The organism is Kitasatospora phosalacinea (genome assembly GCF_000717185.1).
In the GTDB taxonomy this organism is placed as follows: Bacteria; Actinomycetota; Actinomycetes; order Streptomycetales; family Streptomycetaceae; genus Kitasatospora; species Kitasatospora phosalacinea_A.
In genome coordinates, this window is record NZ_JNYE01000009.1 from 1 (window position 1) to 109,019 (window position 109,019).

General features: G+C 75.0%; 101 protein-coding genes and 2 pseudogenes. 40 read left to right on the forward strand and 63 right to left on the reverse strand.

Annotated features, from left to right (window positions below):
* Nucleotides 1–93 precede the first annotated feature (93 nt).
* Together OO57_RS05560 and OO57_RS05565 are read right to left on the reverse strand one after the other, a co-directional pair.
* On the reverse strand, nt 94–828 hold the full coding sequence (locus tag OO57_RS05560) for an ABC transporter ATP-binding protein (RefSeq protein ID WP_234337235.1): 735 nt from the start codon (nt 826–828) through the stop codon (nt 94–96).
* A gap of 29 nt (nt 829–857) precedes the next feature.
* A complete protein-coding gene (locus OO57_RS05565) occupies nt 858–1,922 on the reverse strand; it encodes an FtsX-like permease family protein (RefSeq protein ID WP_033251148.1) in 1,065 nt (354 codons plus the stop codon).
* Between the two features lie 174 nt (nt 1,923–2,096).
* On the opposite strand from OO57_RS05565, the gene OO57_RS05570 reads away from it, so the two are divergent.
* The 4 genes from OO57_RS05570 (at nt 2,097) to OO57_RS05585 (ending at nt 6,050) form a co-directional block, all read left to right on the forward strand.
* On the forward strand, nt 2,097–3,311 hold the full coding sequence (locus OO57_RS05570; protein ID WP_063737500.1) for a sensor histidine kinase: 1,215 nt from the start codon (nt 2,097–2,099) through the stop codon (nt 3,309–3,311).
* Nucleotides 3,308–3,952: a response regulator gene (locus tag OO57_RS05575; RefSeq protein WP_033251149.1), complete on the forward strand. Its 645-nt coding sequence runs from the start codon at nt 3,308–3,310 to the stop codon at nt 3,950–3,952. The genes OO57_RS05570 and OO57_RS05575 overlap by 4 nt, the downstream gene beginning before the upstream one ends.
* 108 nt (nt 3,953–4,060) lie before the next feature.
* Complete coding sequence (locus OO57_RS05580) at nt 4,061–4,966, forward strand: AraC family transcriptional regulator (protein WP_033251150.1); 906 nt, start codon at nt 4,061–4,063, stop codon at nt 4,964–4,966.
* Between the two features lie 394 nt (nt 4,967–5,360).
* On the forward strand, nt 5,361–6,050 hold the full coding sequence (locus OO57_RS05585) for a TetR/AcrR family transcriptional regulator (RefSeq protein ID WP_051776643.1): 690 nt from the start codon (nt 5,361–5,363) through the stop codon (nt 6,048–6,050).
* Nucleotides 6,051–6,114: 64 nt separating this feature from the next.
* Here the strand turns inward: OO57_RS05585 and OO57_RS05590 are convergent, their stop codons facing one another.
* Together OO57_RS05590 and OO57_RS05595 are read right to left on the reverse strand one after the other, a co-directional pair.
* Entirely contained in the window at nt 6,115–6,588 is a 474-nt protein-coding gene (locus OO57_RS05590) for a carboxymuconolactone decarboxylase family protein (RefSeq protein ID WP_033251151.1), read from the reverse strand.
* Nucleotides 6,589–6,678: 90 nt separating this feature from the next.
* A complete protein-coding gene (locus tag OO57_RS05595; RefSeq protein ID WP_081973473.1) occupies nt 6,679–7,167 on the reverse strand; it encodes a hypothetical protein in 489 nt (162 codons plus the stop codon).
* 94 nt (nt 7,168–7,261) lie between these two features.
* On the opposite strand from OO57_RS05595, the gene OO57_RS05600 reads away from it, so the two are divergent.
* Nucleotides 7,262–8,281, forward strand: a complete 1,020-nt coding sequence (locus OO57_RS05600) for a nitronate monooxygenase (protein ID WP_033251152.1) — start codon at nt 7,262–7,264, stop codon at nt 8,279–8,281.
* A gap of 157 nt (nt 8,282–8,438) precedes the next feature.
* Here the strand turns inward: OO57_RS05600 and OO57_RS05605 are convergent, their stop codons facing one another.
* The gene (locus OO57_RS05605) at nt 8,439–9,884 is read right to left on the reverse strand and encodes an aminopeptidase P family protein (protein WP_033251153.1); all 1,446 of its coding nucleotides are present in this window, start codon (nt 9,882–9,884) and stop codon (nt 8,439–8,441) included.
* Between the two features lie 232 nt (nt 9,885–10,116).
* Between OO57_RS05605 and OO57_RS05610 the strand changes: the two genes are divergently transcribed.
* The 6 genes from OO57_RS05610 (at nt 10,117) to OO57_RS05635 (ending at nt 17,722) form a co-directional block, all read left to right on the forward strand.
* A complete protein-coding gene (locus tag OO57_RS05610; protein ID WP_033251154.1) occupies nt 10,117–11,859 on the forward strand; it encodes an ABC transporter substrate-binding protein in 1,743 nt (580 codons plus the stop codon).
* 15 nt (nt 11,860–11,874) lie between these two features.
* Nucleotides 11,875–12,843: an ABC transporter permease gene (locus tag OO57_RS05615; RefSeq protein WP_033251155.1), complete on the forward strand. Its 969-nt coding sequence runs from the start codon at nt 11,875–11,877 to the stop codon at nt 12,841–12,843.
* On the forward strand, nt 12,840–13,829 hold the full coding sequence (locus OO57_RS05620; protein WP_033251156.1) for an ABC transporter permease: 990 nt from the start codon (nt 12,840–12,842) through the stop codon (nt 13,827–13,829). Before OO57_RS05615 ends, OO57_RS05620 begins: the two co-directional genes overlap by 4 nt.
* The gene (locus OO57_RS05625) at nt 13,826–14,812 is read left to right on the forward strand and encodes an ABC transporter ATP-binding protein (protein ID WP_033251157.1); all 987 of its coding nucleotides are present in this window, start codon (nt 13,826–13,828) and stop codon (nt 14,810–14,812) included. Before OO57_RS05620 ends, OO57_RS05625 begins: the two co-directional genes overlap by 4 nt.
* Nucleotides 14,809–15,825 carry an ABC transporter ATP-binding protein gene (locus OO57_RS05630; protein ID WP_033251158.1) on the forward strand — a complete coding sequence of 339 codons (1,017 nt, stop codon included), beginning with the start codon at nt 14,809–14,811 and terminating at the stop codon, nt 15,823–15,825. Before OO57_RS05625 ends, OO57_RS05630 begins: the two co-directional genes overlap by 4 nt.
* Before the next feature lie 103 nt (nt 15,826–15,928).
* Nucleotides 15,929–17,722 carry a glycoside hydrolase family 36 protein gene (locus OO57_RS05635; RefSeq protein ID WP_106973910.1) on the forward strand — a complete coding sequence of 598 codons (1,794 nt, stop codon included), beginning with the start codon at nt 15,929–15,931 and terminating at the stop codon, nt 17,720–17,722.
* Between the two features lie 20 nt (nt 17,723–17,742).
* Here OO57_RS05635 and OO57_RS05640 read toward each other — a convergent pair whose 3' ends face one another.
* The 8 genes from OO57_RS05640 to OO57_RS05675 all read right to left on the reverse strand — a co-directional run bounded on the left by OO57_RS05640 (nt 17,743) and on the right by OO57_RS05675 (nt 26,950).
* Nucleotides 17,743–18,117 (reverse strand): hypothetical protein, encoded by a 375-nt coding sequence (locus tag OO57_RS05640; protein ID WP_033251159.1) that lies wholly within the window; start codon nt 18,115–18,117, stop codon nt 17,743–17,745.
* Nucleotides 18,118–18,221: 104 nt separating this feature from the next.
* Nucleotides 18,222–18,611 (reverse strand): roadblock/LC7 domain-containing protein, encoded by a 390-nt coding sequence (locus tag OO57_RS05645; protein WP_033251160.1) that lies wholly within the window; start codon nt 18,609–18,611, stop codon nt 18,222–18,224.
* 79 nt (nt 18,612–18,690) lie between these two features.
* Complete coding sequence (locus OO57_RS05650) at nt 18,691–19,845, reverse strand: hypothetical protein (RefSeq protein ID WP_051776647.1); 1,155 nt, start codon at nt 19,843–19,845, stop codon at nt 18,691–18,693.
* Entirely contained in the window at nt 19,845–20,228 is a 384-nt protein-coding gene (locus tag OO57_RS05655; protein WP_033251161.1) for a hypothetical protein, read from the reverse strand. The genes OO57_RS05650 and OO57_RS05655 overlap by 1 nt, the downstream gene beginning before the upstream one ends.
* Nucleotides 20,229–20,445: 217 nt before the next feature.
* Nucleotides 20,446–21,735, reverse strand: a complete 1,290-nt coding sequence (locus tag OO57_RS05660; protein ID WP_033251162.1) for an MFS transporter — start codon at nt 21,733–21,735, stop codon at nt 20,446–20,448.
* Nucleotides 21,732–22,373: a winged helix-turn-helix domain-containing protein gene (locus tag OO57_RS05665; RefSeq protein ID WP_051776649.1), complete on the reverse strand. Its 642-nt coding sequence runs from the start codon at nt 22,371–22,373 to the stop codon at nt 21,732–21,734. The genes OO57_RS05660 and OO57_RS05665 overlap by 4 nt, the downstream gene beginning before the upstream one ends.
* Nucleotides 22,374–22,444: 71 nt before the next feature.
* Nucleotides 22,445–24,700: an immune inhibitor A domain-containing protein gene (locus OO57_RS05670; RefSeq protein ID WP_033251163.1), complete on the reverse strand. Its 2,256-nt coding sequence runs from the start codon at nt 24,698–24,700 to the stop codon at nt 22,445–22,447.
* 165 nt (nt 24,701–24,865) lie between these two features.
* A complete protein-coding gene (locus OO57_RS05675) occupies nt 24,866–26,950 on the reverse strand; it encodes a S9 family peptidase (RefSeq protein WP_081973474.1) in 2,085 nt (694 codons plus the stop codon).
* Nucleotides 26,951–27,030: 80 nt separating this feature from the next.
* Between OO57_RS05675 and OO57_RS05680 the strand changes: the two genes are divergently transcribed.
* From OO57_RS05680 to OO57_RS47325, 3 genes are all read left to right on the forward strand, one after another.
* Entirely contained in the window at nt 27,031–28,260 is a 1,230-nt protein-coding gene (locus OO57_RS05680; RefSeq protein ID WP_051776650.1) for an aminotransferase class V-fold PLP-dependent enzyme, read from the forward strand.
* A gap of 105 nt (nt 28,261–28,365) precedes the next feature.
* The gene (locus tag OO57_RS05685) at nt 28,366–28,776 is read left to right on the forward strand and encodes a hypothetical protein (RefSeq protein ID WP_051776652.1); all 411 of its coding nucleotides are present in this window, start codon (nt 28,366–28,368) and stop codon (nt 28,774–28,776) included.
* 231 nt (nt 28,777–29,007) lie between these two features.
* A complete protein-coding gene (locus OO57_RS47325; RefSeq protein WP_418909872.1) occupies nt 29,008–30,783 on the forward strand; it encodes a SpoIIE family protein phosphatase in 1,776 nt (591 codons plus the stop codon).
* Between the two features lie 79 nt (nt 30,784–30,862).
* On the opposite strand, the gene OO57_RS05695 is transcribed toward OO57_RS47325, so the two are convergent.
* Nucleotides 30,863–31,195: an ArsR/SmtB family transcription factor gene (locus tag OO57_RS05695; protein WP_033251164.1), complete on the reverse strand. Its 333-nt coding sequence runs from the start codon at nt 31,193–31,195 to the stop codon at nt 30,863–30,865.
* Between the two features lie 44 nt (nt 31,196–31,239).
* A complete protein-coding gene (locus OO57_RS05700; protein ID WP_033251165.1) occupies nt 31,240–31,614 on the reverse strand; it encodes a hypothetical protein in 375 nt (124 codons plus the stop codon).
* A gap of 429 nt (nt 31,615–32,043) precedes the next feature.
* On the opposite strand from OO57_RS05700, the gene OO57_RS05705 reads away from it, so the two are divergent.
* Entirely contained in the window at nt 32,044–34,893 is a 2,850-nt protein-coding gene (locus tag OO57_RS05705) for a DEAD/DEAH box helicase (RefSeq protein ID WP_033251166.1), read from the forward strand.
* Between the two features lie 62 nt (nt 34,894–34,955).
* On the opposite strand, the gene OO57_RS05710 is transcribed toward OO57_RS05705, so the two are convergent.
* The 4 genes from OO57_RS05710 to OO57_RS05725 all read right to left on the reverse strand — a co-directional run bounded on the left by OO57_RS05710 (nt 34,956) and on the right by OO57_RS05725 (nt 37,767).
* Nucleotides 34,956–35,825 (reverse strand): hypothetical protein, encoded by an 870-nt coding sequence (locus tag OO57_RS05710; protein WP_033251167.1) that lies wholly within the window; start codon nt 35,823–35,825, stop codon nt 34,956–34,958.
* On the reverse strand, nt 35,822–36,337 hold the full coding sequence (locus OO57_RS05715; RefSeq protein ID WP_158715026.1) for an RNA polymerase sigma factor: 516 nt from the start codon (nt 36,335–36,337) through the stop codon (nt 35,822–35,824). Before OO57_RS05715 ends, OO57_RS05710 begins: the two co-directional genes overlap by 4 nt.
* A 79-nt stretch (nt 36,338–36,416) precedes the next feature.
* On the reverse strand, nt 36,417–36,641 hold the full coding sequence (locus tag OO57_RS05720) for a hypothetical protein (protein WP_033251169.1): 225 nt from the start codon (nt 36,639–36,641) through the stop codon (nt 36,417–36,419).
* A 100-nt stretch (nt 36,642–36,741) separates the two neighbouring features.
* Nucleotides 36,742–37,767: a LacI family DNA-binding transcriptional regulator gene (locus OO57_RS05725; protein WP_033251170.1), complete on the reverse strand. Its 1,026-nt coding sequence runs from the start codon at nt 37,765–37,767 to the stop codon at nt 36,742–36,744.
* A 161-nt stretch (nt 37,768–37,928) separates the two neighbouring features.
* Here OO57_RS05725 and OO57_RS05730 point away from each other — a divergent pair, with 161 nt between their 5' ends.
* From OO57_RS05730 to OO57_RS05755, 6 genes are all read left to right on the forward strand, one after another.
* Complete coding sequence (locus tag OO57_RS05730; RefSeq protein WP_033251171.1) at nt 37,929–39,848, forward strand: discoidin domain-containing protein; 1,920 nt, start codon at nt 37,929–37,931, stop codon at nt 39,846–39,848.
* A 74-nt stretch (nt 39,849–39,922) separates the two neighbouring features.
* The gene (locus tag OO57_RS05735) at nt 39,923–41,821 is read left to right on the forward strand and encodes an RICIN domain-containing protein (protein WP_033251172.1); all 1,899 of its coding nucleotides are present in this window, start codon (nt 39,923–39,925) and stop codon (nt 41,819–41,821) included.
* A gap of 285 nt (nt 41,822–42,106) precedes the next feature.
* A complete protein-coding gene (locus OO57_RS05740; RefSeq protein WP_033251173.1) occupies nt 42,107–43,573 on the forward strand; it encodes a hydrolase in 1,467 nt (488 codons plus the stop codon).
* Nucleotides 43,574–43,665: 92 nt separating this feature from the next.
* Nucleotides 43,666–45,162: a radical SAM protein gene (locus tag OO57_RS05745; RefSeq protein WP_081973476.1), complete on the forward strand. Its 1,497-nt coding sequence runs from the start codon at nt 43,666–43,668 to the stop codon at nt 45,160–45,162.
* A gap of 41 nt (nt 45,163–45,203) precedes the next feature.
* Complete coding sequence (locus OO57_RS05750) at nt 45,204–46,253, forward strand: aminotransferase class I/II-fold pyridoxal phosphate-dependent enzyme (protein WP_033251174.1); 1,050 nt, start codon at nt 45,204–45,206, stop codon at nt 46,251–46,253.
* Entirely contained in the window at nt 46,250–47,014 is a 765-nt protein-coding gene (locus OO57_RS05755; protein ID WP_033251175.1) for a class I SAM-dependent methyltransferase, read from the forward strand. The genes OO57_RS05750 and OO57_RS05755 overlap by 4 nt, the downstream gene beginning before the upstream one ends.
* On the opposite strand, the gene OO57_RS05760 is transcribed toward OO57_RS05755, so the two are convergent.
* The 12 genes from OO57_RS05760 to OO57_RS05815 all read right to left on the reverse strand — a co-directional run bounded on the left by OO57_RS05760 (nt 46,942) and on the right by OO57_RS05815 (nt 59,172).
* Nucleotides 46,942–48,213, reverse strand: a complete 1,272-nt coding sequence (locus OO57_RS05760) for a type III PLP-dependent enzyme (RefSeq protein ID WP_051776653.1) — start codon at nt 48,211–48,213, stop codon at nt 46,942–46,944. The two genes, OO57_RS05755 and OO57_RS05760, sit on opposite strands and share 73 nt — an antisense overlap.
* The gene (locus OO57_RS05765) at nt 48,210–49,202 is read right to left on the reverse strand and encodes an alpha-ketoacid dehydrogenase subunit beta (protein ID WP_033251176.1); all 993 of its coding nucleotides are present in this window, start codon (nt 49,200–49,202) and stop codon (nt 48,210–48,212) included. Before OO57_RS05765 ends, OO57_RS05760 begins: the two co-directional genes overlap by 4 nt.
* On the reverse strand, nt 49,199–50,254 hold the full coding sequence (locus OO57_RS05770) for a thiamine pyrophosphate-dependent dehydrogenase E1 component subunit alpha (protein WP_234337230.1): 1,056 nt from the start codon (nt 50,252–50,254) through the stop codon (nt 49,199–49,201). Before OO57_RS05770 ends, OO57_RS05765 begins: the two co-directional genes overlap by 4 nt.
* A complete protein-coding gene (locus OO57_RS05775) occupies nt 50,251–51,165 on the reverse strand; it encodes a phytanoyl-CoA dioxygenase family protein (RefSeq protein WP_033251177.1) in 915 nt (304 codons plus the stop codon). The genes OO57_RS05770 and OO57_RS05775 overlap by 4 nt, the downstream gene beginning before the upstream one ends.
* A gap of 58 nt (nt 51,166–51,223) precedes the next feature.
* Entirely contained in the window at nt 51,224–52,258 is a 1,035-nt protein-coding gene (hppD, locus tag OO57_RS05780; protein WP_033251178.1) for a 4-hydroxyphenylpyruvate dioxygenase, read from the reverse strand.
* A gap of 68 nt (nt 52,259–52,326) precedes the next feature.
* Entirely contained in the window at nt 52,327–53,589 is a 1,263-nt protein-coding gene (locus OO57_RS05785) for a beta-ketoacyl-[acyl-carrier-protein] synthase family protein (protein WP_033251179.1), read from the reverse strand.
* Entirely contained in the window at nt 53,586–55,271 is a 1,686-nt protein-coding gene (locus OO57_RS05790) for a class I adenylate-forming enzyme family protein (protein WP_063737501.1), read from the reverse strand. Before OO57_RS05790 ends, OO57_RS05785 begins: the two co-directional genes overlap by 4 nt.
* A 92-nt stretch (nt 55,272–55,363) precedes the next feature.
* Nucleotides 55,364–55,897 carry a hypothetical protein gene (locus tag OO57_RS05795; protein WP_033251180.1) on the reverse strand — a complete coding sequence of 178 codons (534 nt, stop codon included), beginning with the start codon at nt 55,895–55,897 and terminating at the stop codon, nt 55,364–55,366.
* Nucleotides 55,894–57,003 carry a beta-ketoacyl synthase N-terminal-like domain-containing protein gene (locus OO57_RS05800; RefSeq protein WP_033251181.1) on the reverse strand — a complete coding sequence of 370 codons (1,110 nt, stop codon included), beginning with the start codon at nt 57,001–57,003 and terminating at the stop codon, nt 55,894–55,896. Before OO57_RS05800 ends, OO57_RS05795 begins: the two co-directional genes overlap by 4 nt.
* Nucleotides 57,000–57,386 carry a hypothetical protein gene (locus OO57_RS45150; RefSeq protein ID WP_234337231.1) on the reverse strand — a complete coding sequence of 129 codons (387 nt, stop codon included), beginning with the start codon at nt 57,384–57,386 and terminating at the stop codon, nt 57,000–57,002. The genes OO57_RS05800 and OO57_RS45150 overlap by 4 nt, the downstream gene beginning before the upstream one ends.
* A complete protein-coding gene (locus OO57_RS05810; RefSeq protein WP_033251182.1) occupies nt 57,383–57,649 on the reverse strand; it encodes an acyl carrier protein in 267 nt (88 codons plus the stop codon). The genes OO57_RS45150 and OO57_RS05810 overlap by 4 nt, the downstream gene beginning before the upstream one ends.
* A 101-nt stretch (nt 57,650–57,750) precedes the next feature.
* Nucleotides 57,751–59,172, reverse strand: a complete 1,422-nt coding sequence (locus tag OO57_RS05815) for a class I adenylate-forming enzyme family protein (RefSeq protein WP_081973477.1) — start codon at nt 59,170–59,172, stop codon at nt 57,751–57,753.
* A 173-nt stretch (nt 59,173–59,345) separates the two neighbouring features.
* On the opposite strand from OO57_RS05815, the gene OO57_RS05820 reads away from it, so the two are divergent.
* The 3 genes from OO57_RS05820 (at nt 59,346) to OO57_RS05830 (ending at nt 62,823) form a co-directional block, all read left to right on the forward strand.
* Nucleotides 59,346–60,428, forward strand: coding sequence for an alpha-hydroxy acid oxidase (locus OO57_RS05820; protein ID WP_033251183.1), 1,083 nt, complete (start codon nt 59,346–59,348; stop codon nt 60,426–60,428).
* Between the two features lie 122 nt (nt 60,429–60,550).
* Complete coding sequence (locus tag OO57_RS05825; RefSeq protein WP_033251184.1) at nt 60,551–61,489, forward strand: alpha/beta hydrolase; 939 nt, start codon at nt 60,551–60,553, stop codon at nt 61,487–61,489.
* The gene (locus OO57_RS05830; protein ID WP_033251185.1) at nt 61,486–62,823 is read left to right on the forward strand and encodes a PLP-dependent aminotransferase family protein; all 1,338 of its coding nucleotides are present in this window, start codon (nt 61,486–61,488) and stop codon (nt 62,821–62,823) included. The genes OO57_RS05825 and OO57_RS05830 overlap by 4 nt, the downstream gene beginning before the upstream one ends.
* Nucleotides 62,824–62,879: 56 nt before the next feature.
* Here the strand turns inward: OO57_RS05830 and OO57_RS05835 are convergent, their stop codons facing one another.
* The 4 genes from OO57_RS05835 to OO57_RS05850 all read right to left on the reverse strand — a co-directional run bounded on the left by OO57_RS05835 (nt 62,880) and on the right by OO57_RS05850 (nt 66,209).
* Entirely contained in the window at nt 62,880–63,644 is a 765-nt protein-coding gene (locus OO57_RS05835) for an ABC transporter permease (RefSeq protein ID WP_033251186.1), read from the reverse strand.
* A 35-nt stretch (nt 63,645–63,679) separates the two neighbouring features.
* Nucleotides 63,680–64,633 carry a daunorubicin resistance protein DrrA family ABC transporter ATP-binding protein gene (locus OO57_RS05840; protein WP_033251187.1) on the reverse strand — a complete coding sequence of 318 codons (954 nt, stop codon included), beginning with the start codon at nt 64,631–64,633 and terminating at the stop codon, nt 63,680–63,682.
* Nucleotides 64,634–64,722: 89 nt separating this feature from the next.
* A complete protein-coding gene (locus OO57_RS05845; RefSeq protein WP_033251188.1) occupies nt 64,723–65,883 on the reverse strand; it encodes a glycosyltransferase in 1,161 nt (386 codons plus the stop codon).
* Nucleotides 65,880–66,209 (reverse strand): hypothetical protein, encoded by a 330-nt coding sequence (locus OO57_RS05850; RefSeq protein WP_033251189.1) that lies wholly within the window; start codon nt 66,207–66,209, stop codon nt 65,880–65,882. Before OO57_RS05850 ends, OO57_RS05845 begins: the two co-directional genes overlap by 4 nt.
* A gap of 99 nt (nt 66,210–66,308) precedes the next feature.
* Here OO57_RS05850 and OO57_RS05855 point away from each other — a divergent pair, with 99 nt between their 5' ends.
* The 4 genes from OO57_RS05855 to OO57_RS05870 are packed head-to-tail and all read left to right on the forward strand — an operon-like array spanning nt 66,309 to nt 69,225.
* The gene (locus tag OO57_RS05855; protein ID WP_033251190.1) at nt 66,309–67,241 is read left to right on the forward strand and encodes a 3-oxoacyl-[acyl-carrier-protein] synthase III C-terminal domain-containing protein; all 933 of its coding nucleotides are present in this window, start codon (nt 66,309–66,311) and stop codon (nt 67,239–67,241) included.
* Nucleotides 67,242–67,282: 41 nt separating this feature from the next.
* Nucleotides 67,283–67,672: an acyl carrier protein gene (locus OO57_RS05860; RefSeq protein WP_051776658.1), complete on the forward strand. Its 390-nt coding sequence runs from the start codon at nt 67,283–67,285 to the stop codon at nt 67,670–67,672.
* A 3-nt stretch (nt 67,673–67,675) separates the two neighbouring features.
* Nucleotides 67,676–68,476, forward strand: a complete 801-nt coding sequence (locus tag OO57_RS43575; protein WP_051776660.1) for a hypothetical protein — start codon at nt 67,676–67,678, stop codon at nt 68,474–68,476.
* A complete protein-coding gene (locus OO57_RS05870) occupies nt 68,473–69,225 on the forward strand; it encodes a 4'-phosphopantetheinyl transferase family protein (RefSeq protein ID WP_051776662.1) in 753 nt (250 codons plus the stop codon). Before OO57_RS43575 ends, OO57_RS05870 begins: the two co-directional genes overlap by 4 nt.
* Before the next feature lie 104 nt (nt 69,226–69,329).
* Here the strand turns inward: OO57_RS05870 and OO57_RS05875 are convergent, their stop codons facing one another.
* The 3 genes from OO57_RS05875 to OO57_RS46675 form a co-directional block, all read right to left on the reverse strand.
* Complete coding sequence (locus OO57_RS05875) at nt 69,330–69,836, reverse strand: GNAT family N-acetyltransferase (protein ID WP_033251191.1); 507 nt, start codon at nt 69,834–69,836, stop codon at nt 69,330–69,332.
* Nucleotides 69,833–71,137 carry a DUF6271 family protein gene (locus OO57_RS05880; RefSeq protein WP_033251192.1) on the reverse strand — a complete coding sequence of 435 codons (1,305 nt, stop codon included), beginning with the start codon at nt 71,135–71,137 and terminating at the stop codon, nt 69,833–69,835. Before OO57_RS05880 ends, OO57_RS05875 begins: the two co-directional genes overlap by 4 nt.
* A gap of 638 nt (nt 71,138–71,775) precedes the next feature.
* Nucleotides 71,776–74,835, reverse strand: a complete 3,060-nt coding sequence (locus tag OO57_RS46675) for an AfsR/SARP family transcriptional regulator (RefSeq protein ID WP_158715027.1) — start codon at nt 74,833–74,835, stop codon at nt 71,776–71,778.
* Between the two features lie 403 nt (nt 74,836–75,238).
* On the opposite strand from OO57_RS46675, the gene OO57_RS05890 reads away from it, so the two are divergent.
* Nucleotides 75,239–75,925 (forward strand): helix-turn-helix transcriptional regulator, encoded by a 687-nt coding sequence (locus tag OO57_RS05890; protein ID WP_033251193.1) that lies wholly within the window; start codon nt 75,239–75,241, stop codon nt 75,923–75,925.
* 52 nt (nt 75,926–75,977) lie between these two features.
* Here the strand turns inward: OO57_RS05890 and OO57_RS05895 are convergent, their stop codons facing one another.
* The 5 genes from OO57_RS05895 to OO57_RS05915 form a co-directional block, all read right to left on the reverse strand.
* The gene (locus tag OO57_RS05895; RefSeq protein WP_033251194.1) at nt 75,978–76,547 is read right to left on the reverse strand and encodes a hypothetical protein; all 570 of its coding nucleotides are present in this window, start codon (nt 76,545–76,547) and stop codon (nt 75,978–75,980) included.
* 106 nt (nt 76,548–76,653) lie between these two features.
* Nucleotides 76,654–77,358 carry a hypothetical protein gene (locus tag OO57_RS39145; RefSeq protein ID WP_051776667.1) on the reverse strand — a complete coding sequence of 235 codons (705 nt, stop codon included), beginning with the start codon at nt 77,356–77,358 and terminating at the stop codon, nt 76,654–76,656.
* 232 nt (nt 77,359–77,590) lie between these two features.
* Nucleotides 77,591–79,174 (reverse strand): hypothetical protein, encoded by a 1,584-nt coding sequence (locus OO57_RS46680; RefSeq protein ID WP_158715028.1) that lies wholly within the window; start codon nt 79,172–79,174, stop codon nt 77,591–77,593.
* A gap of 246 nt (nt 79,175–79,420) precedes the next feature.
* Nucleotides 79,421–80,323, reverse strand: coding sequence for a 5'-3' exonuclease (locus OO57_RS05910; RefSeq protein WP_033251236.1), 903 nt, complete (start codon nt 80,321–80,323; stop codon nt 79,421–79,423).
* An 83-nt stretch (nt 80,324–80,406) separates the two neighbouring features.
* Nucleotides 80,407–81,471 carry a cation diffusion facilitator family transporter gene (locus tag OO57_RS05915; RefSeq protein ID WP_033251196.1) on the reverse strand — a complete coding sequence of 355 codons (1,065 nt, stop codon included), beginning with the start codon at nt 81,469–81,471 and terminating at the stop codon, nt 80,407–80,409.
* Nucleotides 81,472–81,642: 171 nt separating this feature from the next.
* Between OO57_RS05915 and chrA the strand changes: the two genes are divergently transcribed.
* Nucleotides 81,643–82,881 carry a chromate efflux transporter gene (chrA, locus tag OO57_RS05920; RefSeq protein ID WP_033251197.1) on the forward strand — a complete coding sequence of 413 codons (1,239 nt, stop codon included), beginning with the start codon at nt 81,643–81,645 and terminating at the stop codon, nt 82,879–82,881.
* 20 nt (nt 82,882–82,901) lie between these two features.
* On the opposite strand, the gene OO57_RS05925 is transcribed toward chrA, so the two are convergent.
* Nucleotides 82,902–83,663, reverse strand: a complete 762-nt coding sequence (locus OO57_RS05925) for a gamma-glutamyl-gamma-aminobutyrate hydrolase family protein (protein WP_033251237.1) — start codon at nt 83,661–83,663, stop codon at nt 82,902–82,904.
* A 228-nt stretch (nt 83,664–83,891) separates the two neighbouring features.
* Here OO57_RS05925 and OO57_RS38340 point away from each other — a divergent pair, with 228 nt between their 5' ends.
* Nucleotides 83,892–85,055, forward strand: a complete 1,164-nt coding sequence (locus OO57_RS38340; RefSeq protein ID WP_035789635.1) for a DUF2510 domain-containing protein — start codon at nt 83,892–83,894, stop codon at nt 85,053–85,055.
* Nucleotides 85,056–85,230: 175 nt separating this feature from the next.
* Here OO57_RS38340 and OO57_RS05935 read toward each other — a convergent pair whose 3' ends face one another.
* The 6 genes from OO57_RS05935 to OO57_RS05960 form a co-directional block, all read right to left on the reverse strand.
* On the reverse strand, nt 85,231–86,382 hold the full coding sequence (locus OO57_RS05935; RefSeq protein WP_033251198.1) for an RNA polymerase sigma factor: 1,152 nt from the start codon (nt 86,380–86,382) through the stop codon (nt 85,231–85,233).
* 65 nt (nt 86,383–86,447) lie between these two features.
* Nucleotides 86,448–86,855 carry a YciI family protein gene (locus tag OO57_RS05940; protein WP_033251199.1) on the reverse strand — a complete coding sequence of 136 codons (408 nt, stop codon included), beginning with the start codon at nt 86,853–86,855 and terminating at the stop codon, nt 86,448–86,450.
* A gap of 642 nt (nt 86,856–87,497) precedes the next feature.
* Nucleotides 87,498–88,718 (reverse strand): alanine racemase, encoded by a 1,221-nt coding sequence (locus OO57_RS05945; RefSeq protein WP_051776670.1) that lies wholly within the window; start codon nt 88,716–88,718, stop codon nt 87,498–87,500.
* An 81-nt stretch (nt 88,719–88,799) separates the two neighbouring features.
* The gene (locus OO57_RS05950; RefSeq protein ID WP_051776672.1) at nt 88,800–89,879 is read right to left on the reverse strand and encodes an ABC transporter substrate-binding protein; all 1,080 of its coding nucleotides are present in this window, start codon (nt 89,877–89,879) and stop codon (nt 88,800–88,802) included.
* Between the two features lie 4 nt (nt 89,880–89,883).
* Complete coding sequence (locus OO57_RS05955) at nt 89,884–90,675, reverse strand: serine hydrolase (protein ID WP_063737502.1); 792 nt, start codon at nt 90,673–90,675, stop codon at nt 89,884–89,886.
* A 138-nt stretch (nt 90,676–90,813) separates the two neighbouring features.
* Nucleotides 90,814–91,509 (reverse strand): SDR family oxidoreductase, encoded by a 696-nt coding sequence (locus tag OO57_RS05960; RefSeq protein WP_033251201.1) that lies wholly within the window; start codon nt 91,507–91,509, stop codon nt 90,814–90,816.
* A gap of 247 nt (nt 91,510–91,756) precedes the next feature.
* Here OO57_RS05960 and OO57_RS05965 point away from each other — a divergent pair, with 247 nt between their 5' ends.
* On the forward strand, nt 91,757–92,728 hold the full coding sequence (locus OO57_RS05965) for a helix-turn-helix transcriptional regulator (protein WP_033251202.1): 972 nt from the start codon (nt 91,757–91,759) through the stop codon (nt 92,726–92,728).
* Nucleotides 92,729–92,748: 20 nt separating this feature from the next.
* The gene (locus tag OO57_RS05970; protein WP_033251203.1) at nt 92,749–93,492 is read left to right on the forward strand and encodes an SseB family protein; all 744 of its coding nucleotides are present in this window, start codon (nt 92,749–92,751) and stop codon (nt 93,490–93,492) included.
* Here the strand turns inward: OO57_RS05970 and OO57_RS44570 are convergent.
* The 4 genes and pseudogenes from OO57_RS44570 to OO57_RS05980 all read right to left on the reverse strand — a co-directional run bounded on the left by OO57_RS44570 (nt 93,477) and on the right by OO57_RS05980 (nt 94,908).
* On the reverse strand, nt 93,477–94,031 hold the full coding sequence (locus OO57_RS44570) for a hypothetical protein (RefSeq protein WP_051776674.1): 555 nt from the start codon (nt 94,029–94,031) through the stop codon (nt 93,477–93,479). The genes OO57_RS05970 and OO57_RS44570 overlap by 16 nt on opposite strands.
* Nucleotides 94,032–94,037: 6 nt before the next feature.
* Nucleotides 94,038–94,247 (reverse strand): hypothetical protein, encoded by a 210-nt coding sequence (locus tag OO57_RS44575; RefSeq protein ID WP_199811208.1) that lies wholly within the window; start codon nt 94,245–94,247, stop codon nt 94,038–94,040.
* A 13-nt stretch (nt 94,248–94,260) separates the two neighbouring features.
* Nucleotides 94,261–94,410, reverse strand: a pseudogene (locus OO57_RS42245) (AMP-binding protein); the annotation flags it as partial.
* Between the two features lie 87 nt (nt 94,411–94,497).
* Nucleotides 94,498–94,908 (reverse strand): alkaline phosphatase family protein, encoded by a 411-nt coding sequence (locus OO57_RS05980; protein ID WP_033251204.1) that lies wholly within the window; start codon nt 94,906–94,908, stop codon nt 94,498–94,500.
* 72 nt (nt 94,909–94,980) lie between these two features.
* Between OO57_RS05980 and OO57_RS05985 the strand changes: the two genes are divergently transcribed.
* Both OO57_RS05985 and OO57_RS05990 read left to right on the forward strand, forming a co-directional pair.
* Entirely contained in the window at nt 94,981–95,628 is a 648-nt protein-coding gene (locus tag OO57_RS05985; RefSeq protein ID WP_081973483.1) for an AAA family ATPase, read from the forward strand.
* 28 nt (nt 95,629–95,656) lie between these two features.
* Nucleotides 95,657–96,370: a GNAT family N-acetyltransferase gene (locus OO57_RS05990; protein WP_033251205.1), complete on the forward strand. Its 714-nt coding sequence runs from the start codon at nt 95,657–95,659 to the stop codon at nt 96,368–96,370.
* 156 nt (nt 96,371–96,526) lie between these two features.
* On the opposite strand, the gene OO57_RS05995 is transcribed toward OO57_RS05990, so the two are convergent.
* Complete coding sequence (locus OO57_RS05995; protein ID WP_033251206.1) at nt 96,527–96,718, reverse strand: DUF5999 family protein; 192 nt, start codon at nt 96,716–96,718, stop codon at nt 96,527–96,529.
* Between the two features lie 314 nt (nt 96,719–97,032).
* Entirely contained in the window at nt 97,033–97,827 is a 795-nt protein-coding gene (locus OO57_RS39150; RefSeq protein WP_051776676.1) for a hypothetical protein, read from the reverse strand.
* A 368-nt stretch (nt 97,828–98,195) separates the two neighbouring features.
* On the opposite strand from OO57_RS39150, the gene OO57_RS06005 reads away from it, so the two are divergent.
* Nucleotides 98,196–99,695, forward strand: a complete 1,500-nt coding sequence (locus OO57_RS06005; protein ID WP_033251207.1) for a hypothetical protein — start codon at nt 98,196–98,198, stop codon at nt 99,693–99,695.
* Between the two features lie 166 nt (nt 99,696–99,861).
* Nucleotides 99,862–100,650, forward strand: a complete 789-nt coding sequence (locus OO57_RS06010) for a CPBP family intramembrane glutamic endopeptidase (protein ID WP_033251208.1) — start codon at nt 99,862–99,864, stop codon at nt 100,648–100,650.
* A 108-nt stretch (nt 100,651–100,758) separates the two neighbouring features.
* Here the strand turns inward: OO57_RS06010 and OO57_RS47330 are convergent.
* Nucleotides 100,759–101,034 (reverse strand): annotated as a pseudogene (locus tag OO57_RS47330) (TetR-like C-terminal domain-containing protein); the annotation flags it as partial.
* Here OO57_RS47330 and OO57_RS06015 point away from each other — a divergent pair.
* Together OO57_RS06015 and OO57_RS06020 are read left to right on the forward strand one after the other, a co-directional pair.
* Nucleotides 100,918–101,568: an MBL fold metallo-hydrolase gene (locus tag OO57_RS06015; RefSeq protein WP_051776678.1), complete on the forward strand. Its 651-nt coding sequence runs from the start codon at nt 100,918–100,920 to the stop codon at nt 101,566–101,568. The pseudogene OO57_RS47330 and the gene OO57_RS06015 overlap by 117 nt on opposite strands.
* An 89-nt stretch (nt 101,569–101,657) precedes the next feature.
* The gene (locus tag OO57_RS06020; protein ID WP_033251209.1) at nt 101,658–101,960 is read left to right on the forward strand and encodes a hypothetical protein; all 303 of its coding nucleotides are present in this window, start codon (nt 101,658–101,660) and stop codon (nt 101,958–101,960) included.
* Between the two features lie 6 nt (nt 101,961–101,966).
* On the opposite strand, the gene OO57_RS06025 is transcribed toward OO57_RS06020, so the two are convergent.
* From OO57_RS06025 to OO57_RS06050, 6 genes are all read right to left on the reverse strand, one after another.
* Nucleotides 101,967–102,485, reverse strand: coding sequence for an HAD domain-containing protein (locus tag OO57_RS06025; RefSeq protein ID WP_033251210.1), 519 nt, complete (start codon nt 102,483–102,485; stop codon nt 101,967–101,969).
* Nucleotides 102,486–102,565: 80 nt separating this feature from the next.
* The gene (locus OO57_RS06030; RefSeq protein WP_051776681.1) at nt 102,566–103,867 is read right to left on the reverse strand and encodes an MFS transporter; all 1,302 of its coding nucleotides are present in this window, start codon (nt 103,865–103,867) and stop codon (nt 102,566–102,568) included.
* Between the two features lie 427 nt (nt 103,868–104,294).
* A complete protein-coding gene (locus tag OO57_RS06035) occupies nt 104,295–104,990 on the reverse strand; it encodes a dienelactone hydrolase family protein (RefSeq protein ID WP_033251211.1) in 696 nt (231 codons plus the stop codon).
* A gap of 148 nt (nt 104,991–105,138) precedes the next feature.
* Complete coding sequence (locus OO57_RS06040; RefSeq protein WP_051776689.1) at nt 105,139–106,599, reverse strand: sugar porter family MFS transporter; 1,461 nt, start codon at nt 106,597–106,599, stop codon at nt 105,139–105,141.
* A 55-nt stretch (nt 106,600–106,654) separates the two neighbouring features.
* Nucleotides 106,655–107,302 (reverse strand): FMN-binding negative transcriptional regulator, encoded by a 648-nt coding sequence (locus OO57_RS06045; protein ID WP_033251212.1) that lies wholly within the window; start codon nt 107,300–107,302, stop codon nt 106,655–106,657.
* Complete coding sequence (locus tag OO57_RS06050) at nt 107,296–107,961, reverse strand: pyridoxamine 5'-phosphate oxidase family protein (RefSeq protein WP_033251213.1); 666 nt, start codon at nt 107,959–107,961, stop codon at nt 107,296–107,298. Before OO57_RS06050 ends, OO57_RS06045 begins: the two co-directional genes overlap by 7 nt.
* Nucleotides 107,962–107,995: 34 nt before the next feature.
* Here OO57_RS06050 and OO57_RS06055 point away from each other — a divergent pair.
* Nucleotides 107,996–109,019 (forward strand): aminotransferase class I/II-fold pyridoxal phosphate-dependent enzyme (locus tag OO57_RS06055; protein ID WP_033251246.1); only part of this gene is annotated, 1,024 nt, incomplete at its 3' end.

Here is a 109,019-nt window from a genome sequence, read left to right on the forward strand (position 1 = left end):
GACCTGCGCGATCTGGCACAACCGCACCACCGGCCAACCCGTCACCCGATCACTCATCGCCTACGACCACTGACCCACTTCGGAACTACTCGTCTAGCGCGGCCCGGCCAGGCGGCCGTCGTGCATCTCCAGGACGCGGTCGGCCCGGCCCAGCAGGTCGCGGTCGTGGGTGACCATGACGGTCGCGGTGCGGTGGGTGCGGGTCACCTCGGCGAGGAGTTCGACGACCTGGGCGCCGCGCTCGTGGTCCAGGGCGGAGGTGGGCTCGTCCACCAGCAGGACCGACGGGCTGCCGAACAGGGCGCGGGCGATGTTCACCCGCTGGCGCTGGCCGCCCGAGAGCTGGTGCGGGCGGCGGCGCAGCTCGGTGCCCGTCAGGCCGACCGACTCCAGCAGCTCCTCGGCCCGGCGGCGGGCCCGGGCCGGGCGGCGGCCGCGCACCGACTCCAGGACCAGCAGCTGCTCGACGGCGGTCAGCGAGGCCAGCAGGTTCGACTGCTGGAAGACGATGCCCAGGCGTTCGCGGCGCAGCGCGGTGCGGTCGCGCTCGCCCAGCGCGCCCGCGTCCACGCCGTCGACCAGCACCTCGCCGCGGTCCGGGCGCAGCAGCGTCGCGGCCACCGCCAGCAGGCTGGACTTGCCGGAGCCGGACGGGCCCGCGACGGCCGTGAACTCGCCCGGGGCGACGGTCAGTTCGACCCCGTCCAGGGCGGTCAGCCGGCTCTCGCCGTCCGGGTAGCTGAGCGTCACGGCGCGCAGCACGAGGCCGGTGCGGACAGAGGAGGCAGAGGGGGCGGAGGGGGTGGAGGGAGTGGAGGTGGCGGTCACGGCGGGGCCTTCCGGGCTCGGGTGGGTGGTCATCGGTGGGCGCCCAGGGCGGCCAGCGGGTCGACGGCGGTGATCCGGCGCACCGCGAGGGCCGCGCCCAGCAGGCCCAGCAGCACCATCGCGGCCACCGGGACGGCCACCGTCAGGAGCCCCACGTCGAACGGCACCGAGGCCGAGGCCAGCGCCCCGCCGCCCGCGCCCAGCGCCCCGCCCAGCAGCGCACCCGCCAGCAGGACGGCCGCCGCCTGCGCCAGCGCGTCCCGCACCAGGTAGCCGCTGGACGCGCCGACGGCCTTGAGCACCGCCACGTCCGGGCGGCGCTGCACCGTCCACACCGTGAAGAACGCGCCGACGACCAGGGCGCTCACCGCGAACAGGAAGCCCTGGATCAGCTGCAGGCTGCCCTGCTCCGCCGCGTACCCGTTGATGCCCGCCAGCGCGTCGTCCAGCGACACCGCCGCCAGGTCGGCGGGCAGGCCGCGCGGCAGGCCGTGCGGGAGGCCGCGCAGCGCCAGGGCGGTGGGCTGCTGCTGGCCGGAGACCCGCTGCCAGGTCGACGGGGTGGTCCACACGCTCGGGGCGTGCGAGAGCGAACGCTCCGCCGTCACCGCCGAGACCGTCAGCTCCTGCGCGCCGAGCGTCACCCGGCTGCCGGGGGAGAGGCGGTACGCGGCCGCCGTGTCGGCGCCGACCGCGAGCTCGCCGTCCGCCGGGGCCGCACCCCGGACCAGCGGCGGCAGCAGCTCCGCGTCCGTGCCCAGCACGCTCACCGAGGCCGCGCCGCCGCCCGCCGTCAGCCGCGACATCGCCACCCCCAGCGGGTGCACCCCGCCCGCCCCCGCCGCGGCCACCGCGGCCCGCTGGCCCGGCGACACCGTGCTGGACGCGAACGACACCTCGGCCGCCGCGCCCGTCGGGGCGCCGAACACCACGCCGTCCGCCGGGAGTCCGGCGATCGCCGAGGACGCCGCCGAGGCGAGGCCGCCGGTCAGGCCGTACAGGAACACCACCAGGGTCGTGATCAAGGTGACCACCGCGCCCATCAGGGCGAACCGCCCGCGGGCGAAACGGATGTCACGCAGAGCGACGAACACGGGAGACCTTTCGGAGGGGGAGGTGGACGGTCCCAGCCTGGACCGGCGCGGCCCCGCCGCCATCGGGGAGACGGACGGAGCCCGCACCCACCGAGGGGTGCACCCGGAAATCCACCGAACGGTTGATGCCGCGGCGGCACCCGCGCCGACCGGCGCCCCGTACCCTCGGAAGGCGTGCCCCGTACCGAACCGCATGCCTCCCCGGCCGGCCCGACGCCCGCGCTGCGCCTGGCCAACCTCGCCGTGCACGGCCTGTTCCTCACCCTGCTCGCCGTCCTGCTCGCCCGCGCCGCCGCCGACGGGGCGCTCGGCCCGGCCGGCTGGGCCACCGCCGGGGCACTCGCCGCCGGGTACGCCGCCGGGAGCGCCTTGCCCCGGAGCCGCGCCCCGCGCGCCCTCGGCGCCGCCTGGCTGCTCGCCGTCGCCGCGCTGTGGATCGCCCTGACCCTCCAGCACCCCGAGTTCAGCTACCTCGCCTTCCCGCTGTACTTCGTCTGCCTGCACGTCCTGCCGCCGCGCTACGCCCTGCCCGCCGTCGCCGCCCTCACCACCGCCGTCGTCGCCGCCCAGGCCACCACCCCCGGCGGACTCACCACCGCCAAGGTCATCGGCCCGCTGGCCGGACTCGCCGTCGCCCTGCTCACCGCGTACGGCTACGCCGCCCTCTACCGGGAGAGCCGCGCCCGCCAGCAGCTCATCGACGACCTGGTCCGCACCCGCGACGAACTCGCCGCCAGCCAGCGCGAAGCCGGCCGCCTCGCCGAACGCCAGCGCCTCGCCCGCGAGATCCACGACACCCTCGCCCAGGGCCTGGCCGGCATCGTCCTGCTCGCCCGCGAAGCGGGCACCGCTCCCGACGCCGCGCCGCTCCTGGACGAGATCGGACGCACCGCCTCCGCCAACCTCGCCGAGGCCCGCCGCTTCGTCCACGCCCTCACCCCGCCCGCGCTCGACGGCACCACCCTCACCGACGCCCTGCGCCGCCTCGCCGACGGCGCGGACGCCGCCTTCCGCCGCGACGGCGACCCGTACCCGCTGCCCGTCGAAGCCGAGGTCGCGCTGCTGCGCCTCACCCAGGAAGCCCTCGCCAACGCCGTCCGGCACGCCCACGCCGCGCACGTCGCCGTCACCCTCGCCTACCTCGACGACGCCGTCACCCTCGACGTCTACGACGACGGCACCGGCTTCGACCCCGCCACCGCGCCCGCCCCCGACTCCTTCGGACTGCACGGCATGCACGAGCGGATCGCCGCGCTCGGCGGCACCCTCACCGTCGAATCCGCCCCCGGCGAGGGCACCGCCGTCGCCGCGGCGCTCCCGCTGCGCGCCGTCGGCCGACCGGCGGGGGCCCCGGCGGGGCGGCCGTCACCCGCGGGGGTGCGGCGGTGATCCGGGTGCTGGTGGTGGACGACCACCCCGTGGTCCGGCGCGGCCTGCGCGCCGTGGTCGAGGAGCTGCCCGGGGTCACCGCCGTCGGCGAGGCCGCGGACGGCGCCGCCGCCCTCGGCCTGCTCGCCGCGCTGCCCGCCGACCGGCGCCCCGACGTCGTCCTGATGGACCTCCAGATGGGCACCGGCATGCACGGCGTCGAAGCCACCCGCCGGATCACCGCCCTCCCCGACCCGCCCGCCGTCCTGGTCCTCACCACCTACTCCACCGACGCCGACATCCTCGCCGCCGTCGAAGCCGGCGCGACCGGCTACCTCCTCAAGGACGCCCCGCCCGAGGACCTCGCCGCCGCCGTCCACGCCACCGCCCGCGGCGAGACCGTCCTCGCCCCGCCCGTCGCCGCCCGCCTGCTCGGCCGGGTCCGGGCCGGGCGCCCCTCGCTCTCCCCGCGCGAGACGGAGATCCTGCAACTCCTCGCCGAGGGCCTGCCGAACCGGCAGATCTCCAAGCGGCTCTTCATCAGCGAGGCGACGGTCAAGACCCACCTGGTGCACGTCTACGACAAGCTCGGCGTCGACTCCCGCACCTCGGCCGTCGCGGCGGGCCTGGCCGCCGGAATGATCCGCGCCGCGGAACGCTGAGCGGACCGGCCCGGCGGCGGGGACCCGACCGGGGCGGGCAGGGAATGTCGGGTGCGGCGGAGGTGCTCCCTCCTAGGGTCGACGGCAGGGAAAGGGAAGGGGAGCCGGGTGCTGGAGCGGTTGAACCAGGCGATGGAGCACGTCGAGGAGCACCTCGACGGGCGGCTGGAGGTGGCCGAGCTGGCGCGGATCACCGCGACGTCGGAGTACCACTTCCGGCGGCTGTTCTCGTCGCTGGCGGGCATGCCGCTGTCGGAGTACGTGCGGCGCAGGCGGCTGACCGTCGCGGCGGCCGAGGTGCTGGCCGGGCAGCCGTCGCTGCTGGACGTCGCGGTGCGCTACGGGTACGGCTCGGGGGAGGCCTTCGCCCGGGCGTTCCGCGCCCAGCACGGGGTCGGCCCCGGCGAGGCGCGGCGCCGCGGGGCGGTGCTGAACGCGCAGCCCCGGCTGTCCTTCCGACTCGTCGTCGAAGGGAGTGCCACCATGCGGTACCGCATCGTGGAGAAGGAAGCGTTCCGGGTCGTGGGGAAGAAGGCCCGCGTCCCGCTGATCCACGAGGGGGTCAACCCGCACATCCTCGAGCACGTCCGGAGCATCCCGCCGGAGACCTCGCGGCGGATCGCCGCCCTCTCCGACCAGGACCCGGAGGGCGTGGTGTCGGCGACCGTGCGGCTGCCGGAGGAGGGGCCGGACGGCTCGGACGGGTTCGCGGAGGGCAGCCTGCTCGACTACTACCACGCGGTGGTGAGCGGGGCCGCCGAGCTCCCCGCGGACCTCGACGTGCTGGAGTGCCCGGCGGGCAGCTGGGCGGTGTTCGAGAACACCGGGCCGTTCCCGCAGGCGCTGCAGCAGATGTGGGCCGAGGTCGCCGCCCGGTGGATCCCGTCCAACCCCTACGAGTACCGGCCCGGCCCGGAGATCCTGCGGGTGCGGCCCGTGCCGGACGACCCGGAGCGGTCGCAGGCCCAGCTGTGGATCCCGGTGGCCCGCACGGGGGTGGCCGGGGCGGCGTGAACCCGCCCTGAGGCGGGCCGCCGGGCGGGTTCCGGACGGTGAACTGCCGACGGCGGCGGCCGAGTTGCCGACGGCCGGAGTCGGCGGAGGCGGAGGGTCGGGGGCGGGCGGTGCGTGAACTCGCCGTTCGGCTGCACGCCGGGGACGCCGAACCGGCCGAACCGGCCGGGACGGCCGCCGCCCGGTGGGAGTACGGGAACGCGGCGGAGGAGCGCTTCCTCGCCGCGCTGCGGCGGGCCTGCTGCGGCGGGCCTGCTGCGGCGACCGCCTCGGCCGGCCGGCCGGCCGACCGGGAGCCGGAGTCGTACCGGGCCCGGGCGGCGGAGCTGCGGGCGGCCGCGGCCCCGCTCGCCGGGGGTGAAGGGGGAGGGCGGGGGTGTGGAAGGATTCGGGCATGGCTGCCCAGCATCCCCGCCCGCCCGCGCGGGTCGGACGGCCCCGCGCGCTGGGGCCCTCGGAGAGTGAACTGTCGCCGCGCGACGAGGTGTTGGCCGCGGCCGCGGAGCTGTTCACCGAGAACGGGTACGCGGCGACCACCACCCGGGCGGTGGCGGAGAAGGCCGGGCTGCGGCAGGCGTCGATGTACCACTACTTCGCGCGCAAGGAGGACATCCTCGCGACCCTGCTGGAGTCGACCGTCGAGCCCTCGCTGCGGCTCGCCACCGCGCTGCTCGCCCGCCCCGGGGCCGACCCGGCCGCCCGCCTGTGGGCGCTGGCCGCGGCCGACGCGGCACTGCTGCACCGCGGCCTGTACAACCTCGGCGCGCTCTACCAACTCCCCGAGGTGCGCGGCGAACGCTTCGCCGGGTTCCGCGGCGCCCGCGCCGAACTCCGGGCCGCGTACGGCGAGTTGCTGGAACTGATCGCCCCGGGCGAGCCCGGCCGGGAGCTGCGCTGCGACCTGCTGCTGGGCCTGGTCGAGGGCGGCGTCGCGGTGGTCCGCGACCGGGGGCGGGGCGGCGGCGAGGACGGGTACGGGACCGCGGAGGTCGGCGCGGCCGTCGCCGACGCGGTGCTGCGGCTGGCCGGGTGCGACCGGGCCGCCCGGGAGGCCGCGGCCCGGGCCGGGCGCGAACTGCCCTGAGCCCGGAGGGGGCGGACGTCCCGGCCCGTCGCCTGGCGGGCCCGGACGTCCGACTGCCGGTGGATCAGGCGAACTGGCCCGGGACGTAGTCGCCCGCGGGCTGCCGGATCAGCACGTTGACCCGGTTGTACGCGTTGATCAGCGCGATCAGGCCGACCAGCGCGGCCAGCTGCTCCTCGTCGTAGTGCTTGGCGGCCTCGGCCCAGGCCTCGTCGCTGACGCCGCCCGCGGCGTCCGCGATCCGGGTGCCCTGCTCGGCGAGCTCCAGGGCGGCCCGCTCGGCCTCGGTGAAGACGTTGGCCTCGCGCCAGGCGGCGACCAGGTTGAGCCGCAGCTGGGTCTCCCCGGCGTGCGCGGCGTCCTTGGTGTGCATGTCGGTGCAGAAACCGCACCCGTTGATCTGGCTGGCGCGGATCTTCACCAGCTCCTGGGTGCTCATCGGCAGGGCGGACAGGCCCAGGGCGTGGCCGGCCGAGTTGATGTGCTTGAGGAACTTCGCGCCGAGCGGGTTGCCGAAGTAGTTCAGACGTGCGTCCACGGTGGTGGCTCCTTGTGGTGTGTTCGGTGCTTCTACAAGGTCTGACCCCGCAGCCATCCCGGGTGTGACAGGTGGCCGGTGTGACGCCCGTCACGCTACCGGCGGGGCGACGTTCCACCGCGCAGGCAGGTCGGAATCGCAGAAGACGCACACGAAGAACCCTTCCCGCACCACGGACACCTCCCCGCAGCCGGTGCACCGGCGGAACACCACCGCCTGGGTGAGACCGCCCGGATGCCCGGCCCCGGCCCGCTCCAGCGCCGCCGCGACCGCGGGCCAGCACGCGGTGTCCGGGCAGTAGCCGGTCGACAGGTTCGACACCTCCACCGCCCGGTGGCCGCCCCCGGCCGGCGCCGCGAACCCCACCTCGCCCGCGCCCAGCACCGCCCCGCCGGCCGCGCACGCCACGTGCTCGCTGCGCCGGTCCGCGAGCCGCAGCACCCCGTCCGTCCCCACCGTGTAGGTGAACGGACCGGCCGCGTCCGACTGCCGGCCCAGCCAGGCGGACAGCTCCGCGGCCGAGGCGACCGGCGTCCCCGGCGGCACCCCGGGGCCCGGTTCGGGGCGGTCGATCTCCACGGCGCCTCCTGCGCTCCGAAGGGCCGTGCCACGCTGGCAGGAGGTCCTGCGGCGGGGACGTAAGGTGGGCGGGCGGGGGCGGAGGAGGAGAGGGATGGTCTTCGACTGGGCGGTGCCGCTGGTCGCCGCACCGATGGCGGGCGGGGCGAGCACCCCCGAGCTGGTCGCCGCCGTCAACGGGGCGGGCGGTCTCGGGTTCCTCGCCGCGGGCTACCGCAGTGCCGGGGCGATGGGCCGGCAGGTCGCCAGGGTGCGGGAGTTGACCGACCGGCCGATCGGGGTCAACCTCTTCGTCCCCGGACCGCCCGCCGCGCCCGGGGCGGTCGCCGCCTACCGGGAGCGGCTGCTGCCCGAGGCGCTGCGGCGGGGCGTCGAACTGCCCGCCGCGATCCCGCCCGACCGCGACGACTGGGACGCCAAGCTGGACGCGCTGCTGCACGACCCCGTCGACTGGGCCTCGTACACCTTCGGCCTGCCCGAGCCCGCCGAAGCCGCCGCCGTCCGCGCGGCCGGCATCCGCCAACTCGGCACCGTCACCAGCCCCGAGGAGGCCCGCGCCGCGACCGCGCTCGGCCTCGACGCGCTGGTCGTCCAGGGCCCCGAGGCGGGCGGGCACCGCGCCACCCACCGCGCCGAGGACGAGCCCGGCACCCTGCCGCTGCTCGAACTCCTGGCCGCCGTACGGGAAGTGAGCCCGCTGCCGCTCGTCGCCGCGGGCGGGCTGGGCGACGGGGCGGCGATCGCCGCGGCCCTCGCGGCGGGGGCGGCGGGCGCCCAGCTCGGCACCGCGTACCTGCGCACCGACGAATCCGGGGCCTCCGCCGCCCACCGCCGCGCCCTGGTCGAACTCGACGCCACCACCGTCACCCGGGCCTTCACCGGCCGCCCGGCCCGCGGGCTGCGCAACGCCTTCACCGAGCGCCACGAGGGGCACGCTCCGGCGGCGTACCCGGAGGTGCACCACCTCACCCAGCCGCTCAGGGCAGCCGCGAGCCGCGCGGAGGACCTGACGGCGATGCACCTGTGGGCGGGCACCGCCCACCGCGAGGCCCGCGAGGGCCGCGCGGCGGACGTCACGCGGGAGCTGTGGCGGGAGGCGCTGCGGAGGGGGTGAAGGGAGGGGCGCGGGGAACTGCGCGCTGCGGTAGTTGCACGTCAGCGAGGTCGCGGGATGGTGCAAGACCTTGTCATGCGTCGCGATCTGGCTGTGGGCGCGTGGTCGGCCGCGCAGTTCCTCGCGCCCCTGATGTCGCGTTTCCTGGTTTCGGGTTTCAGCCCAGCAGGTCGGCCATCCAGGACTCGACGGCGGCGGCCTCGCGGGGGAGGGCGCCGGACATCAGGCGGGCGCCGTCGGCGGTGATGACGAGGTCGTCCTCGATGCGGACGCCGATGCCGCGGAGCTCGGGCGGGAGGGTGAGGTCGTCGGGCTGGAGGTAGAGGCCGGGCTCGACGGTGAGGACCATGCCCTCCTCCAGGACGCCGTCCAGGTAGGTCTCGGCGCGGGCCTTGGCGCAGTCGTGGACGTCGAGGCCGAGCATGTGGCCGCTGCCGCAGAGGGTGTAGCGGCGGTAGAGGCCGGAGTCCTCGTGCAGGGCCTCCTCGGCGGGGACCGGGAGCAGGCCCCACTCGGCGAGGCCCTCGGCGATGACGCGCATGCCGGCGCGGTGGAACTCGCGGAAGGAGGCGCCGGGGCGGAGGGTGGCGATGCCGGCGCTCTGGGCGGCGAGGACGAGGTCGTAGACGTCGCGCTGGGCGGGGGTGAAGGTGCCGGAGAGGGGGAGGGTGCGGGTGATGTCGGCGGTGTAGAGGGTGTCGGTCTCGACGCCCGCGTCGAGCAGCAGGAGCTTCGCGGGGTCGAGCGGGCCGTCGTTGCGGATCCAGTGCAGGACGCAGGCGTGGGCGCCGGAGGCGACGATGGTCTCGTAGCCGGTGCCGTTGCCCTCGGCGCGGGCGCGGGCGTTGAAGGCGCCTTCGACCAGGCGTTCGCCGCGGTGGTGGCGCAGGGCGGCGGGCAGGGCGCGGACGGCGTCGGCGAAGCCCGCGGTGGTGTGGTCGACGGAGAGCTGGAGCTGTTCGACCTCCCAGGCGTCCTTGACCAGGCGCAGTTCGGCCAGGGCGGCGGCGAACCGGCCGTCGTGCAGGGCGCGTTCGGCGCTGGGGCGGCCGGCCAGGGCGTCGAGGACCGGGTCGACGCCGGTCAGCACGCGGGTCGGGACGGAGCCGGTGAACAGCTTGGGCAGGTCGTCGAGGTGGGCGGTGCGCAGGCCGGTGAGCCGGGCGGCCTCGCCGAGGTCGGCGCGGCGGCCCACCCAGAACTCGCCGTAGCGGCGGTCGCGGTAGAACTCGGCGGAGCCGCCGGCCCGGTCGGAGCGGGGGCGCAGGTAGAGGACGGGTTCGCCGTCGGGCTCGACCACCAGGACGTGGCCGACCTGCTCCTCGCCGGTCAGGCCGGTGAGGTGGGCGTAGGCGCTGTCGGGGCGGAAGCGGTAGTCGCAGTCGTTGCTGCGGACCTTCAACTGCCCGGCGGGGACGAGGAGTCGTTCGCCGGGGAAGGCGGCGGCGATCCTGCCGCGGCGGCCCGGGAAGCGGGCGTAGCCAGGGACGCGCTCGTCGGCGGGCAGCGGGGTGGCGGCCCACTGGCCGGCCATGTAGGCCTCCAGCGCGGGGGTGACGGGGAGGTCGTGGCTGCCGGTGTTCAGGGTGGGCTGGTCGGCCATCGTCGGGGCTCCTCTGACCTGGGTGAGCTGGGACAACGTGCTAGGCGGGAAAACGACTTGCACCACGGGGGAGGGTGCTGCAACGACACGGGTCGGTAACGGTCCCGCTCCCTCGTTGCGCAGTGCAATTTCACATTACTATGTTACGGGTCACACCTCAGAGCGGGCCAGACCCCGGGCGGCACAGATCCCCCGTTGAACGGCAGACCGGCCCCCATTCCCGGAGTTGCACATGAACAGGCGTTCCCACGCCGCCCTCACGGCGGCCATCGCGGCATCCCTCACCCTCGGCCTCGGTGCGTGCAGCAGCAGCGACAACGGCGGCGACAACGGCAGCGGCGACCAGCAGGGGGTGGTCACCGAGGGCAACGGCATCGTCGGCGGCACGCCGGTGAGGGGCGGCACCCTCACGATCCTGTCCAACCAGGACTTCGACCAGCTCGACCCGGCCCGCAACTGGACCATGCCGGTCATGGACGTCGGCGTCCGCATGCTCTACCGCACCCTCACCACCTTCAAGGCCGCCCCCGGCGCCGAGGGCCTCAAGGTCGAGCCCGACCTCGCCACCGACCTCGGCACCCCCAGCGACGGCGCCAGGACCTGGACCTTCCACCTGAAGGACGGCCTCAAGTACGAGGACGGCACCCCGATCGTCGCCGACGACGTCAAGTACAACGTCGAGCGTTCGTTCTCCCCCGAACTGGCCGGCGGCCCCGACTACGCGGCCCGCTACCTGGCCGGCGTCGACGGCTACCGGGGCCCGCTGGGCGGCCAGCGCCTGGGCAAGGAGTCCATCGAGGTCCCGGACGCCAGGACCATCGTCTTCCACCTCGAGCGCCCGGTCGCCGAGTTCGCCCAGACCGTCACCCTGCCGACCTTCTCGCCCGTCCCGCGGGCCAAGGAGACCGGCGCCAACTACTCCAACCACCCGGTCTCCTCCGGCCCGTACAAGATCGAGAGCTACGACCGCGGCAAGCGCATGGTCCTCGTCCGCAACAGCAACTGGGACGCGGCCTCCGACCCCGTCCGCAAGGCCTACCCGGACAAGATCGTCGTCGACCAGACCCTCAAGGGCACCGGCATCGCCGACCGCCTGATCGCCGACCAGGGCGACGACAGGAACGCCGTCTCGTACGTCGACCTGACGCCCGCCAAGATGTCCGAGGTGCTCACCAACCCGGAGGTCAAGAAGCGCCTGGTCAGCGAGAACGGCGGCTGCACCACCATGCTCGACATGAACACCACCAAGGCGCCGTTCGACAACGCCAAGGTGCGCCTGGCCATGCAGTACGCGGTGGACAAGGAGTCCTTCGCCGCCGCCATGGGCGGCCCGGCGTTCACCGACGTCGCCACCACCTACCTCCCCCCGGCGCTCACCAACGGCGCCCCGGTCGACCACTTCATGATCGAGCCCGCGGGCGACCCGGCGAAGGCCCAGCAACTGCTCGCCGAGGCCGGGTTCCCGAACGGCTTCGACACCGAGATGGTCACCTCCACCGGCGGCAAGCAGCAGGCCGAGGCGATCCAGGCCGCCCTCAAGCGGGTCGGCGTCAACGTCACCATCACCACCGTCGACCCGACCGCCGTCAACTCCATCGTCGGCGACAAGGACAAGCAGCCCGGCCTGGCCCAGCTCGGCTGGTGCCCCGACTACCCGTCGGCCGCCACCTTCCTGCCGATGATCTACGACGGCCGCCAGATCAAGGACAAGGGCAACAACGGCAACATGACCCGGTACGACGACCCGGCCGTCAACGCCGAACTCGACCGGATCGCCGGCCTGTCGGACCTGCAGCAGGCCAACACCGCCTGGCTCGCCCTCGACGCCAAGATCATGGACGCCTCGCCCGCCGTCCCGCTGGTGTGGCAGAAGAAGCCGCTGCTGGTCGGCTCCAACATCGCCGGCGCCTTCGGCTCGCCGATCTGGTCCGCGCAGATCGACTACGCCAACATCGGCCTCAAGTCCGTGAAGTAAGGCGGGAGTTCCCAGATGACCACCCCGCCCGCCCCGGCTCCGGCCGGGGGAGCGGGGGCCCCGGAAGCCCCTGCGCCCTCCGTCGCCCCCGCCTCCCCCTGGGCCCTCGCCCTGCACCGCGTGCGCCGCCAGAAGACCGCCACGGTCGGCGCCGCCGTCATCGCCTTCTTCGTCCTGGCGGCCGTCCTGGCACCGGTGCTCACCGCGATCAGCGGCACCTCGCCGGACGCCATCGACAAGAAGGCCGTCAACCCCTACCTCGGCGGCCTGCCCCGCGGCTCCCTCGGCGGCATCAGCCCCGAGCACTGGCTCGGCGTCGAACCGATGCTCGGCCGCGACATCTTCGCCCGGCTCCTCTACGGAGCCCAGATCAGCCTCCTGGTCGCCTTCGTCTCGGCCCTGCTGATCACCCTGATCGGCACCGTCCTCGGCATCACCGCCGGCTACTTCGGCGGCCGCACGGACGCCGTGATCAGCCGGTTCATGGACGTCATGATGTCCTTCCCCAGCCTGATCTTCATGATCGCGCTGCTCTCGGTGGCCCGGGACGTCAACCGCGTGGTCCTGCTCATCGGCGTGATGTCGCTGTTCTCCTGGCCCTACATCGCCCGCGTCGTCCGCGGCCAGACCCTCTCGCTCAAGCACCGCGAGTACGTCGAGGCCGCCCGCGCCAGCGGCACCACCAACCGCCGCATCCTGTTCGGCGAGATCCTGCCCAACCTCACCGGCACCGTCATCGTCTACGTCACCCTCGCCGTCCCCGGCCTGATCGGCACCGAGGCGGCCCTCTCCTTCCTCGGCGTCGGCATCCGCCCGCCCACGCCCTCGTGGGGCCAGATGATCTCCGACGCGGTGCTCTACTACAAGGTCGACCCGATGTTCTTCATCCTGCCCAGCGCCTGCCTGTTCCTGGTGGTCCTGGCCTTCACCCTGGTCGGCGACGCCCTGCGGGACGCCCTCGACCCGAAGGGCGGCCGGACGTGATCGGATTCCTGCTGCGGCGCCTCCTCGCGATGGCCGCCACCCTGCTCGCCGTCTGCGCGCTCACCTTCGCGGTCTTCTACCTGCTGCCCAGCGACCCCGCCGCCCAGTTCTGCGGCAAGGACTGCTCCGCCGACCGGATCGAACTCGTCCGGCAGCAACTCGGCCTGGCCGACCCCCTGGCCGTCCAGTTCTGGCACTACGTCACCGCCGTCTTCGCCGGCCGCTCCTACGGCACCGGCCAGTACGCCGTCCAGTGCGACTTCCCCTGCTTCGGCTACTCCTTCCAGTCCGCCCAGCCCGTCTGGGACCTGATGACGGACCGCCTGCCCACCAGCGTCTCGCTCGCCCTCGGCGCGGCCGTCCTCTGGCTCCTCCTCGGCGTCGGCGCCGGCGTGCTCTCCGCGCTGCGCCGGGGCACCTGGCTCGACCGCACCCTGATGATCGGCACCATCGGCATCGCCGCCCTGCCGGTCTACTTCACCGCGATGATCCTGCTCTACCTCGTCGTCTCGGTGGCCGGCCTCCTCCCGTACCCCCGCTACATCGCCTTCGGCGAGGACCCGGTCGGCTGGACCACCAACCTGATCCTCCCCTGGATCGCCCTGGCCCTGCTCAACGCCGCCATCTACGCCCGGATGACCCGCAACTCCGTCATCGAGACGATGGCCGAACCGTACGTCCGCACCGCCCGCGCCAAGGGACTGCGCGAACGCCGCGTCGTCGGCCGGCACGGACTGCGCCCCGCCCTCACCCCCGTCGCCACCATGCTCGGCATGGACCTCGGCGGACTGCTGGCCGGCGCGCTCATCACCGAATCGCTGTTCAGCCTCCCCGGCATCGGCAAGCTCTTCGCCGACTCCCTCAACAAGGCCGACCAGCCGGTGATCATGGGCATCACCCTGCTCGCCTCCTTCTTCATCATCAGCTCCAACCTGGTCGTGGACCTCGTCTACGCCTGGATCGACCCGAGGGCGAGGCTGTCGTGACCTCCCACCCGCTGCTCGACGTGCACGACCTCGCGGTCGAGTTCACCACCGAGGAAGGCACCGTACGGGCCGTCAAGGGCGTCGACTTCACCGTCGAACGCGGCCGCACCCTCGGCATCGTCGGCGAATCCGGCTCCGGCAAGTCCGTCACCTCGCTCGCCGTCATGGGCCTGCACCGCGGCGCCACCGTCACCGGCTCCGCCAAGCTCGACGGCACCGAACTCGTCGGCGCCCCCGACGACGACCTGCGCAAGCTCCGCGGCCGCAGGATGGCGATGGTCTTCCAGGACGCCCTCACCGCCCTGCACCCCTACTTCACCGTCGGCGACCAGATCGCCGAGGCCTACCGCGCGCACTTCGGCGGCACCCGCAGGGCCGCCCTCGCCCGCGCCGTCGACGTCCTCGGCGACGTCGGCATCCCCGAACCCGCCCGCCGGGCCGACGAGCACCCGCACCAGTTCTCCGGCGGCATGCGCCAGCGCGCCATGATCGCCCTCGCGCTGTCCTGCGAACCCGACCTGGTCATCGCCGACGAACCCACCACCGCCCTCGACGTCACCGTCCAGGCCCAGGTGCTCGAACTCCTGATGCGCCTCCAGCAGGAACGCGGACTCGGCATCGTCATGATCACCCACGACCTCGGCGTCATCGCCCGCGTCGCCGACGACGTCCTCGTCATGTACGGCGGATCCGCCGCCGAACAGGCCCCCGCCGACACCCTCTTCACCACCCCCCGGCACCCCTACACCCGCGGCCTGCTCGACTCGCTGCCCCGCCTCGACGCCGAGGACGGCGCCGAACTCCGCTCCATCCCCGGCAGCCCGCCCTCCCTGCTCGCCCCGCCCGCCGGCTGCGCCTTCCACCCGCGCTGCGCCGTCTACGCCGCGAAGCCCGACGCGCGCTGCACGGGCGAGCGCCCGCTGCTGCGCACCGTCGCCGACGGCCACCGCAGCGCGTGCGTCCACGACGAGGTGACCGCATGACCACCGAGACCGCCCCGCTCGCCGACGCCGCCGACCCCGGCGCGCCCGCAGCCCTGCTCAGCGTCCGCGACCTCGGCATGACCTTCCCCGGCCCGCGCGGCACCCTCCGCCGCCGCCCCGGCATCCGCGCCGTCGACGGCGTCACCTTCGACGTCCGGCCCGGCGAGACGCTCGGCCTGGTCGGCGAGTCCGGCTGCGGCAAGTCCACCACCGGACGGATGCTGGTCCGGCTGCTCGACCCCACCGCCGGTCGGGTCAGCTTCCGCGGCCAGGACATCACCACGACCCCGCAGCACCGGCTGCGGCCGCTGCGCAGCCGGTTCCAGATGATCTTCCAGGACCCGTTCGCCTCGCTCAACCCGCGGCAGACCGTCCAGCAGATCATCGCCGCACCGCTGCGCGCCCAGGGCGAGGGCAAGCAGCGGATCCGCGCCGAGGTCCGCGACCTGGTCCGGCTCGTCGGCCTCGCCCCCGAACACCTGGAGCGCTACCCGCACCAGTTCTCCGGCGGCCAGGCCCAGCGCATCGGCATCGCCCGCGCCCTCGCCACCCGCCCCGAACTCGTCGTCGCCGACGAACCCGTCTCCGCGCTCGACGTCTCCATCCAGGCCCAGATCGTCGGTCTGATGGAACGCCTCCAGGCCGAACTCGGCGTCGCCTACGTGTTCATCGCGCACGACCTCGCCGTGGTCAAGCACATCAGCCACCGCGTCGCCGTCATGTACCTCGGCCGGATCGTCGAGATCGGCGACAAGCAGCAGGTCTACGACCACCCCGCCCACCCGTACACCAAGGCGCTGCTCTCCGCCGTCCCGCTGCCCGACCCCGCCGCCGAACGCACCCGCGAACGCATCGTCCTGCTCGGCGACCCGCCCAGCCCCGCGAACCCGCCCAGCGGCTGCACCTTCCACCCGCGCTGCCCCAAGGCGCAGGACGTCTGCCGCACCGAAGCACCGCTGCTCACCCTCACCGCTCCGGGCCGCCAGGCCGCCTGCCACTTCCCCGAGGCGTAGCCCCGCCGCGGCCCGCCGCACCAACGCCCCCGCCCCGACCGGCCGTCCGACCGCTTCCGCGGCCGGCCGGGGCGGGTCCACCCCGTGAAAGGAACCACCGCCCGTGGAAGGAACCGCCGCGCTGTCCTGGGACGGCTCCGCACCGCCCTCCGGCCGCACCGAGACCTCCCGCACCGTCGACGCCGGACCGCTCGCCCTGCGGGTCACCGCCGTCGGCAGCGACACCGCACCGGCCGTGACCGTCACCGGAGCCGGCCCCGGCGTGCTGCTGGTCGAGGCCGCCGCCGACGCCCCGGACGCCCGGCTGCGGATCGCCTGGCAACTGCCCTGCACCGGCGCCACCGCCTACTGGACGCCGAACACCGGCACCCGCTGGCTACCCCCGAGCTGGGCCCCGCCGCGGGAGGCCTCGCTGCCCAAGGGCGCCCCCGTCGGCAGCCTGGTCGGCCCCGGCGACGCCGCACTGTGCACCTTCGCGGTCGGCGAACTCGTCCGCCCCGTCACCATCGGCGAGGGCGCCGTCGAGGAGACCGGCCGCTACAGCTGGTGGGTCGAGCAGGACGGCCCGCGCCTCGCCCTGCGCCTGGACCTGAGCGGCCGCCACTTCGCCGACACCGTACGGGAGTCCGCCGCCTGGTGGGGCACCCTCGCCCCGACCCGGCCCGTCCCCGACGCCGCGTTCGAGCCGGTGTTCTGCACCTGGTACGCGCTGCACCTGGCGATGACCTCCGCCGACGTCGAGCGGCTCGCCGAACTCGCCGCCCCGCTCGGCTTCCGCTCGCTGATCGTCGACGACGGCTGGCAGACCGACGAACGCACCCGCTCCTACGCCACCACCGGCGACTGGCAGCCCGCCCCCCACGACTTCCCCGACTTCGCCGGACACGTCCGCCGGATCCAGGACCTCGGCCTCGCCTACCTGCTCTGGCACGCCGCCCCGTTCGTCGGCGACCGCAGCGCCGCCGCCGAGCGGCTGGCGGGGCACACCCTCGCCCACCTGCCGCTGCTGGAGACCTTCCTGCTCGACCCGCGCAGCCCCACCGTCCGCGCCCACCAGGTCGAACGGCTCGCCGCCGCCGTCGAGCAGCACGGCGCGGACGGCCTCAAGATCGACTTCGTCGACGCCTTCGCCCGCAGGCCCGCACCCGGCGCCGCCCCCGACACCGCCTCCCCGGAAGCCGACTGCGCCACCGTCGCCGAGGGCGTGCAGAAGCTGCTCGCCGCACTCGACGCCCGGCTGCGGGCCGCCCGCCCCGACGTCCTGGTCGAGCACCGCCAGGACTACACGGGCCCCGGCCTGTGGCCCTACGCCACCATGGTCCGGGCCACCGACTGCCCGCTGGGCGCGGTCGAGAACCGCGTCCGCACCGCCGACCTGCGGCTCACCGCCGGACCGCTCGCCGTGCACGCCGACCCGCTGACCTGGCACCCGCGGGAGAGCCCCGAGCAGATCGCCGTCCTGCTCCAGTCGGTGCTGTTCGCCACCGCCCAGGTCTCCGTCGACCTCACCGCCCAGGACGCCGAGCAGCTGACCGCCCTGGCCTTCTGGCTGAGCATCATGAAGGAGCACCGCGACCTGCTCCAGCGCAGCGAACTGCGCCCGCACCGGCCCGAGTTGGCCTACCCCGTGATCGAGGCCCGGGACGGCGCCCGGCTGGCCTTCGGCCGGTACGCGCCGCTGCCGCTGCGGGCCCGCGGCGAGTGGGAGCTGCTGCTGGTCGCCAACGCCGACCAGGACACCCTGGTGCGGGTCGAGTTCGACCGCGCCCCCGGCACCGTCGACCTGCTGGTCCAGGACTGCCGGGGCGGGACGGTCGCCCGGGCGCAGACCCCGGTCGGGGGGACGGAGCTGTCCGTCCGCGTCCCCACCGGGGGTCTGCTCACCCTGCGCAGGTAGGACCGGGAGGAGGGGAGGCCTCAGACCTCCAGCTCGGCCTCCACCTTCTTCAACTGGTGCCGGGCCATCGCCAGGTTGGCCCGGTTCCGGTCCAGCGCCAGGTACAGGAACAGGCCCTTGCCGGTGCGCGAGGTCAGCGGCCGGATCAGGTGGTACTGGGTGGAGAGGCTGATCAGGATGTCCTCGATCGCCTCGTTCAGGTTCAGCAGCTCCATCGCGCGCAGCTTGGCCCGCACCACGTCGGTGTTGCCCGCGGCGGCGACGTTCAGGTCCAGGTCGGACCCGCCGCCGATGGTGCCCAGCGCCATCCCGCTGTTGTAGTCGACCAGGGCGACGCCGATGGTGCCCTCGATCGAGCTCATGATGTCCTTGAGCGCGGTTTCCACAGCAGCCATTTTTTCCAAGTACCTCTTCCGTGAAAGGAATTGACGACCCGTCAGATCCTTGCTGCGACGGGTGTGTTGCATGGTGAGATGAGCGTCAGGGGTCGGGACGGGGGTCAGAGGGGCGTCCGGTCGAGGTCGGCGTCGGCCAGGGCCGCTATCCGGGCCCCGGCCCGGCGGGCCTCCAGGTGCAGCCGCCCCACGTTGGCCTGCGGACCGGCCAGCAGGGTCAGCACCGTGTACGCGCCCGCCGCGTACGTCGCGGTGTAACCGCGCTCGCCGCGGGTGATCAGCTCCCGGAAGGCGCCCTGCCCGGTCGCCTCGGTGAGCCGCGACCCCACGCCCAGCGCGGCGGCGGTCAGCGCGGCCACGCTCTCCGCCTCCAGCGCGGAGGCGTCGTGCGCCACCACCAGGCCGTCGATGGTCGCCACCAGCGACCCGGTCAGGTGCGGAATCCGCGCCCGCAGGCCCTGCAGTTCGGCCTGCACCTCGGCTTCCGGCAGCACGGGGGTCCTCCTCGCGGTCAGTTGTCGAAAGGTCCGCTTCATGACTCGGTCGGCGGGACGGGGCGGGCGAGCGGGGCGGTCACAGGGCCTCCAGGGCGGCGCGTAGTCGGAGCAGCAGGCCCACCTCCGGGTCCGAGGAGTCGTAGGAGCGCGGCGCGGGCGGCAACAGCACGTCCGGCAGCGCGGCTTGCGGCACGGCGGCCGGCGGCGGGTCGGGGACGGCGGCCGGCCGGGGGGCGGTCAGCAGCCCCGCGGCGGCCAGCTGCCGGACGTCCAGCAGCGTGCCGTAGGTGGAGCGCCCCAGCAGCCGGGCCAGCTCGGGCGCGGTGCGGGTGCCGTCCGCCGCGGCCAGCAGCGCCTGCCGGCGGCGGCGCGGCACCGCGGTGCGGCGGGTCGGGGCGGTGCCGGTGGACTGCAGCGGGGCCCGGTCCAGCTCGGCGGACGGCCAGCAGCCGTCCAGCAGCGAGCGGCGCCGGCCGACCGCGCCGCGCAGCTCCAGCACCGAGAGCGGACGGGCCAGTCCGAGCACCGGGCGGGCGTCCGGGTCGAAGCGCAGCTCCCCGTCGGGCTGGGCCAGCGCCTCCTGCGCGCCGTCCAGGGTGGCGGCCAGCCGGGCGAGTTCGAGCTCGCCGGCACCGACCAGGCCGCTGCCCAGCAGGTACTCGGCGAGCCGCCCGGCGCCCAGCAGCAGGCTGTCCTCCCACTCGCGCACGGTGATCCGCCCGGCGCCGGTCAGCAGGTGCCCGACGGTCGCGGCGGAGGGCGCCTCGGCGTGCACCACCAGCCCGCCCGCCAGGTGCACCGCGCCGCCGGGGCCGTGCAGGGCACCGGTGGAGCCGTCCGCGGCCAGGTCGGTCAGCGCGGCCTCGAAGGTGGTGGCGGGGGCGCAGCTGGAGCGGCGGCGGCGCGGCAGCGGGGCGGCGTGGGCCCGGCGCCGGGCGGCCGGCGGGGCGGGCTGCGGTTCCGCGGCGAGGGGGCGGGCGGGTGCGGCGGGGGCCGGTTCGATGGGGGCCGGTGCGGCGAGGGCGGGTTCGGCGGGCCCGGTCGTCAGGTACGGGCCGGGCACCTCGGTGCCGTGTCCGAACTGCCCGGCGGCGGGCGCCAGTTGGCGCACCGAGACCGGGGAGGCGACCAGCAGCGGCGGCACCGACGGCACCGACGGCACCGACGGGACGGGTGGGACGGGTGGGACGACGGCGGTGGCCGTCGGGGCGAGGGTGTCGGCGGGCCACATCAGGAGAGCACCAGCCGGTCGGCGATGGCGGCCAGGCGCAGCCGGGCCATCGCCAGGTTGGCGGTGTCCCGGTCCAGCCGCAGGTAGAGGAAGACGTTGGCGTCGAAGGGCGCGGGGACGAAGCGCAGCAGGTGGTAGTTGCCCGCCGAGGTGACGATGACGTCCTCGGCGGGCGGTGCGCCGGTGTCCGGGTCGGCGAACGAGGGGGTCTGGGTGACGGCCCGGGCGAGCTCGGTGGCGTCGGCCGCGCCGACCTCGTGGTCGCCGTCGGGGCCGAGACCGGCGGTGCCTATGGCCAGGCCGTTGGTCCAGTCGACCAGGCTGACCCCCAGGGCGCCGGTGATCCCCATGGCTTCCGCAAGGCACTCCTCGATCCCGGGCACGTACTGCGTTCCCTCCCCACCGTGCGGGGGCACGGTGCGTCGCCTTCACCGCCTTCACCTGCGGTAGTCTGACCAGGACGCAACGCTACCGGCGCTGCCACGGGAGGGCGAGACTTTCCGCCATATCCCTCGGGCATATGCACGAATGCGCTATGGTGCGCGGCCGTTGAGGGTGTCCGGCGAAGGGTCCGGGTGAAGGCGGCGCGGCGCGGGCGGTTCAGCTCTGCGGGGCCTCCGGCCCGTCCTGGACGGGGAGTTCGCGCATCCGGGGGAGGGGCGAGAAGAGCACCCACAGGCCGGAGCAGACCGCGCCGACGGCGGCGATCCACAGTGCGGGGCGCAGGCCGAGGGTGCTGCCGAGCAGGCCGCCGAGCAGCGAACCGAGCGGGCGGACGCCGTAGTTGACGGCCTGGTAGGCGCCGAAGACGCGGGAGCGCAGGGCGTCGGGGATGCAGGCGGCGAAGACGGTGCCCGCGGTGATGTCGAGGATCATCACGCCCACGCCGGAGAGGAACTCGGCGCCGAACAGCAGCGCCGCGGACGCGGCGACCGAGCCGCCCGCCAGCGGGACGAGCAGCAGCGGGGCGGGGAAGAGCACCAGGCCGAGCAGTAGCGCCGGGCCGATGCCGATCCGGGCGGAGAGCCGTCCGGTGACCGCCGCGCCGAGCAGGGTGCCGACCGCGGCGGCCGCCATCACGGCGCCCAGCAGGCCCGCGCTGAAGCGGAGTTCGTTGGTGGCGTAGAGGACGAACAGCGCGCCGATGACGAAGGTGAACAGGTTGACGGTGGCGGTGCCGAGCAGGGTGGCCCGGATCACCGGGTCGCGGCGGATCCAGCGCATGCCCTCGGCGGTGCCGCCGCGGCCCCCGGCGGCGGGCGGCGGTTCGACCGGGTCGATCCTCCGCAGGAAGGCGGCGGAGGCCAGGAAGGAGAGCGCGTCCACGACCAGCGCCAGCGGTGCGGCCAGGAGTTGGACCAGCAGGCCGCCGATGCCGGGCCCGGCCACGTAGGTCGCGGCCCGGCTGCCGTTGATCAGCGCGTTGCCGCGCAGGTACTGCTCGGCGGGCACCAGGGCGACGAACAGCGGCGGGTTGCAGACGTTGAAGAACACCGAGAACGCGCCGACGGTCAGCACCACCGCGTACAGCTGCACCAGTGTCAGCACCCCGGCCGCGTACGCGAGCGGGACGGTCAGCAGGACGGCGGCGCGGCCCAGGTCGGTGGCGATCATCACCCGGCGGCGGCGGCCGTAGCGGTCGGCCCAGCTGCCCGCGTGCAGGGAGAGCAGCAGGTAGGGGAGGTACCCGGCGGCGGAGAGGTAGCCCATCTGGGCGGCGTCGGCGTGCAGCACGGAGACGGCGATCAGCGGGACCACCAGCAGGGTGATCTGGTCGCCGAGCGAGGAGACGGTCTGGCCGGTCCAGTAGCGGCGGAAGGCCGGTTCGCGCAGCAGGTCGGGTATCCGGCGGCGGACGGCGGCGGCCGGGCGGGTGTCGAGGAGGGTCACGGCGCCTTCGCCTCCGGGGTGTCGGCGGGGGAGGTTCCCGGAGTGTCGGCGGGGGAGGTTCCCGGGGTGTCGGTGGGGACGGCGAGTTGGATCAGCTGGACGGGGCGGGCGCCCTCGGGGCGCGGGCCGGAGCTGCCCAGGCGTTCCACGTAGGGGCGGGCCAACTCCTCGATGCGGGCGTTGAGTTCGGCCAGTTCCGCGGCGGTGACCAGGACGGCGCTGTCGCCGAAGCCGGCGGCCTCGCGCCACTCGGGGGTGTCGGCGCCGCGGTGCAGCAGCCAGCCGGTGGCGCGGGCGAAGTAGCCGTCCAGGACGGCCCGTTGCAGCGCCTCGGTGGCGGCGGCCTGCTCGGGGTCGGCGGGGGAGGCGTCCCAACTGGTGAAGACGGCGGTCGCGCGCCAGGGCTTCTCCCGGCCGCGCCCGCCGCCCGCCTCCTCCACCAGGCCGTACTTGGCCAGCTGGCGCAGGTGGAAGGAGCAGCTCGCCACCGATTCGGTGCCGAGCAGCTCCGCCGCCCGGGTCGCGGTCAGCGGCCCGTGCAGGCGGAGCAGGCCCACCAGTGCCATCCGGGTGGGATGGGCGTAGGCGCGCAGGGCGCGCGGGTCGGTGAGCCGGATGGCCGGCAGCTCTTCGCTCATGTTCTAAAGGTATCTTTAGAAAGAATGCTTTACAAGCCGCCGACCACCGGGTTCAGTAGATCACGCCCGGGTCAGGAGGCCGGACCCACCTCGATCGTGGTGAGCCTGCCGCCCCGGGTCTCCCGGACGACCTCGATCCGGGTGCCGGTGTCCGGCACCTTCACCCCGAGCTGCGGGATCGCCGGGTCGCCGTACACCCCGCTGCGGTCGTCGAACACCGGCACCGCGGGCTCCGACGGCACCACGGTGGCCACGCCCGCCTTGTGCAGCGTGAACGAGGTGGTCGGCTTCAGCGAGAAGGCCGCGTCGTACGGCTGCGAGCGCCCGTTGGTGACCGAGCCGTCCGCGAACCGCAGCGCCTCCGGGTGCGCGTCCACCGGCAGGATCAGGCCGCCGCCCGGGTGGTCGGCCGTGTTGTTGTCGCCGTAGGCGGTGTCCCACAGCCACACCAGCACGCCCTCCTGGTACGGGTAGGTGTCGATCACGTTCGCCTTCCCGGCGACGCCCGCGTACCCGAAGTTGTACGGGCCGGTCTTCAGGAAGGCGCCGTACCCGGCGTAGCGGCGGTTCTCCACCAGGTACGCCCGCGGGTGCTCCTTGACCGCGTCCGCGCCCCGGATCACCGAGAAGCCGACCTGCGCCCAGCCGTCCGCGCCGCCGTCCTCCGCGCCGTCCGCCAGCAGCGCCGCGCCGTCCGCGGTCAGCCGGACCGCGTCGACCAGCACGCCCTTGCCGTGGGTGTTGGAGTCGGAGGTGACGTGGAAGCGCACCTGCACGCTCGTGCCGAGGTAGGCGTCGAGCGGGACGTGCAGCTGCCGCCAGGCGCCCGAGGTGCCGCTCAGGCCGGGGGTCAGGGCGGTGGTGTCGCCGATCGGCTGCCCGTCGACGGTGCCGTGCAGCGGCGTCCAGGTCCTCCCGCCGTCGGCCGAGGCCTCCACCGAGAGGAAGTCGTAGTCCTGCTCGACGTCGTACCAGGCGGCCGCGTCCAGCGCGGCCGAGGAGGTGGCGCCGGTCAGGTCGACGGTGCGCGAGAGCGAGGCGTCCATGTTGTCGCCGGTGTCGCTCCACCACTGCCGGCCGCCCTCGTACGGGGCGGCCAGCGCGGTGGTGGTGGTGCTCGGCGGCAGGTGCACCAGGACGGCCTGCGCCTGGTCGGTGCGGTAGCCGCTGACGCCCAGGGTGTGGCTGGAGCGGGTGGCCGCCCGGGCCTCGTCGTAGTCGAGCCAGCCCATCTGCAGCTTGCTCCAGGCGTCCAGGTCGCCCGGGTACGCGCCGGTGGTGTTCCGGCCCCTGCCCAGGTATGAGGCCGAGGACATCAGCGACCAGAAGCTGACGGAGTTGTCGCCGCCGCTGGTCGGGTACAGGTCGGGCAGGCCGAGGTTGTGGCCGAACTCGTGGGCGAACAGGCCCACGCCGCTGTTCTCGCCCGCCTGCACGTAGTCGTAGGCGTAGAAGCCGGAGTCGCCGACCGGCACGCCGCCGATCCGGTTCCCCTCCGGGCCGGTCCGCCCGGTCGGGTCGGGGAAGGCCCAGCTGCGGTGCGCCCACAGGGCGTCGCCGCCCTGGGCGCCGCCGCCCCAGGTCTCGTCGACGCCCGCGTGCACCACGACCACGTTGTCGAGGTAGCCGTCCGGCTCGTCGAAGTTCCCGTCCTTGTCGTGGTCGTAGCGGTCCTCGGTGTCGTACTGCGCGAGTTCCGCCCGGACGTCGGCCGGGGTGCGGCCCCCGGCGATCTCGCCGTCGTACCAGGCCTCGGTGGCGTCCCGGACGAACTCCTGGGCCTGCGTCCAGGCGCCGCCGCCCTGCGGGCCCTTGTTGGAGCCGTAGCGGGCCTCGTTCCACGGCACGGTCACCCAGTCGGAGACGGTGCCCTGGAGGTCGTAGCGGCCCGAGGACTGGGTGCGGTAGAAGTTGCGCATCGAGTTCGCGCCGGGCGTGTCGTCGAAGAACATCCTCTGGTAGTAGTCGCGACCGAAGTCGCTCTCCCAGTAGGTGTGCGTGTCGTCCTTGCCCGGCTTGGGGATCGCGTTGTGCTTCGGGCCGGGGGTGCCGCCGTAGCGGGCCTGGCCGTTGTACCGGGTGGTGTCGTCGACCTGGTCGCCGAACTGGGCCAGGATCACGAACACCTTGTCGGTGCGCTGCCGGGCCAGCTGGACGTAGTCGTTGCCGATCTTCACCCTGGCCGGAGCGCTCTTGCCGTCCTTGGCGACCCTGCCCTGGTTGACCTGCTCCAGGGCCTGGGCCTTGAGGGCCTGCCGGGCCTTCTCCTGCGGCGGTACCGGGGAGGGCGGCGCCTCCTGGCCGTCCGCGCCCTGCTGGGCCGTCAACTCGACGGCGGGCTTGGCGGGTTAGCCGAAGGCGGGGGTGGTGGTCAGTGCTATCGCACCGGTGGTCAGCGCAGCCATGAGGGCTGTGGGAAGTCTGCGCAAGTGACCTGCTCCTCGGGAGGGTGGACGGGGATGGATGGCCGGTAATATTTCACATGTCATCTGCTACATGGAAGGGGTGGCGCCCAGTTCCCGGCGCAGGAAGGCGAGTTCCTGGACGGCGATCCGCTCCAGCACCCCGTCCGGCGCCATGTGGCTCACCCCCGGCAGCGCCAGCAGGTCGTGCGGCCGCCCGGCCCGGGTCAGCGCCTCGGACAGCAGCAGGGTGTGCGCGGGGTGCACGTTGTCGTCCGCCAGGCCGTGGACCAGCAACAGCGGACGGCTCAGCCCCGGCGCGTCGTCGAGCAGGCAGTCCGCCGCGTACCCCTCCGGGTTGTCCTGCGGCAGGCCGAGGTACCGCTCGGTGTACGCGGTGTCGTACAGCCGGAAGTCGGTCGGCGGGGCGCCCGCGCTGGCCGCGTGGAACACGTCCGGGCGGCGCAGCACCGCGAGCGCGGCGAAGTAGCCGCCGTACGACCAGCCGCGCACGCCGACCCGCTGCAGGTCCAGGTCCGGGTGGTCGGCGCCGAGCGCCCGGAGGGCGGCCACCTGGTCGTCGAGCGCGACCTGCGAGAAGCGGCGGAAGATCGCCCGGGTGAAGTCCGGCGAGACGAACGGGGTGCCCCGGTTGTCCACCGTCACCACGGCGAAGCCCTGGTCGGCCCACCACTGCTTGAGCTGCCAGCGGCGCGGCTCGTTGGCGATCACCTGGAAGCCCGGGCCGCCGTACACGTCCAGCAGCACCGGCAGCTTGCGGCCGCTCCGGTGCCCCTGCGGGTACAGCACTGCCGTGGGCAGGCCGAGTTCGGTCACCCGGGCCAGCAACGGCTGCGGGCGGTAGGGGAGTTCGGCCGCCAGATCGGGGAAGTCCGTGCTGCCCGCGGGAGTTCGCAGCTCGCGGCGGATGCCGTCCAGGGTGGCCGAGGTGAGCAGCAGCACGTCCTCGGCGTGCGCGGCCACCGCGTGCACGCCCGCGCCCCCGGTCAGCTTCTCCAGCGCGCCGGTGTGCGGGTCGAGCAGGAAGACGTGCTGGTCGGCCGGATCGCCGTCGCCCGCCTCGATCAGCAGCCGGCCGTCCCGCCAGGGGCCGACCACCCGGCGCACCTGGAGGCGCTCGTCGGTGAGGATCTTGCCGTCCAGCGCGACGCCGCGGGCCGCCGGGGTGTCCGAGGAGGTCAGCACCCGGCCGTCGGCCAGCCGCAGCGGGGTGCCGGGCAGTGGGTCGACCCAGAACTCGTCCTCGGTGCGGGAGAGTTCGCGCGTCGCGCCGGTGGCCGGGTCGGCGGTCAGCAGCAGCACGTTCTGCTGCAGCCGGTCCGCGACGGTCAGCAGGATCTCGCCGTCGCCCTCCCAGCCCGCGGCCGTCACGTACGGGAACCCGTCGGTGTCCCACCGCAGTTGGGTCGCCGCGCCGCCCGGGCGCAGCACCCACAGCTGGACGTCCGCGTTCGGGCCGCCGGCCTGCGGGTAGGCGAAGGACTCGGGGGCCAGCTCCGGGTGCGCCGGGTCGGCGAAGTGCCGCAGCGGCAGGGCGGACTCGTCGACCCGGGCGGCCAGCAGGGCGGTGCCGTCCGGCGCCCACCAGTGGCCGCGCAGCCGGCCCAGCTCCTCCTGGGCGGCGAACTCGGCCACGCCCCACAGCGCGCCGTCCGCCGGGCTGACCCGGCCGCCCGGGGTCAGGTGCAGCGCCCCGTCGGCGACGTACGCCACCACCGAGCCGTCGGCGTTCGGGCGGGGGTCGAACGCCGGTGCCACGACCGGGAGTTCGGTGCTGGTGCCGGTCGCGGTGTCGCACCGGAAGACCCGGCCGTCCAGGGCGAAGACGGCCTGCGCGAGGTCGCCGGTGGCGGCGAAGGAGCCGATGCCGGGCGCCCACAGCCGGATCCGCTCGCGCAGCCTGCGCTCCAGCGGCGGCAGCGCCGAGGCGGCGCCGGTGCGCTCCGGGGCGATCGCCGCGGGGTCGGCCACCAGGTGCTCCCGGCCGGTGGCCAGGTCGTACAGCCAGAGGCGCTCGACCGGGTCGGTGGAGCCGGTCGAGCGCAGGAACAGGGCGCGGCTCGCGTCGGCGGCGAGGGTGACCGCGCGGGGGGAGCCGTAGCTGAAACGGCCGGTGGCGGCGCTCAGCGCGAGGTAGGGGTCGGTGTGAGTCACCCGCCGATGGTTGCCGTGCCGGGCCTCGTTCGGCTAGAAGTATGCAGTGTGAAATGTCACACAACATTTGGATGGTGGAGATGAGCACTCCGGGGAACCCGCGCCCGGCCCCGGCCCGCCCGGACGCCCGCACCGACGGCGCCGACGGTGCCGACCGGCCCGCCCCGCTGCGCGGCAGCAGCACCCTGTTCACCCTCGACCCGGGCACCGCCCACCTCAACCACGGCTCCTACGGCGCCGTCCCCGTCCCGGTCCAGCGCCACCAGGCCAGGCTGCGCGCCGAGATGGAGCGCGACCCCGACGGCTTCTTCCTGGAGGCCCCCGACCGGATCGGCCGCGCCCGCGCCGAGGTCGCCGCCGCCCTCGGCGGCGACCCCTCCCGGCTCGCCCTGATCACCAACGTCACCGAGGGCGTCGCGATCGCCCTCGACTCCGTCCCGCTCGGCGAACGCGACCAGGTCCTGGTCACCGACCACGGCTACGGCGTGGTCACCCGCGCCGCCGAACGCCGCGCCACCGAGGCCGGGGCCGTGGTGCGCTGCGTGCGGATCTCCCCGCACGCCCCCGACGGGGAGGCCGTCGCCGAACGCGTCCTGGCCGCCGTCACCCCGCGCACCAAGGTCGCCGTCCTCGACCTGGTCACCTCGCCCACCGCCCGCGCCGTCGCCACCCCCGCGCTGCTCGCCGCACTGCGCTCCCGCGGCGTCGTCACCGTCGTCGACGCCGCCCACGCCCCCGGTGCCCTCCCGGTCGACCTCGGCGGCGCGGCGGGCGGTGCCGACTTCTGGGTCGGCAACCTGCACAAGTGGGCCTTCGCCCCGCGCGCCGCCGCCGTCCTCGCCGTCGACCGGCCCTGGCGGCCCCGGGTGCGCCCGCTGGTGTTCTCCTGGGAGCACGACCGCGGCTTCCCCCGGCGGGTCGAGTGGCGCGGCACCTTCGACTACACCCCCTGGCTGGCCGCCCCCGCCGGATTCGCCCTGCTGAACCGGATCGGCGCCGAGCAACTGCGCGCCCACAACGACGGGTTGGCCGCCCACGGCCAGCGCCTGCTGGTCGAGCGGGCCGGACTGCGGGCCCTGCCGGAACTCCCCGGCCTGGGCATGCGCGCCGTCCGGCTGCCCCCCGGCGTCGCCGAGCAGGAGCACGCCGCGAAGGCCCTGATGGTCGCCGTCCGCCGCACCCTGGACACCCGGATCGCGGTCCGCCCCTGGCAGGGCGGCGGCGTCCTCCGGATCAGCGCCCAGCTCTACAACCGCCCCGAGGAGTACCTGCGGCTGGCCGACGGCCTGGCCCGGTTGGTCACCCGGTAACGGAGCCATGCCCCGAGCGGTCGTACTGACCGGTAGTCAGATGATCAAGAGCGCTGCTATCGTGCCGGGGCCCGAATCGAACAACCCTGCACGGAACGGGTATTCATGCGCACCTCACAGCGGTTCACGGCCCTCGCGCTCGGCCTCCTGGGCATGACCGGAGGGACGGTCCTGGCGGCCGCTCCGGCCGAGGCGGCCACCACGCCCAGCGGGGCCTGCGGCAGCGGCTACTACCAGATCGACCACCACGCCATGGGCACGGTGGCCGACATCTACCTGTTCTACAACGGGTCGAGCAACTGCGCCGTCACCTGGGTGCGGAGCCCGAACGGCACCAGGACGTACGACCTGCGGGTGCACATCGAGCGGCAGAGCGACTACCACGAGGCCTCCGACGGCGGCTACTACAAGTACTACGCCGGCCCGGTCAAGCTCAGCGCCGCGGGCACCTGCATCTCGTGGGGCGGCTTCGTGGAGGGCACCCAGTGGGCGTCCGGCTGGGAGCACTGCGGCTGACCGCCGGCCCCGCGGCGGCGTACCGCTGAACGGGTTGCCCGAGCGTGTCCCGCCGGTGCCGTCCGGGCCGCCGGTGCCAGGGTGGGGAGCCCGTGCCGCGGGCGCCCCCGGACCGGCGTCCGGGCGGGGGCGGCGGGCCGGTCCGCACCGGCGGGCCGCGAAGGATGTGGAGGTGGGCCAGTGCCCCGGGTGCCGCTGCTGTCCCTGCGCGGGATCACCAAGCACTACGGCGTGGTCAGGGCCCTCGACTCGGTCGACCTCCAGGTGGAGCGCGGCCAGGTCCTCGGCCTGGTCGGCGACAGCGGGGCGGGCAAGAGCACCCTGGTCAAGGTCGTCTCCGCGGCCGCCCCGGCGGACGCGGGGCGCGCCGAGTGGCAGGGCCGCCCGGTCGTCCTGCGCCGGCCCGCCGACGCCCAGCGGCTCGGCATCGCCACCGTCTACCAGGACCAGTCGCTCGTCGACCGGCTGGACACCGTGGCCAACCTGTACCTCGGCCGGGAGCTGCGCCGGTTCGGGGTGCTCCGCGAGGTCGAGATGGAGAAACGTTCCTGTGCACTGCTGGAACGCCTCGCCATCAGCCTCCCCAGCGTCCGGACCCCGGTGGGGACGTTCACCATGGACCAGCGGCAGTCGGTCTCCATCGCCCGGGCCGTGCTCACCGAGCCCGACCTGATCGTCCTCGACGAGCCCGCCACCGCGCTCACCGTGGAGCAGACCGTCCGGGTGCTCGGCCTGATCCGCCGGCTGCGAGACGAGGGCCGCGCCGTGATCGTGGTCAGCCACAACCTGGACGACGTCCAGGCCGTCGCCGACCGGATCGCCGTCCTCCGCCTGGGCCGCAACAACGGCCTGTTCGAAGCCCGGTACACCAGCCAGGAACAGCTCGCCGCCGCCATCAGCGGCGGCCACCCGCTCGCCGTCACCCTCCAGCGCAGCCTGCTGCCCCGCGACCTCCCCGAGCACGAGGCCGTCGAGGCCGCCCACCGCTACCTGCCCGCGCACGCCGGGGTCGGCGGCGACTGGTACGACGTCATCCCGCTCTCCGGCGCCCGGGTCGCCCTGGTCGTCGGCGACGTGGTCGGCCACGGCCTGCACGCCGCCGCCACCATGGGCCGACTGCGCACCGCCGTGCGGAACTTCGCGATGCTCGACCTGCCGCCCGACGAACTCCTCACCCACCTCGACGAGGTGGTCGCCCAGATCGACGAGGAGGAGACGGCCGGCGGCCGCGAGGGCGCGATCATCGGCGCGACCTGCCTGTACGCGATCTACGACCCGGTCACCCGCCGCTGCCAGCTCGCCCGCGCCGGACACCTCCCGCTCGTCCTGGTCCGCCCCGACGGCACGGTCGACATCCCCGACACCCCCACCGGCCCGCCGCTCGGCCTGCGCGGACTGCCGTTCACCACCGTGGAACTCGACATCCCCGAGGGGAGCCGGCTGGTCCTCTACACCGACGGGCTGGTGGAGTCCCGCACCGAGGACATCGACGTCGGCCTGGACCGGCTGCGCGCGGCCCTCGCCCACCCCGGGCGCACCCCCGAGCAGACCTGCCGGAACGTCCTGGACGCGATGCTCCCCACCGACTCGGCCGACGACGTCGCCCTGCTCGTCGCCCGCACCCGGGCGGTGCCCGCGGACCGGACCGCCGAGTGGAGCGTCCCGACCGACCCCTCGGCCGTCGCCGCCGTCCGCGCCGCGGCCACCGCCCAGCTGCGCCGCTGGGGCCTGGAGGAACTGGAGACCGGCACCGAGCTGATCCTCAGCGAACTGGTCACCAACGCCATCCGCTACGGGGCCGCCCCGGTCGCGGTGCGGCTGCTGTACGGGCGGACCCTGATCTGCCAGGTCGCGGACGCCAGCAGCACCTCGCCCCGGGTCCGGCTCGCCGCCGCCACCGACGAGGGCGGGCGCGGACTGTTCCTGGTCGGGCAGATCGCCCAGCGCTGGGGTACCAGGTACACCGAGGACGGCAAGGTCATCTGGGCCGAGCAGAAGCTGCCCTGACGGGGCCGTCGACGGGGCCCGTTGGCGCGGGGCCCGGGGCACTGACGGGCTGCCCCGGGGCCCCGGCGGGCCGCCCGGGTCACTGGTGGGCGGCGCGGAGCTCCTCCAGCAGCATGCCCTGGTCGGCGAGCAGCTCGGTGAGGATGCGCCGGGCCGTCCGGAGCAGCTCGGCGACGTCCGCGCCCGCCAGGGCGTACACCACCGTCGACCCCTCGCGGGTCGCGGTCACCAGGCCGGAGCGGCGCAGGATGGCGAGCTGCTGGGAGAGGCTCGACGGTTCGATGTCGAACTCGGGCAGCAGGTCGCGCACCGGCGTCGGTCCGGCCTGGAGCAGTTCGAGGACCCGGATTCGCACCGGGTGGCCGAGCATCCGGAAGAACTCGGCCTTGGCCTGGTACAGCGGTACGGGCATGCTTCCTCCCCTCTTCCGGCGGCGCGCGGGCCGCCGTCCCGCGCTCAGACCTCCAGCGTCGACTCGATCCGCTTCAGCTGGTGCCGGGCCATGGCCAGGTTGGACCGGGTGCGGTTGAGCGCGAGGTACAGGAACAGGCCGCGCCCGCTGGACGTGGTGAGCGGCCGGATCAGGTGGTACTGACCGGTCAGGGTGACCAGGATGTCCTCGATGCCGTCGTCGTGGAGGTTGAGCATTTCCATCGCCCGCATCTTGGCACGGACGAGGTCCGTGTTGGCGGCCGCGGCGACGTTCAGGTCGATCTCGCCGCCGTCCCCGAGGGTGCCGAGCGCCATGCCGCTGCCGTAGTCCACCAGGGCGACCCCGATGGCTCCTTCGATGGTCATGGCTTCCTTGAGCGAGGTTTCGAGGTTCGCCATCGCCTGTCTCCTGTCGTGGCTGTGATCGGTTCGGGACGACTGTAGGAACGGGATCGCACTGCGGCCGAGTGTTGATCGGAATCTTCTGCTTCTGATCCGAAAGCGATCGTTCGACGTCGGTTTGCTGACCACATGAAGACATTTGCAACTCAGGATGTGAGCAGTTCACGGATACGCGATTCCTGCGGGCACCGAGCGGGAAGGCAGCCGGGCCGCCCCTCCTGACCCGGGCATGCCACCTGCGGAACTGCGGGAAAAGTCTGATGTTGATGTCACTCCAGACGGGTAATCTCAGGCTGAGATGCTCGATCACCACACCCCACGCACCCGCTGCGCCCCGTCGCCGCCCCCGGCCACGGCCCCGCAGCCGCAGGCGTCGCCGTCTGCGTTCTCGTCCGGCCACACTCACGGGAAGAACAGGTGACGCCAGTGCCTACCAGCCCCACGCCCGAAGAGCAGCTCAGCCCCGCCGAGCGCTACGCCGCCGCCCGCGAGCGCGCCAAGGAGCAGGCCACCGCCTTCCACGGCTTCCAGCAGCTGTACGACTTCCCGCTCGACGACTTCCAGGTCCGCGCCTGCCGGACGCTGGAGGACGGCAAGGGCGTCCTGGTCGCCGCGCCGACCGGCTCCGGCAAGACCATCGTCGGCGAGTTCGCCGTCCACCTGGCGCTGGCCGGCGGCCGCAAGTGCTTCTACACCACGCCGATCAAGGCGCTGTCCAACCAGAAGTACGGGGACCTGGTCAAGCGCTACGGCCAGGCCAAGGTCGGCCTGCTCACCGGCGACAACTCCGTCAACGGGGACGCGCCGGTCGTCGTGATGACCACCGAGGTCCTGCGGAACATGCTGTACGCGGGCTCCAGCGCCCTCGACGGCCTCGGCTACGTGGTGATGGACGAGGTGCACTACCTCGCCGACCGGTTCCGCGGCGCCGTCTGGGAGGAGGTCATCATCCACCTCCCCGAGTCGGTGACCCTGGTGTCGCTCTCCGCGACCGTCTCCAACGCCGAGGAGTTCGGCGACTGGCTGGACACCGTCCGCGGCGGCACCGAGGTGATCGTCTCCGAGCACCGCCCCGTCCCGCTCTGGCAGCACGTGATGGCCGGCAACCGGATGTACGACCTGTTCGCCAGCCCCGACCGGGACGGCCGCCCCAAGGGCAGCCTGAAGAACCCCGCCAAGGCCGTCAACCCCGAACTCGTCCGCCTCGCCCGCTCCGAGTCCGACCGCGGCCGCGACCGGTTCGCCCGCGGCCGCGGCCGCTCGATGCCCGCCGGCCGCCCCGGCCGGGTCTGGACGCCCGGCCGGGTCGACGTCATCGACCGGCTCGACGCCGAGGGCCTGCTCCCCGCCATCACCTTCATCTTCAGCCGGGCCGGCTGCGAGGCCGCCGTCCAGCAGTGCCTCAACTCCGGCCTGCGCCTGAACCGGGACGCCGACCGCTTCAAGGTCCGCCAGTTCGTCGAGGAGCGCTGCCGCGACATCCCCGACGAGGACCTGCACGTCCTCGGCTACTACGAGTGGCTGGACGGCCTGGAGCGCGGCATCGCCGCCCACCACGCCGGCATGCTGCCCCGGTTCAAGGAGGTCGTCGAGGAGCTGTTCGTCCAGGGCCTGGTCAAGGCCGTCTTCGCCACCGAGACGCTCGCCCTCGGCATCAACATGCCCGCCCGCTCGGTGGTCATGGAGAAGCTCGTCAAGTGGAACGGCGAGACCCACGCCGACATCACCCCCGGCGAGTACACCCAGCTCACCGGCCGGGCCGGCCGCCGCGGCATCGACGTCGAGGGCCACGCCGTCGTCCTGTGGCAGCGCGGGCTCGACCCGGAGGCGCTGGCCGGCCTGGCCGGCACCCGCACCTACCCGCTCAAGTCCTCCTTCCGCCCCTCGTACAACATGGCCGTCAACCTGGTCGGCCAGTTCGGGCGGCACCGCTCCCGCGAACTGCTGGAGACCTCCTTCGCGCAGTTCCAGGCCGACCGCTCGGTCGTCGGCATCGCCCGGCAGGTGCAGCGCAACGAGGAGGGCCTGGACGGCTACCGCGAGTCGATGACCTGCCACCTCGGCGACTTCGACGAGTACATGCGGCTGCGCCGCGAGCTCAAGGACCGCGAGAACGAGCTCGCCCGCGAGGGCTCCAGCCAGCGCTGGGCCGCCGCCGTCGAGTCCATCGAGCAGCTCAGGCCGGGCGACATCATCCACGTCCCGACCGGCAAGTTCGCCGGGCTCGCGCTGGTCATCGACCCCGGCCTGCCGCCGGTCAGCCGCAACGGGCACGGCCGCGGCGGGCCCCGCCACCCGGACTTCCAGGACGGGCCGCGCCCCGTCGTGCTCACCGCCGAGCGCCAGGTCAAGCGCCTCGCGATGATCGACTTCCCGCACCCCGTCGCCGCCGTGGACCGGATGCGCATCCCCAAGTCCTTCAACCCGCGCAGCCCGCAGTCCCGCCGCGACCTCGCCTCCGCCCTGCGCACCAAGGCCGGCCACCTCGAACCCGAGCGCCACCGCAAGGGCCGCGCGGCCGCCGCCGACGACCCCGAGATCAGCCGCCTGCGCACCGCCCTGCGCCAGCACCCCTGCCACGGCTGCGACGAACGCGAGGACCACGCCCGCTGGTCCGAGCGCTACCACCGCCTGCACCGCGACACCGAACTCCTCGAACGCCGGATGCGCTCCCGCACCCACACCATCGCCCGCACCTTCGACCGGGTCTGCGGCCTGCTCACCGACCTCGGCTACCTCAGCGGCGACACCGTCACCGCCGACGGCAAGCGCCTGGCCCGGCTCTACGGCGAACTCGACCTGCTCGCCTCCGAGTGCATCCGCGAAGGCGTCTGGGACGGCCTCGCCGCCGCCGAACTCGCCGCCTGCGCCTCGGCCCTGGTCTACGAGGCCCGCCAGTCCGACGACGCCGTCGCCCCGCGCGTCCCCGAGGGCGGCGCCAAGGACGCCCTCGGCAAGATGGTCCGGATCTGGGGCAGGCTCGACGCGCTGGAGGAGCAGCACAAGATCTCCACCGCGGAGGGCGTCGGCCAGCGCGAACCCGACCTCGGCTTCGCCTGGACCGCCTACCGCTGGGCCCTCGGCCACGACCTCGACGCCGTCCTGCGCGACGCCGACATGCCCGCCGGCGACTTCGTCCGCTGGACGAAGCAGCTCATCGACGTCCTCGGCCAGATCCAGGACGCCGCGGGCGACAACACCGACCTCCGCAAGACCGCCCGCAAGGCGGTCGACGGCATGCGGCGCGGCATCATCGCGTACTCGTCGGTGGGCTAGCCGCTCCGGCGGACGGGCCCGGCCACTCCCTCGCCCGGAGCGGCCGGGCCCCTTCGCGTCCGTCACCGGCAGGTGTCGGCGTCCTCCCGTTCGCTCCCGCCGCGGATCCGGTAGACGCTGGGCCGCAGCTCCTCGGAGAGCGCCCGCACCAGCGGTTCCGCCTCCGGCGACCAGCGGGTCTCGTCCGACCAGACGACGTCCGCCAGCACGGGCACGTCACCGGCCGCCAGGAAGGACAGGTCGACCCCGCGGGCGTCGACCTGGCGCCTGGCCAGCGCGCGCAGCGTGAACCAGCTGTGCCCGGGGAGGGTGCGTGTGATGCTGATGGCCGCGGTGAAGTCGACGCCGTGCACGATGGCCGCGTACAGCTCGTGGCCCACGTGCGGGAAGGGGAGGAACCGGCGGACCAGCGCGAGGTTCGGCGCGATCTTCCGGGCCAGACCGAGGAGGTGCTCCAGCTCGCGGGTGCGTGCCCGGTCGAGCAGGGCGCGCACCTCGTCCGAGGCGGACGGGTGGCGGGGCACCTCGACGACGGTCCAGACGTCCGTGGCGGAGACGGTGCAGCGGTCCCCGCGAGGCCGGGGCGGCTCGTCCGTGTAGCGGCGCAGTGCGCGGGCGAGCCGGAGGGCGAGCTCGCCAGCCTCGACGAAGGCGAGGAGACGGGTGTGGTCCACACTGTCGTCGAACGGGAAGGCGGTGTCCGCGTAGGCCTGGGCGAGTTCGCGGATGCGGGCGAAGTTCCGGGTCAGGGTCCGGACCGCGATGAGGGTCGATGCGTCGGGGCCGGTTGACGCGGCCTCCTCGTGGGCCATCAGCGCGGTCAGCAGCGCGTTGCTGTCCGTCGTCGCCCTCACGTGCCGCAGCAGGTCCGCGGCGGTGGTGTGCAGCAGGGCGTCGAGGGCCTCATCGGACGGGTCGTCGTGGTCGTTCACCGGGTTCCCTCCTTCGCGGTCAAGTCCCGGGCCAGTTCGCGGCGGAGGGCCGTCCGGCCCTGTTTGCGCAGGTCGCGGACCTTCTGGGTGGTCACCTTGAGCAGGTCCGCGATCTCGGACTCGGTGGCCTCGTCCAGGGTGAGGGCGAGGACGGCCCGCTGCGGTTCGGGGAGGGCGGCCAGGGCGTTCAGCACGGTCAGGGTCTGGGCGGTCAGGTCGGCGTGGTCCGGGGCGGGGGAGGGCGTCTCGGGGGGTTCGGCCACGGGCACGGTCAGCGGCTGGACGCGCTTGCGCCCCGGCGGCCGCATGTGCACGTTCCAGGTGACCCGGCGCAGCCAGCCGAACTGGTTGCCGATCGTCTCCCACCGCCCGGCCAGGACTTGGTGCCAGGCCTGCAGGACGGCCTCCTGGACGGCGTCCTCGGCGTCCTGGCGGTTCACCCCGCGCAGCATCAGCAGTCGGACCAGCCGTGGGTGGGCCTCGTCCAGGAGGGCCAGGAACTCACCGCGCACGCGTCCCATCCTGGCGTCCACCGCGGCGGCGGGGTGGCTCTTCCCGGTGACCGGACCGTCCGTGCGCCGTGAAGCGGTGTCATCGGTGTCCACGCGCGGGGCCCTTCCGGTTGCCGACCTCGATCAGCACGCCGCGCTCGCCGAGGTCGACGATCCGGCTGCCCGCCGGGAGCTCCCGCAGGTGCTGACGCCGCGACAGCTCCCGTTCGCGCCGCACCTGCACGCGCGCCTTGCACCAGGCCGCCGTGACGCCGGTGACCAGCGTGCCCGCCGTGGCTGCCAACAACGTGACGCCGGGATCCATGGCTCCTCCTGACCGTCCCCGGGGCCGGCCCGCTGCCGCCCCCTGTCCCTCTGTGGCCGTCCGGGAGCATGATCGGGAAGCCGGGGGCGGGATTTCGCGGTCAGCGGTGCGGCACCGGCCCCGTGGAGTCGCGGACGATGAGTTCGGTGGCGAGTTCGACGTGCAGGGCTTCGACGGCGGTGCCTTCCAGGAGGCGGAGGAGGAGGCTGACGGCCAGGCCGCCGAGTTCTTCCAGGGGTTGGCGGACGGTGGTGAGGGTGGGGACGGAGGTGCGGCTGAGGTAGTCGTCGTCGAAGCCGACGAGGGAGAGGTCGGCGGGGACGCGGAGGTTGCGGTCGTGGGCGGCGCGGAGGGCGCCGATGGCGGCCTTGTCGTTGAAGGCGACGAGGGCGGTGGGGCGGTCGGGGAGGTCGAGGAGGCGGCCGGCGGCGGTGTGGCCCCAGTCGCTGGTGGGTTCGATGCTGGTGACGAGTTCCGGGGGGATGAGGACGCCGGCCTCGGCGAGGGCGGCGGTGTGGCCGGCGAAGCGGGAGGCGGAGGCGAGCCAGTCGTCGGGGCCGTTGATGAAGCCGATCCGGCGGTGGCCGAGGGCGACGAGGTGGGCGGTGAGGTTGCGGGCGCCGGTGAAGTGGGAGGCGGAGACGGCGGCGATGTCGCGGGGGACGGGGGTGCGGGGGTCGACGACGACGAACGGGAAGTCCTGGCGCCGGAGTTGTTCGAGCTCCGCACCGTCCTCGACCGGGAGGACGAGGAGCGCCCCGGCGAGGTCGCGGCGGCGGGGGAGTTCGGCGAGCGCCCCGTTGTGCTGGGCGGAGCTGCCCGCGCTGAGGATCAGCTCCCGGCCGTGCCGGTCGAGCGCTTCGGCGACGGCGGTGACGATGGTGCCGAAGTAGTCGGTGAGCAGGTAGGGGCAGCGGACGAAGACGGCGCCGGGCCGGGCGGTGCGCTTGGCGGCGGGGCCGGGGTCGGGCGCGCCGAGCCGTTCCATCGCCTCCCGGACGGCGGCCTCGGTCTGCCCGGAGACGGCGGCCTGGCCGGTCAGGACGCGGGAGACGGTCGCGGGGGAGACCCCGGCGGCGGCCGCGATCTCCCGGACGGTGACCCGCGCGGACTTCGGCCTACCCATGTGTTTCATTGTTTCGTTTCATGGAAGCGATCTTACATCTCCCAACTCGCAAGGGGTGCACGAATCTTGACACGGGGAAAGCCGGTGCCGTTTCCTGAACGCACTGCACGGATTGCAGAAATGTTTCATTTTGTTTCATGAAGGAAGCGGAAGGACCACCGATGTACCGACGCGCGCTCGGCACCGCCACGGCCGCCGCCCTGGCCCTGACCCTGACGGGAGCGGCCCCCGCGCCCTCGCACCGGCCCGCCGCCGAGGTCCAGGTCTGGGTCACCACCCCGGACGGGGCCGAACTGCTGCACCAGCGGCCGTCGGTGGCCTTCCACCCGGGCGCGTCCGCCCGCACCACGATCACCGTCGACCCGGGGCAGGCCTTCCAGCGCATGGACGGCTTCGGCGCCTCGATCACCGACTCCTCCGCCGCCGTCCTGAGCGCCCTGCCCCCGGCCGACCGGGACGCCGCGCTGCGCCGCCTCTTCGACCCGGCCGCGGGCATCGGCATCAGCATGGTGCGCCAGCCGATCGGCTCCTCCGACTTCACGGCCGCCGCCGCGCACTACACCTACGACGACGTCCCGGCCGGGCAGAGCGACTTCGCGCTGAGCCGCTTCTCGATCGCCCACGACGAGCAGCAGGTGCTGCCGCTGCTGCGCCGGGCCCGGAGCCTCAACCCGGAGTTGAAGGTGGTGGCGACCCCGTGGAGCCCGCCCGCCTGGATGAAGACCGGCGACTCGCTGCTGGAAGGCAGGCTCAAGGACGACCCGGCGGTCTACGACGCGTACGCCCGCTACCTGGTGAAGTTCGTGCAGGCGTACGCGGCGGCCGGCGTCCCGGTGGACTACCTGACGGTGCAGAACGAGCCGCAGAACCGCAAGCCCAACGCGTACCCGGGCACCGACCTGACCGCCGAGCAGGAGGAGAAGGTCATCGAGGCGCTCGGGCCGCTGCTGCGCAAGGCCAGCCCGCGCACCAGGATCCTCGGCTACGACCACAACTGGGCCACCCACCCGGACGACGTCGCCAACACCCCGCCCGGCGCGGACCCGGAGACCGACTACCCCTACCGGCTGCTGGACAGCGGCGCCGCCCGGTGGCTGGCCGGGACGGCCTACCACTGCTACGCGGGCGACCCCTCCGCGCAGAGCGCGCTGCACGAGGCGTACCCGGACAAGGGCATCTGGTTCACCGAGTGCTCGGGCTCGCACGGGCCGGACGACACCGCCGCGCAGACCTTCCGCGGGACGCTGACCTGGCACGCCCGCAACCTGACCGTCGGCGCGACCCGCAACTGGGCCAAGTCGGTGCTCAACTGGAACATCGCGCTGAACGAGCACGACGGCCCGCACAACGGCGGCTGCGGCACCTGCACCGCGCTGCTGACCGTGCACGGGGACGGCGGCGTGACCACCGGCGCCGAGTACTACACCATCGGCCACCTGTCGAAGTTCGTCCGCCCCGGCGCCGTCCGGATCGCCAGCACCAGCTTCGGGACGCCGGGCTGGAACGGGCAGTTGACCGACGTCGCGTTCACCGATCCGGACGGGTCGACCGTGCTGGTGGTGCACAACGAGAACGACGCGCCGCGCGACTTCGCCGTCGCGGTCGGCGGGCAGAGCTTCGAGTACACCCTGCCCGGCGGGGCGCTCGCCACCTTCCGCTGGCCCGGGTCCGGTGCGCCGAAGGCCGACCGGCGCGAGGTGCCGCTCACCGGCGCCACCGCCACCGCCCGACCGGCCGCCGCGGACGCCAAGTCGGCGATCGACGCGGACGCCTCCACCCGGTGGAGCACCGGGCAGGCCCAGGCCCCCGGCCAGTACCTGCAGATCGACCTCGGGCGGCGCACCGCCTTCGACCGGATCGCCCTCGACAGCGGCGACAACCTCGGTGACCAGGCCCGCAGTTGGCGGATCGAGAGCAGCGAGGACGGCACCCGCTGGCACCCGCTCGCCACCGGCACCGGCGCTGGCCAGCTGACCACCGTCGACCTGCCGCGCAGCACCCGGGCCCGCTACCTGCGGATCACCAACACCGCTGCGGCGCCCGGCTGGTGGAGCCTCGCGGACGTCCGCCTCTACCGCTGACCACCTCCGGTACGCGCACCGCCCCGCAGCACCCCGCAGTGCCAACACCCCACCCCCCCACGAGGAGCAGTCCCATGCACGGACCGCACCGCCCCACCCGGATCGCCGTGGCCCTCGCGCTGGCCGCCGCGGGCCTGGCCACCGTCGGCAGCACGGCCGCCGGGGCCGCCGACACCACCGCACAGGTCTGGATCACCACCGCCGACGGCAGCAGCCGCCTCGCCCAGGCCGCCGCCGTCCCGTTCTCCGCCACCTCCCCGCAGGCGCAGGACATCGCGGTCGACGCGGCCGACGTGCAGCAGCCGCTGGTCGGCTTCGGCGCCGCGTTCACCGAGTCCTCCGCGCACCTGGTGGCGGGCCTGTCCGCGACCACCCGGGCCGCCCTGATGAACGACCTGTTCTCCACCGCGGGCGGCGGCATCGGCCTCAACTACCTGCGCCAGCCGCTCGGCGCCTCCGACTTCGTCTCGCACCTGCCGTTCTACTCGTACGAGGACACCAGGGGCTCGTTCTCGATCGCCCGCGACCAGCAGGAGATCCTGCCCGCGATCAACCAGGCCCGCGCGGTCAACCCGAACATCCGGATCATGGGCACCCCGTGGTCGCCGCCCGCCTGGATGAAGACCTCGGGCTCGCTGAACGGCGGCAGCCTGAAGCCGGAGAACTACGGGGACTTCGCCGACTACCTGGTCAGGGCGATCCAGGCGTACGGCGCGGCGGGCGCCCCGATCAGCGACCTGACGGTGGCCAACGAGCCGAAGTTCCAGACCACTTACCCCTCCACCGGGATGACGGCTGCCCAACAGGCGGACTTCGTCAAGGTGTTGGACGCCAAGCTGACCGCGGCGGGCCTGCCCACCGACCTCTACGCGTACGACCACAACTGGGACGACACCGCGTTCCCGCTGAGCGTGCTCTCCCAGGACGCCTCGGTGGCCCGGCTCAAGGGCGCCGCGTTCCACTGCTACGGCGGCCAGCCCGAGGCCGAGCAGCAGGTCGCGAACACCGGGAAGGCGGTGTTCTTCACCGAGTGCACCGGCACCGACTCGGCGACCCCGGCGCAGACCTTCAGCAGCACGCTGAAGTGGCAGACCGAGAACCTGGTCATCCGCAACCTGCGCAGCGGCGGCCGCACCGCGGTGCTGTGGAACGTCGCGCTGGACGCCAACGGCGGCCCGCAGTACGGCAACTGCTCCACCAACTGCAACGGCGTGCTGGAGGTCAGCGGCGGCACGTACAGCAAGAACGCCGAGTACTACGTGCTCGGCCACGTCTCCAAGTTCGTCAAGCCGGGCGCCCACCGGATCGGCTCCACCAGCCAGGGCAGCGGCGGCCTGCAGGACGTCGCCTTCCTGAACCCGGACGGCTCGCGCGGCGCCGTGGTGCTCAACGCCACCGGCGGCTCCCAGCACTTCTCGATCAGCGACGGCGGCCGCTCCCTGGTCTACGACCTCCCGGCCGGGGCGGTCGCCACCTTCACCTGGCCCGGCACGCCCACCGGCGGCGGGGGCGGGGGCACGGGCGGGACGATCGACACCGCGGCCTGGTACACCCTGGCCAACGCCAACTCCGGCAAGTGCGTGGACGCCACCGGCTGGGGCACCGCCAACGGCACCGCCGTCCAGCAGTGGGCGTGCGGCACCGGCGCCAACCAGCAGTGGCAGTTCGCGCCCACCGACGGCGGCTACTACCGCGTCACCAACCGCAACGCCGCCGCGACCGCCCAGGTGCTGGACGTCACCGGCGCCGCCACCGCCGACGGGGCCAAGCTCCAGACCTGGCAGTGGTCCTCCGGCGCCAACCAGCAGTTCAAGCCCGTCCAGCGGGCCGACGGCAGCTGGACGCTGGTCAACCGCAACAGCGGCAAGTGCCTGGACGTCACCGACGTCTCCACCGCCGACGGCGCCCGCCTCCAGCAGTGGGCCTGCACCGGCGGCTCGGCCCAGTCCTTCCGCCTGACCGCGGTCGGCTGACCGCACCCCCCGAGACCGGGGCGGCCGGTTGGTGGACCGGCCCGCCCCACGGGGCGCCCGCCGCGGACGACGCCTGAGCGCCGCGGCGGGCGCCCCATCCTCCGTCGGGCCGGACGCCCCATCTTCCGTCGGGCCCGGCGGACTGATCCGGCGTCAGCCGACGCTCCGTCGAGTCGACGTGTTCCGTTCAAGCCCCGCTTACCTCACCATGGGACCGTGCCGGTGCGCCTACGCGCGTAGCGCACGTCTGTGCCGCCCCCTTCCACGGTACGAGGAGATCAACAGATGACCAGGGCTTCGAAGGCCGTCCTCCCGGCCGCCCTCGCCGCGACCGGCCTGCTGCTCGCCGCCTCGGCGGCCACTACGGTCGGCACCGCCACCGCCACCGCCGCCACCACCTCCGCCACCGCCGCCACTGTGACCACCCCCAAGCGGGTGCTGTTCGACAACAGCAAGGGCGAGACCGCCGGGAACGCGGACTGGATCATCTCCACCGGCCAGCCCGACCCGCTCGCCCAGAACGCCAACCCGAGCACCGAGACCTCCTGGACCGGCGCGATCTCCGCCTGGGGCGTCGCCCTGCAGAAGACCGGCAACTACAGCCTCAAGACCCTCCCCGCGGGCAGCACCATCACCTACGGCACCGGCGGCGCGCTCGACCTCGCCAACTTCGACGAGTTCGTCCTCCCCGAGCCCAACGTCCGGCTCAGCAGCGCCGAGAAGACCGCCGTGATGAAGTTCGTCCAGAACGGCGGCGGCCTGTTCCTGGTCTCCGACCACAACGTCAGCGACCGCAACAACGACGGCTGGGACTCCCCGGCGATCATCAACGACCTGCTCACCAGCAACGGCGTCGACAACACCGACCCGTTCGGCTTCTCCGTCGACCTGCTGAACATCGCCAACGAGAACCCGCGCGCGATCACCGACACCACCGACCCGGTGCTCAACGGCGCCTTCGGCAAGGTCACCGGTTCGATCATCCGCAACGGCACCACCTTCACCCTCAAGCCCGCCGACAACCCGTCGGTCAAGGGCCTGCTCTACCGCACCGGCTACAGCGGCAACACCGGCGCCTTCTTCGCCACCTCGACCTTCGGCAGCGGCCGGGTCGCGATCTGGGGCGACTCCTCCCCGATCGACGACGGCACCGGCCAGTCCGGCAACACCCTCTACGACGGCTGGAACGACCCGGCCGGCACCGACGCCGCCCTCGCCCTCAACGCCACCGCCTGGCTCGCGGGGAACAGCGGCACCGGCGGCGGAACGGGCGGCGGCACCGGCTGCACCGCCGCCCAGCTGATCACCAACCCCGGCTTCGAGACCGGCTCCACCTCCGGCTGGACCGAGACCAACAGCAACGGCACCAGCACCGTCAACTCCAGCAGCAGCGAACCCGCCCACAGCGGCAGCTACGACGCCTGGCTCAACGGCTACGGCGCCACCACCACCGACACCCTCGCCCAGACCGTCACCCTCCCGACCGGCTGCGCCGCCTACACCCTCAGCTTCTGGCTGCACATCGACAGCGCCGCCTCCACCACCACCGCCTTCGACACCCTCACCGTCACCGCCAACGGCACCACCCTCGCGAGCTACAACAACACCAACGCCGCCGCCGGCTACCAGCAGCGCACCTTCAACCTCGCCGCCTACGCGGGCCGGGCCGTCACGCTGAAGTTCACCGGCACCGAGGACTACACCAAGCAGACCTCGTTCGTCCTCGACGACGTCAACGTCAACGTCTCCTGACACCCCGCCCCGGGCCCTCCGCCGCGGCCGCCCCGGGCGCCCGCGGCGGAAACCCCGTTCCCCCGGCCGCGCGGTCGGGGCATGATGGCCCGATGAACCGCACCGACCAGCAGGGTTCCGGCCAGCCACGCTCCGACCAGCAGGGTTCCGACCAGCAGCGCTCCGAGGGGCAGGGTTCCGAGCGGCAGCGCTCCGAGCGGCAGCGTTCCGAGGGGCGCTTCCACGTCATCGTGCTGTCGAACTTCGCCAGGGGCTTCGACAAGTACGCGCTCACCTACGGCAAGGCGGGCATCCCGGAGAGCACCTTCCCGGACAGGTTCCACCTGCTGACCCGCACGGAACTGGGCATCGGGACCGCCAAGGCCGGACGGCTGCTGGAACGGCTGGCGATACCGGGCGACCGGCTGCTGGTGCTGGAGACCGAGGTCGACCCCGACGCGCTGCACCCCAACGAGGCCACCGGCCTCGGCGCGGAGCTGCACCGGGACCGCATCCGGCTGTCGGCCGTCCACGAGCCCGCGGCGGAGCCGGACGGGCGGATCACCCTGACCCCGACCACCGTCGAGGACGCGATGGCCGCCTCGCTGCGGCTCAACCCCGACCTGGCGGCCTACGCCGACCTGCGGCCGCGCTCGGTCTCCGTCCTGCCGGTGGCCGCCGCCTGCCAGGCCAAGTGCTCGTTCTGCTTCTCCGCGGCCTCGATCTCCAGCGACCAGCCGCCCGCCCGCGTCCCGTGGGACACCGTCACCGCCTGGCTGGAGCGCGGCCGCGCGGCGGGCGCCGAACGGGCCGTGATCACCGGCGGCGGCGAGCCCACCCTGCTCCCGTTCGAGCAGCAGCTGCGGCTGGTGGCCGCCTGCGCGGCCGCCTTCCCGAAGACCGTCCTGATCAGCAACGCGCACAACCTCGCCAAGCTCGCCCCCGCCGACCGGGCCGACCGCCTGGCCGAGCTGGCCGCCGCCGGGCTGAGCGTGCTGGCCGTCTCCCGGCACCACCAGGACGACGACGCCAGCGAGCGGCTGATGGCGCTGCGCACCCCGGTCGGCGAGGTCGCCGACACCTGGCGCGAAGGGCGCGAACGCTGGCCCGGGCTGCGGCTGCGGCTGATCTGCGTGCTCCAGCACGGCGGCGTCGCCGACGAGGAGGGCGTCGCCGCCTACCTCTCCTGGGCCGCCGCCCACGGCGTCGAGGAGGTCTGCTTCAAGGAGCTGTACGTCTCCACCAGCACCGAGTCGCTGTACCACGACCACGCCGCCAACCGCTGGAGCCGCGACCACCAGGTCTCGCTGTCCGTGGTCACCGGCTTCGCCGAACGGCACGGCTTCCCGGAGACGGGCCGCCTGCCCTGGGGCGCACCGGTCTTCGACGGCAGCTGGGACGGCCGCCCGATGCGGATCGCCGCCTACACCGAGCCCAGCCTGCTCTGGGAACGCACCCACGGCGTCGCCCGCAGCTGGAACGTCCTGGCCGACGGCCGCTGCTACGCCTCCCTGGAGGACCGGGCCAGCGAGGTCCTCCCGGCGGGTGCCCTTCCGGTGGAGGTCCTTCCAGCGGGGTCCCGCCCGGCGTCGGAAGGGGCGACGGCGTGAGGTTCGACGGCACGAGGTCCGACAGCACGAGGTTCGACGGCGTGAGGTTCGACGGCACGAGGTTCGACGAGTTCCAGGCGCACCGGCAGCACCTGCTCGCCGCCGACCCGTCCCTGCTGGACGCCGCCGAGACCAACGTCTACCGGGCGCTCGCCCCGCTGCGACCCGGCCCCCCGGACGGCGACGGCACCCGCACGGTCTACCGGTGCGACCTGGCCCGCACCTGGCTGCGCCGCTACGGCCTGCCCGAGGAGTGGTCGCGCCGCGCGATGGTCGGCGGCGGCGTCCGGCACGGCCTCGACCTGCTGTTCCGCCACCTGCACACCGTCGGCGCCCGGCTGTGGCTGCCCGCCGACGTGTACCCGGTCTACTCCGAACTGGCCCGCGCCGCCGGGCTCGCCCCCGGCTCCTACCCGACGCTGCCCGCCCCCGTCCTGCCGCAGGCCCCGCCGGAGGGCGAGCGCCCCGAGTACCTGCTGCTCGCCAACCCCAGCAAGCCGCTCGGCCGCCACCTCACCGACGCCGAGTGCGCCGCACTGGCCGCCTGGCTGGAGCGCTCCCCGCACCGGCGCCTGCTGATCGACGCCGTCTACGACCTGGGCACCCCGTTCGCCCCCGGCACCCGGCGGCTGCTGGACACCGGCCGCGCCGTCCTGCTGCACTCGGTCACCAAGGGCTGGCTGCACCCCCGCACCTTCGGCATCGTCCTGCTCGGCCCGGACGACACCGCCGTGGCCGAGGCCTTCCGCGGCGACCCGCCCGGCCAGGACCGGCTCCGGCTCGCCGAGAGCCTGCTGGCCGAGCACGCGGACACCCCGCGCCGGGTGGAGGCCGCGCTGGCCGCCCGCGCCGAACGCCTGCTCGCCGCCCTGCCCGCCGACGTCCGCGCGGCCGTGCCCGCCGCCGCCCGCACCAGCCCGGGCAACTACTTCTTCCCGGTCGACACCCCGGCCGGGACGCTGCTGGCCGAGCACGGCCTGCTCGCCCTCCCCGCCACCGTCTTCGGCGACACCGCCTGGACCGGCTCCGTCCTCACCAGCCTCGCCGCCCCCTTCGCCCCCTTCGCCCCCGCGCCGGAGAACCACCGATGAAGCCCCTCCAGGACCTGGCCGTCTACGACGACGCCGACTTCTACGACCGGGAGTTCGCCACCCGCACCCACGACGTCCCGTTCTTCCTCGACCAGGCCCGGCGCGCCGACGGCCCGGTCCTGGAGGTCGCCTGCGGCACCGGCCGGATCACCCTGCCGATCGCCCGCGCGGGCGTCGACGTCACCGGCCTCGACGTGATGCCCAGCATGCTCGCGCTCGCCCGCCGCCGCTCCGCCGCCGAGGGCCTGCCCGTCGAGTGGCTCGAACAGGACTGCCGCGACATCCGCACCGGGCGCCGCTACGCCCTGGTCTTCTCCGCCACCAACGCCATGCAGCACCTGCACGACCTGGACTCCGTGCTCGCCTTCCTCACCTCGGCCCGCGCCGCGCTGCGCCCCGGCGGCACGCTGCTCCTGGACGTGTTCAACCCCGCCCCGGCGAAGCTCACCCGGCTGCCCGACGCCCCCTACCGCCACAAGTCGGTCACCGACCTGGACGGCACCGAGCTGGAGGTGCGCGCCGCCACCGGCTACGACGCCGCCACCCAGGTGCTGCACTTCACCCTCGACTACCTGCGCGCGGGCGAGCGCGTCCGCACCAAGAAGGTCAGCATGCGCTGCTTCTTCCCGGAGGAACTGCTCGCCCTGTGCCGCCTGGCCGGCCTCGACGTCGTGGAGCGCTGCGGCGACTACGACTCCTCCCCGTTCACCAGCGCCTCGCCCAAGCAGATCCTGTTCTGCCGGGCCGCCCCCGGAGCCTGAGCGACCCCGTCCGTGAGCACGGTGTGCGGCAGCGGCTCGAAGCCGTTGAAGCCCTGGGTGAGGTAACTGACCGCGTAGGCGCCGGTGGAGAGGATCCACACCGGGTCGCCGGAGGCCACCGCCCGGGGCACCGGCACCAGGCCGGAGTCCTGCCCGTGCGGGAAGGTGTCGTCGCTGTCGCAGGTCGGGCCCGCCACCACGGCCGGGACGCACTCCGGCTCCGGGTGGGTCGGGAAGACCAGCCGGTACTGCACCTGGTCCATCTCGTACAGCCCGTTGAACTTCCCGCAGCCCAGGTAGAGCCAGTGCTCCCGCCCGCCGTCCGGCTGCTCGCGGGAGGTCAGCCGGTAGACGTGGGTGCGGATCGCGCCCTGGTCGGCGACCAGGTGGCGGCCCGGTTCCAGGACGAAGTCCAGTGCGCCGCCGTGCAGTCGGCGCAGCTGGTCGACGCCCTGCCGGACGGCCCGGAAGATCTCGTCGAGCGGCGGGTCGAGGGCGGTGCCGTGCCGGTCGGTGTAGCCCAGGGCGGGCAGGCCGCCGCCGAGGTTGACGTGGTCGAGCCGGACGCCGCGCCGGTCGAGCTCGACCAGCACCTCGCCGATCAGCTCGAACGCGGCCGTCCAGGCCTTGGCGGTCAGCTGCTGCGAACCGACGTGCACCGAGAGCCCGGCCGGGGTCAGCCCGGCCGCGCGGGCGGCCGTCAGGACGTCGACGGCGTCCGCCGCCGAGCAGCCGAACTTGCGGCTCAGTCCCCACAGCGCGCCCTCGCCGCTGGTGGCGAGGCGGCAGAACACCCGTGCGCCCGGGGCGTGTTCGGCGATCGCGCGGACGTCCTGGAGGCTGTCGGTGGCGAAGTCCCGGATGCCCAGGCGGTACGCCTCGGCGATGCCCCGGTCCGACTTGACGGTGTTGCCGTAGTGCACCCGGTCGGCCGGGACGCCGGTGCGCAGCGCCTGGGCGACCTCGTGCGGGCTGGCGGCGTCGAAACCGGCGCCGAGCGCGGCCAGGTGGGCCAGCACCTCGTCCACCGGGCAGGCCTTCATGGCGAACCGGACGGCCACGCCCGGCAGTTCGTCCCGCAGCGCGGTGTAGCGGCGGGCGATGCCGGCCAGGTCGTAGAAGATCCGGTCGTCGGTGGCCGCGGCCAGGGCGGAGCGCAGCGCGGGGGTGAGGGCGGGGAGTTCGGTGGTGGGGTTCAACGTGCCGGGTCCTCGCCGTGCGGGGGCCGCAGCGGCCCGAACGCGCGCAGGGCGGCCCGCAGTTGGTCGCGGTGGGGCTGCACGGCGCGGTCCAGGGCGGGGGCGAACGGCAGCACGGCGCCGTCCGGCCGGGTGATCCGCCGGGGCGGGGCGACCAGGCGCATCTCCTCGGCCGCGGTGGCGAGGACCTCGGCGCCGATGCCGCAGCTGCGGTTGGAGTCGTCGATGACGACCAGGCGCCCGGTGCGCTCCAGCGAGGCGGCCAGCGCCGCCCAGTCGAACGGGTACAGGGTGCGCGGGTCGAACACCTCGACGGAGAGCTCCGGGGCGAGTTCCTCCGCGACGGCCAGCGCGTCGTGCACCAGGTGGCCGACGGCGACCACGGTGACGTCGGTGCCCGCCCGGTGGATCCGGGCCGAGCCCAGCGGGATCGGCGCCAGCTCCCACGTCACGGTCTCCCGCACCGGCAGGGCCGCGGCCGGGGCGAACACCACCACCGGGTCCGGGTCGGCGATCGCCGAGCGCAGCAGCCCGTACGCGTCGGTGGGCGTGGCCGGGACGACGGTCTTCACCCCGGCGTGCGCGAACAGGCCGTACGGGTGGTCGGAGTGCTGCCCGGCCCAGCCGTCCCGGGAGCCGGAGCCCGGCACCAGGCAGGTCAGCGGGACGGCGGCCTGGCCGCCGGTCATCAGCGAGAACTTGTGCGCCTGGTTGACGAGTTGCTCGAAGACCAGGAACAGCAGCGAGGGGATCTGGAACTCGATCACCGGCCGCCGCCCGGTCAGCGCGGCGCCGATCGCCATCGAGGTGAAGGCCTGCTCGGAGAGCGGGGTGTCGACGATCCGGCCGGGGCCGAAGCGGTCGAGCAGGTTGAGGGTGGGCCCGGCCATCCCGGCGCCGATGTCCTCGCCGAAGACGCAGACCGCCGGGTCCGCGGCGAGGGCGTCGGTGAGCGCCCGGTTGAGCGCCTTGGTGTAGGAGAGCCTCATCCGCGGTGCCCCGCCCTCGGACGCAGCCCGTCCGCGTACAGGTGCTCCAACGCCCTTTCCGGCGAAGGGTGTTCGGAAGCGAGGGCGAACTCCCGTGCGGCGCCGAGCTGTTGCTCCACCGAGGCGTCCAACTCCGCGGCCAGGCCGGGCGGCAGGAGCGCGGCGGCGCGCGGCAGCGGGTCGAGGGCGCGCCAGTCGGCGACCTCCTCGGGGGTGCGGTAGTGCAGTTTCATCAGCCGTTCCATGGTGTGGTGCCCCTCGAAGCGGTAGGTGCGGCACTCGAGGAAGCCGGGGCCACCGCCGGCGGCGGCCCGTTCGACGGCCGCGGCGGCCGCCGAACGGACGGCCTCGGTGTCCATCCCGTCCACCTCGGCGGCGGGGATCCCGAAGGCGGCGGCCCGTCCGGTGGCACTGCCCGCCACCGCGGTGGCGGCGGGCAGCGTGGTGGCGTAGCCGTTGTTCTCGCAGACGAACAGCACCGGCAGCCGCCACATCGCGGCCAGGTTCAGGGACTCCAGCAGGACGCCCTGGTTGAGCGCGCCGTCGCCGAAGAAGGCGACCGCGACCCGGTCCTCACCGGCCTGCCGGGCGGACCAGGCGGCACCGACCGCGATCGCCCCGCCCGCGCCGACCATGCCGTTGGCGCCCAGGATGCCGAGCGAGAAGTCCGCGGCGTGCATCGAGCCGCCCCGGCCCCGGTTCAACCCGCCGGTGCGGCCCAGGAGTTCGGCCAGCAGCCGGGCCGGGTCCGCGCCCTTGGCGAGCACGTGGCCGTGGCCCCGGTGGGTGGAGGTGATCCGGTCCTGCGGGCGCAGCGCCGCGCAGACGCCGACCGCGACGGCCTCCTGCCCGATGTACGGGTGGATGCCGCCGGTGATCTCCCCGGACCGCACCAGGCCGAGTGCGAGCTCCTCGAAGCCGCGGACCAGCCGCAGCATCCGGTAGCGCCCGGCGGGCGAGCCCAGGTCGGCCGGGGCGGCTGGAGCTGCCGGGGCTGCCGGGGCTGCCGGAGCGGCCGGAGCGGCCGGAGCGGCCGGGTCGTGCTGGGTCACCGGGCTCCCCGCCAGATCACCGGGCAGAAATCGGGGTCGGCGTAGTCGGGGCGGCCGTCGGCGGTGCGGCGCACCAGCACGTCGTGGTTGTACGCGGCGGGGGAGCCGTCCGGGCGGGTGGCGTGCCGGTACTCGTTGGCGCCGTCCTGGAGGTGCAGCGAGACCGCCCGGCGCGGGAAGTCGGCCAGGTTGGCGCCGCTGCCGTGGTAGGTGCGGCAGTGGTGGAAGCTGACGTGCCCCTTCGGGATGACCACCGGGACCTTGCGGACCTCCGCGCCGTTGTGGGCGGCGTTGGCGGTCAGGATCGACTCCAGCTCGGAGCGGTCGCGCTGGGCGAAGTGCCGGGTGGCGTCCTCGCCGGAGGGCAGTTCCCGCCAGCGGTTGCTGCCGTCGACCATGGTGATGGTGCCGTTCTCCACCCCGCAGTCGTGGAACGGGATGAACGCGGTCAGCATCTCCTCCGAGGAGGAGGTGTGCCAGTAGTGCTTGTCGAAGTGCCACGGCACCTGGTTGGAGGGCTCCTCCGGCACCGGCGGCTTGAGGATCAGCGTCGACTGGAAGACCCGGATCTCCTCCGCCCCGGCGAGCAGCGCGGCGACGGCGCCGACCAGCGGCTTGCGCAGGAGCGCGCCGAGCGCGTCGCTCTCGTGGTGCACGTAGTCGTTGTGCCGCTGGACCGGCCCGTGCGCGGGCTCCCAGGCGGCCAGGTTCGGCGGCCGGACGGCCAGGGTGCGGTCGCGGTGGCCGTCGTAGTACGCGTCGGCCGCGGCCTGGAGGGCGTCGACCTCGGCGTCGGTGAACAGCTTCCCGGAGAGGTACCAGCCGTGCTCGCGGTAGCCGGCCACCTCCTCGGGGGTGGGCAGCAGGGCGCGCTCGGCCGCGGTCAGCTCGAACTCGGTCACGGTGGTCACGGGGGTGCTCCTCCTCGGAGGGTGGTCGGGGCCCGGTCGGGGGCGGGGCAGGTGCGGGTCAGGCGGAGGTGGAGGCGGTGGCGCGCTGGCGTTCGACGGCCTCGTACAGGGCCTTGATGTTGGCGGTGCCGAAGGTGCCCGCGCCCTGGCGCTCGATCACCTCCAGGAAGAAGGTCCGCCGGGGGTGGGTGGAGCGGGCGAAGATCTGGAACAGCTGGCCGCCGTGGTCCTGGTCGACCAGGACGTTCAGCTCGCGCAGCGTCCCGACCGGGATCGCGGTGCCGCCGAGCCGCTCGGCCAGGGCGTCGTAGTAGGTGCCGGGGGTGGTGAGGAACTCGACGCCGTGCGCGCTCGCGGTGCGGACGGCGGTGGCGATGTCGCCGGTGCGGAAGGCCAGGTGCTGGACGCCCGCGCCGTCGTGGTCGGCGAGGAAGGTGTCGATCTGCCCGGCCCGGCGGCCGGTGTCCGGCTCGATCAGGGTGAAGGTGACGTCCCCGGAGGGGCTCTGCACCACGCTGGAGTCCATCCCCTGCTCGCCGACCGCGATGTACTCGCCGAAGATCCGGTGCATGCCGAGCGCGGCCTCGCAGAACAGCACGGCCCGCGCCAACTCCCCGGCGGGCACGCAGATCGCGACGTGGTCGAGGGCGTCCAGCAGCTCGCCGCCGACGGCCTCCGGGGCATCGGCCGGGGCATCGGCCGGGGTGGCGGTCGGGGCGTCGTCCGGCAGGGCGACGAAGCGCAGCGCGGTGTCGCCGAAGCCCGCGATCAGCGCGCCCTCCCGGTCCAGCACCTCGGCGCCGTGCCGTTCGGCCCGCTCCAGCGCGGCCCGCGGGTCGGTGCAGCCGAGCGCCAGCACGGCCACGCCCTCGCCGTGCCGCTCGACGTAGCGGGCCACCGGGTGGTCGGTGATCCCGCTGGAGAGCAGCCGCAGCCGGATGCTGCCCTGCCGCAGGTGCACGGCCTGCACCCCGGGCCTCCACACCGGCTGCTCGGCGTCGCGCCGGAAGCCGAAGCAGGTCTGCAGTTCGGTGGCGCGCTGCGCGGCGTCCGCGCAGTGGTACTCGACATGGGTGATCGTCTGGATCGACAACTGGACTCCCTGAAAGCGGAGTTGAGAGCGGAGGTGCTGACCGGTGCGCAGGGGCGGGCCCTGGCGGCCTACTTGGTGGTACGGGTGGGCGTCGGCCCGAAGACCAGGCTGGTGTTGTGGCCGCCGAACGCGAAGGCGTTGCTCAGCGCGGCCCGCAGCACAGCCGGACGGGCGGCGCCGCGGACGTGGTCCAGGTCGCACGCCGGGTCGGGCTCGTCCAGGTTGAGGGTCGGCGGCAGCAGCCCGCGGGCCACCGCCAGTGCGGTGACGGCGGCCTCCACCGCCCCGGCCGCGCCCAGCAGGTGGCCGGTGGCGCCCTTGGTGGAGCTGACGGCGGGCCGGTGCGCGCCGAACACCGCGCGCAGCGCGGCCGATTCGGCGATGTCGCCGAGCTTGGTGCCGGTGCCGTGCGCGTTGACGTAGCCGATGTCGGCGGCGTCCAGCCCGGCGTTGGCGAGGGCGGCGCGCATCGCGTCGGCGGCACCCGCGCCGTCCGGGCGCGGCATGGTCGGGTGGTGGGCGTCGGTGCTGGAGCCCCAGCCGATCAGCTCGGCGTACCCGGCCGCGCCGCGGGCCTCGGCGTGCTCGGCGCTCTCCAGCACCAGGACGGCGCTGCCGTCGCCCAGCACGAAGCCGTTGCGGCGGGCGTCGAACGGCCGGGACGCCTGCGCCGGGTCGTCCCAACCCTGGGCCAGCGCACGGGCGTTGGTGAACGCGGAGACGATCGTCGGGTGCAGCGAGGCGTCCGTCCCGCCGCACACCACCACGTCCGCGTCACCGGCCCGGATCAGCCGCAGCCCCTCGGCCACCGCCTGCGCACCGGCCGCGCAGGCCGTCACGATCGCGGTGCTGAAGCCGCGGATGCCGTGCTTGATCGCGATCCGGGCGGTCGCCATGTTGGAGAGCATCCCGGGCAGCAGGTACGGGCTGACGCCGGGACGCCCGCGCTCCCGGCGCCGCCCCGCTTGCTGCTCGTAGGTCTCCAGGCCACCGCCGCCGGTGCCCAGCACCACGGCGGTGCGGCGGGCGTCGACGTCCCGGCCGACGACCAGGGCGGCGTCGGCCAGCGCGCCGTCCGCGGCGGCCAGCGCCAGCAGCACGAACCGGTCGACGCAGCGGGTCTCGGTCGGCGGCAGCACCTCCCGGCCGTCGACGTGCGGGGCGATCCCGGCGGCGGGCAGCCAGCCGTGCGCGACGTGGCCCTCCGGCACGGCGGTGATGCCGCTGCGCCCGGAGGTCAGCGCCGCGAAGACCTCGTGCGGGTCGCGGCCCAGCGAGGTGACCGTCCCGATGCCGGTGACGACGGCGCCCGGCCGCCCGGCCCGGCTCACCGGGCGCCCGCCGGGGCCGCCGGTGCCGCTGCGGTGTCCGCCGGGGCCGCCGCGGTGTCCGCCGGGGCCGCCGCGGCGAGGTGGCGCTCGCGCAGCAGGACCTTGCGGACCTTGCCGGTCGGGCCGAGCGGGAGGTCGTCCTCGCCGACCACCAGCACCGAGCGGACGGTCGCGGCGGTGTCCCCGTCGAGCGCGGCGAGCACCTCCGCGGTGCGGTCGGCGGCCGGGTCGGCGCCGTCGGCGAGGAGCAGCAGCACGTCGGTGACCACCCGGCCGCCGCCGTCCCGCACCGCGACGACCGTGCAGTCCTGCACGTCGGGGACGGCGGCCAGCACCCGCTCCTCGGACATCGCGGTGTACAGCCGCTTGCCGCCGCCGAGGTCGACCGCGTCGACCAGCCGGTCGACGTGGTAGTAGTAGCCCTCCTCGTCCCGGTACATCAGGTCGCCGGTGAGGAAGCGGCCGCGCAGCCGGGTGCGGTAGGTGGTGACCGAGTCGTTCCAGTAGCCGGGTGCCAACGTCGGTGAGGCGGTGGCGAGTTCGCCGACCTCGCCGGGGCCGAGCGGCTCGCCGTCCGGGCCGACCACCTCGCAGTCGACGAAGGTGTGCGGGCGGCCCACGCAGCGGCCGTACTTCTCGGTGCCGGGGGCGTGGGTGATGTGGAAGTGCGAGTGGCCCATCTCGGTCGAGCCCAGGCCGTCGACGAACACCGAGCCCGGCAGGCGGCCGCGGCCCTCGCGGGTGACGGTCTCCCGCGAGCCCTGCGCGATCAGGCGGCGGATGTGCGCCTCGTGGGCGCAGTCGCCGGTGTTCCACCACAGGCCGACCGAGGACAGGTCGCGGGCCGAGAGGTCCTGCCGGGCCAGGTCGGCCCAGGTGGTGGCGAAGCCGAACACGCTCTGCGGCCGCCAGCGCTCGATCGCCTCCAGCACGGCCGGGCCGGTCTGCTGCGAGATCAGGTGCAGCCGGGAGTGGAAGCTGAGCGCCAGGTTGAGCGTGATCAGCGTCGCGGCGTGCGCGGCGGGCAGCGCGCTGAGCACCCGGTCGATGCCCTGCGGCCGGGGCAGCGCGGCGCGGTGCCGGATCGACGCGTACAGGCTGGCGTGCGAGTGCACCACGGCCTTGGGCATCCCGGTGGTGCCGGAGGAGTGGGTGATCGCCACCGGGTCGTCCGCGTGGTGCCGGTACGGGGCGGGCGCCGACTCCGGGTCGCCGGTGCCGAGGTCGGCGGCGTCGGCGAGCACCGGGGCCGCCGGGTCGTGCCCGGCCAGTTCGGCCCGGTGCGCGGGGTCGGCGAGGATGCCGACGGCGCCGAGGCGGGCGATGTAGCGGGCCGCCCGTTCGCCCTCCACCCCGGGGTTGAGCAGCGCCGGGACCGCGCCCAGCCGGGCCAGCGCCAGGAAGGACAGCACCTGGTCGGCGGCGGCGCTCGCGTACACCACCACCACGTCCCGCCGGCCGACCCCGAGGGCGTGCAGCGCGGCGGCCCGGGCCCGGACGGCGCGGTCGGCCCCGCGCAGGGTGAGCGCCTCCCCGGCGGGACGGCCGTCCACCGTGGTGTCGAAGGACAGCAGCGGGTCGTCGAGGCCGGTGCCCAGGGCGGTCCTGCTGGTCAGCACGTTCCCGGCGCCGACGTCCGGGTCGTTCGCCAGGAGGCTGCGGATACTGCGGATGCTGCTCACGGTGTGGATCCCTCCCACGGGCCACGGCGCTGGCCGTGCGGGTGCGGTGCGGCGTCCGGGGACGCGTGCGGACGGGGTTCAGAAGGGGGCGTTCAGGCAGTGGCAGTGGCAACGGCAGCGGCGGCGAGCAGGACGGCGGCGGCCTGATCGGGGCCCTGTTCGGCGCTCGGCGCGGCCTGCTCGGCGGCGATCACCAGGACGTGGTCGGCGTCGCCGTCGGCGAGCAGCAGTTCGGCCAACTCCAGCGCGTCCGGCGGGACTTCACCGGGAGCGGCGGCCTCCGGCGGGCTGATCGCGACGACCGGCCCGGTCAGCTGCCAACGGCTGGCGACGTGCCCGAGGACGGCGTTCGGGTTGGACTGGAAGAACAGCAGCGGCGGCATCCGGTGCCCCGCGGCGGCGGTGTCGATGGCCAGCGCGGTGGCGCGGTCGCCCCCGGCACTGGCGAGCAGCAGCGCGGTGCGGCGCGGCTCGCCCGGCTCGCCGTAGCCCGCGGCCAGGCAGCGTTCGGCGACGGCCGCGACCAGCGGGTTGAAGGTCGAGGCCGAGAAGCCGGGCAGCGGGGGCGGCGGCTCACCGGGCGGCCAGTGCGCGGCGGCGAGGGTGCGGGTGCGCGGGGTGCTCATGCGGCGGCCACCAGGAGCGCGGTGTTGGCGCCGCCGAACGCCGAGTTGAGGCTCAGCGCGCAGCGGGGAGGGACGTCCGGACGCCGCTCCGCGAGGACGAGGTCCAGCCCGACCTCCGGGTCCGGCCCCAGCCAGCCCGCGTTGACCGGCAGCCGCCCGCTGTCCAACGCGCCGATGGTGACGGCGAGTTCGAGCAGCGCGGAGGCCTCCAGGGCGTGCCCGTGGACGGACTTGCTGGAGCTGACCGGCAGCCCGTCCAGCGCCTCGCCGAACACCTCGCGCAGTGCCCGCGCCTCCGCCAGGTCCGACATCGGCGAACCGGTGCCGTTGGCGTTGACGTAGTCCACCCCGGACGGGGCGACCCCCGCCCGGGCCAGCGCGGACCGGACGGCCCGGGCCACGCCCGCGCCGTCGGGCCGCGGACGGCACACGTGGTGGGCGTCCCCCGAGCGGCCCCAGCCCGCCAGCCGGGCCAGCGGGCGGACGCCGCGCGCGGCGGCGGCGGTGTCCGCCTCGACGACCACGGCCACCGCGGCGTCGCCGAGCAGGGTGCCGCTGCGCCCGCTGCTGAACGGCCGCAGCCGCCCGTCGCGGGCCAGTGCCCGGCCCGCGTCGAAGGCCGCGAAGACGCCCGGCTCCACCAGGTGCCCGGCCGCGACCACCACCCGGGGGTGGCGGCCGGAGCCGACCAGTGCGGCGGCGTCGGCCACCGCGGTGGCGGCCGCCACGCAGGCGCCGGTGTAGACCCGGTCCACCCCGGCCAGGCCGAGGGCGGCGGCGCCCTGCGCCACCTCGGCGGCGACCTCGCGGGTGCGCAGGTCGCTGTGCAGGGCGAGCAACAGCGGTGCACCGCCGGGAAGTCCGGACTGCTCGCAGGCGTCGGCGACGGCACCCAGCACCGCGGCGGCGAGCGGCGGCGGATCGGCCAGCAGGGCCGCCCGCCGGGTGCCGCGCCGGGAGACGTCGAAGCGGGTCACCTCGGCGAACCCGGCGGCCGAGCCCGCGGCGGTCGCGGCGGCCAGCGGGGCGGGCCCGGCGCCGAAGGCGCTGAGCACCCCGAGGCCGGTGAACACCGGCCGTCCGGCCGGCGGTGCGCTGCTGCTCATGACCGGGCGACCCCGCCGGTGCCGGGGGAGGGGCGGGCGGCGAGCACGGCCGCGCCCAGCACCGCGACGGCGTCGTCCACCGTCCGGACGGCGGCGAACTGTTCGTCCGAGAGGTCCAGCTCGATGCCGTAGCGCTGCTCGAACTCGGCTGTCAGCCAGGTGAGTTCGAGCGAGCCGAGGCTCTCCGGCACGCTCTCCGCGGCCCGCTGGCCGAACGCCGCGAGCATCGCCACCACCGCGGCCCGGTCCGGCAGCGCGGGCACGGGCGCGGGCGCGGGCGCGGGCGCGGGCGCGGGCGCGGGCGCGGGCGCGGGCACGGGCGCGGGCGCGGGCGCGGGCACGGGCGCGGGCACGGGCGCGGGCGCGGGCACGGGCGTGCTCACGCGGCGGTCCCGGCGGTGGCCGCGACCCGGCGGGCCACGTCGGCGGTGAACTGGTCGAGCGTCATCAGGGCGGTGGTCTCCAGCTCGTCCATGTCGAACTTGATCCCGAACTCGTCCTCGACCTGGACCGAGAGCTCGGCGAGGGCCAGCGATTCGAGGTCGAGCCCGGCCGGGCCGAGGTCGGTGTCGCCGGTGACCTCGGCGGTGTCGTAGTTCATCTCGGCGAGGGTCGCGAGGACGAACTCGCGGATGCGCTCCTGCATGGTGGTGCTCCTCGTACGGGGTGGTCGGGGTGCGGTGCGGTCTGCGGTGCGATGCGGTGCGGTTCGGTGCGGTCTGCGGTGCGGTGCGGTGTGCGGTCGGATCAGGGGGTGGCGGCGCGCAGCGCGGCGGTGTCGCGGACGAGCTTGCCGGTGGCGGTGCGGGGCAGCGCCGGGAGGAAGGTGAGCTGCCGGGGTCGCTTGAAGGCGGCCAGTTCGCGGGTCAGCGCCTCCCGGACGGCGTCGGCCCGGTCGGTGGCCCCGGGGCCCTCGGTGGCCAGGTAGGCCTCGATGGCGCCGTCCGTGAAGACCACCACGGCCTCGCGGACCCCGGGCAGTGCCGCGAGGGTGTGCTCGACCTCGTTGAGGTCGACCTTGAGGCCGCCGATGGAGACCTGCGAGTCGCGCCGCCCGAGCACGGTGACCCGGCCGCTCGCCGGGTCGACCCGGCCCGCGTCGCGGGTGTGCAGCCAGCCGTCCGACCAGCGGGCGGGGTCGGTGAGGCCGGGGTAGGGGGAGGCGGCCATCGCGAGGTGCAGCTCGCCGCCGTCCTCGCGCAGCTCCGTGCCGTGGACGGGCGCGGCCCCGGGGTGCAGGGTGCCGTCGAGGTCGGTGGCGATGACGCCGCGCTCGGTCATCCCGTACATGGTGCCCAGCGGCACGCCGTAGCGTTCGCGGAACGCCGCGGGCAGCCCGGGGCGGACCAGCTCGCCGGCGACGATCATCCGGCGCAGCTGCGGCAGCGGCGGGGGAGCGGTCGCACCGGCCAGCAGCTCGGCGTGGAACGGGACGCCGATCACGGTGGTCGGCCGGTCGTCCCCGGCGACCGCGGCCAGGATGCCCGCCGTGGTCGTCCGGGCGGGGACGGTCAGCGGCACCCGGGCGTGCAGGCTGTTGAGCAGCCCGCCGACCAGGCCCAGGACGTGCACCATCGAGGAGAGCAGGACGACCCGCTCCCCGGCCTTCGGGAACGCCTCCAGCCGGGCGTAGCAGTCGAGTTCGCGCAGCAGGTCGGCGGCGGTGCGGGCGATCACCTTGGCCGGGCCGGTCGAGCCCGAGCTCAGCTGCACCAGCGCGTGGCCGGTCGCGGCCGGACGGCCGCCCGGCCGCGCCACCGGCACCGGGTCGGTCTCGGCGAAGCCGCGCATCGCCGCGGCGGGGCCGTGCGCCGACTCGACCAGGACCTGGGGCGCCAGCCGTTCGACGGCGAGCGCGACCTCGTGGTCGGTGAGCCGGTGGTCGAGCAGGACGGCCTGGGCGCCCAGCTGCCAGCAGGCCAGCAGCGCGGCGGCGTAGCCGAGCGAGGGCGCCAGCCGCAGCGCGGCCGTGCCGCCGCGGGCCAGGCCCGCGGCGGTGAGCCGGGCGGCCTGCTCGGCGACCAGGGCGCGCAGCGCGGCGCGGTCCACGGGGGAGCCGAAGCGCAGGCACTCCTGGTCGTCGGGCCCGGCCAGCAGGAAGCGGTCCACCCAGTCGTGCGGGGCACCGCACGGCAGGGCGGGGAGAGAGGGAGATCCGGTCAACGCCACTCCACGAAGGGGAGGTTGGAAGGAGGCCGGTCGCGACCAGCGGGGCCGGTCCGGCGCCCCGACCATGACACAGGCGTTCGAGCCGAAGCAAGGTCTAGACCATTGGGGGTGTCGCCTCCTACGCTGCCGGGCCGGAGCGGGCCCGACCGGGGCTTGCCCGGAAAGGCAGACCCTTGGACGCACTGGAACTCTCCGACTTCGAACGCGCCGCCCGCGCCGAACTCCCGGCCGCGACCTGGGACTTCGTCCAGGGCGGCAGCGGCGCCGAACGCACCCTCGCCGCCAACCGCGCCCGGTTCGCGCACTGCCGCCTGCGCCCGCGCACCATGGTCGACGTCTCCACCACCGACCAGCGCCTCACCCTGCTCGGCAGCCCCCTGGAGACCCCGATCGGCATCGCGCCGATGGCCTACCACCAGCTGCTCCACCCCGAGGGCGAGGTCGCCACCGCCCGCGCGGCCGGGCGTGCCGGAGCGCTCATGGTCGCCGGGATCTTCGCCAGCCGCACCCTGGAGTCCATCGCCGCAGCCGCCACCGGCCCGCTCTGGCTCCAGCTCTACTGGCTGCGCCGCCGCGACGTGCTCGCCGCCCTGGTCGAACGCGCCGAGAGCGCCGGGTACCGCGCCCTGGTGCTGACCGTGGACGCCCCCCGGATCGGCCGCCGCCTGCGCGACGCCCGCAACGGCTTCGCGATCCCCCCGCACGTCCGCGCCGTCAACGTCGACCAAGCCGTGATGGCCGCCAGCCACCGCGCGGCGCACGGCAGTTCGGGCATCGCCGACCACGCCAGGGAGCAGTTCGACCCCACCCTGACCTGGGCCGACCTGGCCTGGCTGCGCGAACGCACCGCCCTGCCGATCGTCCTCAAGGGCGTCCTCACCGCCGAGGACGCCCGCCTCGCCGCCGAGCACGGCGTCGACGCCGTCCTGGTCTCCAACCACGGCGGCCGCCAGCTCGACGGTGCCCTCCCGTCCCTCGCCGCCCTGCCCGAAGTGGCCGCCGCCGTGCCGCCGAACCTGCCCGTCCTCCTGGACGGCGGTGTCCGGACGGGCACGGACGCTGCCCTCGCGATCGCCCTCGGCGCCCGCGCCGTCCTGATCGGCCGCCCCGCCCTCTGGGGCCTCGCCGTCGACGGCGAGGACGGCGTCGCCCGGGTCCTCGACCTCCTGAAGTCCGAACTCGACGACACCCTCGCCCTCCTGGGCCGCCCCCGCCTCGCCGACCTCGACCCCACCGCCGTGACCCCACTGCCGTGACCCCGTAGCCCGGCGGTCCCGAGCACCCGGACCAGCACCCGACCAGCACTCGACCAGTGCCCCGACCGACACCCCGACCAGCGCCGCCGACCCGCGGCCCGATCCGACCCCAGGAACACCCCTTGCCACTGCACCCCCAGGCCGAGGCCCTGCGCCGGCAGCGCGCCGCGGCCGGCACGCCACCGCTGTACACCCGCACGCTCGCCGAGGCCCGTGCCGCGGACCTCGCCGACATCCGGGCCGCCGCCGGGAACCCGGAACCGGTCGGCTCCGTCACGGAGCTCACCGTCCCGGGCCCCGGCGGGCCGCTGCCGCTGCGGGTCTACCGCCCGGCCACCGGCACGGACGGCCGACTCCCGGTCCTGCTCTACCTGTTCGGCGGCGGCTGGGTGCTCGGGTCGCTCGACACCGGCGACGCGCTCTGCCGCCGCCTCACCAACGAGGTCGGCTGCGTCACCGTCTCGGTCGGCTACCGGCTCGCCCCCGAGCACCCCTTCCCGGCGGCCGTCCACGACGTGCTCGCCGCCGCCGAGTGGATCGCCGCGCACGCCGCCGAACTGGGCGCCGAACCGGGGCGGTTGGCCGTGGCGGGCGACAGCGCGGGCGGCAACCTGGCCGCCGCCCTGACCCTGCTGGCCCGGGAGCGCGGCGGCCCCGCGCTGCGGCACCAGCTGCTGGTCTACCCGAACACCGACCACGCCGCGGACACCCCGTCCGTCCGCGAGCACGACGACCCGCTGCTGTTCAACCGCCGCTCGGTGGCCTGGTACTGGGGCCACTACCTGGCCGACCCGGCCGACGGCGCCGACCCGCTGGCCTCCCCGCTGCGCGCCCCCTCGCTGGCCGGGCTGCCGCCCGCCACCGTCATCACCGCCGAGTACGACCCGCTGCGCGACGAGGGCGAGGAGTACGCCGGGGCCCTGCGCGCCGCGGGCGTCCCCGTCGAGCTGCGCCGCTACGACGGCGTGCCGCACGGCTTCTTCGCGATGTCCGGCGTCCTGGACGACGGCCGCGCCGCCCAGCAGTACGCCGCCGACCGACTGCGCGAGGCCCTCCGATGAGCACGGTCACCACCCTCCCGCTGGGCGACCTGCACGCCAGCCTCGCCGACCCGCTGCTGGACGCGATGACCTTCCTCAACGAGGTCACCGAGCGCTACCCGGGCGCGCTCTCCTTCGCCCCCGGCCGCCCGCACGAGGGCTTCTTCGAACCCGAGGACGTCCACGCGTACCTGGACACCTACCTCACCCACCTCGCCGAGCGCGGCCTGAGCGGCAGCGCCGTGCGCACCGCGCTGTTCCAGTACGGGCCGACCAAGGGCATCGTCGCCGACCTGGTCGCCCGCACCCTCGCCAACGACGAGGGCCTGGACGTGGACCCGGAGGCGCTGGTGCTCACCGTCGGCGCGCAGGAGGGCATGCTGCTGGTGCTGCGCGCGCTGTGCGCCACGGCCGAGGACGTGCTGCTGGTCAGCTCGCCCTGCTACGTGGGGGTCACCGGCGCGGCCCGGCTGCTCGACCTGGCGACCGTCCCCGTCCCGGAGGGCCCCCGGGGCGGACCGGACCCGGCGGCCGTGCGCGCGGCGGCCCGCGCCGTCCGGGCCTCCGGCCGCCGCCCGCGGGCGCTCTACGTGGTCCCCGACTTCGCCAACCCGTCCGGCACCAGCATGCCGCTCGCGGCCCGGGCGGGGCTGCTGGAGGCGGCGGCCGAGGAGGGGCTGCTGGTGATCGAGGACAACCCGTACGGCTTCTTCTCCCGTGAGCCGGGCGAACAGCCGGGCGAGCGCCCCACCCTGAAGGCCCTGGACGGGAACCGCGGCCGGGTGGTCCACCTCGGCTCGTTCGCCAAGACCTGCTTCCCCGGCGCCCGGCTCGGCTACGTGGTCGCCGACCAGCGGGTGGCCGCCCCGGACGGCCGGACGACGCTGCTGGCCGACGAGCTGGCCAAGCTGAAGAGCATGACGACGGTCAACACCCCGGCGCTCAGCCAGGCCGTGATCGGCGGCATGCTGCTGCACCACGACTGCCGCCTGCGCGCCGCCAACGCCCCCGCCCGCGCCCACTACGCGGCCAACCTGGCCGTTCTGCTGAGGGAGTTGGAGCGGCACTTCCCGGCGGCCGAGCGGGCCCGGCTGGGCGTGTCCTGGAACGAGCCCGAGGGCGGCTTCTTCGCCGTGCTGGACGTGCCGTTCACCGCCGACGAGGCGGCGATGGAGCGCTGCGCCCGCGACCACGGGGTGCTCTGGACTCCGATGGCCCCGTTCTACCCGGCGGGCGGCGGCGAGCGCCGGCTGCGGCTGTCGATCAGCGCCCTGAGCGCGCCGCAGATCGAGGCGGGGACGGCCCGACTGGCCGCCTTCGTCCGGTCGGCCTGCGTCCGGGCCGCCGCGGGCTGAGAGCACGGCAGGAGGGGGAGGGGCCGCGGCCCCTCCCCCTCCTCGTGCGCGCGCGGCTACCGGATCCGGGCCGAGAACAGCCGGGCCGAGTAGGACACCGCCGCGGCCGTCAGCACCGCGACGATCAGCAGCCCCTGCCAGACCACGCTGTCGCCGGGGCGCCCGGAGAACAGCGCCCGCATGCCCTCCACCGCCCAGTAGAAGGGGTTCCACTCCGCGACCTTCTGCAGCCACACCGGCGCCAGCGCCAGCGGCAGCAGCACGCCGGAGAGCAGGCCGATCGGCTGGGCGACGGTGTTCACCACCGGCGCCATCGCGGCGTCGTTGGGCAGCGCCAGGGCGATGCCGTACGAGACCGCCGAGGTCATCAGCGCCAGCAGGGCGAGCAGCACGTAGGCCAGCAGCAGGCTCAGCGGCTCGACCCGCAGGCCGAACGGCAGCGCGACCAGCGTGATGATGACCGCCTGGACGAGCAGGCCGAGCGTCTCGCGCAGCGCCCGCCCCAGCAGCAGGGCGAGCCGGCTGACCGGGGTCACCCGGGAGCGCTCGATGATGCCGGCCTTCAGCTCGCCGAGCAGGCTGAAGCCGGTGTAGAGGCCGCCGAAGATGCAGAGCACCGCCAGCAGGCCGGGGACGTAGATCTGGTAGGCCTCGGCGTAGGTGCTCGCGCCCATCGGCTTGAGCACCTGCTTCAGCAGCGGGGCGAACAGCAGCAGGTAGAAGACCGGCTGGGTGATGCCGACCACGATCCAGATCGGTGTGCGCCACATCAGCAGCACTTGCCGCTGGAAGACCAGCCAGGTGTCACGGGCGAGCTTCACGGAAGGGACCCCAGGGATTTCTCGTCAGTTTCTCGTCAGGACTGTTCGATGGAGCGGCCGGTGCGGGCCAGGAAGACGTCGTCCAGGCTCGGCCGCTGGAGCTGCACCGTCCCGGGGACGATGCCCGCCCCGTTCAGGACGCTCAGCAGCTGCGGGACGGCCGCCGCACCGTCGTCCAGGTACAGGCGCAGGCCGTCCTCGCCCGGCTCCAGCCGGTGCAGGGAGCGCTGCCCGCGCAGGGCGTCGGCGGCGGGCCCGGCCTCCCCGGCGGCGAGGCCGAGCAGCACGACGTCGCCGGAGATCTCGCGCTTGAGCGCCTCGGGCGTGCCCTCCACCACGACCTGGCCGTGGTCGACGATCGCGACCCGGTCGCAGAGCGCGTCGGCCTCGTCCAGGTAGTGGGTGGTGACCACGACCGTCATGCCCCCGGTGCGCAGCCGCTCGATCTCGGCCCACACCTGGCCGCGGCTGGCCGGGTCCAGGCCCACCGTCGGCTCGTCCAGGAACAGCACCTTCGGGGAGTGGATGACCCCGAGGGCGATGTCGACCCGGCGGCGCTGGCCGCCGGAGTAGGTGCTGCAGTGGCGGTCGGCGAACTCGGCCAGCTCGAACGCCGCGACGGCGTCCGCGGCCTGCCGCAGCGCCTCGGCCTTGCGGCTGCCGTACATCCGGGCCTGCATGACCAGTTCCTCCCGCCCGGTGACGGCGTCGGCGGTGCCGCCGCCCTGGGCGACGTAGCCGATCCGGCGGCGGACCCCGGCCGGGTCCGTCAGCAGGTCGGCCCCGGCGACCAGGGCCGCGCCGCCGTCCGGGCGGATCAGGGTGGCGAGCATGCGCAGCGTGGTGGTCTTCCCGGCGCCGTTGGGGCCGAGGAATCCGAAGATCTCGCCCGCCCGGACGTCCAGGTCGATGCCGCGGACGGCGTCGACGACGGTCCGGCCGTGCTTGCCGGACGGGTAGGACTTGCGAAGTCCCTTGGTCTCGATCAACCAGAACTCCCGTGCTGGGGTGGGGTGCGGGGGCCTCGCGCCCGCCAACCGGCGCTCATGGGACGGCGGTTGGCGGACGCGGGGCGGTATCAGGGGGCGACCAGCGCCTCCATCCGGTCGGCGGCGGTCAACGCCCCGCCTCCGGACAGCAGTTGACGACCGATCAGCTCGGCGGCCGTCCGGTGGGAGGGGTCGTCGAGCACCCGCCGCAGCCGCTCGGCGATCACCGGCGGACTGGCCCGGGCGAACGGGACCCGCAGGCCGGCCCCGGCCTCCGCGACCCGCTGCGCCACGAACGGCTGGTCGTTGCGGATCGGCGCCGCCAGCACGGGGACCCCGTGGGCCAGCGACTCGACCACGGTGTTCATCCCACCATGGCAGAGCACCGCGTCCAAGCGCCCCGCCGCCAGCAGCTCCAGCACCGGTGCCCGATCGACCACCAGCACGGAGTCCGGAAGGGCAGCCGGAAGTGCCCCGCGGGACGCGGCGACCACCGCCTGCGCGCCGTCCCCGCCGAGCAGCTCCAGCGCCGCGACGGTGCGGTGCAGGAAGTCCGCGCCGACCGCGTCCGACATCGTCCCCATGGTGACCAGCACGGTGCGCCGACCGGCCGCCAGCCGCTCCCACGGGAACGCCGGATCCGCCGGGCGCGCGGTCAGCACCGGCCCCACCGCGGCGAGTTGCGGCAGCGGCGGCAGGTCGCCGAGCAGCGCCCGCCCGGAGGTGGCCAGCACCAGGTGCGGCGAGCAGCGCGGGTCGGTGAACTCCCCGGCGGGCAGCCCGGCCCGCTCCCACAGGCCCGCCAGCAGGCCCGCCGTCCAGGCCTCCACCCGCGGCAGGTGCCGGTACGGGCGGCCCAGCTCCATCGCCCCCGGCGCCAGCGTCGCCCACGGCAGCCCGTACCGGTGCGCGACCAGCGCGCCCGCCGGGGTGTGCTGGTCCACCAGCAGCGCATCGGGTCGGAACTCCCGCACCACCGCGTCCAGCGGCTTCAGGGTGAACTTGGCGTACGGGACGACGAAGCCCTCCCACAGCGAGCGCAGCGAGGCCAGGCCGTGGCCGCCCATCGCCCGGAACATCCGGTTGCCGGTGCCGAAGACCCGGGCGCCGGGGCCGAGCAGCGGCCGCAGCATCGTCTCGGTGCCGGTCCAGGCCACCTCGTGGCCGCGCGCGGCCAGCTCGTCCGCGATCCCGGCCGCCGGGTTGACGTGCCCGGCCAGCGGCGGCACCACCAGCAGGAAGCGGCTCACCGGCGCACCAGCTCCGCCAGGTCGCCGACGGTCAGCGCGGCCAGCCCGTCCAGGTCGAGGCCGGCCCGCAGCGCGCCCAGGTCGGCGCCGAAGCGCTCCCGCAGCAGCGCGTCCAGGGCGGCGAACTCGCTCTCGTCCAGGGCGAGATCGGCGTCCAGCCGGTCCCCGGGGGCGAGCGACTCTGCCCATTCGGGCAGAGCGTCGGCCGCCTCGGCCAGCGCGGCCAGCAGCCCCGGGCCGAGGACGGGCGACGGCGCGCCGGACGGCCCGGAGGCCGCTCCGGAAAAGGTTTCTTGGTGTACGGAGGAATGCTGGGGATCAGTCAACGGAAAGCTCCACCGGCTCGACGGCAACGGGAGTGAGGGAGGCGGCCCCAGGGCGGTGATCGCTTGTGCGACCCGCAAGGCGTGGGAATACTAACCGGGGTGACCGCACTGGAGGCAGTGGCCGTCCACCTCCCCCCGCGACTCGAACCGATCGAGGACGTGGGCGCCCGGATCGGCCTTACCCCACGTCAACTCCGAATCTTCCGCCGCTTCCACGGCCTGGACCAGGTGCGCCTGGACCCGGACGGGACGCTGCTCGACCTGCTGGACGCCGCCGTCCGGGCCCTGCCCGAACTGCGCGGCAACGAACACCGCATCCGGTACCTGCTGCACGCCCGCAGCACGCCGGTCGCCGCGCCCTACCCGATCAACCCCCTGCAGCAGCTCAAGGAACGCTTCGGCCTCACCCGCGCCGACGCGTTCACCGTCACCCAACAGGCCTGCGCCGCCTCACTGCTGGCCGTCGACCTGGCCGGACGACTGCTGGCCGACGACGGCGACCCGTCGGCACTGGCCCTGGTGCTGGCGGGGGAGAAGACCTTCACCCGGGACGCCCAACTCCTGCCCGGCACCACGATCTTCGCCGAGGCCGCCACCGCCTGCCTGGTCAGCCCCGACGGCGACCGCAACCGCGTGCTCTCCTACGCGGTCCGCCAGCGCCCCGAGTTCCACGGCCGGCCGGTCGACGACCCCGAGCTGATGAACCGCTACCAGCGGGAGTACCAGCCCACCATGGTCGAGACCATCGGGGCCGCGCTCGACCAGGCGGGCCTCGGCCTCGCCGACCTCGCACTGCTGCTCCCGCACAACGTCAACCAGGCCTCCTGGCGGATGCTCTGCCGCGAACTCGACTACCCCGCCGAGCGGGTGGTCCTGGACAACGTGGCCTCGGTCGGCCACAGCTTCGCCGCGGACGCCTTCGTCAACCTCCGCACCGCCACCACCGGCGGAGCGCTCCGGCCCGGCGACCACTACCTGATCGCCGCCGCCGGCATCGGCGCCACCTTCGCGGCCATGGTCCTGCAGCACTGACACCCCATCCCACCGCTCACCCACCACCGGACGGTCCACCCATGCCAGAATCCGCCCTGCCCGCCGCCGAGTTGCCCACCACCGCCCTGCCCGCCGCCGAGTTGCCCGCCGTCGAGCCGGTCGCCCCCGAGCCGGTCGACCCCGAGCCGGTCGACCCCGAGCCGGTCGACCCCGGGGTGCGCGAGCGCATCCGGCGCGGCGTCGAGGAGGTCCTGCCGCGCGTCCTGGGCGTCCAGCTCGCCGACATCCCCGCGAACGCCTGCTTCTTCGACGACTACGGCCTCACCTCCTCCGGCATCGTCGACCTGGTCCTGGACATCGAGGAGACGCTCGCCATCCAGGTCGACGTCGAGCACCTCGTCATCGACGACATCCGCACCGTCGACAGCCTCACCGACTACGTCGTCGGACACCACGTCGACGAGGACTGACCGGTGCCCGCCGAGAACCGCGGCCTGCGCGTGACCAGGGCGGTCGCCGCCGGGTTCGACGGCCACGCCGCCGCCGCGCTCCACCCCGACCTGCGCACCTTCACCGCCGACCTGGCCCGCCCGTACGGCCTGCCGCTGCGCGAGGACCTGCTGGACGCGGGCGCCGGGCACGACTACGGGGAGATGGGCGCCGCGCTGCTGGAACGCGCCCTGCCCGGGGGCGAACCCGCGGACCTGCTGATCCTCGCCTTCTCCTCCCCGGACGTCCGGCCCGCCGCCCCCGCCTCGCTCCGGCTCAGCAGCCACTGCCCCGGGCAGCCGACCGCCTTCGCCGTCTGCGACCAGGGCAGCGCCGCCGCCTTCACCGCCCTGCGCCTCGCCGCCGTCCACCACCGCACCGGCGGCTGCCGCCGGGCCGTGATCGTGCTCGCCGAGCAGAGCGCCCTGCACCACGAGGCCCCCGAACCCGTCGACCTGCCCGCCGGGCACCGCGCCGTCGTCCTGGTCTGCGAGGACGCCCCGGGCGAAGGCCTGCGGGTGCACCGGCAGGACCAGCCGGACGGCGCGCGGGCGCTGCGCTCCGTCCGCGACGAGCACCGCCGACTCGGCCCGGACGCCGGGCTGCTGCTCTCCGCCGCACTGTCCGCCCACGGCGTCCCCGACGGCGCCGAAGCGGCCCGCCCCGGACAGCCCTTCACCGGCGTCTGGACCCTGCTGGCCGACCGCCTCGACGCCCGCCGCCCGCTCCTGGTCGCCGACCACGACCGGCGCCTGGGCCTGCTCAGTACGCTGACCCTGCCGTGAACACCGTGAACACCGTGAACGCCCTGACCCCCGCCGCCACCGCCGCCGCCGACCCTGATGTCATCGACGTCATCGACGCCTGGAGCATCCCCACCGACCAGCCCCCGGACGTCGTGCGCCGCCTGTACGGCCTGCTCGACCCCGCGGAACGCAGCCGCGCCGACCGCGCCCACGACCCGGCCGAGGGCGGGCGCTTCGCGGTGGCCCGGGGTGCCGTCCGGCTGCTCGTCGCCGAACGGCTCGGCGTCCCGCCCGCCGACCTGGTGTGGCGCTACGGCCCGCACGGCAAGCCCGAACCCGTCCTCCCGGCGTCCGCCGAACCGCTCCGGGTCAACTGGTCCGGCTCGGGGGCGCTCGCGCTGCTGGCCCTCGCCGTCGGACGCCGGGTCGGCGCGGACGTCGAGCAGCTCGCCCGGCCCGAGATCGGCGCGCGGATCGCCCGCCGCCACTTCCCGGCCGCCGACGCGGCACTCGTCCTGGACGCGCCGACCCCCGCCGACGGCGCCGACCGCTTCACCCGGCTGTGGTGCCGCCGCGAGGCCTGCGTCAAGGTCCACGGCGGGCGGCTCGCCCAGGGCCTCGGCCTCCCGCTGGCCGGGCCCTCCCCGCTGCGCCTGGCCGACGCGGCCCCGCTCGGGCCCGGTCCGCTCTGGCTGTCCGACGTCCCGGTGCCGGGCCCGTTCCGCGCGGCGGTCGCCGCCGACACCGACCGCCCCTTCACCGTCCGCCACCGCACCTGGACCGGCTGAACTCCCTTACCTGAACTTCCTTACCTGAACTCCCTTACCTGACAAGCACGTTCGGGCCCGACCGGCAGCTGAACCGGTCGGGCCCGACGCGTTCGCGCGTGCCGTCAGCCCACCGGCCGCGACATGTAGACCGCCCGCCGCCCGTACGACGCGGGCACCGCCACCTCCCGGTGGGCGCGGTAGCCGTAGAAGCGCAGCAGGATGTCGGAGCCGCGCACCGCGACCATCGAGACCTGCGCGAAGCCCTCCGCCGCCGCCCGCGCCTGCACGTGCTCCATCAGGTTCGCGGCGAGCTCCCGGCCGCGCAACTCCTCGGCCAGCACCAGGTCGTGGACGTGCAGGTTGTCCGTCGCGAAGGCCTCTCCGGCCTCCGCCACGGCGAGGTCCGGGCACCGCAGCGGCGGGTACGGCAGGCTCAGCAGGTAGCCGCGGACGGCGCCGCTGTCGCACTGCTCCAGCACGAAGCAGGTGCCGGGCGAGCGGCGGGCCCGGGACTGCAGCGCCTCCCGCCCCTCGGAGAGGCCGTCGGCCGCGTAGGCGTCGTGCTCCAGCGCGACCACGGCGTCCCAGTCCCCGTCGGCCAGCTGCCGGATCAGGAACTCCCCGCTCACCCCGCGAGCCCCCGCCCGCGGGCGGCGGCCACCATCGGCGCCCACGCCTCGATCAGCACGGCCCAGCGCACGGCGTCCTCCCGGGCCTCGTCCAGCAGCTGCTGCCGCTGCCCGGCCACCACGTCCGCCAGCTCGGCGTACTTGCCGCCCAGCTTGCGGTAGAGGCGGTCCACCTCGTCCAGGCAGGTCTCGTTGGTCTCCCGGTCCAGGTCGAAGGTGCTGCGCACCAGCCCGAGGACCGGCTCCACCTTCAACTCGTGCCGCTCGTCCAGCAGCCCGCGGCCGAGGTCGATCATCTGGCCGTAGACCGGGTACAGGTACAGCATCGAGAGCAGCATCTTCACGAAGCGCAGCTGGTACGAGACGAACCCGGCGCCGATCCGGCGCTCGGGCGTGTAGTAGTTGACGATGTGCCGCCGGTGGATGACGGCGGGCAGCTCGGAGTGCACCAGGGCGTGCAGCAGCGCGTAGTCGCTGCCGATGGTGCGCAGCGAGGGCACCAGCGGCAGCACCTCGTAACCCCGGTGGTCGATGGCGACGTTGCACATGTAGACGTCCCAGATGTCCGGCACGCCGAGCACCGAGTCGTCGCGGTCGAAGCTCCCCTCCTCGGCGCCCTTGAAGGAGACGTCCACCATGGCGTCCTGCTGCTCCCGCGTCCACACCCGCGGCGTCCACAGCCGCACCAGGTCCCGGTAGACCTCCGGGTCCAGCTCGTTGATCTCGCCGATGTCCACGTTGAGTTCGCCCATGAAGGACGCGCTGACCAGCATCACCGGCCGGTCCGCGTCCGCCGGGTCGAGCGTGGAGCGGGCCACCCCCGCCACCGCCTCCCCGGCCGGCTTGCCGATCGACAGCAGCTCGTGGTGGATCGGGAACGCCTTCTCGCCGTCGACGACCCGGTAGTCGAAGTCGTCGTTGCGCAGGTGCGCCGAGGTGCAGCCCAGGGCGGCGGCACCCAGGAAGATCCGGTTGACGCAGGAACCGTACGCGACGTCCTGCGGCAGCATCAGGTCGAGCAGCAGCTCGGGGTCGGCCGCGCCGGAGCGCCGCGCCACGTCGTGGAAGAACGCGCGCTGCGCCTCGTTGCCGAGGTGGTGGACGAACACGCCGGGGGAGGGGGCCAGTGCGGCCACGGCGTCCGCGTTCTTCGCGAACTCGGCGTCCTCGGTGGTGTCGAGGACGAGGAGGTGCACCTCGACCCCGAAGGTCGCGACGGCGTAGGCCGCCTCCTCGGCGAGGTCCACGATGGTGCCGGGGCAGGCGCGCATGGTGGGCAGGGCGAGGCAGACACGTTGCATGGTGTGGGAATCTCCGTCCGGTCGTCAGGGTCGATGCGGCGTCGGGCCGCCGCGCGGGGAGAAGGGGCCCTGGCCGGCCCGCCCCGCGGTCCCGGACGGCCCGCCCCGCCACTCCGGACGGCCCGCCCCGCCGTCCCGGACGGCCCGTCAGCGACTGGTCGGCAGCGGCCGGTCGGCGGAGGCGTTGGCGGAGGCGTCGGCGGGGCGTCGGCGGGCGCGGAGGGCTGCGGCGGCAACGCGGGCGGCCCGGTCCCACCACAGTGGCCCGGCCCGGAACGGGGTGTCAACGCGTCGCCCCCGGCCCGGCCCCGCCGACCGCCGACCCTGCCCGATGGGGCAGCGGGCCCTGCCCCGGAGGGGCTCCGGCGCGAAAGGATTCGACCGCGCCCGGGCCGGTGGAATCCGGCCGGGAATCCCCGGCGGCCCGGCCGCTCGACTTCCCGCCCCGAAGTCCGCCGGAGCGGAACCCGACCCGGCCGAATGCCCTCCGGCCGAATGCTCCCCCGAACGCCCGACCGCCGCCCGGAAGTTCCCGTCGAAATCGATCCGTGATGATCGTTGCGCACCCTGCGCCGAATATCTCGGCGAGATCACGCAATTGCGGGGGAAACGTCCCGCAAGTCGGCGCCCGCCATTGCCTACGCCAGGCAGCCCCGGCCCCGGCCGCGCTCCCCGAGGTCGGCCCGCGCCTCCTCGACGGCGCTCAGCGCGTTCGCCCGCCGGTGCTCCAGACCGACCCGCTCGGCGATCGCCAGCGCCTGCTCGGCCGCCTCCAACGCCCGGGCCGGCCGCCCGGCCGCCCGGCAGGACCCGGCCAGCGCCACCAGCACGCCCGGCATCCGGTCCCAGGAACCGAGCACCCGCAGCGCCCCCACGCACTCCTCGTAGTCCCGGCACGCCTCCTCGAACCGGCCCAGCCCGTGCAGCGCCGTCGCCCGGGCGTACCGCATGTGGACCTGCCCGACGAAGTCACCGAGGCCCTGGAAGGCCGCCAGGCTGCGCTCGGCCCGGCGCAGCGCCGACTCCGGCCGCTCCACGGCCAGGTCGGCCAGCGCCGCCATCCCCTCGACGAAGGCGTGCGCGGACCGGTTGCCCAGCTCGGCGCTCAGCGCGACGGCCTCCTCGCACCAGGCCGCCACCTCCTCGTCACTGCAGTGCGGCAGGCCGGTCAGCGCCAGCACGACCAGCGCGCCGGGCAGCAGCGCCGCCTGCCCCGTCCGCCGGGCCAGCGCCACCACCCGGACCGCCTCGGACCGGGCCTGCCGGGTGCGCTGGAACTCCCGCTGCGCCCACATCAGCGCGTACCGGGCCCGCGCCTCGCTCTCCGGCAGGCCCGCCGCGGCGGCGGCCTCCGCCACCCGCCCGGCCAGGTCGCACAGCTCGGGCACGGCCGTGCCCAGGTCGATCAGCTGGATCAGCACCAGCGTCAGGTCCGCGACCACCGCCAGCGGGCCGCCCGGATCCAGGGCCGCCTGCCCGGCGACCGCCAGCACCGCGGGCACCTCCCGCCGGGCCCAGGCCAGCCCCTCGGCCACCCCGGCGAACTCCACCCCGGCGAACTTCGCCCTGGCGAACTCCGGCCCGGCGCCCCCGGGCCCGGCGTTCCCCGCCTCGCCGTTCCCTGCCCCGGCGTCCCCTGCCCCGGTGTTCCCTGCCCCGGCGCCCCCGGGCCCGGACGGCGCCGCCACCAGGTCCGGGAAGGGGTAGCCCGGCCGGACCACCCGGTACAGGGCCGCCACCGCCGCCAGGTAGTGCCGCAGCAGCCGCTCGACGGCGGCCCGCCCGGCGGCCTCCCCGTCCACCTCCCGGACCAGCTCGCGGGCGAACAGCCGCAGCAGGTCGTGGTACTGGTAGCGGCCCGGGTACGGGCAGGACAGCAGCCCCAGGTCGGTCAGCGCCTCGGCCAGCCGCTCCGCCACCGGCTCCGCCCGCCCCAGCAGCACCGCGGCCGCCGCCGAGGACACCCCCGGGCCGTCCGCCAGCGACAGCAGCCGGAACGCGCGGGCGGTCTCCGGGTCGAGCTGGTCGTAGCTGAGCCGGAAGGACGCGGCGACCGCCAGCTCCCCGGCCTCCAGCTCGGCCAGCCGCCGCCGCTCGGAGGCCAGCCGGTCCACCAGGTGCGACAGCTGCCAGGCGGGGCGGGCCGCCAGCCGGGACGCCGCCGTCCGCACCGCCAGCGGCAGGAACCCGCAGGCCGCCGCCAGCCGCCGGGCCGCCGCCGGCTCGGCCGCCACCCGCCCCGGCCCGGCGATCGCCGCGAGCAGCCGCACCGACTCCTCCGGCGTCAGCGGCTCCAGGCCGACCTGCCGGGTCACCGGCAGCCCCGACAGCCAGGCCCGGCTGGTCACCAGCACCGCGCACGAGCGGCTGCCCGGCAGCAGCGGCCCGACCTGTCGGCTGTCGCGGGCGTCGTCCAGCACGATCAGCACCCGCAGGCCCGCCACCCGGGAGCGGAACAGCGCGGCCCGCTCCGCCGTCCCCTGCGGGAGCGCCGCGTCGGCCACCCCCAGCGCGCCCAGGAAACCGGCCAGCACCTCGCCCGGGTCGGCGGGCAGCGCCCCCGCCCCCCGCAGGTTCACGTACAGCTGCCCGTCCGGGTACTGCCCGCCCACCGCGTGCGCGACGTGCACCGCGAGCGTCGACTTGCCCACCCCGCCCAGGCCCGACAGCGCCACCACCGGCATGGCCGGGCCGTCGGGCGCCAGGTCCGCGCGGAGCGCCGCGGACAGCTCGTCCCGGCCGGTGTAGTCGGAGACGTCGGCGGGCAGTTGGGCGGGCGGGGGCGGCGCGGAGCCCACCGGTTCACCGCCCGCCCCCACCACCGGCGCCGCCCCCGCCACCGGCGCCGTCGGCACCACCAGCACCGGCGGCGCGGCCAGCTTCGGATCGCCCGACAGGATGCCCAGGTGCAGCTCGCGCAGCCGCGGCCCCGGGTCGACCCCCAGCTGCTCCAGCAGCGCGCGGCGGGCGTCCGCGTACACGCCCAGCGCCTCGGCCTGCCGCCCGCCGCGGTACAGCGCCAGCATCAGCAGCTCGCGCATCGGCTCCAGCAGCGGGTACTGGCTGACCCACACGGTCAGCTCGCCGATCACCTCCGCGTGCCGTCCCGTCTCCAACTCGGCCTCCAGCCAGGCCTGGACGGCGTTCAGCCGGCGCTCGACCAGCCGGGCCCGGTGCGCCTGGGCGAGCGGCCCCGGCAGCCCGGCCAGCGGCTCGCCGTGCCACAGCCCGCACGCCTCCCGCAGCAGCCCGAGCGCCCCGGCCGGGTCGCCCAGCGCCCGGGCCCGGCCCGCCGCCGCGACCCGCTCCTCGAACACCTCGGCGTCCACGCAGTCCGCCGGGAGCCGCAGCACGTACCCGCTGCCCGAGGACACCAGCACCCTCGGGTGCGCCCGGTCCGGCTCCAGCGCCCGGTCCGGCTCCAGCACCCGCCGCAGCCGCGACACGTACGTGCGCACGATGGCGGCGGCCCGGGCCGGGGGCTCCTCCCACAGCGCGTCGAGCAGCTCGTCGACGGACACGATCCGGCGGGCCCGCAGCGCCAGCGCGGTCAGCAGCGCCCGCTGCTGCGGCGGGCCGAGCTCCAGTTCCCGCTCCCCGCACCAGGCCTGCACCGGCCCGAGCAGGCACAGGCGGAGCGGTCCCCCGCCGTCCGGTTCCGGGGCCGACGTACCGCGGGGCTCTCCGATTTCCGTCACCGTCAGAAGGTAGCGGTTCGGTCTCGCGGACCGCGGCGCCGGGGCGGGTGCAATTCCGCCGCGGCGGGCCGCCCTTGTCCGCCCGCCCGCCCCGCGCATTCGATTCCGCCGCGCCGCGGACGGTCCTCCCGGCGGGCCGGAAAGGAGAAACTCCCGCGGAACGGGAACCGTTGGTGCAGATGCGCATCCGTCAATCTTTTATTGACCGGCGGCGGATAGCGTGTTCCCCGTCCGCCGAACCTCCGGCAGGACGTGGGGACCTCCCGCGGTGCCGGACCGGCCGCCGGAGGAGGGGCGGCGGCGTCGCGTGCGGACGACGCCGGCCGACCGGTTCTGACGGTGCGCCGCCGCCTGTGGGGGGCGGTGGGCGCACCGCCGAGCGCAACGAAAGGAATCCAGCGCCGTGCTCCAGTACGCCGACGACGTCCGTACGACGACCCGATCGGTCCCGACGCAGACCACCCGGCCGGTCCCGATCCCGGTCGCCGTCCACGCCCCGGACCCGCTCTCCCGGGCCGGAGTGGTGAGCTACCTCCGGCAGTGCCCGGAGATCTCGCTCGTCGACGACCGGCAGCCGACCGGCACCGGCGTGGCCCTGCTGGTCGCCGACACCTTCGACGAGGCCGCCCTGACCACCCTCTCCCGGCTGGTCAGGACCGAACGGACGCGCGTGGTGCTGGTCCTGGACCGGATCCAGGAGCCCGACCTGCTCGACGTCGTCTCCCTCGGCGTCACCACCATCCTGTGGCGCCGCGAGGTCACCGGCGAACGCCTCCGCCAGGCCGTCCGCACCGCCGACCGGGGCCACGGCGACCTCCCGCCCGACCTGCTCGGCAAACTGATCGGCTGCATGGGCCGCCAACGCACCGGCGACGGCCCCGACCACCACCCCGCCGACCACGGCATGCTCCCCCGCGAGGTCGACGTCCTGCGCCTGGTCGCCGACGGCATGGACACCGGCGAGATCGCGGGCAAGCTCCTCTACTCGGAACGGACGATCAAGAACATCATCCACACCGTCACCACCCGCTTCCACCTCCGCAACCGCGCCCACGCCGTGGCCTACGCCCTGCGCGAGGGCTACATCTAGGGGCTGCCACGGCGGGCGGGCGGGCGGGGGCGGGTGCGGCCACGGCCGGGCCTCAGCCCGAGGTTCCCTCCCAGACCGTCACGTCGAGGGTGACGGCGTGCAGGTCCACCCGCTGCACCTTCAGGAAGCCGTAGCGGCCCTGGGCGGTGCGGAAGCACCAGACCGCCCCGTCCGGCAGCGGGACGGTCTGCTGGACCGACAGCGGCTGGAGCAGGGCCGAGCAGACGCTCCGGCCGGGAAGCTCCGGCGGGCCCGACCAACTCGCCGTCACCGCACCGGAGACGAAGTCGAGTTGGCGGAGCCGCACCCGCAGGTCCGCCGCCGGGTCGCTCGACGAGGCGAACCCGCGACCGCCGGACGGCTGCTCGTCCAGGTCCTGGTAGGTGTCGACGTCCAGCCGGACCCCGCCCTCCCAGCGGACCCGTCCCGTGTCGGCGTCCTCCGCTCCGTCCGTCCTCCCGTCCGCGCCCGCGTCCGAGCCCCCGTCAGGCACCGACGCGGGCGGTGCCGAGGCGGGCGGCGGCTCCGGCGCCCCGCCGCTCCCGGTGCAGCCGGTGGCGGCCGCCAGCAGCGCCGCGGCGAGCAGTGCCGTCCGCACCGGGGCGGTGCGCGTGGTCGTCATGTCGTCCCCCTCCTCCTCCGAGCCCGTCCGGGAACGGCGGTTCCCGGACGGGCGGGCTCTCGTGGTGCGTGCGGGTGCGGGTGCGGGTGCGGGTGCGCGGGGCCGTTCACCGGCTCTCGCAGCCGACCGAGAGCGCACCGAGCAAGGTGATCCGGTCGGGTCCCCAGAGGCAGCGCGCCGACCGGGCGGACGTCCCGGTGAGCCGGAACGGCCGACCGTCGCGCTGGACCACCAGGGTGCCGGTCCTGCCGTCCGAGGCCCAGTCGATCTCCAGGTGCCACCGGACGTCGTTGAGCTCGCCGTGGGCCACCACCGAGAACACCTCGGACTCCCCCTTCGAGACCTCGTAGGGGAAGTCGACCGCCTTGCCGTCCTCGTCGACACCCACCGCCCTCGCCTTCGGTGACGGCTCGTCGAGGTCGATGTCGAGGCCCCGGACCTCCTTCGGACCGCCGCAGCCGACGCCGGTCCAGGTGCCGCCCACCGGGGCCTCCCGGCTGTCCACCACCACCCGGACCTGACGCAGCACCACCTGCGTGTCCGAGGTGCCCTGGACCTGGAGGCCGAACTCGTCCCTGGCCGCGGGCACGCCGCCCAGGGCCCCGGCCCAGGCGACCAGCGGTTCCTCCCCCGGGGCCCGCAGCCCGGCGGAGGATTCGGGCACCATCCAGCTCATGGCGCACTCGTCCGACCCGCCGGACCACAGGGCCGCCTTCGGCGCCGTGTCCGGCTTCGAGAGCCAGTTGCCCACCGGGGTGGCGAGGAGCGTCGCCGTCGCGCCGATGACCGCCGCCCCGAACCCGCCCGCCAACAGCCGGACCGTACGGCGGCGCAGCCGGATCAGCCTGCGCCGCCGGGCCAGGCGGCCGCCCCCGGACGGCGGCGGCGCGGCGGACGGCGGGGGCGCTGCCGGTGGCGGCGGTCCTCCCGGTGGTGGTGCTGCCGGTGGTGGCGGCGGACCGCCCTGTCCGGAACCACCCGGTGGCTGACTCATGTCTCCTCCGTCCTCGCCGGGTCGTGCGCTTCGGTGCGGTCCGGCCGCGTCAGCAGACGTCGACCAGCGGGCCGGGGGCGGAGATCAGGGTCACCCTCCGCCCGGCGAGGTGCACCAGGACGCCCGCCTCGCCGTCCGGGGACTCCGTCAGCACCAGTTCGCCGTCCTCGGACCCGACGGCCGGGCTGCCGGGGGCCAGGGCCGTGACCTGCTCCCGGGTGCTGCCCAGCGCGATGCCCTGGACGGTCCGCAGCCGGGCCGGGTCCTGCTCGGTCGCCCCGACGGTCTCCTGCCGGACGTCGAAGGAGCCCGCCGCCGCCGGGTCCCGGCCCGGTACGGTCAGGGTGATCCCGTCCCAGCGCAGCTCGGTCCGGTCCGGCACGCAGATCCCGTCGCCCGCCCGGAACGCGGGTGCGGCCGGGGCGCCGTACAGCGCGGTCAGCGCGGCGATCGCCCCGGTCGGGCTCGCGTCGTACCGGAAGGCGTCCTTGACGGTGCGCTCGTCCGCCATCACCTCCAGGGCCTGCGGCCGCAGCCGGAGCGATCCGGCGGGGGCGGGCGCGGCCGGTGCGGCCGTCCGGCCCGGGTCGAGGACGGCGATGTCGCGCACCGGCGCGTCCAGGGTCGCGAGCCTGCTCCAGCCCTGGAGGTCGGTGCTGGTCCAGACGCCCCGCCCGGCGTCGCCGCCCGACGGGGCCGGGGCGCCCTCCGCCGCACCGGCCGGGCCGGAGGACGGCCCGTCGACCGCGAGCCAGGCGACGCCGTCCCAGGTGAGCCCGGTCGGAACGGTGTCCCGCACCGGGGCCGCGGGCCGCTCCCAGACGATCCCGTCCGCACTGGTCGCAGCCACGGCGCTCGGCGCGGCCGTGCTCCCGGGGCGCGGGTCGCGGCCGCCGACCACGGCGAACCGGTGCCCGTCGTGGGCGAGTCCGGCCGTCCGGCCGAGGCCGAGCAGGGCGTTCGGCACGCTGCCGTCCCGGCCCTCCGGCTGCTCCTCGTCCGGCATCCGGGTCCACGACGCGCCCCGGTCGATGCTGCTCAGCAGGTGCACCCCGCACAGGCTCGCGCCCGCGCAGTCGTGCACCAGCATCAGCCACCGGCCGCCGCCGTACGCCACCGCGAGCGGCCGGTGGCCGTAGCGGCCGCCGTCCGCCCCGTGCCGGGACACCGGCTCCCAGGTCGTGCCGTCGGTGCTCCGGTAGACGACGACCGTGCCGGCGGAGTCCTCCGCGTCCCGGGCCCGGCCGACGGCGAGCCAGGTGCCGTCCGGGCCGTGGGCCACGTCCACCAGCGGGTCGGCGACCGTCACGGGCTCCTGCCACCGACGCCCGTCCGCGCTGCGGAGCACGGTGCCGTGGCCGCTCGGGTCGACGCCCACGGCCACCGCGAGCCCGGCGGAGGCCGCCACCCCGAAGAGGGCGGAACCGCCGGACGCCACCTGCTCCAGGTTCCGGCCGTCGGCCCCGGCCCGGACGCCGCCGGAACGCTCGGCCGGCGAGCCGTCGGCCGCACCCGCCCCGGTGACCACCAGCACCACCCGGCCGACGGCCTTCGCGTCCGGCCCGCCGTCCGTTCCCCCCGGCCCGCCGCCCCCCGACCCCGTACAGGCCGGAACCAGGACGACCGCCAGCACCGCCCCCCACCAGCGACCCGCGAAGGACCTGCCGAACCGGTTCCAGCGCGCCCCCACCGCCCACCCCCAGCCGTACGGGCCGCTCCCCCCGGCGTCCCCACACCGGCAGCCCTTCCGGACGACCATCCCACCCGCGGCCGCCCCGCACGGGGCACAAGGACCCTCCGTCACCCAATCGCAACTCGTCGTGATCGAACGGCTTCCGTCGCGCCCGGCCGACCTCCGGCCCCCGCCGGGCCGCGGACCTCAGCGCGCGGCCAGCACCTCCAGCAGCCTGGTCAGCGACGTCCCCAGCCCCCAGCGCCCGGCCAGCCACTCCAGCGCCTCCGGGTCGCGCGGCCCGCGCGGCAGCTCCGGCTCGAACGCGGGCAGCGGCACGTCCCGGGCGACCCGGACCACCGTCGGCGCCACGTCCAGGTACGGGGCCGCCTCCAGCAGGTTGCGGCGCCGGGCCGGGGTCAGCTTCGACGCCGGGTCGGCCGCCGCGGCCCGGACACCCGCCAAGTCGCCGTACTCCTGGACCAGTTGGGTCGCGGTCTTCTCCCCGATGCCCTTGACCCCCGGCAGCCCGTCGCTGGCGTCCCCGCGCAGGGCGGCCAGGTCGGCGTACGAGGAGCCCGGCACGCCGTACTTCTCGCGCAGCGCCGCGTCGTCCATCACCAGTGCCGACCCGACGCCCTTCGCCGGGTACAGCACCGTCACCGCCCGGGCATCGTCGACGAGTTGGAAGAGGTCCCGGTCGCCGGTGACGATCTGGACCGGGCCGGTGGCGCGGGTGGCCAGCGTGCCGATCACGTCGTCGGCCTCGTAGTCGGGGACGCCGACCCGGGCGATGCCCAGGGCGTCCAGCACCTGCTCGATCACCGGGACCTGCGGGGCCAGCGTGTCCGGGACCTCCTCCTCGCCGTCCTGCGCGGCCTCGGCGACCCGGTGCGTCTTGTACGTCGGGATCAGGTCGACCCGCCACTGCGGGCGCCAGTCGGCGTCCATGCAGGCGACCAGTTGGTCCGGGCCGTGGTCCTGGACCAGGCGGGAGACGAAGTCGAGCAGGCCGCGCACCGCGTTCACCGGCTCGCCCTGCGGGGAACGCAGCGAGTCCGGGACGCCGAAGTAGGCGCGGAAGTAGAGGCTGGCGGTGTCCAGCAGCATCAGGCGGGGTGCGGTCGAGGCGCTCGGTGCGGTCACCCCCCGATCATGCCGCATCCCGCCGACAGCTCCCGGGTGTCGCACCGTCAGTGCGGGTGAGGGCCCGCGCGGTGCACCGGGCCGTGGGTGTCGTCGCAGTGCCCGCGGGCCGCGTCCGCGTCCGCCGCCGCCGCGGCGGCGCTGTCGGGCGCGATCTGCAGCAGCCCGTCCGGGCCGTCCCCGCCGACGTGGTCGACCTGCAGGGTGGTGTGGGTGATCCGGTACTCCTCGCGCAGGCGGCGCTGGAGCTCGCGCTGCACCGCGTGGCAGTCGCCGCCCGGGGTGACCAGGACGTGCGCCGACAGGGCGGGCTCGTTCGAGGTGATCTCCCAGATGTGCAGGTCGTGGACCTCCTCCACCTGCGGCGCCGACACCAGCCGGTCCGCGACCGCGTCCGGGTCGACCCCGGCGGGCGCGGCCTCCAGGAAGATCCGCGCGGAGTCCCGCACCAGCCCCGTCCCGGCCCGCAGCATCAGCGCGACCACCACCAGCGAGGCGATCGCGTCCGCCCGGACGAACCCGGTGAACAGCACCACCGCGCCCGCCACCGCCGTCGCGACGAACGCGTACAGGTCGGTCAGCACGTGCTGGAACGCGCCCTCCACGTTCAGCGAGGACCGGTTCGCCCTCGACAGGCACCAGGTCGCCGCGACGTTCACCACCACGCCCACCAGCGCCGTCACCAGCACCAGCGACCCCTCCACCTCCGGCGGCGAGACCAGCCGGGTCACCGCCTCGTAGCCCAGCCACGCCGACAGCACCAGCAGCGTCACCCCGTTCGCCTGCGCGGAGAGGATCTCGGCCCGCTTCAACCCGTACGTGTAGCCGCCGCGGGCCGGACGCGCCGCCAGCCGCATCGCCACCAGGGCCAGCGCGATCGACGCCGCGTCGGTCAGCATGTGCGCCGCGTCCGAGATCAGGGCCAGCGACTGCGCGGCGAAGCCGACCACCACCTCGCCCGCCATGAACACCAGCAGCAGGAGCAGCGCGCTCCACAGCCACTTGCGGTCCGCGTCCGCCGCCACCGCGTGGCTGTGGCTGTGGCCGCGGCTGTGCTCGTGCCGGTGGTCGTGCCGGTGGTCGTGCTCGTGCTCGTGGTCGTGCCCGGCCATCGGGGTCCCTCCGCTCTGCTGCCCGTACCGGCAGTGAACCCCAGAACGGACGAAGATCCAAAGGCGGCAGTGGTGACCGTTGTCGTTCTCCGTCGCGACATCCGGGTCGGGTAGGGTGCGCCCCGCATCCGCGCGGCTCGCGCGGCGGTTCAGGAGGGGAGCGGACCCGGAATGGCGGAGCAGGCGGGGGAGCGGGTGCCGCTCACGGTGATCGCCCGGGAGTGGGGCCGGATCGGCGTACTCGGCTTCGGCGGCCCGCCCGCGCACATCCTGCTGCTGCGCAGGCTCTGCGTGGAGCGGCGCGGCTGGATCGCCGCGAGCGAGTTCGAGGACGGCATCGCCGCCACCAACCTGCTGCCCGGACCCGCCTCCACCCAGTTGGCGATCTTCACCGCCTGGCGGCTCCGCGGCACCGCCGGGGCGCTGGTCGGCGGCGCGGCGTTCATCCTGCCCGGGCTGGTGCTGATCCTGCTGCTGGCCGCGCTGTTCCTGGCCGGGCACCCGCCGCGCTGGGTGCTGGGCGCCGCCGCGGGCGCGGGCGCCGCGGTCGCCGCCGTCGCGGTGCAGGCCGCCACCACCCTCGTCCCGCCCAGCCTGCGCCGCTCCGGCCCCGGCCCGGCCCGGGTCCGCTGGGCCGCCTACCTGCTGCTGGGCGGGGCCGCCGCGGTCCTCACCGGCCCGTGGCTGGTCCTCGTCCTGCTCGCCACCGGCACCGCCGAGATCGCCTTCCGCCGCCGCGGCCGCGCCGCCCCGGCGGGAACCGGCCGAACCAGCCGTACGGGGGACGACCCGCTCAGCCGACCGGACGAGGGCCCGCCCGCCCCGCCCGCCCAGCGCCCGCTGCTGCCGCTGCTGGCCCCCGGCCTCGCCGCGACCGGCGGGCTCGGCGCGCTCGCCTGGGTCGCCCTCAAGGTCGGGGCGCTGTCGTACGGCGGCGGCTTCGTGATCATCCCGCTGATGCAGCACGACGCCGTCGAGCGCTACCACTGGATGACCGACGGCCAGTTCCTGAACGCCGTCGCGCTCGGCCAGATCACCCCCGGCCCGGTGGTGCAGACCGTCTCGGTGGTCGGCTACGCGGCCGCGGGCGTCCTCGGCGGGCTGCTCGCCGCGGCCGTGGCCTTCGCCCCGTCCTTCCTGTTCGTGCTGTTCGGCGCCGCGCACTTCGACCGGCTGCGCGCCAACGCCTCCGTGCAGGACTTCCTCACCGGCGCCGGACCGGCCGTCATCGGCGCCATCGCCGGGTCCGCCCTCCCGCTGGCCCTCGCCCTCGGCCGGCCCTGGCAGTACGCCGTGCTGGCCCTGGCCGCGCTCTGGCTGCTGGTGCTGCGCCGCGGGGTCGTCCCCTGCCTGCTCGGCGCGGCCGGCCTCGGGGTGCTCGCCGCTGCGGCCGGGCTCGCGCTGCCCTGAGCCCGTTCTCCCCGGGGAGTTCAGAAGCTCGGCAGGACGGCGTCCTCCGGGGTGTTCGGGGCGGTGAGCGGCGCCAGCCGGGCCGCGTTGACCAGGGCGCGGGCGACCCGCAGGTCCTCGCCCTGCTCGGGGTGCCACTGGACGCCGACGGTGAAGCCCGCGCCCTCGATCGCCTCGACCGTGCCGTCCTCGGCGTACGCGCAGGCGACCAGGCCCTCGCCGAGGCGGGCGACCGCCTGGTGGTGGAAGGTCGGGACGACCACCGACGCCTCCGGCAGCAGGTCCGCCAGCAGCGTGCCGGGCACCGGGCGGACCGGGTGCCGCCCGTACTCGCCGGGCGCGCCGACGTGGCGCAGCCCCGCCTCCTCGCCGACCGCGTCCGGCAGGTGCTGGACCAGCGAGCCGCCGCACACCACGTTCAGCAGCTGCATGCCGCGGCAGATGCCCAGCAGCGGCGTCCCGGCGGCGAGCGCGGCACGGATCAGCGCGGCCTCCCACAGGTCGCGCGCGGCCGCGGTGGCCACCGTCAGCGGGTGCGGCAGCTCGCCGTACAGGGCCGGGTCGACGTCCTCGCCGCCCGCGACCACCAGGCCGTCCAGCCGGGCCACCACGGCCGCCGCGTGCTCCGGCGCGTCCGGCGGCAGCATCAGGGCGATCCCGCCGGCCTCGCGCACCAGCTCCGGGTAGCGCACGGGGAGCAGTACGGAGCGCATCCGGTCCCACCGGCCCCAGGCCGCGTCGTTGAGGTAGGTGCTGATGCCGATCACGGGGCGAGAGGTCATGGCGCGCATTCTGTCGCACGGCCACTCGGCGCGCCGCGCGACCCACCTCCCTCGAGCGCCCCTTCAGGCGCGTGGAGCACAGCGCGCGCCCCCGGGGCGCTCGGGACCGCTCCAGGGGGCGCGCAAGAGGGGCAATCGTGTGATTCTCACCGGAATCTCATCGCCCGACCCCGGAATGTGCCCCCGCGCTGATTTCCCGCTTATCCGCCGCCCCCTAGGGTCTCTACCGTGAGCGAGCAGCAGATTCCGGCCGGGTGGTACCCGGACCCCGTCGACACCGACAGCGACCCCCGCCCCCAGCGCTGGTGGGACGGCAAGGGCTGGACCGCCGAAACCCGCCCGGCCCCCACGGCGCCGACGGCCCCCACCGACACGGCCCCGACCGGCACGATCCCGACCGGCACGGCCCCTGCGGACGCGCCGCCCGCCGCCGGTGCCGCCGCGCCCGGCCCCGCCGCGCCCGGTGCCGAGGACACGGCCGTCCTCGAGGGCACCGTGCTGGACGCCTCCGGGCAGACCGTCCACTACCCGCCGCTGCCCCCGTACGCCGGGCACTACGGGGCGAAGCCGACCCGCAGCAAGCCGTCGAAGCCGGTGCTGGTCGCCGCGTCGGTCGCCGCCCTGCTCGGCCTCCTGGCCGGCTCCGGCATCACCTACCTGGTGATGGACGGCAACCGCAGCGAGACCAAGTCTGCCGCCGGCCCCAGCAACGACGGTCGCCGCTCCGGCGGCGGCTTCGGCAGCGGCGGCCTCGGCGAAGGCGGCAGCGGGGGCAGCGGGGGCAACACCAACCCCGGCGACCCGTTCGGCTTCGGCAACGGCGGCATCGGCGGCGGCAACGGTAACGGCAGCGGGGGCACCGGCGGCGGCAGCGGGAAGAGCAGCGCCATCGCCGTCGACACGGTCAACGGCATCTCGCTGCCCGTCCCGAGCGGCTGGGAGGGCGGCACCACCAACGACGGCTACGCCGGCCTCACCGTCGGCGACTACACCTGCGCCGACGGCAAGGACAACTGCTCGCTCGGCGGCGTGTTCACCACCCAGATCGCGGGCACCGACGCCAAGCAGGCCGCGCAGAACGACATCGCCGACGCCGCCAAGGCCGCCTACGGCAAGCTCAACAGCCACAAGGAACTGAAGAACGAGGCCGTCACGGTGGCCGGCCGCTCCGGCTACCTGGTCCGCTGGCAGGTCGACGCCGAGCAGGGCAACCCGGGCTACGTCCAGACGGTGGTCTTCCCGACCGCCGACGGCAAGGCGCTGACCGCCGTCCACTTCGGCTTCGACATCGCCGACAAGGCACCCGGCCTGAACCAGATGGACACCATCCTGAAGGGCATCGCCAAGGCCGACGCCAGCTCCACCGGCGGCGGCCACGGCACCACCACCTGACCCGCCCGCCCCGACGACCCCCGGCCCGGCACGCCACCCCCCTGGGATGGGAGGGAACGACGCCCCGGGCCGGGGTCGTTCCCGTTGAACTTCCCTCGTTCGCCGACGCGTTGACCCGTACGGCGCCGTTCTCCGGCGGCCCGGCGCATCGCCGTTCCGGCGGTCCCTCCCCTCCTCAACTTCCTTCGCGCAGCAGCGTGTTGAGTCGTGCCGCCTGCCGGATCAGGTGATCCCGCTCGGCGGCCGTTCCGGCCTCGTGGGCGGCCCGGGCGTACAGGGCGGCGGCGGTCGGCAGGTCGTCGGCCCGTTCGTGCAGGTACGCGCGGGCGGCGGTGCGGCGGGGGAGCGATTCGTCGAGTGCGGCGAGGGCGGCCAGGCCCGCGCGGGGGCCGTCCGCCTCGCCGACGGCGACGGCCCGGTTGAGGCGGACCACCGGGTTGTCCGTCAGCGCGGCCAGTTCGTCGTACCACTCGACGATCTGCACCCAGTCGGTCTCGGCGGCGGTCGGTGCGTCCGCGTGCAGCGCGGCGATCGCGGCCTGGGCCTGGAACTCGCCGAGCCGGTCGCGGGCCAGCGCCGCCTGCAGGACGGCGACGCCCTCCGCGATGGCGGCGGTGTCCCAGCGGGTGCGGTCCTGCTCGGCGAGCGGTACCAGGCTGCCGTCCGGCGCGGTCCGTCCGGCCCGGCGGGCGTGGTGCAGCAGCATCAGCGCCAGCAGGCCGGACACCTCCGGGTGGTCGGTCCGGGCCGCGAGCTGCCGGGTCAGCCGGATCGCCTCGGCCGCCAGGTCGACGTCCCCCGAGTAGCCCTCGTTGAAGACCAGGTAGAGCACCCGCAGCACCGTCGCCACGTCCCCGGGCCGGTCCAGGCGCACGCCCGAGACGGTCCGCTTGGCCCGGCTGATCCGCTGCGCCATCGTCGCCTCCGGCACCAGGTACGCCGCGGCGATCTGCCGGGTGGTGAGCCCGCCGACCGCGCGCAGCGTCAGCGCCACCGCCGAGGACGGCGTCAGCGACGGGTGCGCGCACAGGAAGTACAGCCGCAACGAGTCGTCGCGGTCCGGCACCGGGCCGGGCCCGGGCTCCTCCTCCACCGCGTCCTCGCGGCGGCGGCGCGCGGTGTCGGCCCGGGCCGCGTCCAGGAAGCGCCGCCACGCGACGGTCACCAGCCAGCCCTTCGGGTCCCGCGGGGGCTCGTCCGGCCAGCGCCGGACGGCCTCCAGCAGGGCCTCCTGCACCGCGTCCTCGGCCGCCGCGAAGTCGGCCCCGCGACGGACCAGGACCGCCAGCACCTCGGGTGTGAGGGCGCGCAGCAGCGCCTCGTCCACCGGCGGAACCGGCCGAACCGACGGGAGCGGCGGAACCGGCGGGAGCGGTGCGGAGGACATCCCGGTCACTCCGTGACGGTCGGCGGCTCGGACATGATCGGGCGCAGCTCCAGCCACTCCCGGATCGGCACCCCGCCCGCGCCCGGCGCCGCCGACAGCTCCGCGGCCAGTTCCAGCGCCCGCTGGTGGCTGTCCACGTCCACGATCATCCACCCGGCGATCAGGTCCTTGGTCTCGGCGAACGGCCCGTCGGTCACCGGCGGCTTCCCCTCCCCGCCGTACTGCACCCACGTCCCCTCGGGCGCGAGCCCCTGGGCGTCCACGAACTCGCCGGTCTGCTCCAGCTTGGCCGCGAAGTCGCGCATGTACTGGATGTGCGCGCCGACCTCCTCGGGCGTCCACCGGTCCATCGGGACGAAGCCCTCCGGGACGGGCGCGCCGCGGTAGTGCTTGAGCATCAGGTACTTGGCCATCGTTCTCGCTCCTCGGTACTGGTGCGGTGCGGCCCATTGTGGCCGCCTCCACCCCTGGGACGGAGCCGCTCACGGGTTCTCGACACGACCGCGGAGAAAATCCTCCGGCAGTTTTCCGGACGGGGCGGCCCCGCTGGAACGGCGGGTCGAGGTTCGTGGCGGGCGCGGCGCCGTCCAGCACCTGGCGGAGGGTGTCGGCCAGGCCGTGCTCGTCGTTCACGTGCCGGAACCGCGGCAGGCCGTCCGGGACGCGGGCGCCGTCGCGGCAGAGCCGGGCGAGCCCGGGGTGGGCACCCGGACGTCCGCCGGTCGGCCCGGGCCGACCCGCAGGGCGTCGCACCGGGCGGCGACGGCCTGCGGGTCGGGGTGCGAGCAGACCCGCCAGGTGGCTCGGCGCCGAGCGGACCACCTCCGGGTCCGTCGAACGCGCCTGCGCCGGGTACTGCCCGGCCGACACCTTCCGCCGAGCCGGAGGGGCTCCCAGGGCACTTCGTCCAGCCGGAAGCCGTCCTTCCGGAAGCTGTCCTTGACCTCCCGCGACAGCCCCGCGCCCGCCACCCGGACGTCCAACTCGGTGCCCTCGCGTTCACGCCCGGGACGCCGCGCCGCGGCCGGGCGGCCGGGCGGCCCGGGCGTCCGGGGTCACAGGAAGGTGTGGCCCTCGCCCCGGTAGGTCGGGACCGTCGCGGTGACCCGGTCGCCCTCGACCAGGTGCAACTGCTCGAAGCGCTCGCACAGTTCACCCGCCTTCGCGTGCCGGAACCACACCCGGTCGCCGATCAGCAGGTCGTCCGCGGCCGAGCCGAGCAGCGGCGTCTGCACCTCGCCCGCACCCTCCTGCGGGTCGTACCGCAGCCCGGCCGGCAGGTACGGGACGGGCGAGCGGTCCGCCCCCGCCGGGCCGGACGCGGCGTAGCCGCCGCCCAGCACCGTCACCACGCCCACCCCCGGGCGCCGCACCACCGGCTGCGCGAACAGCGCCGCCGGACGGCCCCGGAACGCCCGGTAGTTGTCGAACAGCCGCGGCACGAACAGCCCCGAACCGGCCGCCACCTCCGTCACCGCCCGCTCCGCGACCGTCGACTCCACGCTGCCCGTGCCGCCGCCGTTCACGAACTCCAACTCGGCGACCTCGCGCACCCGCCGCACCACCTCGGCCCGCCGCACCGCCAGCTCCGCCCGCGCCTTCGCCTGCATCAGCCGCACCGCCGCCGACCGCAGCGGACGCCCCCGCACCGCGTCCCCGACACCCGCCACGTGGCCCTCGTACGCCATCAGCCCGACCACCTCGAACCCCCGGCGGCCGTTCACCAGTTCCGCGAACCGGCCCAGCTGTTCGGGCGTCCGCAACGGCGAGCGCCGCGCGCCCACCCGCACCCGGCCGCCCAGCAGTTGCAGCGAGGTGTCCAGCTCCAGGCAGACCCGCACCGTCGCCGAACCCTCCCGGGCCGCGTCGATCAGGTCCAACTGCGCTACGTCGTCCACGACCACGCTGACCTGCCGCGCCAGCTCCGGGTCCGCGGTCAGCCGCCCGAACGAGGCCCGGTCCGCCGACGGGTACGCCAGCAGCACGTCCGTGAAACCGGACTCCACCAGCCACAGCGACTCCGCCAGCGTGAAGCTCATCACCCCGGCGAACCCGTCCACCTTCAGCACCCGCTCCAGCAGGGCCCGGGAGCGCACCGACTTCGACGCCACCCGGATCGGCTTCCCGCCCGCCCGCCGCACCAGATCCGCCGCGTTCGCGTCGAACGCCGCCAGGTCCACGACGGCCAACGGTGCATCCAGGTGCGCCGTCGCCCGGTCGTACCGGGCCCGGTCGGAGACGCTTCCGCTGGTCGCAGTGGTTTCAACGAGTGCCATGGGCGCAGACTGCCACATCCCCCTACCGGGCGGTAGATCCATCGGACCCCCAATCCGCCCCCCCGCTCCTCCTCCGGCCCGCTAGCCGGATCGACCCGCCGCGTGCAGGACGCGGAAGTGCTCCGGCTCCGCCGGATTCCGGTCGGCGACCTGTACCGGCGGCCAGGCCCACTGCCACACCCCGCTGCCCGGCACCCGGGCGAACCGCACCGTTCCGCGCGTCCCCGCCACCTCGACGCCCGACCAGTCCGGGGCGTCCCCGCTCCCGTCCGTCCGCAGGGCCGCGGCCAGGGCGGCGACCGCGTCCCAGCCCTCGAAGGCCACGAACGACGGCTCCGCGCCCAGCAGTTCGCGCAGCGCCGCGCCCACCCGGGCGCCGTGCGGGGTGAACTCGGCGGGCAGGTACCGCAGGAACGGCACCCCGGCGCCGTCCGGCCCCAACTGCTCCAGCCAGTCCGGGAGTTCGGGCTGCCCGGCCGGGGCTCCGAGCAGGACGCCGCCGAGCCGCGGGTCGCGCCGGACCGCCCGGACGAGCGGCACCGCGGGCTCCGGGTGGCCGACCAGCAGCAGCAGCGCACCGGCCCCGCTCGCCGCCAGCGCGTCGCACAGCGCCGCGGGGGAGTGGTCGCGCACGTCGAAGCCGACCACCTCCCCGCCGCGCGCCGCGAGGTGCCCGCGCAGGATCTCCGTCCCGGCCGCCCAGTACGCGCCCTGGTCGGCGGCGACCGCGACCCGGCGGTGGCCCGCGCCGAGCAGGAAGTCGGCGTAGACCCGCCAGCAGTACGACTGCGCCGGGGCGATCCGCGCCACCCACCGGGCGGGCGCGTCGACCAGGCCGTCCAGCACCGCCGACGCACAGACGTACGGGAGGGCGAGCGCCTCGGCCCGCGTCGCCACCGCCCGGGCCACCACGCTGTGGTACTCGCCCACCAGCGCGGACACCCCCAGCCCGGCGAGCTCCTCGACCGCCGCCACCGCCCGCGCCGGGTCCGCCGCGGTGTCCCGCACCAGCAGCTCGACCGGACGCCCGCCGATCCCGCCCGCCGCGTTGACGTCCGCGACACCGAGCTCCAGCCCGGCCAGCAACTGCCGCCCCGCCGCCGCCCACCCGGGCCGGCCCAACGGCACCAGCGCCCCGACCCGCACACCCGCCACCGACATCCCGTCAACTCCCCCCGCCCGCACGGCCGTCACGCCCCACCGTACCCGTCCTTCCCGTCCTTCCCGTCACCCCCTCGCCACCCACCGCTCCGACCGCCCAGCGCGCCGCCGATTCCACCGCCGCCACGCCCTGCGCCATCTCCCGCCAGCCGTCGGAGAGCACCGCCACCAGCGTCCCGTCCGCCAGCGCGCCGAAGCTGCCGACCACCCACAGCCCGGTCGCGCTGCGCGGCAGCCACCCGTTCTTCAACCGGGTCGCCCCCGCCGCCGACACCCCCCAGGCCTGCTCCGGCACCACCCGCCCCATCAGCCCGGCCAACCACCGCCGCCCGGGCAACGCCCCGGTCCCGGCCCTGGCCCCGGCCGTGGTCCCGGTCCCGTCCAGCGCTCCGTCCGCCGCGAAGACCTGCCGCAGCAGCCGGACCCGGTCGCCGACGCCGGTCGTGGTCAGCCCCCAGTAGCCGTCCCGCCCGGCGGTGGTCTCCACCAGGCCGAGCGCCCGGTACGCCGCGTCCAGCCCGGGGGCGCCGCCGACCAACCGGTACAGTTCGCTTGCCGCCGAATTGTCGCTGCGGACGACCGCCAGCTCCGCCAACTCCCGCTCCCCAGCCGTCAACCCGCCCCCACCACCACCAGCGCCACCACCACCAGCGCCGCCACGCTGCAGCAGCAGCGCAGCCACCAGGTCGACCTTCACCACGCTGGCGGTCACGAACGACCCGCCGCCGCGCACCGCCGCCGCACCCGTCCCGGGCCGCACGGCCGCCACCGCCAGGCGCCCACCCCGTTCCACCACCGAACCTCCTCCGCTGACCGCCGACCGCCGACCGTCCTCCGGGCCAACCTGGCACACGGCGACGGGGTGGCGGGCGACAACACCCCCCACCCCATTCCCCGCCCGATTCCCCATCCCGTTCCAGCGCGGACGGCGGCGTCAGACGGGCTGGCCCACCGGCCGGACGGTCAGGGTGTTGAGGTCGACGCCCGCGGGCTGGTCGAGGGCGAAGCAGACGGCCTCGGCGACGGGGCGGGGCGGCAGGGCGAAGGGCGGTAAGTCGGCGCCCTGCCAGAAGGGGGTGTCGGTCATGCCGGGGTTGACGAGGGTGACGCCGATGCCGCGGCTCGTGGCGTGCAGGCGCAGGTTCTCGGCGAGTCCGGTGATGGCCCACTTGGTGGCCGAGTAGAGGTTGGCGGGGGAGTTCTTCAGCCCGGCGACGCTGCCGATCAGCACCAGCCGTCCGCCCGCGGCCTCCAGGTGGGGCAGGGCGGCGTGGGCCAGCAGGGCGGGGCCGAGGACGTTGGTGAGCACCATCGCCGCCCACCCCGTCGGATCACCGGCCCCGATGGAGTCACCGGTCATGAACCCGGCGTTGGCCACCGCCGCGTCCAGGGCACCGAAGCGCGCCACGGTGCGGGCCACGGCCGCCTCGGTGGCCGACCAGTCCGCCGCGTCCGCGACCAGGCCCAGCAGCCGGTCGGGGTGGCCGGTCCCGTCGAGGAAGGCCTTCAGCCTGCCCTCGTCGCGGCCGGTGACGGCCACCCGGTGGCCGCGGTCGAGGAGCAACCGCGCGGTGTGGGCACCGATGCCGCTGGTCGCGCCGGTGATCAGTACGGTCTTGCTGCCGGTCATGGTCGAAACTCCTGAAACGTGTGAGCGCGGAAACGCAAAAGCGCGGAAGCGCGAAACGGCAGACGGCGGACGGCAGGCGACCCGCAACGAACGGGGCGCCGTTCGAGCCCGCCGATCCCACGAAACCGTCGCCGTCGGAGCCGGACAAGGTCGCCCTCATCGGGGGGACGGACGCAACCCCCCTCCGCACACCTCCCACACCCCCTTCGCACCCTCTCCGCCCCCGGGCCGTGGGTACCGTGGACGGATGGAACCCCCGCCCGGAGACCGCACCGGCCGTCCGGACGTCGCCGCCGCCAATCGCTCGGACATCCGCGACTTCCTCGTCAGCCGACGCGCCAAGCTCGCCCCCGAGCGGGTCGGCCTGCCCGCCGGTCGACGGCGCCGGGTCCCGGGGCTGCGGCGCGAGGAGGTCGCGGTGCTGGCCGGCGTGAGCACCGAGTGGTACACCCGGCTGGAGAAGGGCCACATCGGCGGCGTCTCCGCGGACGTGCTGGAGGCGGTCTCGCGGGCGCTCCTCCTCGACGAGGACGAGCGCACCTACCTGCTCGACCTGGCCAGGGTGGCCCGCCCCGCCCGCCGCAGGCCGCACCCGCAGCGCCCCCGCGAGGACGCCGCGCTCCCGCCCTCCGTCCAGTGGATGGTGGACGCCATGACCATGGCCCCCGCCTTCGTCCGCACCGGCCGCCTGGACGTCGTCGCCGACAACGCGCTGTGCCGGGCCCTGTACGCACCGATGTTCGACAGCGGCACCACCCGTGACCGGGGGTGCGCCAACCTCCCCCGCTACTTCTTCCTCGACCCGGGCTCCCGCGACTTCTTCGTCGACTGGGAGGAGGGCGCGCGGGCCACGGTCGCCGTGCTCCGCGCCGAAGCCGGACGCGAACCCCACGACCTGGCGCTGCGCGAACTCGTCGGCGAACTGTCCACGCTCAGCAGCGACTTCCGCACCATGTGGGCCAGCCACGACGTCCTGATCCGGCACGAGGGCACCAAGCGGCTGAACCACCCCGGGGTCGGCCGGGTCGAGCTGACCTTCCGCCAACTCAACCTCCCCCTGCCCCTTCCACCATCCCCGTCCTCACCCCCACGGGCCGCCCACGACCTGATCGTCTACGCGGCCGAGCCGGGGTCCCCCTCGGAAGACCGCCTCGGGCTCCTCGCCGGTCGGACGGCACCGCAGGGCCCACCCACCCACCGTCGGCCGTCCCCGGGGTAAACGTGGCATACGCTCACGGGGTGGAGCGCAAGAACATCCCCAACCCCGGTTTCGCCGAGGACGACGGCACCGCCGACCCCGCCCTCGCCGCGGCCCTCACCGCCTGGCAGCAGGACCCGGCCACCGAGCCCGACCTGCTCGCCGCCCTCACGCCCAGCCGGCTGATGGTGCCGATCGTGGCGCTGCTCGGCGAGGTCGAGGTGGACGCCAACGGGCACAAGCACGAGAAGACCAGCGACATGGCCGTGCCCGTGGTGGAGGCCCCGGACGGGCGCCGCGCCCTGCCCGCCTTCACCTCCCTGGCCAGCATGGCCGCCTGGCGCCCGGACGCCCGCCCGGCCCCGACGGTCGCCCCGCAGGCCGCGATGGTCGCCTTCTCCGAGCGCGCCGACACCCTGCTGATCGACCCGGCCGGCCCGGTCACCTACCAGCTGTCCGGCGCCCGCCTGCGCGCCGTCGCGGAGAACCGCCGCTACCTCCCCCCGCACCGCGACCCGGAGGTGCAACAGGCCCTGCGCACCCTGCTCGCCGCCGAACCCGCCGTCACCGCCGCCCACCTCGTCCCGGCCCCGGACGCCGACGCCACCCTGGCCCTCGTCCTCACCGACCCCACCGCCGACCCCGCCACCCTCCAACCCCTCGCCACCCGCCTGGGCCAGGCCCTCGCCACCGACCAGACCCTCCGCCTCCGCCTCGACCGCGGCCTCCAACTCGCCTTCCTGCCCCGCCACCCCGAACAGCAGCCCTTCTACACCCGCGCCTGACCGCTCGCCGTCCGACCGTCCGTCTGTCCGACCGCCCGACCGCTCACCGCCACCGCGCCGACTTCCGGGCTCACGCCACACGTCTTGCGGTTCAGCGGCCGACCGAGCCTGTCCCACAACTCGTTGCTCTGCAGCAGCCGTTGGTGGTCGCCGATCGACAGGTCGTCGAACGACCGGATGCCGCGCCGACCGTCCGGATCGCAGTGGTGGCGGATGTCGGCGAGGTCGAAGTTCCGCGTGATGACCGAGCGCAGGCGCTGGTCCAGCTCGCCGATCAGGAAGAACGGGCCCGCCACGGCGCCGTACTCCGCCGCGACGTCACTGGCGGTCACGATTCCCGCGATCCGCCGCGTCTGGTCCCTGACCACCACGAAGTCGTGTTCGGCGAGCGCGCGCAGGATGTCGACGAGGGAGCGGTCGTACGCGACGTCGTACGCGGGGGCGATCGCTCCGGAGAACGGTGCGTCGGGATCGGCGTGCCGGGTCCGGGCGATCGACTTCCACGGCACCGCGCCCCGCAGGCTCCGGCCGCTGATCACCGGGAGCTACGAGAAGTCGTGGATGGGCATCAGGGTGATGGCGTCCTCGTACGTCGCGTCCGGCCGGATGCTGACGACCTCGGAGAGGGCGGAGGGGAGGTCGCCCACCGTCAGCCCGGCTTCCGTCTCCTCCTCGACGGCGGCGGCCTCGGGTTCGGCGGTGCCCGGTCCGTCGCCACCGGCAGACGTTGTAGGAGCCGTCGGCGATGGGGCCATCCCCGCCCGGGCGGATGTCGTCCGGCCGCAGCCCGATCCAGCGCATCGTCGACAGGTGGCCGACCGGGTGCGAGCGGTGGGTGTGCTGCACCGGTTTGGGGCGGCTGGTGGTGCCGGAGGTGAAGTAGGGCAGCAGCGGGTCCTCGGGCCGGGTCGGCCCGTCATGCATACGTCAGTGCGATGAAGTGGACCGTGTGTGATCGGCAGGTGGTTGAAGTACGTGGTTGGTGAGGGACATGCATCCCCGCAGCTAAGGGGCGAGGTCATAGTCTGTGCACTCGCTCGGCGGCGCGTAGTTGGCGTGCTCGGACAGCGCGGCGGGCGCGATCAGCCAGGACACCTGCGGGAGCCTGTCGTCGCGCACGTCGGCGGCGAACGCCTCCACCAGCGCGTCGCCCATCGCGAACGGGGCGCCCTGCTCCGCCGGGTCGCCGACCGCCCGCAGCCCGCGCTCGTACAGCGCCGAGCCGGGCTTCGCCCGGATGAAACTGGTGAACCAGGCGAGCGCGTTGTCGTCGAAGTCGTCCAGCGCCTGGTAGGTGCGCCAGCTGACCCCGGCCCGCTCCAGCCGCTCCGCGTAGGTGCTCCACTCGAAGCCCGCGGCGGGCTCGGATGCGGCGGGTGGCGAGCGGATGACGTCCGGGGCAACCTGTACAGACATCTCGGCGGGGGAGCGACCCCGCGACCCGGCTCCCGCCCCCGACGGGGCGTCACCCCCGTTACCGTGGGCCGGATGACGACCGTACTGGTGAACGGCCTGCCCGGATCGGGCAAGAGCACCCTCGGACGGGCGCTGGCCGCCGAGTTGGGCCTCCCCCTGTTCAGCAAGGACGCGGTCAAGGAGACCCTGGCCGACCGCCTCGCCGCCCTGCGCACCCCCGAGCGGGACCGCTGGGAGTGGAGCCGGGTGCTCGGCGCCGCCGCGGGCGAGACGCTGTGGACGTTGCTGCGCGACGCCCGCGGCGCGGCCGTGCTGGAGGCGCCCTGGCTCGGCGACCCGGCGCGGGCGATCGTCCGGGCCGGGCTGGACGCCGCCGGGGTCGGCCGGGCGCAGGAGGTCTGGTGCGACGTCCCGCTCGCGCTCGCCCGCCGCCGCTTCGAGGAGCGGATCGCCCGCCGCCACCCCGTCCACCCCGAGCGCCCCGGCGAGCCGGACGACCGCTGGGCGGCCTGGGCCCGCACGGCCGCGCCGCTCGCCCTGGGCCCCGTCCACCGGGTCGACACCACCCGACCGGTCGACGTCCCGGCGCTGGCCGCCGCGATCGCCGCCGACGCGCTCACCGCTGCCGCGATCGCCGCCGACGCGCTCACGGCTGCCGGGCCCGCCACGAACCCTCGTGACGCGGCCGCACCCCGCGGGGTAAGCTTCACTAGCCAGTAGCAACCCTTACCGATTCTGGAGCGCACCCGTGTCCGACGACGCCACCCTCCCCGAACTCGTCCGGGCCTGGACCAGCGGCTGGGCGGTCTCCCGCGGCGCCGCCGACCCCGCCCCCGAGCCCTGGGGCTGGAGCATCGACGTCGGCCAGCAGCGCCACGTGTGGCGCCACGTGCTGCCCGAGCCCGCCGAGGCGGAGGTTCGCAAGCTCACCGAGGGCACCACCGTTCCCTGGACGTGGCTCAAGCTGTTCGCCGAGGAGGAGCGCGTCCTGCCCTGGATCGGCCCGGGCTGGCACCAGGACGGCCCCGGCTACCTGATGACCCTCCCGCTCCGCCCCGGCCCCGGCCGCCCCGCCGCCCCGGCCGGCTACCGGATCACCACCTGGAGCCGCGGCGGCACCGTCCGGGTCCTGGTCCGCACCACCGGCGGCGAGTTCGCCGCCCGCGGCCAGGTCGGCCTGGCCCCCGCCACCCCGCTCGGCGGCCGCACCGACGCCCCGCTGCTCGCCGTCGCCGACCAGATCGAGACCGCCCCCGAGCACCGCCGCCGCGGCCTCGGCTCCGCCGTGATGCGCACCCTGCAGCACGAGGCGCACGAGGCCGGTGCGCGCACCGCCCTGCTGGTCGGCACCACCGAGGGCCGCGCCCTCTACACCGGCCTCGGCTGGACTCTGCGCTCCCCGATGGCCAGCTTCTGGTACGACCCGTCCACGCCCACCGGCCGCCCGCACGGCGGCTCCTGACGCCCGGGCGCCCGCCCGCCGCCTGCCGACCGCCGACCGCCGCCCGACCGCCCCCGTACGCGCCGACGCCCGCCGGGAGGGCGCACTCCAGGCGGGCGCACTCCGGGCGGGCGTCGGTACGTCCGGACGTCGAGCGGGCGGGGCCGCGGGACGTGGTCAGGCAGCGATCAGCAGGCTCCGGCGCGGGGCGATCACCCGGCCGTCCGGCAGCAGCTCACCGGTGTCGTCGAACAGCAGCACGCCGTTGCACAGCAGGCTCCAGCCCTGTTCGGGGTGGCGCGCGACCGGCACGGCCGCTTCGCGGTCAGCCGATTCGGCGGACGGACACTCGGTTCGGTGCTGGCACATCCTTGTACCTCGCTTCGCTGAAACTTTGCACCGGATCAGGTGTGAACCGGCGTCAGCCGGGTAGGACGATAGGTCCTCCACCCGACCGTCACCAGTGTCCGACTCCACGGGCGCTCGCGCAGCCATTTGGTGACATGCGCCACAGAAGAGCGAGCGAGATCACCCGACCGGGCGGGAAACGGCCCGATCCGCGCATGAACGGGCCATGTCGAACCGATCCGATCGGATCAGGGCGACATGGCCCGTTCAGGTGGTGCGGTGCGGTTCCGCTCCGACAGGGTGGCCGGGATCGGTGCCGGTGCCGGGGCCGGGCGTCAGCCGATCAGCGCGGTCGGCTGTGCGGTGACGGCGGCTGCGGCGGCGGTCCGGACCGCCGCCGCGGGGGAGCGCTCCAGCCGGGCCAGCAACTCGGCGGCGGGCAGCACCTGGTGGGCCGCCACGCCGAGCGGGGCGGGGGCCAGCGGGACGAGCAGGTCCTCTCCGGGCTGGGCGCCGTGCAGCCACAGCGCCGAGGCGTAGTGCTCGGGCAGCGACAGCAGCCGGGGCTCGTACCGCCCGGGCGTGCCGTGGGTGAGCTGCCAGGCCTGGCGCAGCGCGCGGACGGTGGAGTCCAGGAACGGGCCCGCGGTCAGGTGGGAGAAGACCGGCCCGGCCGGTCCGTCGACCACCTCGGCGGCGGCCACCACTCCGTCCAGCCCGTCCTCGCTGAACTCGCCGACGGTCAGCGGCGCGTCCTCCCGCCCCTGCTCCCCGCGCGGTTCGGCCGCGCCCGGCGCGCCCGGTGCCTGTGCGCCCGGTGCCCGCCCGCCCGCCCGGCCCGCTCCGGCCGTGCAGTCGCCGTGCCCACAGGGGGCGGCGGGGGTGGCGGAAGCCGCGTCCCCGGGGGCGGTCTCGCTCAGCAGGAAGCGCCAGCCCGTGCAGTCGGCCCCGGTCAGCCGGGGTGCGGGGCCGTGCAGGGCGTGGACGGGCAGGGCGAGCAGCGGCCGGGGGCGGTCGGCGCTATGGCGCAGGACGGTGGCCGAGGGCGGCGAGAGCTCCGTCTCGGGGGCGAGTGCGCGGAGCACGGCGCGCAGTGCGCCGGCCGGGGGGCGGGTCAGGTGCAGGGTCATGGCTGGGTCGCCTCTCCGTGCGAGATCGGCGTGCCAGGCGGCATACCGGCATGGCGCCGACATGAGGTGAGGTCTGGCCGTGTCCGGTTGTGCATGGCGCCGAGTGTGGTGGGCGGGTCGTCGACGAGAGCCCTCGGCATCGTGGGTCTCTCGGACGGCCCTGACCGGGCCTGAGCGGCGTGCGAATTCCATTCGAACAGGTGCGCAGGGTGACCTTCATATCACGTTCCGTTGTGCGACACAAGTTGAGGAGTAGCTGATCATCCGTCAGGAACCGTGCCCCGCACGGCTGTTCTGATCCCGGGCTATCGATCTTCGAGCGGGGCATGATGCTGGGGCACTGTCGACCGAAGGGAGGGAAGGCACCCGTGGGCGAGAAGGTCGTGGCGACGCGGGCGGAGCTGGCCGACCGGCAGCTGTACCGCCGCAAGCTCCAGTCCTGCCTGGACGTGCTGGAGCGGATGCTCAGGGAGGAGCGGTTCGACCGCCCCAGGGCGATGATGGGCCTGGAGATCGAGCTGAACCTGGCCGACGAGCAGGGCCTGCCGGTGCTCGGCAACGAGCAGGTGCTGGACGCCATCTCCTCCGCCGACTTCCAGACCGAGCTCGGCCGGTTCAACATCGAGGTCAACGTCGCCGCGCGCCGCCTGGGCGGACACGTCTTCGAGGACCTGCGGGAGGAGCTCGACACCGGCCTGCGCTACGCCGACCGGCGGGCCGCCGCCGCGGGCGCCCGGATCGTGATGGTCGGCATCCTGCCCACCCTGGACCTCCAGCACGCCGGGCTGGACGCGATGAGCCGCAACGACCGCTACAGCCTGCTCAGCGAGCAGATCCTGGCCGCCCGCGGCGAGGACATCGCGCTCGACATCGACGGCGTGGAGCGCCTCGCCGTCGACTCGGTCTCGATGGTCGCCGAGGCCGCCGCCACCTCGCTGCAACTGCACCTCCAGGTCACCCCGGCCCGCTTCGCCTCGGTCTGGAACGCGGCCCAGGCGATCTGCGGCGTGCAGCTCGCGCTCGGCGCCAACTCCCCGTTCCTGTTCGGCCGCGAGCTGTGGCGCGAGACCCGCCCCGTACTGTTCCAGCAGGCCTGCGACACCCGTTCGGCCGAGCTCAAGGCGCAGGGCGTGCGCCCCATCACCTGGTTCGGGGAGCGCTGGGTCGACTCCGCGCTCGACCTGTTCGCCGAGAACCTGCGCTACTTCCCGGCGCTGCTGCCGATCTGCGACGACGAGGACCCGGTCAAGGTGCTGTCCTCCGGCGGCGTCCCCCGGCTCGGCGAGATGCGGCTGCACAACGGCACCATCTACCGCTGGAACCGCCCCGTGTACGACGTCGCCGACGGCGTCGCCCACCTGCGGGTGGAGAACCGCTGCCTGCCCGCGGGCCCGACCGTGGTCGACACCCTCGCCAACGCCGCCTTCTACTACGGCCTGGTCCGCGTCCTCGCCGAACAGCCCCGCCCGATCTGGACCAGGCTCCCCTTCGACCTGGCCGACCGGAACTTCCAGAACGGCGCCCGGCACGGCATCGACGCCGTCCAGTGGTGGCCCCGCAGCGGCCGCGGCGCCCGCGGCCAGGTCGAGCTCCCGGCCACCGACCTGGTGCTGAACGAACTCCTCCCGCTCGCCCACCAGGGTCTGGACGAGTGGGGCATCGAGGCCCGCGACCGCGACCGCTACCTCGGCATCATCGAGCAGCGCTGCCTGCGCCGCACCAACGGCGCCGCCTGGCAGGCCGCCACCGTGCACCGCCTGCGCGAGCACCACGGCCTCGGCCCGAACGAGGCGATCGCCGCGATGACCCGCCGCTACATCGAGTGCATGCGCACCGGCGAACCGGTGCACACCTGGCCGGTCGGCTGACCCCGGAGCCCGGAGCCCGGAGCCCGGAGCCCGGAGCCCGGAGCCCGGAGCCCGGAGCCCGGAGCCCGGAGCCCGGAGCCCGGAGCCCGGAGCCCGGAGCCCGAAAGGATGATCGGCCCGGGGCAGCAGCACGGCCCCGGGCCGATCGTCCGCCCCCGGGAGACCCGTGACCACCGCCTCGGCCGAGCCCGCCACCACCCCCAAGGCCCCCTCGCGACGGCTCCTAGCCGTCGAGCTGCTGATCGTCCTCGGCCTCTCCCTCGGTGCCAGCGGCGTCAGTGCCCTGATCAGCTTCGTCGGCTCGCTCACCGAGTCCGCCGACCTCGGCAGCCAGGTCGCGACCCTCAACGCCTCCCGCGCCCCCGGCCGCCCCTGGCTCGACCTGGCCTGGCAGCTCTACTACGTCGCCCGCGGCCTGATGCCGGTCGTCCTGGTCGGCTACCTGCTGGTCCGCGAGGGCGCCTCGCTGCGGACGCTGGGCTTCGACCTGCGCCACAAGCTCTCCGACCTCGGCCGCGGCGCGCTGGTCGCCGCCTGCATCGGCGGGTCCGGCCTGGCCCTCTACCTGGCGGCCCAGGCGGCGGACGTCAACCTCGCCGTCGCCCCCTCCGGCCTGCCCGACGTCTGGTGGCGGATCCCCGTCCTGGTCGCCTCCGCCTGGCAGAACGCCGTCCTGGAGGAGGTCGTCGTGGTCGGCTACCTGCTGCGCCGACTGCAGCAGCTCGGCTGGGGCTGGCCCGCGGCGGTGGCCGCCAGCGCGGTGCTGCGCGGCTCCTACCACCTCTACCAGGGCTTCGGCGGACTGGTCGGCAACATGGTGATGGGCGTGGTCTTCTGCCTGCTCTACCGCCGCTGGCAGCGGGTCGGCCCGCTGGTCGCCGCGCACGCCCTGATCGACACCACCGCCTTCGTCGGCTACGCCCTGCTGGCCGGCCACGTCAGCTGGCTGCCGTAGCCCTTCCCAGCTGGGCGTCCAACAGGGCGTCCACAGCACCTCCACCGGCGGCCAGGGGAAGCCCGGCCGGTCCCGGCGCAGCGTCACCAGCCCGTGCAGCGCCGCCCACACGCACAGCGTCCGGGGCGTGATCCCCGGCTCCCCGCCACCGCCGCGCGCCTCCCGGACGGCCGCGTCCAGCAGCGCCAGCGCGGGCAGGCCCGCCATCTGCTCCGGCTCCCAGCCGGGCGAGCCCGCGGTGCCGAACAGCACCCGGTAGTGCCCGGGGTGCGCCTGCCCGTACGCGCAGTACGCCAGGCACAGCGCCCGCAGCCGTCCCCGACCGTCCGTGCCGTCCCCGGCGTCCCCAACGTTCCCGGCGACCTCGACGCGCTCGCCGCCCACCCCGACAAGGACGTCCCGTTCGCCGTGGTCCGCGGCCTCGCCGCCCGGGTCAGGGCCGCCGGGTTCCGCCGCGTCACCGAACTCGACCCCTGGCAGTCCACCCGCCTCGGCCCGGTGGAGGTCACCGCCGCGCCCGCCCTGCACGGCGTCCCCGAAGTGACGTTCGTGCTCCGGCACGAGGGCCGCACCGTCTTCTTCGGCGCCGACACCCTCCGCGTCCCCGCCCTCGACGAGGTCGCCCGGCGCTTCCCGGAGATCGACCTCGCCCTGCTCCCGATCAACGGCCTGCGGATCCGCCCCGCCCTCAACCGCCAGGTGGTGATGGACGCCCGGCAGGCCGCCGAACTCACCGCCGTGCTCCGCCCCCGCCTCGCCGTCCCCATCCACTACGCCTTCACCGCCGGACGGCTGCGCGAGGCCACCGTCCTGAAACTGGTCCGCGACCGCCCCGACCTCTACCGGGACGCCGCCGCCGACCTCGCCCCCGACACCGCCGTGCACGTCCTCGCCCCCGGACAGCCCCTGCTCCTGTGACCGCTCCGCGCTGACGCCCCGTCACCGCGCGGCGGTAGGCTGGCCCCGACGGCCGCGATGGCGGGGTACGCACGACGGGGGAGCGCCAGATGGACGGACTGCCGGGCCCGCACGGCGCACGGGTGCGCCTGATCGCGGACGCGCTCCACAAGCTCACCGGCCGCCCGCCCGTCGTCGACCGCACCCGCCACGGCGCCACCCGGCTCTCCGTCCGGGTCACCGAACAGCCCGACCAGACCCAAACGCTCGCCATGCTGCGCGTCCTCGCCCTCGGCGACCGCTACGGCCACACCGAGACCGCCCGCTGGCAGCGCGTCTGGGTCGAGATCTCCGACCGCACGGCCCCCCTGCCCGCCCCGCTGCACACCTTCCCCGAACGCCCCGAGAACTGACGGGGCCTAACAGGCCCACGGGTTCAGCCGGGCCCGGGAGGGCGGGCGGCGCAGCAGCCGGTCCACGTGCTCGCGCTGCAGCCCCTGCCCCGGGTCGACCGGCAGCAGCAGCCGGTCCGTCCGCAGCACGCTGTGCCGCACCAGGCGCGGCGGGATGCAGTCGTCCACCCAGGCGAACGGGCGGCCCTGCGCGTGCCGCAGCAGCGGCGCCCACTTGGCGGCCGAGAACAGCTCCATCAGCGGCACCCGCGGGTCGCCGGGCTGCGGCACGTAGCCGCTGAACACCACCACCGGCAGTTCGGGCAGCCCGAGCAGCGGGCCGATGTGCTCGTTGGCCCTTTCCTCCCAGGTGGTGGCCCAGACCAGTTCGTAGTGGTCGGCCAGTTCGCGCAGCCAGTCGCCGTGGCGCGCCGACAGCAGCACCGAGTAGCCCAGCAGGGTGTGCGCGTCGAAGTCGTCGTCGGGGTGCGGGAACACCGGGTTCAGCACCCCGTCGACGTCGAGGTACAGCAGTGGCTTGCCCATGCGGCGATCCCTCCCGGTCGCGGCCAGTTACCTGGTCGGACGAACCCGGGGCCCGGGAGGTTGCAAGCTGTCAGCGACTGTCACCCGGAAGTGACGGCCGCCGCTTCCACGACCCCGGCCCCCGCCCCGTCCCCCGGCCCTGCTGCCGACCCGGCCCGTGCCTCCGGAACCGCGCGCTCCAGGCGCCGCACCTCCGGCACCAGCAGCACCAGCCCGGCCAGCACCGCGCAGATCAGCGCGCACCCCCACAGCGCCCCGGACAGCCCGAACGCGTTCGCCGCCGGACCGGCCAGCGCGGTGCCCAGCGGCAGCAGCGCGAACGAACCGAACGAGTCGTACGCCGACATCCGCGACAGCAGCTCCTCCGGGACCTCCTGCTGCAGCGTCACCATCCAGCCCACGACGAACACCGTGGTGCCCGCCCCCGCCAGGAACATCGCCAGCGCGACCGGCACCAGCGGCCAGCCCAGTGCCAGCGCCAGCGGCGGCAGCCCGAACAGGAACACCCCGCCGTTGCCCACCAGCAGCAGTCGACGCGGCTGCCACCGCGTCATCAGCGGGCCCGCCGCCACCATGCCGACGCTCAGCGCGGCCATCGCCACGCCCCACGCCCCGGCCCCGCCCATCCGGTCCTCGGCCACCACCGGCCCGTACACCGCCTCCACGGCGAGCACGCACGCGTTCATCACGCCGAACTGCACCACGATCGCCCACAGCCACCGCCGGGCGGTGAACTCCCGCCAGCCGACCAGCAGTTCGTGCACCAGGCCGGGCCGCGACGGGCTCCGCCCCGGGCCCTCCGGTTCCAGGCCCGCGCGCAGCGCCGCCGCGACCGCGAAGCACGCCGCGTCGGCCGCCAGCACCCAGCCGGGGCCGACCACCGCGACCAGCACGCCGCCGAGCGCCGCGCCCCCGATCGACGCGCCGTTCACCGCCATCTTGAACACCGAGAACGCCTTCGCGGCGTGCTCGGCCGGCACCGCCTGCAGGATCACCCCCTCCGCGGCCGGGGCGTAGAACGCCTGCCCCGCCCCGCCCGCCGCCGAGAGCACCATCAGCGCCCACAGGCTCGGGTGCCCGAACAGCACCAGCGCCGCCAGCACCCCCTGCGAACCGGCATTGAACAGGTTCGCCCCCACCATCACCAGGTGCCGCGGCAACCGGTCCGCGACCGCACCCCCCACCAGCAGCAACACCACCAACGGCACCGTCCGCGCCGCAGTCACGTACCCCACCTCGGCACTGCCCCAACGCGGATCGGAATGCAGCACGGCGAACGCAGTGGCGATCGGAGCCGCGGCATTGCCCAGCCCGCTCACCACCGTCGCAGCGGTCTGAACACGGTAGTTACGGCCCGCCCAGGCCGGATCGAGGAACGTCACCGCCCGACCATGGACCTGCCACACCCCCACTGTCCAGCGCTTTTCCCCCACCCCACCGCAGGAGACTTCAACCCAGCCCCCCGCCAGGAGGCGAAGCCACACACCGCCAGGCGGCCTCGGTCTCCTCCTCACCCCCAGCCCCTTCCCCCCGCCGGAGGCGGGTCGCAGTCCGGGCGGCCCGGTGGGAGGCGGGGCACGCGCCGCCGGGCGGCCTCGGTCTCCTCCCCGCCCCCGCCCTTTCCCTCCGCCGGAGGCGCTCCCCCTTCCTCGACCCAGTTCCCCGCCGGAGGCGGGTTGCAGTCCGGGCGGCCCGGTGGGAGGCGGGGCACGCACCGCCGGGCGGCCTCGGTGTCTTCCTCACTCCCAGAGCCTTCCCCCCGCCGGAGGCGCTCCCCGCCCCCGCCCCTTCCCCAGCCGGAGGCGGGTTTCAGCCCAGGTGCCCCCGCAGGAAGCTGAGCGTGCGGCGCCAGGCGATCTCGGCCTGCAGCGGGTCGTACGTGCTGGGGGTCTTCTCGTCGTTGAGGAAGGCGTGGCCGGCCGGGTAGAAGTGGATCTCGGGGTGGCGCCCCGTCGCTTCGCCGATGCGGGCGGCCGCTTCGTCGACGGTCCCGGCGGGGAGGGAGGCGTCCTGTTCGCCGTAGTGGCCGAGGACGTGGGCGGTCAGGCCGTCGTAGTGGTGGTCCTCGGCGGGGAGGCCGTAGAAGGGGACGACCGCGGCGATGCGGTCGCCCTCCTGGACGGCGAGGCGCAGGGCCAGGTCGCCGCCCATGCAGAGGCCGACGGCGCCGATCGCGTCGCCGACGGTGGCCGGGTCGTCGAGCAGGTGCTGGACGGCGGCGGCGAGTTGGGCGGTGGCCCGTTCGACGGGGAGCTCGCGCTTCATGCGGGCGGCTTCGGCCCGGTCGTGGGTGACGGTGCCGCCGTACAGGTCGGGGGCGAGGGCGGTGAAGCCGGCGGCGGCGAGGCGGTCGGCGAGGTCGGCGACGTGCCGGGTGAGGCCCCACCACTCCTGGACGACGAGGACGCCGGGGCCGGTCCCGGCGGGGGGCCGGGCGAGGTAGCCGTGCAGGGTGCTCCCGGTGGCGGGGCCGGGGAAGCTGGTGTTCTGGCGGGCGGCGCCCATGGCCCCTCCGTCGGGACGGCCGCGCGCGGCGGCTTGCGGCGGCTCGCGGCGGGCAGCGGGTTCGACTGCTGGTCGGGGCGCACTCTATGCGCCGCGGGTGGCGGATTCCACGTCCGCCACCCGCTCCTGACGTACCGTCGCCTGCTGTTCAGCCCATCTCTTCCAGGGCCTTGCCCTTGGTCTCCTTGATGCAGAAGGCGACGAACGGGATGGACAGCAGTGCGAAGCAGGCGTAGATGACGTACGTCGCCGACAGGTTCCAGTCGGAGAGGTTGGGGAAGGTGACGGTGATGGCCCAGTTGGCGATCCACTGCGCGGAGGCGGCCACCGACAGGGCGAGGGCGCGGATCCGGTTGGGGAACATCTCGCCGAGCAGCACCCAGACCACCACGCCCCAGGAGAAGGCGAAGCAGAACACGAAGACGTGCGCGGCGACGAGCGCCGTGGTGGCGTACGCGTCGTCCAGGGTCGCGCTGTCGCCGGTGCCCTGCCGGAACGAGAACGCCCAGGCGGCCAGGCCGAGGGCGACGGCCATGCCCGCGGAGCCGGCCAGTGCCAGCGGCTTGCGGCCGATCCGGTCGACCAGCAGCATCGCGACCACGGTGCCGACCACGTTCACGATCGAGGTGGAGAGCGAGATCAGCAGCGAGTTGGACTCGTCGATGCCGACCGACTGCCACAGGAACGAGGAGTAGTAGAAGATCACGTTGATGCCGACGAACTGCTGGAACACCGAGGCGCCGATGCCGATCCAGACGATCGGCAGCAGTCCGAAGCGTCCGCCCAGCAGGTCCTTCAGGCGGGGCTTGTGCTCGGTGTTCAGCACCCGGCGGATCTCGGCGACCCGGGCGTCCAGGTCGACGTCGGAGCCCTCGACCTCGGCCAGCACCTTGCGGGCCTCGGGCTCCCGGTTGTCGCTGAGCAGGTAGCGCGGCGACTCGGGGATGGACAGCGCCATCAGCCCGTAGACGAGCGCGGGCACGGTCTCCACGCCGAGCATCCACTGCCAGGCCTGGACACCCGCCAGGTGGTTGGTGGACTGGCCGTCGGCGGCCTGGTTGAGCGCCCAGTTGGCGAGCTGCGAGACGGTGATGCCGAGCACGATGGCCATCTGCTGGAAGGAGGCCAGCCGGCCCCGGTACGCGGTGGGCGCGACCTCGGCGATGTAGGTCGGGGCGATCACCGAGGCGATGCCGATGGCGATGCCGCCGAGCACGCGCCACATGCCCAGCACCTCGATGCTGGGCGGGAACATCGAGCCGATGCCGCTGATCGCGAACAGCACGGCGGCCAGCAGCATGGTGCGCACCCGACCGTAGTGGTCGGCCAGCCAGCCGGCCACCACGGCACCGGCCGCCGAGCCGAGCAGGGCGATGGCGACCACGAACGCGGTCTCGCCGTTGCCGACGTCGAAGTGCTTCTGGATGCCGGTGACCGCGCCGTTGATCACCGCACTGTCGTAGCCGAACAGGAACCCGCCCATCGCGGCGGCGGCGGAGATGAACACCACGTGGCCGAGGTGCTCGTCCCTGGGGGCGGAGTGGGTACCCAGTGGTCTCTCCCTACGTGACGATCCGTCCTGTTTTGGACGGAAATCTCCGGAGGTAATTCGACCAGCGGCTACCCCGCCGACCGCGTCCGACACGCCCGCGGCCGACGAACTGTCAGTCCGACGAACGGTCAGCGGGGCCCGTCCGCAGGGCCATCCGCCGCAACAGCTGCTCCCGGGCGCCCGCGTCCTGCGGGTTCCCGGTGGCCGCGTGCCGCTCGGCCAGCCGCCCGGCCACCTCGCCCTGGAGCTCGACCGGCTTCTTGTCGTCGTACTTGAACTTGGCCCGCACCCGGTGCACCGTCAGCCGCAGCCCCCGGACGGCGGTCAGCTGCGCCCAGTAGGCGTTCGCGGGTTCCACCCGGTCCCCGGGCCGCTCGGGCTGGAAGTGCGCCAGCTGCCGGTTGAGGATCGCGGCCTTCTCCGCCGGGGACTCCACCAGCTCGGCGGTGCAGGAGAACTGCACCGAGGCGTAGTAGCTGGTCGGGGTGTAGGGGGCGCCGCGCCAGCGGCCGGGGGCGAAGGCGTAGTCGTCGGTGACGGCCAGCGTCACGTGCGGGTCGGCGCGCACCGCGGCCAGCAGCGGGTTGGCGGCGGCCAGGTGCAGCAGCACCTGGCCGGCCTCGGCGTCCAGCAGGAAGTGCGTGGGCACCAGCACCGGGCCGTCGGCCCCGTTGGCCGCCAGGGTGCCGAAGTCCCGGCCCGCCGCCAGCCACTGGCGCCACTCCTGCTCGGCGCCGCGGTCCCAGCCCCGGATCAGCACGGCAGCTCCCGCAGGTAGGCGGGGAGTTCGGCGTCGGTGTGCGGGGAGGGCAGCGGCGCGCCGTAGGCCGGGGCGACGGGGACGACGCCCGCCCAGTACGGCAGGTCGAGGTCCTCCTCCTCGTCGTTGACGCCGCCGGTGCGGGTCTTCGCCGAGACCCGGTCCAGCTCCAGCCGGACCACCGCGGTGGCGGCCAGCTCCTTGGCGTCGGCGGGGCGGCAGTCGGCCGCGCGGCCCGGCACCACCTGGTCGACGATCGCGTCCAGCGCCAGGCGCAGCTCGGCGGGGTCGGTGACCTGGTGCGCGGTGCCGTGGGCGACCACCGAGCGGTAGTTGACGGAGTGGTGGAAGGCGGACTTGGCCAGCACCAGCCCGTCCAGGTGCGTGACCGTCACGCACACCGGCAGGCCCTGCTCGTCCCGCGCCCCGCGCAGCGGCCGGCTGCCGGTGGAGCCGTGCACGTACAGCACCCGGCCGACCCGGGCGTACAGGGTGGGCAGCACGACCGGGGCGCCGTCCCGGACGAAGCCGAGGTGGCAGAGGTAGCCGGCGTCGAGGACCGCGTGCACGGCCTCCTCGTCCCAGGCGGCGCGCTCCTTGGAGCGGGTGGGGGTGGTGAGGTCGTCGCGGGTGTACGACCCGCCGGGGTTGTCCGACATGACAACTCCTCTGCACTAGTGCATAATCGGCTTTGTGCTAGGAGAGTATCGGATCACCGGTCGGCGGGCCAGCGAGATTGCCGCCGACGTCGAACGCGCGGTCGCCGCGGGGGAGTTGACCCCCGGAGCCGCCCTGCCCCCGCTGCGCGACCTGGCCGGCGAGCTCGGCGTCAACCCCAACACCGTCGCCGCCGCCTACCGCCTGCTGCGCGAGCGCGGCGTCATCGAGACCGCCGGGCGGCGCGGCAGCCGGGTCCGCCCCCGCCCCGTCACCGCCCCGCGGGACCAGGCCCGGCTGCCCGTCCCCTCCGGCGCGCGGGACGTCTCGGCGGGCAACCCGGACCCGGCCCTGCTGCCCCCGCTCGGCCCCGCCCTGGCGGCCGCGGCCACCGGCCCCACCGTCCTGTACGGGCACCCCGTGGCCGAACCCGGACTGCTCGCCGACTACCGCGCCGAGTTCCGCGCCGACGGCGTCCCCGAGGGCGAACTCGCGGTCTGCTCCGGCGCGCTGGACAGCATCGCGCGCGTCCTGTCGGCCCGCCTGCGCCCCGGCGACACCGTCGCCGTCGAGGACCCGGGCTGGGGCAGCCTGCTCGACCTGCTGCCCGCCCTCGGGCTGCGCCCCGCCCCCGTCCCGGTCGACGACCAGGGCCCGCTGCCCGGCCCCGTCGCCGCCGCCCTCGACCACGGCGCCCGCGCCCTGGTCGTCACCAGCCGCGCCCAGAACCCCACCGGCGCCGCCCTCACCCCCGCCCGCGCCGCCGCCCTGCGCGCCGTGCTGGCCGAGCGCCCCGGCACCATCCTGATCGAGGACGACCACGGCCACGGCATTGTCGACCAGCCCTTCCAGTCCCTGGCCGACGGCACCGTCACGCACTGGGCGCTGGTCCGCTCCGCCGCCAAGGCGCTCGGCCCCGACCTGCGGGTCGCCGTCTGCACCGGCGACGCCGACACGATCTCCCGCGTCCTGGGCCGCCAACGGCTGGACGCCGGATGGGTCAGCCACCTGCTGCAGCGCACCGTCCTCGAACTGCGCCGCCGCCCGCCCGCCCCCGCCC

Excerpts from the sequence above, each read along its gene's own strand:
- OO57_RS05605 (WP_033251153.1), bottom strand. The coding sequence starts at position 9,884 with ATGGCCGACCAGCCCACCCTGAACACCGGCAGCCACGACCTCCCCGTC.
- OO57_RS05650 (WP_051776647.1), bottom strand. The coding sequence starts at position 19,845 with ATGTGGCCCGCCGACACCCTCGCCCCGACGGCCACCGCCGTCGTCCCA.
- OO57_RS05695 (WP_033251164.1), bottom strand. The coding sequence starts at position 31,195 with ATGCCCGTACCGCTGTACCAGGCCAAGGCCGAGTTCTTCCGGATGCTC.
- OO57_RS05585 (WP_051776643.1), top strand. The coding sequence starts at position 5,361 with ATGGCTGCCCAGCATCCCCGCCCGCCCGCGCGGGTCGGACGGCCCCGC.
- OO57_RS05730 (WP_033251171.1), top strand. The coding sequence starts at position 37,929 with ATGTACCGACGCGCGCTCGGCACCGCCACGGCCGCCGCCCTGGCCCTG.
- OO57_RS05925 (WP_033251237.1), bottom strand. The coding sequence starts at position 83,663 with ATGACCTCTCGCCCCGTGATCGGCATCAGCACCTACCTCAACGACGCG.
- OO57_RS05630 (WP_033251158.1), top strand. The coding sequence starts at position 14,809 with ATGACCACCGAGACCGCCCCGCTCGCCGACGCCGCCGACCCCGGCGCG.
- OO57_RS05600 (WP_033251152.1), top strand. The coding sequence starts at position 7,262 with ATGGTCTTCGACTGGGCGGTGCCGCTGGTCGCCGCACCGATGGCGGGC.
- OO57_RS05950 (WP_051776672.1), bottom strand. The coding sequence starts at position 89,879 with ATGTCGGTGGCGGGTGTGCGGGTCGGGGCGCTGGTGCCGTTGGGCCGG.
- chrA (WP_033251197.1), top strand. The coding sequence starts at position 81,643 with ATGGCGGAGCAGGCGGGGGAGCGGGTGCCGCTCACGGTGATCGCCCGG.
- OO57_RS05965 (WP_033251202.1), top strand. The coding sequence starts at position 91,757 with ATGGAACCCCCGCCCGGAGACCGCACCGGCCGTCCGGACGTCGCCGCC.
- OO57_RS05945 (WP_051776670.1), bottom strand. The coding sequence starts at position 88,718 with ATGGCACTCGTTGAAACCACTGCGACCAGCGGAAGCGTCTCCGACCGG.
- OO57_RS05980 (WP_033251204.1), bottom strand. The coding sequence starts at position 94,908 with ATGTCTGTACAGGTTGCCCCGGACGTCATCCGCTCGCCACCCGCCGCA.
- OO57_RS06035 (WP_033251211.1), bottom strand. The coding sequence starts at position 104,990 with ATGGGCGCCGCCCGCCAGAACACCAGCTTCCCCGGCCCCGCCACCGGG.
- OO57_RS05745 (WP_081973476.1), top strand. The coding sequence starts at position 43,666 with ATGAACCGCACCGACCAGCAGGGTTCCGGCCAGCCACGCTCCGACCAG.
- OO57_RS05725 (WP_033251170.1), bottom strand. The coding sequence starts at position 37,767 with ATGGGTAGGCCGAAGTCCGCGCGGGTCACCGTCCGGGAGATCGCGGCC.
- OO57_RS05640 (WP_033251159.1), bottom strand. The coding sequence starts at position 18,117 with ATGGCTGCTGTGGAAACCGCGCTCAAGGACATCATGAGCTCGATCGAG.
- OO57_RS05960 (WP_033251201.1), bottom strand. The coding sequence starts at position 91,509 with ATGACCGGCAGCAAGACCGTACTGATCACCGGCGCGACCAGCGGCATC.
- OO57_RS05795 (WP_033251180.1), bottom strand. The coding sequence starts at position 55,897 with ATGAGCACCCCGCGCACCCGCACCCTCGCCGCCGCGCACTGGCCGCCC.
- OO57_RS05995 (WP_033251206.1), bottom strand. The coding sequence starts at position 96,718 with ATGTGCCAGCACCGAACCGAGTGTCCGTCCGCCGAATCGGCTGACCGC.
- OO57_RS05910 (WP_033251236.1), bottom strand. The coding sequence starts at position 80,323 with ATGCTGCTGGACACCGCCAGCCTCTACTTCCGCGCCTACTTCGGCGTC.
- OO57_RS05765 (WP_033251176.1), bottom strand. The coding sequence starts at position 49,202 with ATGAGGCTCTCCTACACCAAGGCGCTCAACCGGGCGCTCACCGACGCC.
- OO57_RS05810 (WP_033251182.1), bottom strand. The coding sequence starts at position 57,649 with ATGCAGGAGCGCATCCGCGAGTTCGTCCTCGCGACCCTCGCCGAGATG.
- OO57_RS05880 (WP_033251192.1), bottom strand. The coding sequence starts at position 71,137 with ATGCAACGTGTCTGCCTCGCCCTGCCCACCATGCGCGCCTGCCCCGGC.
- OO57_RS06020 (WP_033251209.1), top strand. The coding sequence starts at position 101,658 with ATGGACGGACTGCCGGGCCCGCACGGCGCACGGGTGCGCCTGATCGCG.
- OO57_RS05720 (WP_033251169.1), bottom strand. The coding sequence starts at position 36,641 with ATGGATCCCGGCGTCACGTTGTTGGCAGCCACGGCGGGCACGCTGGTC.
- OO57_RS05665 (WP_051776649.1), bottom strand. The coding sequence starts at position 22,373 with ATGAGCGAAGAGCTGCCGGCCATCCGGCTCACCGACCCGCGCGCCCTG.
- OO57_RS05830 (WP_033251185.1), top strand. The coding sequence starts at position 61,486 with ATGAGCACGGTCACCACCCTCCCGCTGGGCGACCTGCACGCCAGCCTC.
- OO57_RS05700 (WP_033251165.1), bottom strand. The coding sequence starts at position 31,614 with ATGGCGAACCTCGAAACCTCGCTCAAGGAAGCCATGACCATCGAAGGA.
- OO57_RS05740 (WP_033251173.1), top strand. The coding sequence starts at position 42,107 with ATGACCAGGGCTTCGAAGGCCGTCCTCCCGGCCGCCCTCGCCGCGACC.
- OO57_RS05755 (WP_033251175.1), top strand. The coding sequence starts at position 46,250 with ATGAAGCCCCTCCAGGACCTGGCCGTCTACGACGACGCCGACTTCTAC.
- OO57_RS05940 (WP_033251199.1), bottom strand. The coding sequence starts at position 86,855 with ATGGCCAAGTACCTGATGCTCAAGCACTACCGCGGCGCGCCCGTCCCG.
- OO57_RS05685 (WP_051776652.1), top strand. The coding sequence starts at position 28,366 with ATGCGCACCTCACAGCGGTTCACGGCCCTCGCGCTCGGCCTCCTGGGC.
- OO57_RS06050 (WP_033251213.1), bottom strand. The coding sequence starts at position 107,961 with ATGTCGGACAACCCCGGCGGGTCGTACACCCGCGACGACCTCACCACC.
- OO57_RS05860 (WP_051776658.1), top strand. The coding sequence starts at position 67,283 with ATGCCAGAATCCGCCCTGCCCGCCGCCGAGTTGCCCACCACCGCCCTG.
- OO57_RS39150 (WP_051776676.1), bottom strand. The coding sequence starts at position 97,827 with ATGACCCTGCACCTGACCCGCCCCCCGGCCGGCGCACTGCGCGCCGTG.
- OO57_RS05800 (WP_033251181.1), bottom strand. The coding sequence starts at position 57,003 with ATGAGCAGCAGCGCACCGCCGGCCGGACGGCCGGTGTTCACCGGCCTC.
- OO57_RS05895 (WP_033251194.1), bottom strand. The coding sequence starts at position 76,547 with ATGACGACCACGCGCACCGCCCCGGTGCGGACGGCACTGCTCGCCGCG.
- OO57_RS05680 (WP_051776650.1), top strand. The coding sequence starts at position 27,031 with ATGAGCACTCCGGGGAACCCGCGCCCGGCCCCGGCCCGCCCGGACGCC.
- OO57_RS05610 (WP_033251154.1), top strand. The coding sequence starts at position 10,117 with ATGAACAGGCGTTCCCACGCCGCCCTCACGGCGGCCATCGCGGCATCC.
- OO57_RS05735 (WP_033251172.1), top strand. The coding sequence starts at position 39,923 with ATGCACGGACCGCACCGCCCCACCCGGATCGCCGTGGCCCTCGCGCTG.
- OO57_RS06025 (WP_033251210.1), bottom strand. The coding sequence starts at position 102,485 with ATGGGCAAGCCACTGCTGTACCTCGACGTCGACGGGGTGCTGAACCCG.
- OO57_RS05615 (WP_033251155.1), top strand. The coding sequence starts at position 11,875 with ATGACCACCCCGCCCGCCCCGGCTCCGGCCGGGGGAGCGGGGGCCCCG.
- OO57_RS05985 (WP_081973483.1), top strand. The coding sequence starts at position 94,981 with ATGACGACCGTACTGGTGAACGGCCTGCCCGGATCGGGCAAGAGCACC.
- OO57_RS05915 (WP_033251196.1), bottom strand. The coding sequence starts at position 81,471 with ATGGCCGGGCACGACCACGAGCACGAGCACGACCACCGGCACGACCAC.
- OO57_RS44575 (WP_199811208.1), bottom strand. The coding sequence starts at position 94,247 with ATGGCCCCATCGCCGACGGCTCCTACAACGTCTGCCGGTGGCGACGGA.